Here is a 91,497-nt window from a genome sequence, read left to right as displayed (position 1 = left end):
TTTCAATCCCCCTCCAGTGACGGTTCCCCTCGGCTTGGTACTTTATAACTCTGACTCCGCGCTCGTGGGTGGCGGGGGGCTTCGGGCCGCGGCCCCCCCCCCCCCCCCCCCACGGCTGAGCTCTCCACGGTCTCAGCACAGCAAGGAAGCGCCGGCGACCCCGGCGGGCAAAGGTCCTAAGCGCCAGTCGGCGCCGTCGGGCGAACGAACCAACAGTCCACAGGAGGACACCAGTGGCGAAGGCGAAGTTCGAGCGGACTAAGCCGCACGTCAACATCGGCACCATTGGTCACATCGACCACGGTAAGACGACGCTGACGGCGGCCATCACTAAGGTCCTGCACGACAAGTTCCCGGCACTCAACCCGTACACCCCGTTCGACGAGATCGACAAGGCGCCGGAGGAGAAGGCTCGTGGTATCACGATCTCCATCGCGCACGTCGAGTACCAGACGGAGAACCGGCACTACGCGCACGTTGACTGCCCGGGTCACGCTGACTACATCAAGAACATGATCACCGGTGCCGCCCAGATGGACGGCGCGATCCTGGTGGTCGCCGCGACCGACGGCCCGATGCCGCAGACCCGCGAGCACGTGCTGCTGGCCCGCCAGGTCGGCGTGCCCTACATCGTCGTTGCGCTCAACAAGAGCGACATGGTCGACGATGAGGAGCTGCTCGAGCTGGTCGAGCTGGAGATCCGCGAGCTGCTGTCGGCGCAGGAGTACCCGGGTGACGACCTGCCGGTCGTCCGGGTTTCCGCGCTGAAGGCGCTCGAGGGCGACCCGAAGTGGTCCGACGCGCTCATGGGCCTGATGGACGCGGTCGACTCCGCGATCCCGCAGCCCGAGCGTGAGGTCGACAAGCCGTTCCTCATGCCGATCGAGGACGTTTTCACGATCACCGGTCGTGGCACCGTCGTCACCGGTCGCGCCGAGCGCGGCATCCTCAAGCCGAACGAGGAGGTCGAGATCGTCGGTATTCGCGAGAAGTCGATGAAGACCACCTGCACCGGCATCGAGATGTTCCGCAAGCTGCTCGACGAGGCCCGCGCGGGCGAGAACGTCGGTCTGCTGCTGCGTGGCATCAAGCGCGAGGACGTCGAGCGCGGCATGGTCGTGGTCAAGCCCGGCACGACCACCCCGCACACGGAGTTCGAGGCGTCGGTCTACATCCTCTCCAAGGAGGAGGGTGGCCGTCACACCCCGTTCTTCCAGAACTACCGGCCGCAGTTCTACTTCCGCACCACCGACGTCACCGGTGTCGTCACGCTGCCCGAGGGCACCGAGATGGTCATGCCCGGCGACAACGTCGAGATGTCCGTGAAGCTCATCCAGCCGATCGCCATGGAGGAGACCCTCCGCTTCGCGATCCGCGAGGGTGGCCGCACGGTCGGTGCCGGCCGAGTCACCAAGATCACCAAGTGATCTGCGCGGGCGCCCCGCTCTCGGGCGGGGCGCCCGCACCTTTACGTGTACGCAGGTCGGGCCTGTTTGAGTGAGCCCCGGCACCCTGATTTCACAATGCCGTACCCGATACGGCATAATGAACAGGTTGCGTTGCGGCCGGTCGCGCCCAGTGGGTGTGCCGCGTCGCGTGACGTGGGGGTCTTCGGGCCTCTGACGTGAAGCTCCTGTGATCGGGCGTGATGCCCGTTGAGCCAAGGCAAATGACCTTTTAATAGGGAATCAGTCTGGTTCAGCGCGCGACACGCCCGACCGCGGGGGTCGGACAGGGGGCAGGCCCCACCGTCTGCCGCCGCAGGTAGCGGCTTGAGAGAAGGAAACAGAAGCCACCATGGCGGGACAGAAGATCCGCATCCGGCTCAAGGCCTACGACCACGAGGTCGTCGATTCCTCGGCACGGAAGATCGTCGAGACGGTGACCCGTACGGGTGCTCAGGTCGCAGGGCCGGTGCCACTGCCCACGGAGATCAACCGTTTCTGCGTGATCCGTTCGCCGCACAAGTACAAGGACTCGCGCGAGCACTTCGAGATGCGCACGCACAAGCGTCTGATCGACATCATCGACCCGACCCCGAAGACGGTCGACTCGCTCATGCGACTCGATCTGCCGGCTGGCGTCGACATCGAGATCAAGCTGTAGGGACCGGACTGATGGACAGGCAAGTTAAGGGCATCCTGGGCGCCAAGCTCGGCATGACTCAGGTCTGGGACAACAACAAAGTCGTCCCCGTGACCGTGGTGCAGGCCGGCCCGTGCGTCGTCACCCAGGTTCGTACCACTGAGAAGGACGGCTACCAGGCCGTTCAGCTGGCTTTCGGCGCGATCAACCCGCGCAAGGTGAGCCAGCCCAAGGCGGGCCACTTCGCCAAGGCGAACGTCGCCCCTCGCCGGCACATCGTCGAGCTGCGCACCACTGACGCGGACTCGTACGAGCTCGGCCAGGAGGTCACCGTCGACACGTTCGCGGCCGGTCAGGCCATCGACGTGACCGGCAAGACCAAGGGCAAGGGCTTCGCCGGTGTCATGAAGCGCCACGGCTTCCACGGCCTCAAGGCCAGCCACGGTGTCGAGCGCAAGCACCGCTCGCCCGGTTCGATCGGCGCTTGCGCCACGCCGGGTCGCGTGTTCAAGGGCGTCCGCATGGCGGGCCGCATGGGTGGCGTGCGCTACACCGCGCCCGGCCTCACCGTGCACGCCGTGGACACCGAGAACAACCTGCTGCTCGTGAAGGGCGCCATCCCGGGCCCGAAGGGTGCGCTGGTGCTCGTTCGCACCGCCGCCAAGACGAAGAAGAAGGGTGGTGCCTCGAAGTGACCACGGTTGACGTGATCAGCGCCGAGGGCGCCAAGAGCGGCTCGGTCGAGCTGCCCGCCGACATCTTCGACGTGCAGGCGAACATCTCGCTGATGCACCAGGTCGTGGTGGCCCAGCTGGCCGCCGCGCGCCAGGGCACGCACAAGGCGAAGAGCCGCGGCGAGGTCGCCGGTGGCGGCAAGAAGCCGTACAAGCAGAAGGGCACCGGTCGCGCCCGTCAGGGCTCGATCCGCGCGCCGCAGTTCGCCGGCGGTGGCGTGGTCCACGGCCCGGTGCCGCGTGACTACAGCCAGCGGACCCCGAAGAAGATGAAGGCCGCCGCCCTGCGCGGTGCCCTGTCGGACCGGGCCCGCAACGGCGTGCTGTTCGTGGTCGACGCGTTCGTGGCCGGCGAGACGCCGTCGACGAAGGCCGCCCTCGCGACGGTCGAGAAGGTCGCGGGCGACGCCCGCCGCGTGCTGGTCGTGCTGGGCGCCAACGACGAGATCAACTGGGTGAGCCTGCGCAACCTGCCGCAGGTGCACCTGATCGAGGCCGGGCAGCTCAACACGTACGACGTGCTCGTCAGCGACGCGGTGGTCTTCACCACCGAGGCGCTGGAGGAGTTCCTGGGCGTGCCCGCTGAGGAGGGTTCCAAGTGACGACGATTGCCGACCCGCGCGACGTCATCGTCGCTCCGGTGGTCTCGGAGAAGAGCTACGGCGAGCTCAACCGCAACTGGTACACCTTCCTGGTGCACCCGGACGCGAACAAGACCGAAATCAAGATCGCTATTCAGCAGATCTTCAATGTTCGGGTGCTGACCGTGAACACGCTCAACCGTGAGGGCAAGCGCAAGCGCACCCGCACCGGCTGGGGTCAGCGCAAGGCGACGAAGCGCGCGATGGTGAAGCTCGCCGAAGGCGACCGCATCGAAGCCTTCGGCGGACCGGTGAGCTGAGGGGTATAAGACAATGGGTATCCGTAAGTACAAGCCGACGACGCCCGGTCGCCGTGGCTCCAGCGTCGCCGACTTCACCGAGGTCACCCGGTCGACGCCGGAGAAGTCGCTCGTCGTTCCGCTGCCGAAGAAGGGCGGCCGTAACGTTCACGGCCGCATCACCACGCGGCACCAGGGCGGCGGCCACAAGCGTCAGTACCGTCTGATCGACTTCACCCGGGTGGGCAAGGACGGCGTGCCGGCCAAGGTCGCGCACATCGAGTACGACCCCAACCGCACCGCGCGCATCGCGCTGCTGCACTACGTCGACGGCGAGAAGCGCTACATCGTCGCGCCGAAGGACCTGAAGCAGGGCGACCTGGTCGAGTCCGGCCCCGGTGCCGACATCAAGCCGGGCAACAACCTCCCGCTGCGCAACATCCCGGTCGGTACGACCGTGCACTGCGTGGAGCTGCGTCCGGGTGGCGGCGCCAAGCTGGCCCGCTCGGCCGGCGTCGGCATCCAGCTGCTGGGCCGCGAGGAGGACTACGCCACCCTGCGTATGCCGTCGGGCGAGATCCGCAAGGTCGACGTCCGCTGCCGCGCGACGGTCGGCGAGATCGGCAACGCCGAGCAGTCGAACATCAACTGGGGCAAGGCCGGTCGTATGCGGTGGAAGGGCAAGCGCCCGACCGTCCGTGGTGTCGCCATGAACCCGGTCGACCACCCGCACGGTGGTGGTGAGGGTAAGACCTCCGGTGGTCGCCACCCGGTGAACCCGAAGGGCAAGCCCGAGGGTCGCACCCGCCGCAAGGGCCAGGCGAGCGACAAGCTGATCGTCCGCCGCCGCTACGCCACCCGCAAGCGCGGGTAATAGGGAGAGCTGACAGATGCCTCGCAGCCTGAAGAAGGGCCCCTTCATCGACGACCACCTGCTCAAGAAGGTGGAAGTGCAGAACGAGAAGGGCACCAAGAACGTCATCAAGACCTGGTCGCGGCGTTCGACGATCATCCCGGACATGCTGGGTCACACGATCGCCGTGCACGACGGGCGCAAGCACGTCCCGGTGTTCGTGTCGGAGGCGATGGTCGGGCACAAGCTCGGCGAGTTCGCGCTGACCCGGACGTTCAAGGGTCACGAGAAGGACGACCGGAAGAGTCGCCGTCGCTGACGGCGGACCGTAAACAGGATTTAGGGGAAACACGATGCCTACGAATGACGCGCAGGCCGCGCCGGGCGCCCGTGCGGTCGCCCGCCACGTGCGCCTGTCCGCCACCAAGGCGCGCCGTGTGGTCAACCTCGTCCGCGGTCTGCCCGCGAAGGAGGCACTGACGGTGCTGCAGTTCGCGCCGCAGGCGGCGAGCGAGCCGGTCTACAAGGTGCTGGCCAGCGCCATCGCCAACGCTGAGAACAACGAGCGTCTCGACCCGGACGCGCTGCTGGTCAGCGCCGCCTACGTGGACGAGGGCCCGACGCTGAAGCGGTTCCGGCCGCGGGCGCAGGGCCGGGCGTACCGGATCCGCAAGCGCACCTGCCACATCACCGTCGAGGTGGAGGCAGTCGCGCCGAAGGCGCCGGTCCGCAAGGCCACCGCCGCCGCTAAGGCGACGCCGGCCAAGGCCACCAAGGCCGCCGCGAAGCCCGAGGTTGAGGCCGCCGAGCAGGAGGAGACCAAGTAATGGGTCAGAAAGTCCACCCGATTGGGTTCCGGCTCGGCATCTCGACCGACTGGAAGTCCCGCTGGTACGCCGACAAGCTCTACAAGGACTACATCGGCGAGGACGTCGCGATCCGCCGCATGATGGCCAAGGGCCTCGAGCGCGCCGGTATCTCGAAGGTCGAGATCGAGCGCACCCGTGACAAGGTCCGCATCGACATCCACACCGCCCGGCCGGGCATCGTCATCGGCCGTAAGGGTGCGGAGGCCGAGCGCCTGCGCGGCGAGCTCGAGAAGCTCACCAAGAAGCAGGTCCAGCTGAACATCCTCGAGGTCAAGAACCCCGAGTCGGACGCTCAGCTGGTCTCGCAGGGCATCGCCGAGCAGCTCTCGGGCCGCGTGGCGTTCCGCCGGGCGATGCGCAAGGCGATCCAGTCGGCCATGAAGAACCCCATGGTCAAGGGCATCCGGGTGCAGGTCTCGGGCCGCCTCGGCGGCGCTGAGATGAGCCGCACGGAGTTCTACCGTGAGGGTCGGGTGCCGCTGCACACGCTGCGCGCCAACATCGAGTACGGCTTCTTCGAGGCCCGTACCACCTTCGGCCGCATCGGCGTGAAGGTCTGGATTTACAAGGGTGACGCCGTGCCGGGTCGCGAGACCCCGGCCGAGGCCCCGGGCCGCCAGCGCCGTGAAGGCCGTGGCGGCGAGCGGTCCGAGCGACCGCGCCGTGGCCGTTCGGGTGCCACCGGCACGACCGGTGCAGGCACCGAGGCCGGCCGTGCGGCCGCCGCGGAGCTCACCAAGGACAGCGCCGACGTGGCTCCGGCCGCGGCGGTTGAGCAGGAGGGCTGAACAATGCTGATGCCGCGTAAGCCTCCGAATGGCTTCCGCAAGCCGCATCACCCCGACCGTTCCGGTCGGAGCAAGGGCGGCAACCGGGTGGTGTTCGGCGAGTTCGGCATTCAGGCGCTCGAGCCGGCGTACGTGACCAACCGGCAGATCGAGTCGGCGCGTATCGCCATGACCCGTCACATCCGTCGTGGTGGCAAGGTCTGGATCACGGTCTTCCCGGACCAGGCCCTGACCAAGAAGCCCGCCGAGACCCGCATGGGTTCCGGTAAGGGCTCGCCCGAGTGGTGGGTGGCGAACGTCAAGCCGGGTCGCATTCTCTTCGAGATGGCGTTCCCGAACGAGGAGACTGCTCGTGAGGCCATGCGCCGCGCGATCCACAAGCTCCCGATGAAGTGCCGAATCGTGAAGCGCGAAGTGGGTGAGGCGTGATGGCAGCCGGTACCAAGGCGGCCGAGCTGCGCGAGAGTTCCTCCGAGGAACTGGTCGCGAAGCTGCGGGAGGCCAAGGCGGAGCTGTTCAACCTCCGCGTCCAGGGTGCGACCGGCCAGCTCGACAACAACCGTCGGCTGGATGTGGTCCGTCGCGAGATCGCCCGGATCTACACGATCATGCGCGAGCGTGAGCTGGGGCTCTCGGCCGCGCCTACTGAGGTGGCGTAGGGAACATGAGCGAGACCAACGAGAACGCAGTCGAGCGGAACCGGCGTAAGGTACGCGAGGGTCTGGTCGTCAGCGACAAGATGGACAAGACCGTCGTCGTGGCGGTCGAGGACCGGGTCAAGCACTCGCTGTACGGCAAGGTTCTGCGCCGGACCAGCAAGCTGAAGGCGCACGACGAGCAGAACGCGTGCGGCATCGGCGACCGGGTGCTGCTCATGGAGACCCGCCCGCTGTCCGCCACCAAGCGGTGGCGGGTCGTGGAGATCCTCGAGAAGGCCAAGTGACCCTGCCTCCGGCAGGTTCGCCGGCCGCCTAGCGGCCGAGAAGTTCAGATAGCCGTCCGGTTCGCCCAGCAGGGCGTTCCGGGTGGTTCGAGTTCCGCCAGGCTCCGCCCGCCCTGACCGGGCGGGCGGAGAACCGGCAGACATACAGGAGTTGACGTGATCCAGCAGGAGTCGCGACTGCGAGTCGCCGACAACACGGGTGCCCGGGAGATTCTGTGCATCCGCGTTCTCGGTGGTTCGGGTCGGCGCTACGCGAGCATCGGCGACGTCATCGTGGCCACCGTCAAGGACGCCATCCCCGGTGCCGGTGTGAAGAAGGGTGACGTCGTCAAGGCGGTCATCGTTCGCACCGTCAAGGAGCGGCGCCGTCCCGACGGCTCGTACATCCGCTTCGACGAGAACGCCGCCGTCATCATCAAGGACGGCGGGGACCCGCGCGGCACCCGTATCTTCGGCCCGGTTGGCCGTGAGCTGCGGGACAAGCGCTTCATGAAGATCATTAGCCTTGCCCCGGAGGTGTTGTGACCATGAAGGTCAAGAAGGGCGACAAGGTCAAGGTCATCGCCGGCAAGGACAAGGGCAAGGAGGGTACGGTCATCGCGGCCTACCCCCGGACCGAGAAGATCCTGGTCGAGGGCGTTAACCGGATCACCAAGCACGAGAAGATCCGTACCACCCAGCGTGGCGCCAAGACCGGCGGCATCATCACCCAGGAGGCGCCTATCCACGTCTCCAACGTGATGGTCGTCGAGGACGGCAAGCCCGTCCGGGTCGGCTACAAGATCGACGAGAACGGCGTGAAGACTCGCGTCTCCCGTCGCACCGGCAAGGAGCTGTGATGACGACGGCGACCGAGACCAAGACCATGCCTCGTCTCAAGGAGCGTTACCGCGCCGAGGTTGCGGGCCAGCTGCGCGAGCAGTTCGGCTTCGCCAACCCGATGCAGGTGCCGGGCCTGGTGAAGATCGTGGTCAACATGGGCGTCGGCGAGGCGGCCCGTGACTCGAAGAAGATCGACGGTGCGGTCCGCGACCTCACCGCGATCACCGGCCAGAAGCCGCTGATCCGCAAGGCCACCAAGTCCATCGCGCAGTTCAAGCTGCGTGAGGGCATGCCGATCGGCGCGAAGGTGACCCTGCGCGGCGACCGGATGTGGGAGTTCCTGGACCGGCTGCTTTCGATCGCGCTGCCGCGTATCCGCGACTTCCGCGGTCTGGACGGGCGCAAGCTCGACGGTCACGGCAACTACACCTTCGGTCTGACTGAGCAGTCGGTCTTCCACGAGATCGACCAGGACAAGATCGATGCGGTCCGGGGCATGGACATCACGCTCGTGACCACCGCCAAGACCGACGATGAGGGCCGGGCGCTGCTCAAGCTCCTGGGCTTCCCGTTCAAGGAGAACTGAGCACATGGCCAAGAAGGCGCTGATCATCAAGGCTGCGGCCAAGCCGAAGTTCGCGGTGCGCGCGTACACCCGGTGCCAGAAGTGCGGCCGGCCGAAGGCCGTCTACCGCAAGTTCGGGCTCTGCCGGGTTTGTGTTCGGGACATGGCTCACAAGGGTGAGCTCCCCGGCGTGTCCAAGGCTTCCTGGTAAATCCAAGGCTTCCCCTTCGCCGTAGGCCCGGTGTGACACCGGGAACCGCGGCGAGAAAGGCTGATAAACAATGACGATGACCGACCCGATTGCAGACATGCTCACGCGTCTGCGCAACGCCAACCAGGCGTACCACGACCGGGTGGCGATGCCCTACTCGAAGATCAAGGCGAACGTCGCCGAGGTTCTCAAGGCCGAGGGCTACATCGCCGCCTGGGCTGTCGAGGAGCCCGCCGAGGGTGCCGTCGGCAAGAGCCTGATCGTCGAACTGAAGTTCGGCCCGAACCGGGAGCGGAGCCTGGCCGGCATCCGGCGTGTCTCCAAGCCCGGCCTGCGGGTTTACGCCAAGTCCCCGGAGCTGCCGCGTGTTCTCGGCGGTCTGGGTGTGGCGATTATTTCGACGTCTCAGGGGCTGCTCACCGACCGGCAGGCCCGTAAGCGCGGGGTGGGCGGGGAAGTCCTCGCCTACGTCTGGTGAGGAAGGTCTGCAATGTCGCGAATCGGACGTAAGCCGATCCCGGTGCCTTCCGGCGTCGAGATCACCATCGATGGCCAGACCGTCAAGGTCAAGGGCCCCAAGGGCACGCTCGAGCACACGCTCAGCGAGCCGATCATCGCGGAGCGCGGTGAGAGCGGCGAGCTGCTCGTCACCCGCCCGAACGATGAGCGTCGTGCCAAGGAGCTGCACGGTCTCTCCCGTACCCTGGTCGCCAACATGATCGTCGGCGTCACCGAGGGCTACAAGAAGAGCCTGGAGATCAACGGCACCGGTTACCGTGTCACGGCCAAGGGCGCCGACCTGGAGTTCGCTCTCGGGTTCTCGCACCCGGTCGTGGTGCAGCCGCGGGAGGGCATCACCTTCACGGTGGAGCGGCCGACGCTGTTCCACATCACCGGCATCGACAAGCAGCTTGTCGGCGAGGTTGCCGCCAACATCCGGAAGATCCGCCCGCCGGAGCCCTACAAGGGCAAGGGTGTCAAGTACCAGGGCGAGGTCATCCGCCGTAAGGCCGGTAAGGCTGGAAAGGCAGGTAAGAAGTGACCGCCACGCTGCTCAAGCGCCGCAACGGCGTCGCCGCCAAGCGGGCCGTCGGCAAGGCGCGTCGGCACTTCCGCATCCGCCGGAACCTCAGCGGCACTGCCGAGCGCCCCCGCCTGGTCGTCACCCGCACGCTGCGCCACATCTGGGTTCAGATCGTGGACGACACCAAGGGTCACACCGTGGTGTCCGCCTCGAGCATGGACGCCTCGATCAAGGGCGCCGAGGGCGACAAGAGCGCCATCGCCGGCAAGGTGGGCGCTCTGCTCGCCGACCGGGCGAAGGCCGCCGGAATCACCAAGGTCGTCTTCGACCGCGGTGGCAACCGCTACGCGGGCCGCATCGCGGCTCTGGCGGATGCCGCACGCGGTGCTGGACTCGAGTTCTAGGAAAGGTGGCTGGGATAATGCCAGGACCACAACGCCGGGGCACGGGTTCCGGTAACACTGAGGGCGGCGACCGCGGTGGTCGCGAGCGCCGTGGCCGCGGCGACGGTCGCGGCAACGCGCCCGTCGAGAAGACCCCGCACCTCGAGCGCGTCGTCACGATCAACCGTGTCGCCAAGGTCGTCAAGGGCGGTCGGCGCTTCAGCTTCACCGCGCTGGTGATCGTCGGCGACGGCGAGGGCAACGTCGGCGTCGGCTACGGCAAGGCCAAGGAGGTGCCCGCGGCGATCGCCAAGGGTGTCGAGGAGGCCAAGAAGCACTTCTTCCGGGTTCCCCGGATCGGCTCCACCATCCCGCACCCGGTGCAGGGTGAGGCGGCGGCCGGTGTGGTGCTGCTCAAGCCGGCCAGCGCCGGTACGGGTGTCATCGCCGGCGGCCCGGTGCGTGCCGTGCTGGAGTGCGTGGGCATCCACGACGTGCTGTCGAAGAGCCTCGGCTCCTCGAACCCGATCAACATCGTGCACGCCACGGTCGCCGCGCTGAAGATGCTGGAGTCCCCGGAGGCCATCGCGGCTCGCCGCGGGCTGCCGGTCGAGGACGTCGCGCCGGCCGCACTGCTGGCCGCGCGTGCGGGAGCGGGTGCGTAACCATGGCACGTTTGAAGGTCACCCAGTTGCGGTCCGACATCGGGCGCAAGCGCAACCAGCGCGAGTCGCTGCGTTCGCTCGGGCTCAAGCGGATCAACGACGTGGTGGTGAAAGAGGACCGTCCCGAGATTCGGGGCATGATCTTCGCGGTCAGCCACCTCGTGAAGGTCGAGGAGGTTGAGTAATGACGATCAAGATCCACCACCTCCGCCCGGCGCCCGGTGCCAAGACCGCCAAGACCCGTCTGGGTCGTGGTGAGGGCTCCAAGGGCAAGACCGCCGGTCGCGGTACCAAGGGTACGAAGGCCCGCTACCAGGTGAAGCCGTCGTTCGAGGGTGGGCAGATGCCTATCCACATGCGGCTTCCGAAGATGAAGGGCTTCCGGAACAAGTTCAAGGTCGTGTTCCAGGTCGTGAACCTGGACCGGCTCGCCGAGCTGTTCCCCAACGGCGGCCAGGTCGGCCCGCTGGAGCTGGCCGAGGCCGGTGCCGTCCGCAAGGGCCACCCGGTCAAGGTGCTCGGCACCGGCGAGCTGGGCGGCGTGAAGCTCCAGGTGTCGGCGCACGGTTTCAGCGCCTCCGCCAAGGAGAAGATCGCTGCTGCCGGCGGCTCCGTGACGGAGCTGTAAGAACAGTCGCAGACGTGGCGCCCGACCGACCTAGGTCGGGCGCCACGCTCGGCTTCCGGCCTTTCTGGGCAAGACGCAGGTCGTAGCCACTGGGCACGAGCGCTGCCAAGGCCTAGGCTGGCACAGATATGTGCCGTGCAGACCTGACCATTGAGGGTCGGGACTGTTAGAGTCCGATCCCAGCTACGCGTAAACTGCGCGTGGCGCGGTGAAGGCCGACCGTAACGGTCACGGCTCGCACCACATACCCAGTCACGCCCCTTTACACGACAGCCACCGGCCCCCGGTGCCGCGCGCAGGAGGAAGAAGTTGCTCTCCGCTTTTGTCAGTGCGTTCAAGACGCCTGACCTGCGCAAGAAGATTCTGTTCACGCTCGGGATCATCGCGCTCTATCGCCTCGGTGCCACGCTGCCCAGCCCCGGTGTCTCGTACGGGAACGTGCAGAAGTGCATCACCGCCATGGAGTCGGGTGCCGAGAACGGCGTCTTCACGCTCCTTAACCTCTTCTCCGGCGGCGCTCTGCTGTCCCTGTCGGTCTTCGCGCTGGGCATCATGCCGTACATCACGGCGTCGATCATCCTGCAGCTGCTCACCGTGGTCATCCCGCGCCTGGAGCAGCTCCGCAAGGAGGGCCAGTCCGGCCAGGCGAAGATCACCCAGTACACCCGCTACCTGACCCTGGGCCTCGCCGTCCTGCAGTCCTCGGCCTTCGTGGCCCTGGCGCGCTCCGGCCAGCTGTTCCAGGGCGCGTGCGACGCGTTCCCGATCGTGCCGAACACCCAGATGCCGCAGTGGGTCACGCTGACCGCGCTGGTCGTCACCATGACCGCCGGAACCGGCGTCGTGATGTGGCTCGGCGAGCTCATCACCGACCGCGGCGTGGGCAACGGCATGTCCGTCCTGATCTTCACCTCCATCGCGGCCCGCCTCCCCAGCGAGGGCTGGCAGCTGAAGGAGTCCAAGGGCTGGTGGGGCTTCGTCGGCGTGCTGGCGCTCGTCGTCGTGGTCATCGCGCTGGTGGTGTACATCGAGCAGGCGCAGCGCCGCATCCCGGTGCAGTACGCCAAGCGCATGGTCGGCCGGCGTATGTACGGCGGCACCTCGACCTACATCCCGCTGAAGGTCAACCAGGCGGGTGTCATCCCGGTCATCTTCGCGTCGTCGCTGCTCTACCTGCCCACGCTGGCCCTGCAGTTCATGGACCAGAACAACCCGGGCAAGGTCCAGATCTGGCTGCGCGACTACCTGACCGACCCCAGCAAGTGGAGCTACATCCTGCTCTACTTCCTGATGATCATCTTCTTCACGTACTTCTACGTCTCGATCACGTTCAACCCGACCGAGATCGCGGACAACATGAAGAAGTACGGCGGCTTCGTGCCGGGTATCCGGCCGGGCAAGCCCACCGCCGACTACCTCGACTTCATCCTGAGCCGGATCACCCTGCCGGGCGCGCTCTACCTCGGCATCATTGCGATCCTGCCGAACATGTTCTTCATCTGGCTCGACTCCCAGGCCTACCAGAACTTCCCCTTCGGCGGCACCGCGGTGCTGATCATGGTGGGTGTCGGTCTGGAGACCGTCAAGCAGATCGAGAGCCAGCTCATGCAGCGCAGCTACGAGGGGTTCCTTCGGTGAGCAAGCGGGCGCAGCGGATCGGCGGCGCGTTCTCGCGCCGCCGGTTCGCCGGTTTCAGTGAGGTGCCGTGATGAGACTCGTGTTGGTGGGTCCGCCGGGAGCGGGCAAGGGGACGCAGGCGGAATTCATCGCCTCGCACCTGTCCGTGCCCAAGATCTCGACGGGTGACATCTTCCGGGCCAACGTCTCGCAGGGCACCCCGCTCGGCCTGGAGGCCAAGCGCTACATGGATGCGGGCGGCCTGGTGCCGGACGAGGTCACCATCAACATGGTGCGCGGCCGGCTCGCCGAGGCGGACGCCGCCGACGGCTTCCTGCTCGACGGCTTCCCGCGGACGGTGCCCCAGGCCGTGGCGCTGGACAAGATGCTGGCCGACACGGGCGCGAACCTGGACCTGGTGCTGGAGCTCATCGTCGACAACGACGAGGTCATCCGGCGGCTGTCCGGTCGGCGCACCTGCCACGGCTGCGGCAAGATCTGGCACATCGAGTTCGACGCGTCGAGCCGCGAGGGCCTCTGCGACCGCTGTGGCGGCGAGCTCTACCAGCGCGACGACGACAAGGCCGAGACGATCGCGGAGCGGCTGAAGGTATACGCCCGCGACACCGCCCCCCTGGTCGACCACTACGGCGCGCAGGGCCGCCTGGTCGGGATCGACGCCACCGGGCCGGTGGAGGACGTCACCGAGCGGGCCATCAACGAGCTGCGCTCGTTCAGCGCGTAGCATTGCCTGGCGTTCGGCGGTGGGGCCGGCGCCTGCAGGGATCATGACCGCTCCTGCTGTCCACGTGATGACCGGCACCGGTCGGTTTCGTGTCGGCGGGGCGGCGAGCGCTGCCGCCGTCCGCGTGACGGCGAGCGGCTCGTCCCGCGGACATGAGGCGACGAAAGCGCCGGACGGTCCCCGCCGGGCAGGAATCGCCCGGCGCGACCGTTTCGGCGGGGGAAGGCGACGGCCGAGCACATGGACATCGAGATCAAGACGCCGGAGCAGCTGCACCTGATGCGCGCTGCCGGGCTCGTGGTGGCGGCGGCGCTGGCCGCGGCCCGCGATGCGGTCAAGCCGGGGGTCAGCACCGCCGAGCTGGACGCCGTCGCCGAGGACGTGATCCGGTCGCACGGCGCCATCCCGTCGTTCAAGGGCTACCACGGCTTCCCGGGCACCATCTGCTCGTCGGTGAACGAGCAGATCGTGCACACCATCCCGAACCCCAAGCATGTGCTGGCCGAGGGCGACCTGATCTCCATCGACTGCGGGGCCATCCTGAACGGCTGGCACGGCGACGCCGCGATCACCGTCGGCGTCGGGGAGACCCGTCCGGATCTGCTGCGCATGGCCGAGGTCGCCGAGGACTCGATGTGGGCCGGCATCGCCGCCGCGGCGCGCGGGGTGCGTTCGGGCACCGGACGGCTGACCGACATCTCGTGGGCCGTGGAGTCGGCGGTGCGCAAGGCACCCCGCAAGTACGGCATCGTCAAGGGCTACGGCGGCCACGGCATCGGCACGGCCATGCACCAGGAGCCGCATATCCACAACCACGGCCGTCCCGGCCGCGGCCCGATGCTGATCCCGGGCATGGCCCTGGCCATCGAGCCGATGATCACGATGGGCTCGGCCCGCACCGCCGAGCTGAACGACGGCTGGACCGTCGTCACCACCGACGGCTCCCACGCCGCACACGTCGAGCACTCCATCGGCCTGTTCGACGACGGCGTCTGGGTCCTCACCGCCCCCGACGGCGGCCGCGCCCGCCTCGGCGACCTCCTCACCTCCGCCGCCACCGCCTGACCCCACCCGCCAGCCCGGCCCCGGCCCACCCCTGCCGCACTCTTAAAGAGATGCGCCTGTCCCACCCGCCCTAAGCCGCGAATTTCAAGAGTTGCGGCCGAGGTGGGGGCAGGTGGGTGTGGGGTGCGACACTCCCGGCCGCGGGGGTCGGGGGGTGGTTTGGTATCGATGCAGAGGTGGGCGTAGACTGGCCAATCGGCGCACCGCGTCCACTCCGCCATGCTCCCCGCGCTTCGGGGGTCGGGCGGAACCGCGGCTGGCGTGGTCCGGATCCCGGATCGCGATGGACCAGGTGGGCCGACCCAATTCACCCTAGTCAGGTAGCGGAGGATATGCCGAAGAAGGACGGGGCCATCGAGATCGAGGGCCGGGTTATCGAGCCACTCCCGAACGCCATGTTCCGGGTCGAGCTCGCTAACGGCCACAAGGTCTTGGCCCACATCAGCGGCAAGATGCGTCAGCACTACATTCGCATCCTGCCCGAGGACCGGGTCGTCGTCGAGCTCTCGCCGTACGACCTCACCCGCGGGCGGATCGTCTACCGCTACAAGTAATCGAACTGACTCCACCGGGGTGAGTCCGTGTCCGTCTTTCCCTGGCTCGACGCTGTGCGGGCCGGGAATAGCAGCAAAGGCGAGCCGTGAAGGTCAAGCCGAGTGTCAAGAAGATCTGCAACAAGTGCCGCGTCATCCGTCGGCACGGCCGGGTCATGATCATTTGTGACGACCCGCGCCACAAGCAGCGCCAGGGCTGATTCAGCCTCCTGGCACCGCCTGTAGTTGCAGCACCAGCAATAGCTCGTTCCAGCCGCGGGAACGCTCCGACTCGTCGGACAGCTCTGCGGATCAACCCCCGGTCGGAGGCCGGGGCCCCACCCGGGCAGGTGGGGGATGGATCGGGCGCAGACCTCCGCGAACTACGAGGAGCAGCCCGCAATGGCACGTCTCGTCGGCGTCGATCTTCCCCGCGAAAAGCGGCTGGAGATCGCGCTTACCTACATCTACGGCATCGGCCGCACCCGCTCGGTGGAGCTGTGCTCCGCCACGGGCATCGACCCGAACAAGCGGGCGAAGGACCTCTCCGACGAAGAGGTCGTCCAGCTTCGTGACTACATCGAAGCGAACTTCAAGGTTGAAGGCGACCTGCGCCGCGAGGTCGCCGCTGACATCCGCCGCAAGGTGGAGATCGGTTGCTACGAGGGCATCCGGCACCGCAAGGGCCTGCCTGTCCGTGGACAGCGCACTCGCACGAACGCTCGTACCCGCAAGGGCCCGAAGCGCACCGTGGCCGGCAAGAAGAAGGCCGGCAAGAAGTAAGCCTGTCCCGCTAGCAATCGCATCTAGAAGGAGCGCATAAAGATATGCCACCCAAGGCACGCGCTGGGGCCGCTGTAAAGAAGGTCCGGCGTAAAGAACGCAAGAACGTCTCCCACGGGCAGGCGCACATCAAGAGCACGTTCAACAACACCATCGTGTCCATCACGGACCCGACCGGTGCTGTGATCTCGTGGGCCTCCGCCGGCCAGGTCGGCTTCAAGGGCTCGCGCAAGTCGACTCCGTTCGCCGCCCAGCTGGCCGCCGAGGCCGCCGCGCGTCGCGCGATGGAGCACGGCATGCGCAAGGTCGATGTGTTCGTCAAGGGTCCGGGCTCTGGCCGTGAGACCGCCATCCGTTCGCTGACCGCTGCCGGTCTCGAGGTCGGGCAGATCTCCGACGTCACGCCGCAGCCGCACAACGGATGCCGTCCGCCCAAGCGGCGCCGGGTCTAAGGGGAGATAGACAAATGGCTCGTTACACCGGCGCAGACTGCCGCCGTTGCCGTCGTGAGAAGGTCAAGCTGTTCCTCAAGGGCAGCAAGTGCGATGGGCCGAAGTGCCCGTTCGAGTCGCGCCCCTTCCCGCCCGGCCAGCACGGCCGCGGTCGCACCAAGGAGTCCGAGTACCTGCTGCAGCTTCGTGAGAAGCAGAAGGCCCGTCGTATCTACGGCGTGCTGGAGAAGCAGTTCCGCGGCTACTACGAAGAGGCCAACCGCAAGTCGGGCAAGACGGGTGAGGTTCTGCTGCAGATCCTCGAGTCGCGTCTCGACAACGTGGTCTACCGGGCCGGCCTGGCCAAGTCCCGTGACCACGCCCGTCAGGTCGTGAAGCACGGTCACTTCCTGGTCAACGGCAAGAAGGTCGACATCCCGTCGTACCGCGTCGCCGAGCACGACATCGTCGAGGTCCGGACCAAGTCCCGCGAGCTCACGCCGTTCGTGGTGGCGCAGGCCGAGGCCGGCTCGCGTGGCGTCCCGGCGTGGCTGGAGGTCATCCCCAGCCAGTTCAAGGTTCTCGTTCACTCGCTTCCGGCCCGCCAGGTGATCGACACCCAGGTCCAGGAGCAGCTGATCGTCGAGCTCTACTCCAAGTAGTAGTGCTCTGGCCGGTGCGGCGTCACGCCGCACCGGCCGCCGTTACGCGTGGCGTCAAATAGTGGGCGCCCAACGTATAGGAGTTCACCAGTGCTTATCTCTCAGCGGCCGACTCTCACCGAAGAGTCGATCAACGAGACCCGCTCCCGGTTCACCATCGAGCCGCTCGAGCCCGGGTTCGGCTACACCCTCGGCAACTCGCTGCGTCGTACGCTGCTCAGCTCGATCCCGGGCGCGGCCGTCACCAGCATCAAGATCGACGGTGTGCTGCACGAGTTCACCACGATCCCCGGTGTCAAGGAGGACGTGGTCGAGCTGGTCATGAACGTCAAGGACCTGTGCGTCTCGTCGGAGCACGACGAGCCGGTCAGCATGTACCTGCGCAAGCAGGGCCCTGGCGACGTGACCGCCGGCGACATCCAGCCCCCGGCCGGTGTCTCGGTGCACAACCCGGACCTCAAGCTCGCGACCCTGAACGGCAAGGGCCGGCTCGACATGGAGCTGACCGTCGAGCGGGGCCGGGGCTACGTCACGGCGGCGCAGAACAAGAACGCCGGCGCCGAGATCGGCCGCATCCCGGTCGACTCGATCTACTCGCCGGTGCTCAAGGTGACGTACCGCGTCGAGGCGACCCGTGTCGAGCAGCGCACCGACTTCGACCGTCTGATCATCGACGTCGAGTCGAAGGCGTCCATCTCGCCGCGGACCGCGCTGGCGTCGGCCGGTTCCACCCTGGTGGAGCTGTTCGGGCTGTGCCGCGAGCTGGACGAGACCGCCGAGGGCATCGACATCGGCCCGTCGCCGCAGGACGCGCAGCTCGCTGCCGACCTGGCGCTGCCGATCGAGGAGCTGGACCTGACCGTCCGCTCGTACAACTGCCTCAAGCGCGAGGGCATCAACTCCGTCGGTGAGCTCATCGGGCGCACCGAGGCGGACCTGCTCGACATAAGGAATTTCGGGCAGAAGTCCATCGACGAGGTGAAGATGAAGCTCGCCGGGATGGGTCTGGGGCTGAAGGACTCGGCTCCGAACTTCGACCCGGCCCACGTCGTGGACTCCTACGGCGACGCCGATTACGACACTGACGACTACCGCGAGACCGAGCAGCTGTAACCGAACCTGCCTCGGCAGCTCGGATAGACATCAAGGAGCACCAATGCCCACGCCCACCAAGGGTCCCCGCCTCGGGGGCAGCCCCGCGCACGAGCAGCTGATCCTGGCCAACCTGGCCCAGTCGCTGTTCAAGCACGGCCGCATCACCACCACCGAGACGAAGGCCAAGCGGCTGCGCCCGCTGGCCGAGCGCCTCATCACCAAGGCCAAGCGGGACGACCTCGCGGCTCGCCGCGAGGTCCGCAAGTCGATCCCCGAGCGGGACGTCTTCGTGGCCCTGTTCGAGCAGATCGCCCCGCGCTTCGCGAACCGCAACGGTGGCTACACGCGGATCGTGAAGACCGGCCCGCGCAAGGGTGACGCCGCTCCGATGGCGATCATCGAGCTGGTCGAGGAGCTCGAGGTGGCGGCGCCCGCGGCGCCGGCGAAGGCTGCCAAGGCCCAGGCCAAGAAGGCCGCCCAGGAGGACAAGGTCGCCGTTCTGTCCGGCGAGGCCGGCGACGCCGACGAGGCCGCCGACAAGGCCTGAGTTCTACCGTCGGAGCTCCTCTCCCGCTGCGCACGCAGCCGGGAGGGGAGCTTCGCCGTTTCCGCGGGTTGGCGCCCGCGTTCGTGTCGAGGCGCGTAGGAGGAGCAGGAGATGGCGCGGGTACGGCTGGACGTCGGTTACGACGGCACGGACTTCTCCGGCTGGGCGGCGCAGCCGGGTCGGCGTACGGTCGCCGGGGTGCTGCTGGCCGAGCTGGAGAAGGTGTTCGGGCCGGGCAACCCGGCGGGCCTGACCGTGGCCGGCCGCACCGACGCCGGGGTGCACGCGACCGGTCAGGTGTGCCACGTCGACCTGCCCGACGACCGCTGGCAGGCACTCGCGCCCTCGCTGGTGCGGCGGCTGGCCGGGCTGCTGCCCGGTGACGTGCGGGTGTGGTCGGCCCGTGAGGTGCCGCCGACGTTCGACGCGCGGTTCTCGGCCATGTGGCGGCGCTACGAGTACCGGGTCGTCGATTCGGAGTCCGGGCCGAGCCCGCTGCGCCGCCGCGACACCCTGTTCTGGCTGCGCCCGCTGGACCTGGACCGGCTCAACGCGGCCGCGGCGGGGCTGTGCGGGGAGCACGACTTCGCGGCGTTCTGCAAGCGCAAGGAGCACGCGACGACCATCCGGCACATCACCGCGATGTCGTGGCGGCGTGAGCCGGACGGCGTACTGGCCGCGACGGTGCAGGCCGACGCGTTCTGCCAGGCGATGGTGCGCAGCCTGGTCGGCGCGATGCTGACGGCCGGCGACGGCCGCCGGGAGCCGGACTGGCCCGCTTCGCTGCTGACCCGCACCGAACGCGTCAGCGACGTGCTGGTCGCTCCGCCGCACGGACTGAACCTGATCGCGGTGGGCTACCCGGACGAGGCGGAGTTCGCGGCCCGCGCCGAGCAGACCCGCAACCTTCGCGGCGTGCCCGCGGGCCTACGGGCGGCCGCGCAGCCCGCCGACCGGCCGTCCTGACCGGCTCGGCCGTCACCACCGGCAGCATCGCAACTGCGCAGCTCAGGGCTGCGGCGACGTTAAGAAGGGCACCTTCTACAACGCGGAGCGTTGTGAAGGTGCCCTTCCTTTGTCCTCAGCTGGCGGCGGGGGTGGGAGCGCCGCTGGTGGTGATGGGGTCGCTGGCGCGTTCCTCGAGGACCTTGCCGCGCAGGTAGAACTCGATCACGTCGAAGAGGATCTGCTTGGCGAACGGGTCGCCGATCGGGATCTCGCCGCCGTCGGACCGGGCGATCACGCAGTAGACCAGGTAGTGGCCACGGATGTTCCAGCCGGCGTGGGTCGAGGCCAGGGCCAGCGGCTTGGTGATGCTCTTCTTGTCCTGGCGGTCGGGGGCGTAGCCGAGGAAGCGTCCCTTGCCCTCGTCGACGATCGGCTTGATCGCCTCGTACGCCTTCTCCGCGTTGGCGACCGTGTCCAGGTTCACGATGCCGCCGGTGACCAGGTAGGCCCCGTTCGGGGACCGCATCGTGCCGCGGACCACCTGGGAGCAGCCGAGCTTCGTGATCAGCTTGCTGATCTCGCCGCTGGCGGCCGCCCGGCAGTCGGTGAGCACCTGCGGCTTGATGACCGTGTACACCTCGGTCGGCTTGTTCGGGTCGATGACGATCTGCTTGCCCGGGAAGACCTCGCCCGCGGTGAGCGGCTTCGGGTCGATCTCGCGGGAGGTGATGTCGACGGGCGTGGCGGTCGGCGGCGGCGAGGTGTTCGCCTGCGCGCCGGTGCCCTGCTTCTCGTCCAGCACCATCAGGAAGGATCCGACGCCGCACACGGTCAGCACGGCGAGCACACCGAGCACGCTCAGCGCCTTCTTCCAGCGCGCGGACATGTTCGGGTTCACCGCGAGCCGTTGCCAGCCGGCCGCCACGCCGGGCTCGCCCGCGCCGGCCGGACGCGGCCCGGTGCGCCGCGGCGGGGGCGGCGGGGGCGGCGGTGTGACGGTGGGCCGGGTGGGTGGCGGCGGCACGACCCGCACCGGCATCGCCGGGTTCGGCGCGGTGCGCGGCGGCATGCCGCCGGGCGCGCCGACGCCGGGGGAGACCGGGGTGGCGGGCGGTGCGGAACGCTGACGCGGCTCGGCGACGTTGCGGCGAGGCGGGGCCGCCGTGGGGCCGCCTGGCGCGAATCCGCGGCGCATGGTGGGTGGAGGGTCCTCGACGCCCCGTGGACGCGCCAGCGCGCCGTTGCGGGCACCTGGCGGCTCCCCGGGCACGTTGCGCCGGGGCGGTTCACCGGTCCGCGGCTCGCCGCGGCGCGGCGGCTCGTGTCCGTGCGGTGGGGCCGGGGTGCGCGAACCCGGCACGAGGCCGGGACCCTGCCCGCGGGTGGGCTGCGGCGGCGGCACCGGCCGCCCGGCAGCCCGGCCGGGCGGGACGCCGGGATGCTCATGCGGCGGCTTGCGCTCCTGGAAGCCGTTGAACCGGTCGGGGTTCTGTGACGACTCGGCGGCGCGGCGTCGGCCGGCCCCTCCGGCGGCTCCTGTCCGGCTTGGTGACTCAGAGTCATGGGCGCTGTCGCGTGGTGACCCGTGCCGACCGGCGCCCGTGTCCCCGGGTAAGCGGGGACCGGGCGTGTCTCGGTCGCGCGGGTCACGACGGGAAGATGGCGGCCAGTCCCCCGAACCGGTGCCGTAGCCGTGAGCCATGTCGCACAGCGTAATGGACGACACAGTCGCCAATAACCCTGCGGCCGGTGAGTCCGTCCGTTCGGGGGAGAATGTGCGGGTGGGCGAGCATTACTTCACTGCGGAGCCGGGCGCGTCGGCGCGCCCGCACGAGGTCGTTTTCAGTATCGAGGGTCACGAGTACGACCTGGTCGCAGCGGGTGGGGTGTTCTCCGCGACGCGGCTCGACCCGGGCACGACCGTGCTGCTGAAGAAGGGCCCGCTGCCCGCCGCGGAGTTCACCGGAAACTTTCTGGACCTCGGGTGCGGCTACGGCCCGATCACCATGGTCCTGGCCACGCGCGCGCCGTCGGCGCGGGTGTGGGCCGTCGACGTCAACGCGCGGGCCCGTGAGCTGACCGAGGAGAACGCCCGGCGGCTGAAGGTCGCCGACCGGGTGCGCGTCGCCGACCCCGACGGAGTGCCGGCCGACGTGGAGTTCACCCAGATCTGGTCCAACCCGCCGATCCGGATCGGCAAGGAGGAGCTGCACCAGCTGCTGCTGCGCTGGCTGCCGCGGCTCGCCCCCGGCGGCACGGCGTGGCTGGTCGTCGCCAAGCACAAGGGCGCGGACTCGCTGCAGCAGTGGCTGGGCGACCAGGGCTGGCAGGCCGAGCGGCACGCCAGCGGCTCGGGGTTCCGGGTGCTGAAAGTGACTCGCCCTCGACCGGCCTGATCAGGCACTATTCCGGCGTGGGATACGTGGATGTGGCGGGCGTGGCGTACACGCTGCCGGACGGGCGTGAACTCTTCTCCGACGTGTCGTTCCGCGTCGGCGAGGGTGCCAAGGTGGCGCTGGTCGGCCCGAACGGGGCCGGCAAGACGACCCTGCTGCGCATGGTCTCCGGCGACCTGGCGGCGCCCACGGGTGCGATCGCGCGCTCGGGCGGCCTCGGGGTGATGCGCCAGTTCATCGGCATGCTCGGGTCCTCGGCCGCGACCGGGGTGCCCGGCGGTGCCGAGATGACGCTCGCCGAGATGGCCCTCGGCCTGGTCGAGCCGCGCCTGCAGGCCGCGGGCGCGCGCCTGGTCAAGGCCGAGCAGGCGATGCGGGTGGCCGACTCGCGCGGCAAGCTGACCAGCAGCGCCCAGCAGGCGCAACTGCACTACGCCGAGGCGCTGTCGGCGTACGGCGAGGCCGGCGGCTACGAGGCCGAGGTGCTGTTCGACACCGTCGCCACGCTCATCCTGAACCTGTCCTGGGACGAGTGCCGGGACCGGCCGGTGCGCACCCTGTCCGGCGGGCAGCAGAAACGCTTCGCGCTGGAGCTGCTGCTGCGCGGTGCCGACGAGGTGCTGCTGCTCGACGAGCCGGACAACTTCCTCGACGTGCCCGCCAAACGCTGGCTGGAACAGCGGCTGCGCGAGTCGAAGAAGTCCGTGCTGTACGTCTCGCACGACCGGGAGCTGCTCAATCAGACCGCCGACCGGGTCGTCGCGGTCGAGGGCGGCAGCGCCTGGACGCACGTCGGCTCGTTCGCGTCGTGGCACGAGGCGCGGGGCGCCCGGCACGACAGCATGGAGGAGCGCCGCCGCCGCTGGGACGAGGAACACGAGAAGCTGCGCGCGCTGATGCTGATGTACAAGCAGAAGTCGGCCTACAACGACGGCCTGGCCTCGCGGTACCAGGCCGCGCAGACCCGGCTGCGCAAGTTCGAGGAGGCGGGCCCGCCGCCGCTGCCGCCCAAGGACCAGCAGATCCAGATGCGGCTCAAGGGCTCCCGCACCGGCAAGCGCGCCGTCATCTGCGAGCAGCTCGAACTGGAGAACCTCACCTTCCCGTTCGACCTCGAACTCTGGTACGGCGACCGGCTCGCCGTGCTCGGTGCGAACGGCACCGGCAAGTCGCACTTCCTTCGCCTGCTGGCGCAGCAGGCGCATGGCGGGGGTGAGGACGCCGGTCGCTCGGCCGACGGCGCGGTGCACGCGAACGTGAAGCACAGCGGCGTCGCGCGGCTCGGCGCGCGGGTCGTGCCCGGCCACTTCTCGCAGACCCATGACCGGCCCGACCTGGCCGGCAAGGAGCTGATCGACATCCTGTGGCGCGGCGACACGCACCGGCCGTCGCTGGCCCGCGAGGCCGCGTACAAGGTGCTCGACCGCTACGAGCTGGCAAAGCAGGCCGAGCAGCGCTTCGGCACGCTGTCCGGCGGCCAGCAGGCCCGCTTCCTGGTGCTGCTGCTGGAACTCAGCGGCGTGACCCTGCTGCTGCTCGACGAGCCCACCGACAACCTCGACCTGGCCAGCGCCGAAGCGCTGGAGCAGGGCTTGGCCGGCTTCGAGGGCACCGTCGTCGCGGTCACCCACGACCGCTGGTTCACCCGGGGCTTCGACCGCTTCCTGCTGTTCCAGGCCGACGGCGAGGTCGTCGAGACCCCCGAGCCGGTGTGGGACGTGCGCTAGCGCGCAGACAGGTGAAAGGCGCGGCGGTACGTGCGCGGGGGCACGCCGCGCCGACGGGTGAAGTGTTCGCGCAGGATGGCCGCCGAGGTGAAGCCGACCCGGCGGGCCACCTCCTCGACCGGCAGGTCGGTGGTCTCCAGCAGCTCTTCGGCGCTGTTCAGCCGCTGCGCCAGCAGCCAGGCGTGCGGCGTGGAACCGGTGGCGTCGGCGAACCGGCGCAGGAAGGTGCGCCGGCTGGCCAGCGCGCGGGCGGCCAGCTCGTCGACGGTCAGCCGCCGGTGCAGGTTGTCCCGCGCCCAGGCCAGCACCGCGCCGAGCCGTTCGTCGTCCGCGCCGTCGGGGACGGGCGCTGCCACGTACTGCGCCTGCCCGCCCTCGCGGTGCGGCGGGATCACCATCTCCCGGGCGATCTCGTTCGCTGCCGCGGCCCCGTGCTCGCGGCGGACCAGGTGCAGGCACATGTCCGCCCCGGCGGCCGCGCCCGCGCCCGTGACGGCGGAGCCCTCGTCCACGTAGAGCACGTCGGAGGCGAGTCGCACGGCCGGGAACCGTTCGGCGAAGTCGGCGGCGAACCGCCAGTGCGTCGTGGCCCGCCGCCCGTCGAGCAGGCCGGCCCAGGCCAGCGTGTACGCCCCGACGCAGTGCGCGGCGACGATCGCGCCCCGGGTGTGCGCTGCCCGGAGCGCCGCCACGGCCGACGCCGCGGGGGGCTCGCGGAACCGGCCACCCGGCAGTGCCAGCACCAGGTCGGCGGTGGCAAGAAGGTCGAGACCGTCGTCGACGCGGATGTCGAGCCCGAGGTCGGTGCGCAGCGGGCCGGGCCGGTCGGTGCAGACGGCGAAGTCGAACCGGCCGGTGAAGACCTCGCCGACCAGCCCCAGCGAGAACGCCAGCACGCCCTGGGGCGCGTACGCCGCCACCGTCCGGAAAGCCATGTCGGTGATGATGGCACGTTTCCTGCGATCGGTGGCATCCGTGCCACTCGTCATGATCGTCTCGGACCGACAGGATCATCGTCATGAGTGACGCACCCCGCGGCCGCAGCGCCGTTCTCGACATCCTGGCCACCGGATACACCAGCTCGACCGGGCCCGGCGTGGCCGCGACCGTCTCCCTGGTGCGCGACGGCGACCTGCGCATCGTGTTCGACCCGGGCATGGTCGCGCACCCGTCGGTCATCCTCGACGCGTTGGCCGCGCTCGGGCTGTCGGCGGCGGACGTCACCGACGTCGTGCTCAGCCACCATCACCCGGACAACATCATGAACGCGGGTCTGTTCACCACCGCTCGCATGCACGACCACAAGGCGATCTACCGAGGCCACGAGTGGACCGACCGGGACGCCGAGGGTCACGCGTTCTCCGACTCGATTCGGCTGATCAGCACGCCGGGCCACAGCCACGAAGACATCACGCTGCTCGCGGGCACGGCCGACGGCGTGGCGGCGCTCGCCGGCGACCTGTGGTGGCGTGCCGACGGCCCCGCCGACGACCCGGTCTCGCCGGACCGCGCCCAGCTGCGCGCCAGCCGGGAACGGGTGCTCGCCGTCGCCGACCTGGTGGTTCCTGGCCACGGCGCGCCGTTCATCCCGAATGACACCACGCCCCGCTGACGCTGCCCTCCGGCAAGGCGCGTCGGGTTTGACGCCGGTCAGCCCAGGTCGGATATGCCCGCCGACCGCATTTGCTCTGCACCCAAAACCTTGCTCTGCACCCGTCGGCGCAACACGATGCGCGGGTGTTGCGTCGGCGGGTGCAGAGCGGGCAAATGGGTGCAGAGCAAATGCGGTTCGGGGCATCGGCAACTGGCTCGACGCTCGGCGCGGCCGACCGGCCGGTCGCGCCGAGCGTCGACCGTCAGCTCAGGCCGTTGTGGATCGCGGTGGTGAGTTCTCCGGTGGCGGTGTCGCCGTCGAGGGACCAGGCCATGGTGCCGCCGAGGCCGTTCGCTTTGACGTACGCCGTCTTCTGGGCGATCACCTGCGGGGTGTCGTAGGACCACAAGGCGCTGCCGCCGTACTTCCAGGACGCGCCCGCGACCGGGTCGTGATACACCGTGCCCTGCTTGGCGATGACCTTCTTGTAGTCGTCGACGCCGTCCTCGTAGGTGCCCCGGGCCGGGCCGCTTGCGGGTTGGTAGAGCCCGTTGCCGGTGCTGCCGACGCCGGTCCAGCCGCGGCCGTAGTACGGGATGCCAATCACGATCTTGTTGGCGGGTGCGCCCTGGGCGCGGTAGGTGTCCACGGCCAGGTCGACGCTGAACGGCGACGACGGCGTGGAGTACAGGTTCGACTGGTGCCCGGTCACCGGGTCCCACCCGCCGGCCAGGTCGTATCCCTGCACCGTGGCGAAGTCGAGGTGGGAGAACAGCTGTGCGGTCTCGATCCCGGCATTGATCTTCGCAGGGTCCGCGGGCAGGAACGCGGTCAGCTGGTAGCTCCGGCCGACCTGCGCGCCGTACGCGTTGAGCTGGTTGCGGAACTCGGCGGCCAGCAGGGTGTAGTTCTGCTTGTCCTCGGGCCGCACCACGTTGCCGACCTCACCCGCCGAGGCGGGCCACTCCCAGTCCAGGTCGAACCCGTCGAACACGCCGAAGGCGCTGCCCGTGCCGCCGTGCGGCGAGGTGCCGATGAAGGGCAGGTTGCCCTTGATGAACATGTCGATGCAGCTGGCCACCGTCGCCTGCCGGGAGGCCGGGGTGAGCGCGGCGTCGGACAGGTACTTCGACCAGGTCCAGCCGCCCACCGACAGCAGCACCTTCAGGTGCGGGTACATCGCCTTGAGCTTGCGCAGCTGGTGGAAGTTGCCGGCCAGCGGCTGGCTCACCACGTCGCCGACCCCGTCGACGGACTCGCCGGCCTTGAAGCGCTTCTGGTAGTCGGCCCAGGCGTCGCCGACCCCGGCCTCGTTGGCCTCGAAGCAGCGGCCGTCGGCGCCGACGTTGGCGAACGCGTAGTTGATGTGCGTCAGTTTCGCGGCCATCCCCGACGTGTGCAGGTTCTTCACCAGGAAGTTGCGACGGTAGATACCCCACTGGACGAAGTAGCCGACCTTGACGTACCCGGCGGCCGCGGCGGCGGCCCCCTCGGTGGCTGGTGCGGACGCGGCTTGAGCTGGTACGGCGGCTGACGCGACGGTGCTGCCCAGGATGAGGGCGACGAGGGCGAGACGGGTTCTCATACCGATTCAAAGTAATTGTAAAGAGTTTTCACAGAATCAGTGATCTGGATGAGCCGATGTAGACGGCGGCTGTCACGGAGGGGGCTGCCCCATTCACCGATGAGAATCGATAAGGTATGGCCATGGCGCTGGGGAGACTCCATCTGATCACCGACAGCCGGCCCGGCCGGGACCCGGTCGCACTGGTCCGGGCCGCGCTCACCGTGGCCACACCCGACCTGGTCGTCCAGTTCCGGCCCGCGGACGACTGGACCGACCGGCTCGCGTACGAGCTGGCCAACCAGATCGTCGCGCTGTGCCGCCCGGTCGGGGTTCCGGTGCTGGTCAACGACCGGCTGCACGTCGCGCTCGCCACCGGTGCCGCAGGCGGCCACGTCGGCGCGGACGACCTGCCCGTGCCGGCGGCCCGGCGGCTGCTCGGTCCGGCCGCGGTGCTCGGCGCGACGTCCCGGCTGCCCGCCACCGCCCTGCGCGCGGTCGGCGACGGAGCCGACTACCTGGGTGTGGGTCCCTGCTACGCGACGTCCACGAAGGACGGGCTGCCGGTGTCCATCGGCCCCGAGGGCCTGCGCGCGGTGGCGCGGCAGGTCGCGGGCACCCCGATCATCGCGATCGGCGGCATCACCGCGGCCCGGGTGCCGGAGCTGCTGGCCGCCGGAGCGCACGGTGTCGCGGTCATCGGCGCGGTCTCCGACGCCGCCGACCCGGCCCGCGCCGTGGCCGATCTGCTCGCCGCCGTCGCATCCTGAAACGACACGTCGCCGCAGCGTGGAGGAGCCCCGCACGGCTCCGCCCTGGTGTGGCGGAGATCGCGGTGGGCGACGTGTGGGTTGCCTCCGGGTGCGCGCGGGGTTACGCTCCCGACAGTCGTCACGGACGGCAACATATGCGTAACACGTGAACCACATCTGAACCAAGAACCCCACGGGAGCCCGGTGAACCGGGCTGAGAGGGGAGCTGATTCTCGCTCCCGACCGTAGAACCTGATCCGGGTAATGCCGGCGCAGGGAGGAGGCCGCGGTGGCACCCCTTTCCGTATCCGTCGTCGGCGGCGGCATCATCGGGCTCAGCATCGCCTGGCAGTGCGCCCGGCGCGGGCACGCTGTCACCGTGCACGACCCCGATCCCGGCCGCGGCGCGTCCCACGTCGCCGCCGGCATGCTGGCCCCGGTCGGCGAGTCCTACTTCGGCGAACGCGAGCTGACCGCCCTGCTGCTCGAATGCGCCCGGCGCTGGCCCGGGTACGCGGCGGAACTGGCGGCGGCGAGCGGGCACGAGCTGGGGCACCGGACCGAGGGCACGCTGCAGGTCGGGTTGACCACCGACGACCTCGCCGAACTGCGCCGCCTGTGGACGTACCAGCGGGAACTGGGCGCGGAGGTGGTCGCGCTCGACGGCGACCGGCTGCGCGAGCGCGAGCCGCTGCTGAACCCCCGGGCACGGGGCGTGCTCGTCGAGTCCGACCACCAGGTGGACCCGCGCCGGGTCGTGGCGGCGCTGCGCGAACTGGTCCCGGTGCGCCGCGAGGCCGTGCACCGGCTGTCCGATCTGGACGCCGACGTCGTGGTGCTCGCCGCGGGCTGTGCCAGCGCCGCGCTGGGCGGGCTGCCGGTGCGGCCGGTGCAGGGAGCGGTCCTGCGGCTGCGCGGCCAGGCCGCGCCGCGCCACGTCATCCGGGGGTACGCCGACGGCCGCGCCGTCTACCTGGTGCCCCGCCGCGACGGCGAGGTGCTGGTCGGGGCGACCGTCGAGGAACGGGCCGACGGCCACGCCACTGCGGGCGGCGTACGCGACCTGCTGCGCGCCGCCACCGACCTGGTGCCGGAGCTGGCCGAGCACGCACTGGTCGAGGTGTCGGTGGGGCAGCGCCCCGGCACCGCCGACAACGGACCGATCGTGGGCGAGCTGGCCCCGGGCGTGCTGGTCGCCACGGGGCACTACCGGCACGGTGTGCTGGCCGCCCCGTACACCGCGCTGGCCGTCGCCGACCTGGTCGACGGCGGCTCGCTGCCCCCGCTCTGGGAACCCTTCACCCCTCAACGCCTGACCGCCGGAGGACTCGGATGATCACCGTGGTCGTGAACGACACGCCCCGCCCCACCCGGCGCGGCGAGACCATCGCCGACCTGCTGGCCGTGCTCGACGTGCCGTCGCGCGGCGTCGCGGTCGCGGTCAACGGCGAGGTGGTGCGCCGCGCCGACTGGCCCGCGCACCGGCTGCTCGACGGGGACCGGGTCGAGGTCCTCACCGCGACGCAGGGCGGCTGACCGGCATGGACGACAGATTCCTGCTCGGGGGCGTCGAGTTCGGCTCCCGGCTCATCCTCGGCACCGGCGGAGCGAGCAGCCTCCAGTCGCTGGAGCAGGCGCTGCTGGCGGGCGGCACCGAGCTGGTCACCGTCGCGCTGCGGCGCATCGACCCGAACACCCCGGCCGGGCTGCTCGACGTGCTGGAGCGCTGCGGCGTACGGCTGCTGCCCAACACGGCGGGCTGCTACACGGCCGCCGACGCGGTGCGCACCGCGCACCTGGCGCGCGACGCGTTCGACACCGACTGGATCAAGCTGGAGGTGATCGGGGACGAGCGCACGCTGCTGCCCGACGCTGTCGAGCTGCTGCGGGCGGCCGAGCGGCTGGTCGACGACGGGTTCACCGTGCTGCCGTACACCACCGACGATCCGGTGCTGGCCCGGCGGCTGGCCGACCTGGGCTGCGCCGCGGTGATGCCCGCGGGCGCACCGATCGGGTCCGGGCTGGGCATCTCGAACCCGCACCACATCGAGCTGATCCGGGAGGCTGTGCGCTGCCCGGTCATCCTCGACGCCGGGATCGGCACCGCCAGCGACGCCGCCCGTGCCATGGAGCTGGGCTGCGACGCGGTCCTGCTGGCCAGTGCGGTGACCCGGGCCGCCGACCCGGTGGCGATGGCCGGCGCGATGCGCCACGCCGTCGTCGCGGGCCGGCTCGCGTCGCAGGCCGGCCGCATCCCGGTACGCCGCCACGCGCTGGCCTCCACCGCTGCCGAAGGGCTCCCGGCATGGTGACCGGCGTGGTGGTGGTGACCGATCGCCGCCAGGCGGCCCGGCCGCTGGTGGACGTGGTCGCGGGGGCCGTGACCGGGGGAGCGCGGATCGTGCTGCTGCGGGAGAAGGACCTGCCGCGCGGGCAGCGGCTGCGGCTCGCGGCGGCGCTGCGGGAGCTGCTGCGCCCGGTCGGCGGGCTGCTCATCGTGGCCGGGCAGGACACCCTCGACGGGGAGGCGCTGCACCTGCGCGCGGGCGCGATCGCCCCGCTCGGGCGGCCCCGGCTGCTCGGGCGCTCGTGCCACGACGAGGCGGAACTCGACCGGCTGTCCACCGAGGACTACGTGACGCTGTCACCGGTCTTCCCCAGCCGCAGCAAACCGGGCTACGGGCCGCCGCTCGAACCCGCCGGGCTGCGCCGCCTGGCCGCCCGAGCGGGCCGTGCGGTGCTGGCACTGGGCGGGGTCGAGTCGCCCGAGCAGGCCGCGGCCTGCCGAGACGCCGGAGTAGCGGGAGTGGCGGTGATGGGCGCGGTGATGCGGGCCGCCGATCCGGCACAGGCGTACGCGAACCTGCGCGCCGCGTGGGACGGCCTGTGCGACGGATCACACCGCGACGGCGGGAGAGTGCTGGCATGAGCGAGCAGAGAATCCACCACCGCCCGGCCGCCCGCGCGCACCTCGGGGGGACACCATGAGCACCCCGCGCCTCGCCCTGACCATCGCGGGATCCGACAGCAGCGGCGGCGCGGGCATCCAGGCGGATCTGAAGACCTTCGCGGCGCTGGACTGCTACGGCGCGAGCGTCATCACGGCGGTGACCTCGCAGAACACCAAAGTCATCACGGACGTGCACCCGATGCCCGCCACCGTTGTCGCCGCGCAGCTCGGCGCTGTCCTCGACGACATGCCGGTGGCCGCGGTGAAGATCGGCATGGTGGCCAGCGGGGAGATCGCGGCGACCATCCGGGCCCGGGCGCGCAACGGCGAACTGCCGAAGATGGTGCTGGACCCGGTGCTGACCGCGTCGACGGGGCGGCGGCTCGGCGTGGTCACCGCGATCGAGCGGCTGCTGCCGTACGCCACCGTGGTGACGCCCAACATCGACGAGGCGTCGGCGCTGCTCGGCTGGCAGGTCAGCACCCCCGCGGACATGGCCGGCGCGGCGGCTCAGCTGGCCTCGCACGGCCCGGCGTGTGTCGTGGTGACCGGTGGCGACCTGGGCGGGGCGGAGGTCGTGGACGCGGTGTGGACCGCGAGCGGGGCGCGGTTCCTGCGCTCGCCGCGGGTGGAGACGCCGAACGACCACGGCACGGGCTGCACCTTCTCGGCGGCGATCGCGGCCCGGCTGGCGCACGGCTACCCGGTCGACGACTCGATCGCCTACGCGAACCGCTACGTCCGCTCGGCGCTGCTGGCGGCGCAGGACTGGCGGCTCGGCAGCGGAGCCGGTCCGCTGAACCATTTCCCACGCCTGTAGCACAAGGAGGCAGCATGAGGCGCAAGGTCTACGTGTCGGGGTCCCGCCCCGACATCCAGGTGCCGTTCGCCGAGGTCGACCTGACCGACGGCAGCACCCCGGTCCGGCTCTACGACACGTCCGGCCCGGGGGTCTTCGACGACCTGCCGCGGGCGAACTGGGTGGCCGACCGCAGGCTCCACGGCGCGCCGGTGACCCAGCTCGGCTGCGCCCGGGCCGGGATCATCACGCCGGAGATGGAGTACGTGGCCCTGCGCGAGGGCGTCACCCCGGAGCTGGTGCGCGACGAGATCGCGGCGGGCCGGGCCGTGCTGCCCGCGAACGTCAACCACCCCGAGGTCGAGCCGATGATCATCGGCAAGGCGTTCCTGGTGAAGGTCAACGCCAACATCGGCACCTCCGCGGTCACCTCCGACGTCGCGGAGGAGGTGGAGAAGCTGACCTGGGCCACCCGCTGGGGTGCGGACACCGTGATGGACCTGTCCACCGGCCCGCGCATCCACGAGACCCGCGAAGCGATCATGCGCAATTCGGCCGTGCCGATCGGCACCGTGCCGATCTACCAGGCGCTGGAGAAGGTCAAGGGCGATCCGCTCAAGCTGACCTGGGAGATCTACCGCGAGACCATCATCGAGCAGGCCGAGCAGGGCGTGGACTACATGACCGTGCACGCGGGCGTGCTGCTGCGCTACGTCCCGCTGGCCGCCGACCGGGTCACCGGCATCGTGTCGCGCGGCGGCTCCATCATGGCGGCCTGGTGCCTGGCCAAGCACCAGGAGAACTTCCTCTACACCAACTTCGAGGAGCTCTGCGAGATCTTCGCGAGGTACGACATCACCTTCTCCCTCGGCGACGGGCTGCGCCCCGGTTCTATCGCCGACGCCAACGACGAGGCCCAGTTCGGCGAACTGCGCACCCTCGGCGAGCTGACCGAGATCGCCTGGCGGCACGACGTGCAGGTGATGGTCGAGGGACCGGGGCACGTGCCCATGCACAAGATCAAGGAGAACGTGGACCTGCAGCAGGAGGTGTGCCACGAGGCGCCCTTCTACACGCTCGGCCCGCTGACCACCGACATCGCCCCGGCGTACGACCACATCACCAGCGCCATCGGCGCCGCGATGATCGCCATGTACGGCACCGCGATGCTCTGCTACGTCACGCCCAAGGAGCACCTGGGCCTGCCGGACCGCAACGACGTGAAGGCGGGCGTGATCGCGTACAAGATCGCGGCGCACGCCGCTGACCTGGCCAAGGGGCATCCCGGCGCGCAGGCGTGGGACGACGCGCTGTCCAAGGCGCGCTTCGAGTTCCGCTGGGAGGACCAGTTCAACCTGTCCCTGGACCCGGAGACCGCACGCTCCTATCACGACGAGACGCTGCCCGCCCCCGCCGCGAAGACCGCGCACTTCTGCTCCATGTGCGGCCCGAAGTTCTGCAGCATGCGCATCAGCCAGGAACTGAAGGAGTACGCCGCCAAGGGAATGGCCGACAAGTCCGCCGAATTCGTCGCCTCCGGCGGCCAGGTCTACCTCCCGCTGGCCTGACCTCCGGCTTGATCGTCCGACTTGCCTGGCACCTGTGCGTATCTTGAAGCCGGATACGACCAGGTGCCAGGCAAGTCGAGTGATCTTGAGGTGCCGCGCCGCAGCGGCGCGGTCAGAGGACGCCGGGGCGGCGGGGGGCCAGGGCGATGATGGACGAGGCGATCAGGCCGACCACCACAGCGATCATCGCGCCGAGGTAGGCGTCGGCCTGGTCGGTCAGGGCGCGGGAGATGCCGGGGCCGCCGATGACGTACGCCATCGCGACCGGCAGCGGGCCGATCGCCCCGGACAGTGCGATCAGCAGTCGCGAGCGGCCCACGTGCCGGGCGGTCAGGCCGCAGGCCAGCGCCACCACCAGCGCGATCACGGGCATCGAGAACGAGGCGCGGGGGATCGGCTGCAGGGCGCTGATGTCGAGCACGCCCAACCGCATCGGGTCGTAGTACTCGCCCAGCGCGTCGCGGTTGCGGGAGAACCCGGTGGTGTCCAGGTAGGACAGGATCGCCAGCAGCCACACCGCACCGGTGCAGGCCCACAGGTCGGCCGACAGCGGCATCCGGCCGACCGCCAGCAGCGCCACGAACAGGCCCGCGACGACCCCGGCGGCCACCGCGATGGCGGCGGTCAGTTCCGGGTCGAACGCCGCGCTGAGCCGGGCGTACCGCGCGGGCTGCAACGTCAGCGGGAAGGCGGCCGCCGCCGCGCCCAGCGCCGCGGCCACCGCGGTGACGATACGCACCGCCGCGCCGATGCGGCGGCGGTCACGCTGGGCCAGCCCGGCCGCGAAGGTCGCCCCGCCGGCCACCGCCACGATGGTGAACCACACCACCCAGGTGAGCTGCAGGTTCCAGTCGTTGTCGGTGCCCGCGACGAACTCGCGGTCCAGCCGCAGCACGTCGAGTCCATAAACGACGCCGAACTGGGCTGCCCCGACCAGCGCCGCCATGCCGAACGCCGCTGCCAGCAGCCTGCCCCAGAAACGCATCACGCGGGGACCATACGTCCGTTGGCGGTTTCAGTCCACCGGCAGCCGGTAGCCCCTTTTGACCACCGTCTGGACGAAGGCGGGATCACCCAGACCGGCACGCAGCCTGGCCACGGCCATCTCGACGGCGTGCTCGTCCGCGCCGCGCGGCAGCGCGGGCAGCAGCGAGGCCCGGGAGCGCACCTTGCCCGGCATGGCGGCCAGCGCGCGCAGCACGGCCATCGGGGCCGGGGCGAGCGGGCGCAGTTCGCCGTCGACCATCGCCGCGTGTCCGCGCAGGGTCAGCTGGTGCTCGGCGACCTGCAGGGTGACCGCCCGCCGGGGCAGTTCGTCGGCGATGGCACGGACCAGAGCGCCGAGCCGGGCCCGCGCCGGGGCGATGACCGGGATGCCCTGCCTGATCAGCGGGGCGGCCGTCACCGGTCCGACGCAGGCGGCGACCACGTCGGCCCGCAGCGCCTCCAGCACCGCGTCCCCACCCGGCCCGGCCGCCGCCAGCAGCGCGCCGACGGCCGGGGCCGAGGTGAAGGTGATGGCGTCGACCAGCCGGTTCGACACGAGGTCGACCAGACGGTGCAGCGGCGCCGAGTCCAGCGGCGGCGCCCAGCGGTACACGGGCACCTCGATGACCTCGGCACCGGCCGCGCGCAGCGACGCGCAGAACTCCGGTTGCTGGTCGCCGTGCAGCTGCACCGCCACCGTCTGCCCGCCCACGCCCCGCTTGAGCAGGTGGGCCAGGCACTCGTCGCAGCTCTCGGAGTCCGGCGACCACTGGTCGTGCAGGCCGGCGGCACGCACCGCGCCGCGCGCCTTCGGGCCGCGGGCCACGATGTACGCCTCGGCCAGCACCGTCCGCAGCGGGTCGGCCAGGCCCCAGCCCTCGGCGGCCTCCAGCCAGCCGCGCATGCCGATGCCGGTGTTGGCGACCACGATGTCGGGCGGTGTGTCCAGGCAGCGCCGGGTCGCCTCGCGCAGTTGGGAGTCGTCGTGCAGCGGCACGATACGCAGCGCGGGGGCGATGACGACCCGCGCGCCGCGCCGCTCCAGCAGCGCGGCGAGCTCGTCGCGCCGCCGGTCGGCGGTGACCCCGACCGTGAACCCCGCAAGCTCGGTCATGAGCTGGCCTTCCCCGTCGGGAGAACCTCGGTCATGGTATTTCCACAGCCACTTCGACCGTGTCGCCGTTGCGGCGGATCGGGTACGTCGGCACGGCCACCCCGCTCACGTCCAGGCACTCGCCGGTACGCAGGTCGTACACCTGCTTGTGCAGCGGGGACGCGACGGTCGGGGCGTCGCCGCGGGTGCCGACGATGCCGCGCGACATCACCTGCGCGCCGGCGATCGGGTCGCGGTTGCCGATGGCGAACAGCTCGCCGGAGTAGGTGCGGAAGATCGCTAGCTGGACGCCGTCGACGAGCGCGGCCACGCCGCGTTCCGCCTCCAGTCGGCTGTACGAGCAGATCGCCGTCCAGGTGGCGGTCAGGGTCGCCGTGGTCATCGGGCACCTCCCAGGGTTACCGGCACCGGACCGCGGGCAGGGATCTTCTGCCCCCGCTCGACCTCGAAGCTGATGTCGGGGTCGGGCGTGCCCGGCGCGTTGACGAACGAGACGAAACGTGCGAGACGCTGCGGGTCCTGCAGCGTGGCCTGCCACTCGTCGGCGTACGACCCGACGTGGCGGGCCATCTGCGCGTCGAGTTCCGCGCACAGTCCCAGCGCGTCGTCGACGATGACGGCACGCAGATGGTCGAGACCGCCCTCCATCGCCTCCAGCCAGGCGGCGGTGCGCTGCAGCCGGTCGGCGGTGCGGATGTAGTACATGAGGAACCGGTCGATGGTGCGGATCAGCTCCTCGGTGCTGACGTCGGTGAGGAACAGGTCCGCGTGCCGGGGCCGGAACCCGCCGTTGCCGGCGACGTAGAGGTTCCAGCCCTTCTCCGTGGCGATGATGCCGAAGTCCTTGCTGCGGGCCTCGGCGCACTCGCGGGCGCAGCCGCTCACCGCCGACTTGAGCTTGTGCGGGGCGCGCAGGCCCCGGTAGCGCAGCTCCAGCTCGATGGCCAGCCCGACCGAGTCCTGCACGCCGTACCGGCACCAGGTCTCGCCGACGCAGCTCTTCACCGTGCGCAGCGCCTTGCCGTACGCGTGCCCGGACTCGAACCCCGCGTCCACGAGCCGGTGCCAGATCTGCGGCAGCTGCTCGACCCGCGCGCCGAACAGGTCGATGCGCTGGCCACCCGTGATTTTCGTGTAGAGCCCGAAGTCGCGGGCCACCTCGCCGATCACGATCAGTTTCTCCGGGGTGATCTCACCACCGGGGATGCGCGGCACCACCGAGTACGTGCCGTCGCGCTGGATGTTGGCGAGGAAGTGGTCGTTGGTGTCCTGCAGCGCGGCTTCCTCGCCGTCGAGGATGTAGCCGCTGTTGGTCACGGCCAGGATCGACGCGATCGCGGGCTTGCAGATGTCACAGCCCCGGCCGGTGCCGTGCGCGGCGACCAGCTCGGTGAACGAGCGGATGCCGCGCACCCGGATGATGTCGAACAGTTCCTGGCGCGAGTAGGTGAAGTGCTCGCACAGCGCCTTGGACTGCGCCACCCCGCCCGCGGCCAGCAGCTGCTTGAGCAGCGGGATGCAGGAGCCGCAGCCGGTGCCCGCCTTGGTGCAGGCCTTCAGCCCCGGCACGTCGGTGCAGCCGCCGGCGATGGCGTCGGTGACGTGGTCCTTGGTCACCGCGTGGCAGGAGCACACCTGCGCGGTGCCCGGCAGTTCGGCCTTCGGCGACCCGTCCCCGGCCGGGGCGAGCAGCGCCAGCGGCGGCGCGGGCAGCGGCCCGCCGAGCGAGGCCCGCAGCGTCGGGTACGCGCTGGCGTCGCCGACCAGGATGCCGCCGAGCAGGGTCTTCGCGTCGTCGGTGAGCAGCAGCTTCGCGTACACGCCGGTGACCTGGTCGGTGACGACCACGTCCAGCCCGTCGGCGAACGGGGTGCCGAAGCTGGCCACGTCCACGCCGAGCAGCTTGAGCTTGGTGGAGGTGTCCGGGCGGGCCATCGTCGCCTCGCCGCCGGTCAGCCGGTCGGCGACCACCTCGGCCATCGCGTATCCGGGCGCGACCAGGCCGTAGCAGACCCCGCCGGTCTCGTCGAGGGACAGCGCGGCGCACTCGCCGATCGCCCATACCGCCGGGTCGGCGGTCGCGCACGCGGCGTCGACCGTGAAGCCGCCGCGCGGGCCGCGGGCCAGGCCGGACGGCTCGGCCAGCTCATCGCGCGGCCGGATGCCTGCGGCCACGACGACCACGTCCACGTCGAGCGAGCCGCCGTCGTTGAACAGCATCCGGCGTACGCCGTCCGCGTCGCCCTCCAGGCCCGCGCAGCCGCGCCCGGTGTGCACGGTGACGTCGAGCGCCTCGATGTGGCGCTTCAGCACCGCGCCGCCGCCCTCGTCCACCTGCAGCGGCATCAGCCGTGGCGCGAACTCGACGACGTGCGTGGTGATGCCCAGCAGCTTCAGCGCGTTCGCGGCCTCCAGGCCGAGCAGGCCGCCGCCGAGCACCGCGCCGACCCGGCGGCCGTTCGCGGTCGCCCAGTCCTTCAGCGCGGCCAGGTCGTCGAGGGTGCGGTACACGAAGACACCGGGCAGGTCGCTGCCCGCGATCGGCGGGACGAACGCCCGCGAGCCGGTGGCCAGCACCAGCGCGTCGTACGGCGTCTCGCCGGAGGCGCTGTGCACGACCCGGCGCTCCCGGTCGATCCCGGTCACGGCCTCGTTCAGTCGCACCGCGACCCCGTCGGGCGCGCCGCCCAGGTGCAGCGCCCCGGCGTCGTAGTCGTCGAACCAGGCCGACAGCCGGACCCGGTCGTACGCCGGGCGGTCCTCCTCGGCCAGCACGGTCACCGACCAGCCGTCGGCGGCCCGCTCCGCGAACGCCTCCAGGAAGCGCTGCGCCACCATGCCGTACCCGGCGACCACCAGCTTCTTCGTCATGTTCAGGACACCCCCACACTGTCTGAGGTGGACAGCCACCCGACGATGCCGTCAACCGCGTCCTTGCAGCTGCCGCAGCCGGTGGTGGCGCGAGTCTTGGCGACGACGTCGTCGAGCGAGCGGGCGCCGGAGCGCCAGCAGCGCACCAGCGCGCCCTTGGTGACCGTGTTGCACTGGCACACGGTGGCGTTGTCGGGCATGAGCGCGGGCGTGGTCGTGGCGACCGGCGCCTCCGCGCCGCCCAGGGACCGCCCGAGCAGCAGCGCGCGCCGGTCGCGCGGCACCACGCCCTTACGGTCGAAGAGCTGGATGACCTGGCCGACGCTGGGGTTGTCGCCCAGCATCACCGCGCCGGTCAGCCGGTCGTCGCGGATGACCAGGCGGGCGTACGTGCCCCGGGCCGGGTCGGCGAAGCTGACGTCCTCGCAGGCGGCGTCCGGTTGCAGGCTGCCCATCGCGGCCAGGTCGATGCCGGAGGCCTTGAGCCGGGTGACCGGCGAACTCGGCACGTACACCGCGTCGGGGTCGGCTCCGGTGAGCCGGGCGGCCAGCACCTTGGCCTGCTCCCAGGCGGGCGCGACCAGCCCGCCGACGACCTCGCCGAACTGCGCGCAGTCGCCGATGGCCGAGATGCGCCGGTCGGAGGTGGCCAGGTGCCGGTCGATGACGATGCCGCGCTCCACGCGCAGCCCCGCCGCGCGGGCCAGGCCCGTCTCGGCGCGCACCCCGCACGCCAGCACCAGCAGGTCGGCACGCAGGTTGCGATCGTTCAGCCGCAGTGTCACGCCGTTGTCGTCGGCGCTGACCCCGGTCGCCGACGACGCCAGGTGCACGGCCACGCCGTGCCCGGCGAGCGTGCGCACCAGCACCGCGCTGGCCCCCGGGTCGAGCTGCCGCTCCATCAGGTGGCCCACGCCGTGCACGACCTCGACCGCCAGCCCGCGGCCGGCCAGCCCGCGCGCGGCCTCCAGGCCGAGCAGCCCGCCACCGAGCACGAGCGCGGTGCGCGCGCCCTGCGCGGCGTCGAGGATGCGGCGGCAGTCCGCCAACGTCCGGAACGTGGCGACGCGCGGGTGCGGCTGTTCCAGTCCCGGGATCGGCGGCACGATCGCCTGTGATCCGGTGGCCAGCACCAGGTGGTCGTAATTGAGCTGCTCGCCGCCGTCGAGGGTGACGGTGCGGGCGGCGCGGTCGACGCCGGTGACGGTCACCCCGGTGCGGGTCTTCACCCCGTGCCCGGCGGCCTCGGTCAGCGTGATGTCGGTTTCGCCGTGCTTGCCGGCCAGCACGCTGGACAGCAGGATGCGGTTGTAGGCCCGGTGCGGTTCGGCGCCGAGCACGGTGACCTCGATGCCGGACGCGGCCGACAGCTCCGTCGCCAGCCGGGCGCCGGCCATGCCGTATCCGATGACGATCACGTGGTGGGGGGAGGTGCGGGGTCGCTCGGCAGGCGGCAGGGCAGAGCCATGCCGCGCGGTGTTGCCATGGTTCATGGTGTCACCGGCTCGATTCGTACGGCACAGACCTTGAACTCCGGCATCCGCGAGATCGGGTCCAACGCGTCGCCGGTGAGCGAGTTGGCCCGGCCCATGCCGGAGTAGTGGAAGGGCGCGAAGAGGGTGTCGGGTCGGATCGTGGTGACGAGCCGGGCGGGCGCGATCATCTCGCCGCGGCGGCTGACCACCCGCACCGTGTCGCCGTCGTCGATGTCGAGCCGCTCGGCCAGATCCGGGTGCAGCTCGACGAACGGCCCGCCGGGCAGCGCCGCGATGCGGCGGGTCTGCGCTCCGGACTGGTACTGCGCCAGCACCCGCCCCGTGGTGAGGTAGAGCGGGTACTCGGCGTCGATCTCCTCAGCCACCGGCCGGTGCTCCACCGCGGTCAAGCGGGCGCGACCGTCCGGGGTCGGGAAGCCTTCTTCGAAGAGCCGCGGCGTGCCTGCCCGGTCCGCCGCGGGGCACGGCCAGAAAACGCCGTTCTCGGCGTCCACCCGCTCCCACGTGACGCCTGCGTAATCGGCGACCCCTCCGGCGGTGGCCCGCCGCAGCTCTTCGAAGACGGCGCGCGGCTCGGCGGAGAACCCGCCGGACTGCTCGCCACCGGCGACGGAGCGACCGTCCCCGGTTCGGCCGAGCCGGGAGGCCAGCTCGGCCATCACCGCCAGATCCGTCCCTGTCCCTGGCGGTGGCTTGCGGAGGGCGCGGCGCCGCAGCACCCGGCCCTCCAAATTGGTCATGGTGCCGTCTTCCTCCGCCCACTGTGCCACGGGAAGCACCACATCGGCGATGGCCGCGGTCTCGCTCAGCACGAAGTCACAGACAATTAACAGATCCAGCGACCGGAGCCGCTCGGTGATCCGGGCCGCGCGGGGCGCGGACACCACCGGGTTGGAGCCGAACACCAGCATGGCCTTCGGGCCGCCGGGCTGCCCCAACGCGTCGAGCAACTCGTACGCGGACAGGCCGGGACCGGGCAGGCTGTCGGGGTCGACGCCCCACACGCCGGCGACGTGCGCCCGCGCGGCCGGGTCGTCGATCTTCCGGTAGCCGGGCAGCTGGTCGGCCTTCTGCCCGTGCTCGCGCCCGCCCTGGCCGTTGCCCTGCCCGGTGAGGCAGCCGTAACCGGAGCCCGGCCGGCCGGGCAGCCCGAGGGCCAGGGCCAGGTTGATGAACGCGGTGACCGTGTCCACGCCCTTGGCGTGCTGCTCGGCGCCGCGCGCGGTCAGGATGATCGCGCGGTCGGCGCTCGCCAGGGCCCGCGCGGTGGCCTCCAGGTCGGCCACGGGCACACCGGTGAGCAGCTCCACCCGGGCGGGCCAGTACGCCGCGACGGTCTTGCGGACCGCGTCCCAGCCGGTGGTGCGCTCGGCCAGGTAGGCCTGGTCGGTCAGGCCCTCGGCGACCACGATGTGCAGCAGGCCCAGTGCGAGCGCCAGGTCGGTGCCGGGGGTGGGCTGCAGGTGCAGGGTGGCGGCGCGCGCCGTCGGGGTGGCCCGCGGGTCCACGACGATCTGGGTGCCGCCGCGCTGGCGCTGCCCGGTGAGGTATCGGGCGAAGGGCGGCATGGTCTCGGCGACGTTCGCGCCGATCAGCAGCAGGGTGTCGGCCTCGGCGATGTCCGCCATCGGGAACGGCAGCCCGCGGTCGATGCCGAACGCGCGGTTGCCGGCGGCCGCCGCCGAGCTCATGCAGAAGCGGCCGTTGTAGTCGATGTTGGCGGTGCGCAGCGCCACCCGGGCGAACTTGCCCAGCGCGTACGCCTTCTCGTTGGTGAGCCCGCCGCCGCCGAACACCGCGACCGCGTCGCGCCCGTGTGTCTCCTGCACCCGGCGGATGCCGTCGACGATGTAGTCGTAGGCCTCGTCCCAGGTCGCGGGCTGCCCCTTGATCAGCGGGGTGGTCAGCCGCTCGGGGTGGTCCAGCAGCTCGGCCGACGTCCAGCCCTTCTGGCAGAGCCCGCCGCGGTTGGTGGGGAAGTCGCGTGCGGCGACCTCGACCCGCCCCTCCGGGGTCTCGCGCAGGGTCATCCCGCACTGCAGGGCGCAGTACGGGCAGTGGGTGGCGACCTCACGCGGCGACCCGAGCAACGGCAGTGCCGTGGCTCGAGTGTCGGGTGGGGCCGAGGGCGTCATGTGCGAAATCCTGCGGTCCGGGAGTTTCGCCGGGACGTCCCCCGTGTTTCCAACCTGCTAAGAGCCGCGCACGTCGCGCGCGAAACCGCTGTTGGTGACGTTGCGCCCGACGCGGGGCCGGTCGGGGAGGGTGTTTTACGGGGTCAGCCGTCCAGTGACCGTGATGATCGTCCGAATGGTTGATTATCCCATCCGGGCGCTTACGGTTACGATGACGTCACAGTGCGTAAAAGTGCTCAGAATGGGCGATTTTCACTCACGGATCTGGCATGAAGAACAGGATGACTCGTGGTCACACCGGGCGTAATCTAATCGGCATGACTGCCAAAGTAACGCTGTCCTTCACGGACGAGACGATTGAGGAAGCGCGCCGGTACGCCGAGCGCGACGGCCTGTCGCTGTCGGCTTGGATGGACCAAGCCGCGCGGGAGAAGGCCCTGCGGGAACTGTTCACCGCGCACGCGGACGTGGTGCGCCGGGCGGGCGTCGACCGGCTGGAGAAGAACGCGCTGGACGATGAGCGCGAAGTCGAATTGGTACGCCTGGAACTGTCAGGACGGGGGCGGCGTGCTGCGTAGAGGCGAGATCTGGCGGATCGACGGGGCCCGCGAAAGGCTCGGCCTGGTCATCAGCTCGGATGTGTACAACAGCACCGATGTGCCGATCGTCATCGTCGCGGAGGTCGTCGAGGAGGACGAGCTCCGCGACTCGCCGCTGGCGGTGCCGATGGGCGAGCTGATCATCATGCCCGACCGGGTGTCGTCACCCATGAAGAAGTGGTTCACCGACATGGTGGACGTCGTCGACACCGACACGATGCGCAAGGTCGGCCGGGCCTTGCGCATCATCCAGGACCTTTAACATTCCCCTTCGTCCTTGGGGCACTGCTCCCGCATCGAGGTGTGCAGCGGGGCGAACAGCTCCGTCAGCTGCACCAGCTGCCGCGGGGTCAGCCGGTCGATGAAGATCGAGCGCACCAGCGCGACATGAAACGGCGCGACCCGCCGGATCGTCTCCCACCCCTCGTCGGTGAGCACGGCGAACTGCCCCCGCCGATCGGACGGGCAGCTCTGCCGGCGCACCAGCCCGGCGCGCTCCATCCGGGTGATCTGGTGTGACAACCGGCTCTTCTCCAGCAGCATCGTCTGAGCCAGCTCCGACATGCGCAGGCGCCGGTCGGGCGCCTCGGAGAGGCTCACCAGCACCCCGTAGTCGGTCCCGGAGAGGTCGTGCTGGGCCATCCCCCGCTCCAGCTCGGCCAGCACGAGCTTCGCGGTGAAGATGAAACTGCGCCACGCCTCCTGCTCCTGGTCGTTGAGCCAGGAGACCTCTTCCGTCTGCGTCGCGATGGTCACCATGCATCACACCCTAGAGGGGTGGGGACACCGGCCCCCACCCCTCATCGTCTCTATCAGGCCGTCTTTACGACATCGTCGTACGCCAGCCGCGGGTTGCGGTCGTACCAGGCACCCTCGCCCGGCTTGCCGATGTTCACGACGGCCAGCACCCGGTGCTGCCCGTCGCTGAAGAACTCCTTCTCGATGCCGGTCGCGTCGAAGCCGGTCATCGGGCCCGCGGCCAGACCGGCCGCGCGCACGCCCAGGATGAAGTAGCCCACCTGCAGGGCGGCGTTGAACTGCGCGGTGTGGGCGCGGGCGGCGTCGTCGCCGGTGAACCAGTCGCGGATGCCGGGGGCGTGCGGGAACAGGTCGGGCAGGCGGTCGTGGAAGTTCGTGTCCGCGGCGAGGATCGCCACCAGCGGCGCCTTGCCGGTCTTGTCCTTGTTGCCGTCGGCCATCTGCTCGACCAGGCGCTCGCGGGCCTGCTCGGAGCGCACCAGCACCACCCGCAGCGGCTGCATGTTCAGCGAGGTGGGCGCGTACTTGACCAGGTCGTAGATCGCCCGCACCTGCTCGTCGGTCACCGGCTCATCGGTGAACGTGTTGGCGGTGCGCGCGCTACGGAACAGCAGGTCCTGCGCGTGGTTGTCGAGAACGAGCGACATTGTCTTTCCTCCGAAGTCGGTCTGGCTCTGTCAGCCACCTGTCACCAACTTTGGTGAAACTTCAACTATTTCGCAAGCAGCAACGCTGTGGCGTACCCGACAGCGCGAAGCCGCCTTGATCAGCGGATTTGCCAGGCAGACGGGTGTATGCGCGCGCAAGATACGGCCAGGTGCCCGGCAAGTCGGGTGGATCGAGGCCGTCACGGCCGGACGAAGATGTCGAATGCCCCGACCCCGGAGGCGGCCGGGATCGGGGCGGGGAGAGATGGGATGGTCAGACGCCCGCGTGGGCGAGGCTGGGGGCCTGGGTCACCAGGACGCGCCGGCGCAGGTAGCACCACCAGGTGACGGCCAGGCACGTGCCGTACATCACGGCGAACCAGCCGAAGGCGGTGCCGATGCCGCCGGTCGCGTTGATCGAGTCACTGATGGCCCGGGGCAGGTAGAAGCCGCCCAGCGCGCCTACCGCGCCGGCGATGCCCAGCGTGGCCGCCGACTCCCGCTTCGCGGTGACCAGGTCCTTCGACGTGGCGGCGAAGATCGCCGGGATCATCCGGTAGGTCGAGCCGTTGCCCGCACCGGCGGCCGTGAACAGCAGCAGGAACGCGGCGAGGAAACCGCCCATGCTCTTGGCCTGGACCGCCGCGATGACGCCGTACGAGCCCAGGCCCATGATCATGAAGCAGGCCGCGGTGACCCTGGCTCCGCCGACCTTGTCCGACAGCCAGCCGCCGAACGGGCGGGCCAGCGAGCCGACGAGCGGGCCGGTGAAGGCCAGGGTGATCGTCGCCGCGCCCAGGTGGGCGGTCGGGGCCTGCGGGAACTGCAGCTTGAGCACGAGCGGGAAGGCGGCGGAGTAGCCCAGGAACGAGCCGAAGGTGCCGATGTAGAGGAAGGACATGATCCACGTGTGCGCCCGCTTGACCGTGGCGAACTGGGCCTTCAGCGGCGACTTCGCCACTTCGAGGTTGTTCATGAACAGGCGGGCGCAGAGCGCGGCGGCCAGCACCAGCGGCAGCCACATCAGCCCGCCGTACACCAGGCCGAAGGACAGCGCGATCGGCACCACCAGCTGCATCACGCTGATGCCGAGGTTGCCACCGGCCGCGTTCAGGCCGAGCGCGACGCCCTTCTCCTTCTCCGGGTAGAAGAAGGAGATGTTGGTCATGGAGGAGGCGAAGTTGCCGCCGCCGAGGCCGGCCGTCGCCGCGACGAGCAGCACCGCCCAGTACGGCGGCTTGGCCGTGACCGCGAACACCATGCCCGCGATCGGGATCAGCAGCAGCAGTGCGCTGATCATGGTCCAGGTGCGCCCGCCGAACCGGGTAACCGCGAAGGTGTACGGGATACGCATCAGCGCCCCGATCAGGTTCGGCAGCGCGACCAGCCAGAACTTCTGATCGACGGTGAACGGGAAGGCGGCGGCCGGCATCGCCACCACCACGACGCTCCAGAGCGTCCACACGGAGAAGCCCAGGTGCTCGGCGAAGATGGAGAACACCAGGTTCCGCCGGGCGACTCGGCGGCCGGTGGAGGCCCAGAACTGCGGGTCCTCGGGGTCCCAGTTGCTGATCGCGGCGGGCTTCGATGCCGGCGGCGCAGGCGCGATGGCGGTCATGACCAGCAAATTACGAACATGTGATTGCCATGTTGTTCCGATGCGCGTACCCGTGGTGTGAACCCTGCCGCACCGCGCGACCTCGATCGCTGTGAGCCGACGGCGGGAAACCGGACATCGAACGGCATACCACAGGGCAAGCAGGCCGTTTTGACCTCGCCGGGAGGCACCGGGTATCGTTAGCGGCTGTTGTGCGAGAGGTGGCGTCGAGCCGGTAGTCCTGATGCTCAGGTAGGCTTGTCGTTCGCGCGCCGGTCCGTTTGCGACCGGCCGGCATCGCAGAATCCGTTGGTCGTGGGCAGGTTCGCCCGCGGTCACACAGACCTACGACGAGACAAGGTAGACCTGTGCGTACGTACAGCCCGAAGCCGGGTGAGATCGAGCGTCAGTGGCACGTTATCGACGCTTCTGACGTCGTGCTGGGCCGGCTCGCCACCCACACCGCCAATCTCCTGCGCGGTAAGCACAAGCCGACTTTCGCGCCGCACGTCGACACCGGCGACTTTGTGGTCATCATCAACGCCGGCAAGGTTGCCCTCACCGGCAACAAGCGCGCGACCAAGATCGCTTACCGGCACTCCGGCTACCCCGGTGGTCTGAAGCAGGTCGGCTACGAGGAGCTGCTCACCAAGCGCCCCGAGAAGGCGATCGAGCTGGCCGTCAAGGGCATGATCCCCCACAACAAGCTGGGCCGTCAGATTCTGTCGAAGCTGAAGGTCTACGCTGGCGCGGAGCACCCGCACGCGGCTCAGCAGCCGGTGCCGTTCGAGATCAAGCAGATCGCGCAGTGAGCGCGGACGAAGGAATCACCATGACCGACACTTCCGTGCCGACCCAGGCCGTGGTCGAGGCTGAGGCTGAGGCCTCGGTCGCCGTTGCTGCCAAGCCGGCCACCCCGAAGTTCAAGGGCGACCGCCCGATCCAGACCGTTGGCCGCCGCAAGCAGGCCGTCGTCCGGGTGCGCCTGATCCCGGGCACCGGCAAGATCACCTGCAACGGCCGGGAGCTGGAGAAGTACCTTCCCAGCAAGGTCGCGCAGCAGTCGGTGCGGGAGCCGCTCGTGCTCGCGGAGAAGGGCGAGACCCTCGACGTCGTCGCCAACCTGCGTGGCGGCGGCATCAGCGGTCAGGCCGGCGCGCTGCGCCTGGCCATCGCGCGCGCCCTGTGCGAGCTCGACATCGACGACCGCCCGGCGCTGAAGAAGGCCGGCTTCCTCACCCGTGACGCTCGCGTCACCGAGAGCAAGAAGTACGGTCTCAAGAAGGCCCGTAAGGCCCCGCAGTACTCCAAGCGTTGATCGCTGTCTTCTGATCGGCCGGGCACGCTCCTGCTTCACGGCGGGATGGCGTGCCCGGCCTTTCGACTTTGGCCCCTCACCCGCGGGCCGGGTCGTCTCGAACCCCTCCTTTCGCACCCCACAGAAAGGGCCACCCGGATGGCACGCCTTTTCGGCACCGACGGCGTACGCGGTCTGGCCAACGCGGACCTCAGCCCCGAACTCGCTCTCTCGCTGGCCGTCGCCGCGGCGCACACCCTGCCCGACTCTGACCGGGAGCAGCCGCCGCTGGTGGTGGTCGGTCGCGACCCCCGGGCCAGCGGCGAGATGCTGGAGGCGGCCGTGGTCGCGGGCCTGGCCAGCGCCGGGGCCAACGTGGTGCGGGTCGGCGTGCTGCCGACGCCCGGCGTGGCATACCTGACCGCCGAGGTGCGGGCCGACTTCGGCGTGATGATTTCCGCCAGTCACAACCCGATGCCGGACAACGGCATCAAGTTCTTCGCCGCCGGCGGGCACAAGCTGACCGACGAGCAGGAGGACGCCATCGAGGCCGCGCTCGGCGCGACCTGGACGCGTCCCACCGGAGCCCAGGTCGGGCGGGTGCACGACCTGCTGGACGGGGCCGAGCACTACACCACGCACCTGGTCCAGGCGACCGGCCACCCGCTCGCCGGGCTCAAAGTCGTCGTCGACTGCGCGCACGGTGCGGCCAGCGACGTGGCGCCAGAGGCGTTCCGCGAGGCCGGGGCCGAGGTCATCGCCATCAACGCCGAGCCCGACGGTCTCAACATCAACGACGAGTGCGGCGCGACCCACCTGGGGCCGCTGAAGGCGGCCGTGGTCGAGCACGGCGCGCACCTGGGCATCGCGGTCGACGGCGACGCCGACCGGTGCCTGGCGGTCGACGCGTCCGGCGCCGAGGTGGACGGCGACCAGATCATGGCGATCCTCGCGCTGGCCATGCGCGACGCGGGCGCGCTGGCGAACGACACCCTGGTCGCGACCGTGATGAGCAACCTCGGGCTGCGCATCGCCATGCGCGAGGCGGGCATCACCCTGGTCGAGACCAAGGTCGGCGACCGGTACGTGCTCGAGGAGCTGCGCGCCGGCGGCTTCAGCCTGGGCGGGGAGCAGAGCGGCCACGTCGTCTTCACCGAGCACGCGACCACGGGTGACGGTGTGCTGACGGGCCTGCGCCTGCTGGCCCGGGTGGCCCAGACCGGCAAGCCGCTGGCCGAGCTGGCCGCCGTGGTGAACCGCCTGCCCCAGGTGCTGATCAACGTGCGGGTGGCCGACAAGGCCGTGGCCCGGGCACCGGAGATCCTGGCCGCGGTCGCCGCGGCCGAGGCGCAGCTGCACGGCACCGGGCGGGTGCTGCTGCGCCCGTCGGGCACCGAGCAGCTGGTCCGCGTGATGGTCGAGGCCGCGAGCGAGGACATCGCGCAGAAGATCGCCGAGGACATCGCCGCCGACGTACGGGCGGCCAGCCCGGCGGCGTGAGCACCGGCAAGACCTGAAAAGGGCGTCCCCGCCGCTGCGGGGACGCCCTTTCGCGTTCCGTGGTGTCAGCCGGCCACGAACACGCTGATGCAGGTGGCCGCGCCGCCCGAGCCGTCCCGCTTCTGCCGCTCGGTGCCGTCGACGGAGATGGAGCAGCCGGTCACGTTCCCGTCGCCGCCCGGCGAGCGGAACGCGATCACCGACAGGCCGAACGAGTCACTGTTCAGGGTGAAGTTCTTGGTCCACGGCAGGGTGACCGTCTCGGTCTGCGTGTTGCCGGGCCCCTCCGAGTACGTGATCAGCGCCTGCCCGGTGCCCTCGACCGCGTAGCGCACCGAGTGCGAACCGGTGGGGTCCCCGGTCGCCACGCCGACGCTGGGGATCATGTCCGGCAGGTCCTCGATCGCCTCGCCGGCCTTGTAGAACAGGTAGTAGCCGCCGACGCCGCAGACCGCGCACAGCAGCAGCACGACGCCGAGGATGATGCCCACGATCAGGCCGGTCTTGCTCTTCTTCGGCGGCTGCACCGGCGAGCCGTATCCGGCAGCGCTGTACGCCGGAGGCTGGTTGGGGTTGTACGGCGGCGGCGGAGGCTGGTTCGGGTTGTACGCGGGGGGCTGCGCCTGGTTCGGGTCGTACGGAGGGGGGTAGCTCATGCCTTCTTCTCCTGGCTGCGCTCGTAGGCGGGGAGGCGGCGCGTCGGGCCGGGGGACCCGCGCTGCTCGCTCACCCGCGGATGGTAGGCCCCGCACGCTCATCGGGGGCATGTGCTGGCAGCAATCCGTCACTTATCGGGCAGGCCCAGGTCCGTCCAGGTTGCAATCAAACATGGTGCGTGATTGACCGGGTTCCGAACATGCAATGTGAGCGAAACTCCGCTAAGGTAACGGGCATGTGCGGGATCGTGGGATACGTGGGCGGCCAGCAGGCGCTCGGAGTGGTGTTGGACGGGCTGCGGCGGCTGGAATACCGGGGTTACGACTCCGCCGGCGTCGCCGTGCTGGCGGACAGCCGGCTGCTGCTGGCCAAGAAGGCCGGCAAGCTGTCGAATCTGGAGAAGATGCTGGCCGAGGCCGCCGAGGCGGACCTGCGCGCGGGGACCACGGGCATCGGTCACACCCGCTGGGCCACCCACGGCGGTCCCACCGATCGCAACGCCCACCCGCACCTGTCGGCCGACGGCCGCATCGCGGTGATCCACAACGGCATTATCGAGAACTTCGCGAAGCTGCGGGCCGAATTGCAGGCCGAAGGCATCGAGTTCGCCAGCGACACCGACACCGAGTGCGTCGCGCACCTGCTGGCCGCCGAGCTGGCCGGCGTCGCGGGCAGCCCGCAGGCGCTCGCCGACGCGATGCGCCGGGTCTGCGGCCGCCTGGAGGGCGCGTTCACGCTGCTCGCCGTCGACGCGCAGGCGCCCGGCGCGGTGGTCGGCGCGCGCCGCAACTCCCCGCTCGTGGTGGGCCGCGGCAACGGCGAGAACTTCATGGCCAGTGACGTCAGCGCGTTCATCGAGCACACCCGCGAGGCGATCGAGCTGGGCCAGGACCAGGTCGTGCTGATCACCGCCGACGCCATCGAGATCACCGACTTCTTCGGCAACCCGGCCGAGGGCCGCGACTACCACGTGGACTGGGACGCGCGCGCCGCCGAGAAGGACGGCCACGCCTGGTTCATGCTCAAGGAGATCGCCGAGCAGCCGCAGGCCGTGGCCGACACGCTGCGCGGGCGCATCGGTGAGACCGGCGAGATCATGCTCGACGAGGTCCGGCTCACCGACCAGGACCTGCGCGACGTCGACAAGGTCTTCATCGTCTCCTGCGGCACCTCCTACCACGCCGGGCTGGTCGCCAAGTACGCGATCGAGCACTGGACGCGCATTCCGTGCGAGGTCGAGCTGGCCAGTGAGTTCCGCTACCGCGACCCGGTGCTCGACCGGTCCACGCTGGTCGTGGTCATCTCGCAGTCCGGCGAGACCATGGACACCCTGATGGCGCTGCGGCACGCCAAGGAGCAGAAGGCCCGGGTGCTGGCCATCTGCAACACCAACGGCTCCACCATCCCGCGCGAGTCCGACGCCGTGCTCTACACCCACGGCGGCCCCGAGATCGCCGTCGCCTCCACCAAGGCCTTCCTGACCCAGCTCGCCGCCTGCTTCCTGGTTGGCCTGCACCTGGCCCAGGTGCGCGGCGTGAAGTACGCCGACGAGGTGGCCGCGGTCGTCGCGCAGTTGCAGGAGATGCCCGGCAAGATCGAGAAGGTGCTGGCGGGCATGGACCCGGTCCGGGAGCTGGGCCGCGAGCTGGCCGAGGCGAAGGCGACCACGGTGCTGTTCATCGGCCGCCACGTGGGCTACCCGGTGGCGCTGGAGGGCGCGCTGAAGCTCAAGGAACTGGCGTACATGCACGCCGAGGGCTTCGCCGCGGGCGAGCTCAAGCACGGCCCGATCGCGCTGATCGGCGGCCCGTCCGAGGACCCGGTCTCCGGCACTCCGGTCGGCCACGGCACGCCGGTGGTCTGCATCGTGCCCTCGCCGGCCGGTCGCGGCCTGCTGCACGACAAGATCGTCAGCAACATCCAGGAGGTGCGGGCCCGTGGCGCGCACACCATCGTCATCGCGGAGGAGGGTGACGAGGCCGTCGTCCCGTACGCCGACGTGCTGGTCCGGGTGCCGCGCACGCCCACGCTGCTGGCCCCGTTCGTGACCACCGTGCCGCTGCAGGTGCTCGCCGCGGCGATCGCCGACGCCCGCGGCCACGACGTCGACCAGCCCCGCAACCTGGCCAAGTCCGTCACGGTCGAGTAGTCCGCAGCAGACGGCCCCGGCAGCCCGCCGCTACCGCGGGCCGCCGGGGCCGTCTGCTGCCCGGCCTCCGGCAGCGGTCACGGCACGGGGCCGTTCGCCGTTCCATGCTCGCCGGTCACGATCTCGGCCAGGTGCTGCAGGGCCGGGCTGTGCTCGTCGAAGTAGAGGCCGTGCGCGTGGAACGGGTCGGCGCCCCGGCTCGACGGGAACACCCGTGCGCCGAACTGCTCCGACGACGGGTCCACGCCGTGCCACAGGTCGGCGTTGCCGCGCACCACCGCGTCCACGGTCGAGCCGGCGAACATGAAGGCCGGCCCGCCGAGCGCGTTCAGCGCCAGCTCGCCCTTCGAGGGCGCGTTCAGCACGATGTCGTTGGGGGCCGTGGAAGCCCACACGTGCCCTGGACGGGCCAGCTCGGCGGCGCTGCCCACACCCATGCCGGGGCTGCCCAGCGCGACGATCTCGTCGGCGGCGACCGTGCCGTCCCGCTCGGTGACCCCGACCGTGAGACTGCCGTAGGAGTGGCCGATCAGGCTCAGGTGCGCGGGTCCGCCCTGGTGCGCGGCGACCAGCCCGGCCTGGAACGAGCTCAGGTCGCCGCGCGCGGCCAGCGCGGCGCGGTCGCTCGCCGCGTCGAGCCCGTCGGGCGGGTCGTACCCCAGCCACATCACCGTCGCCGTCGTGGCGTCCGGGGCCAGCGCCGCCGCTCGCGCCTGCAACGCCGCGGCCCGGTCCACCTCGACGGCGAACCCGTCCAGCGAGGTGCCCACGCCCGGCACGTAGGTGGCGACGTGATCGCTGCGATCGGGGTCGCCGAAGGCCACCACCAGCCGGCCGTCCCCGCTCGGATCGAGCCGCAGCAGGTACGCCCGTGGGTCGGCCTGATCGAGCCGCGCCGCCAGGCCGGTCAGCGCGGTCAGCCGCTCCTGCGCGCCCGGAACGGGCGGGTGGGCCGCGGCGGCGTCGCGCAGCCGGTCCAGTTCCCGGTCGAGCAGCTCCCGGTTGACGCGGTCGCGCACCGCCGCGGGCACCCCGTCGAGCCTGCCCAGCTCCTCCGGCCGCATCGCCACCAGCCAGGCCCGCTCGGCCTCGGTCAGCCCGGCCCACCAGCGCGCGACGTCCGCCGGGGCGCCGATCGCGGGCAGCGGAACGGGCGTGCCGGACCAAGCCTGGGCGGCCGCCTTGGCCAGCGCGGTGAGGCGGCGGGCGGTGTCCTCGTCGCTCGCCCGTGCCTCCCGCACCACCGCGTCGATCTCGGCGGAGACCCGCACCGCCAGCGCCACGTCGGACGCCCCGGGCACCGGCACACCGAACGGAACCGGCTGCGCCACGCCGCCCGGCGCAGCTCCGGCCCACCCGACGAGCCCCGCCGGAACGCTGCCCTGGCCGCCGGGAGCGCCGGGCGGGCCGCCCCGGGCGATGTCGGGTACGACGACGCTTACGTGGCCGTCCGCGGACACCCGCACGGCGGTGCCCCGCGTCGCGGCCAGTGCCTCGGCGAGCCGCCGCTGTAGCAGCCGGATGCGGTCGGCGTGCCGCCACAGCAGCTGGTCGACCTCCAGCAGGGCGGGTGGGGCGGTCGCGAGCCGCCGGACCAGGGCCGCCCCGGATTCGCGAGCCGCGACGGCCGCGGTGCCGCCGTGCCAGACCTGCTCCTGACGGTGGAGCCGATGGGCCAGCTCGTCGTGGTGCTCGTCGAGCGCCCGGCTCAGCCGCCGCCAGGCGACAGCACTGTCGATCCAGCGCGCGGGATCGGCGGCCAGCAGCATCGCGTACGTGACGGTCATCGGCGCACCGCCATCGCGGCGATCTTGCGGGCCAGGCCCGAGTCGCGGTCGGCGTAGCTCGCCCCGGCCAGGCACAGCCGCTGCCCGAAGACGCCCAGGTCCTCGGCGAAGCCGACCAGGTACGTGCCCACCTCGTGGGCCAGCCGGACCTGCGCCCCGCTCACCGCCCAGCCCGACGGCCCGCTGGTGAGCCCATGGGCGTACGGCACCTCGCGCGCGACCGCGTCGGCCAGCCGCTGCAGCCCGCCACCCAGTCTGATCAGCTCGTCCGGCTCGACGTGCACCGGCTCGGGCACTGTCCCGGAAGGATTCTCGGCGTCCATGCCGACGATGCTTCCCGCCCTGAGCCGCCCCCGGCCAGCCTTGTGGATAACTCGGAGCCCGCTCGCCCACAGGTTGTCCACAGCCCTTGTCCACAGGTGACCGCCCTGGTAGAGGGCCTGTGGACAAAGGCTGAGGAGTCAGCCGCCGTGCACCAGGCGGCCGGCTGCCCAGGTGAGTTCGGCGCGGGCCGCCCCGATCTCCTCCGGCGGCCCCGCGAACGGGTCCCGGTCCAGCACGGTCAGATCGGCGCGCAGGCCGGGCGCGATCCGCCCCGCGTCGTCGAAGTGATTCACGTACGCCGAACCGGCCGTGTACGCCGCCAGCGCCGTGTCCAGGTCGATCGCCTGCTCGGGGCCGAGCGGCGGCTCGTCGAACCGGTAGCCGACCCGGTTCACCGCCACGTGGATCGCCCGCATCGGGTCGGGGTCGGACACCGGCCAGTCGCTGCCCGCGGCCAGCCGCCCGCCGCCGCGGTGCACCGCCCCGAACGGGTACTGCCAGGTCGCGCGCTCCGCGCCGAGGAACGGGATGGTCAGCTCGTCCATGGCGGGCTCGTGCGCGGCCCACAGGGCCTGCATGGTGACGGTCAGCCCGAGCCGGGCGAAGCGGGGCACGTCGGCGGGGTGTACGACCTGGACGTGCGCCACGTGGTGGCGCCGCGGCGAACCGGCGACGCGCTCCACGGCGTCCAGCACCTCCCGGGTGGCCCGGTCGCCGATGGCGTGGAAGTGGACCTGGAAACCCGCCGCGTCCAGGGCCGACACGACCTCGTTCAGGTCGGCCGGCGCGACCCGGGAGATGCCGCGGCGGTCGGTGGCGCAGCCGCAGCCGTCCAGGTAGGGCTCGATCATCGCGGCGGTGAAGTTCTCCGCCACCCCGTCCTGCATGATCTTGACGGTCTCGGTGCGGAAGTTCGCCCCGCCCGCGGTCCGGGCCCGCTCCCGGCGTGCCCGCAGCTCGTCGAGCTGCTCCGGGCCACGCGACGGCTCCCACCACAGCGCGCCGCGTACCCGTGCGGTCAGCAGCCCGGCGGCGTCCGCGGCCAGGTAGGCCTCGAACGCGTCCGGCCAGCCGCCGTAGTCGCCCAGGATCGCGTCCTGCCAGGCCGTCACGCCCAGCGCGTGCAGCCGGGACTGGGCCAGCAGCAGCGCCCGGCGGATCTCGGCCGCGTCCGGCCGCGGCGCCACCCCGCTGACCAGCTCCATCGCGCTCTCGTGCAGCACCCCGGTGGGTTCGCCGTCGGCGTCGCGCTCGATCCGCCCGCCCTCGGGGTCGGGGGTGTGCCGGTCGATCCCGGCCAGTTCCAGCGCGCGGGAGTTGCACCAGGCGCTGTGCGCGTCGCGTACGGCCAGGTAGACCGGGCGGTCCGAGACGACGCGGTCGAGCATGGCCCGGTCCGGCTGACCGCCGCCGAAGGCGTCGTAGGACCAGCCCGCGCCCATCACCCAGGCCCGGTCGGGATGGGCGTGCGCATACCGGGCCACCTCGCCCAGGTAACCCGCCGCGTCGTGCTGCTCGGTCAGCTCGCAGCGCAGCAGGTTCAGCCCGGCGAACACCGGGTGCACGTGCGCGTCCTGGAAGCCCGGCAGCAGCAGCCGCCCGGCCAGGTCCACCACCTCGGTACGCCCGGTGATCAGCTCTTTCATCTCGGCGTCGGAGCCCATCGCGGCGATCACCCCGCGGTCGACGGCCACCGCGGTCGCGCCCGGCGACCCGTACACATTGCCCGAGCGAAGTACCAGATCCACACCTGAGACCTTAAGGTCAACACGTGATTGTCTCGGTGGGCAACGACGTCGTCCTGGTCGACCGTTTCGCGGCGGCGCTGCGGCGCACGCCGATGCTGACCGAACGCCTGTTCACCGAGGCGGAGCGCACCACCCGCAGCGGCAACCCGCGCTCACCCGAGTCGCTGGCGGCCCGGTTCGCGGCCAAGGAGGCCGTGGCCAAGGCGCTGGGCGCGCCGGCCGGCATGCAGTGGCACGACTGCGAGATCGTCGTCGACGCCGACGGCCGGCCCTGGCTGACCGTCTCCGGCACCGTCGCCGCGGTCGCCGCCGAACGCGGCGTCGAGCGCTGGCATCTGTCGCTGTCGCACGACGGCGGCATCGCGTCGGCCGTGGTCATCGCCGAAGCGGGCCGGTGAGCGGGGTTCGGCCACGCACGGCGGGCACGGCAGGCGAGACTCAGGCACAGACGAGCGGAACGGAGTTCTGCGTATGAGGTCGGTCTACCGGGTGGCGCAGGTGCGGGCCGCCGAATCCGCGCTGATGGCGACGCTGCCCGCGGGCACGCTGATGCAGCGCGCCGCCGCGGGGCTCGCCCGCCGCTGCGCGGTCACCCTGCGCGGGCTCGGCGGGGTGTACGGCTCCCGCGTGGTGCTCCTGGTCGGCCCCGGCGACAACGGCGGCGACGCGCTGTTCGCGGGAGCGCTGCTGGCGCGGCAGGGAGTCCAGGTCGGGGCACTGCTGAGCGATCCCGAGCGGGCCCACGCCGAGGGTCTGGCCGCGCTGCGCGGCGCGGGCGGCCGGGTGCTGAGCGACTGGCCGAAACGCCTCGACCTGGTCGTCGACGGGCTGCTCGGCATCGGCGCGACCGGGGCGCTGCGCGGCACCGCGCTGACGCTGGCCGAGCAGCTCGCCGCGCTGTCCCCGCGCCCGCCCGTGATCGCGGTGGACGTGCCGTCCGGGGTCTCGGTGGACACCGGCGACGTGCCCGGCACCGCGATCCGCGCCGACGTCACCGTCGCGTTCGGCTGCCTCAAGCCCGCCCACGTGGTCGGCCCGGCCGCGGTCCTGGCCGGCCAGGTCGAACTCGTCGACATCGGCATCGTCCCGCACCTGGTCGGCGACCCCGCGCTGCGCGTCGCGGACACCGCCGACATCGCCGCCTGGTGGCCGCAGCCCGGACCGATCTCGGACAAGTACACCCGCGGCGTCGTCGGCGTGGCCACCGGCTCGGCCGGCTACCCCGGCGCGGCCCTGCTCTCCCTGTCCGGCGCGCTGGCCGGGCCGGCCGGGCTGGTCCGCTACGCCGGGTCGGCGCACGAGATCGTGGTGCCCGCGCATCCCAGCGTCATCGCCGCGCCACGGCTGGCCGAGGCGGGACGGGTGCAGGCCTGGGTCTGCGGCAGCGGCCTGGGCACCGACGAGCGGGCCGCGGCCGAGGTGCGGGGCGTGCTGGCCGCCCCGGTGCCCGCGTTGCTCGACGCGGACGCGATCACCCTGCTGGTCGACGGCTCGATGGCGAACGAGCTGCGCAGCCGGGACGCGCCGACGGTGCTCACCCCGCACGACCGGGAGTACGCCCGGCTCGCCGGGCAGGACCCCGGCCCGGACCGGGTCGCCGCCGCCCAGAAACTGGCCTCGTGGACCCGGTCGGTGGTGCTGCTCAAGGGCGACCGCACCGTCGTGGCCGGACCGTCGGGCGAGGCCTGGGTCAACCCGACCGGCACCCCCGCGCTGGCCACCGGCGGCACCGGTGACGTGCTGTCCGGCCTGCTCGGCTCCCTGCTCGCGGCGGGCCTCCCGGCGATCCGGGCGGCGGTTGCCGCGGCGTACGTGCACGGCCTCGCGGGCCGCATCGCGGCCGAGTCCGGCCCGGTCACCGCCGTCGACGTGGCCGCATCCCTCCGCCCCGCCGTAGCCTCCCTCACCCGCATGCCCACCGGCACCGCCCCCGTCCGCCCCACCTGACCCGGCGACGGGCCGCCGGCGCGGACCGCGCGCCAAGATCACTCGTCTTGCCTGGCAGGTGGGCGAATGGACGGTCAAGATACGACCAGTTGCCAGGCAACTCGGACGATCTAGCGGTGGTGCCGCGGCGAGCGCGGAGGGGTCAGGCGGGTTCGGACGCAGGTTCGGGGAGGTCCGCGATGCGGGCGGGCCAGTCGCCGTGGTGGGGGATCAGGGCGATGGTGCGGGAGTCGTCGTCGCGGCGGTCGATGCGGACCTCGAGGTACGCGTCGGAGAGCTGCTCGACCATGCCCTCGCCCCACTCGACCAGGGTCACCGAGTCCTCGACGGACGCGTCCAGGTCGAGGTCGTCGACCTGGGCGCGGGGATCGGTGACGTTGCCCAGCCGGTACGCGTCCACGTGCACCATCGGCACCGTGCCGCCCGCGGCGCGGTCGGGGCGGTGCACCCGCGCGATGACGAACGTCGGGGAGGTCACGTCACCGAGCACCCGCAGCCCGCGCCCGATGCCCTGGGCGAGCGCGGTCTTGCCGGCCCCGAGCGGACCGCTCAGCACGAGGAGGTCACCGGCGCGCAGCACCCCGGCCAGGCGGGAGCCGAAGTCGCGGGTGTCGTCGACGGTCTTGAGGATCACAGCAGCTCCAGCTCGTCCAGGAAGGTGATGAGGGCCTGGTTGACCTCGTCGGCGTGCTCCAGCATCACCACGTGCCCGCTGTCCGGGACCAGCACCATCTTGGCGTGTGGCAGCAGCCGGCAGATCTCCTCGGAGTGGGACACGGGGGTGATCAGGTCGGCGTCGCCGACGACGACCATGACGGGCACCTGGCTCAGGGCGCGCAGGGCCGGGTAGCGGGCGTGGCTGTTGATGGTGCGCAGGTAGCGGGCGACGGTCTCGGTGGTGGTGCGCGAGTTCATCTGCTCCACGTACGACACCAGCGCGGGGCTGGGCTGGTCGCCGCCGAAGCCGTACCGCCGGGTCAGCAGCCAGGCGAGGTCGGTGCTGGCCTGCCGGGCCTTGTCGATCATCGGGCCGGTGAACCGGGCCGCACCGGTGAGCAGGGCGAGCAGCGGCCCGCTGGTGCGGTTGAGGATCTCGGGCAGGTTGCCGTAGCTGATGCCGTCGAGCTGGCCGCCCGAGGTGGCGATGAGCACGGCCCCGGCGACCCGGTCGGCGAACAGGTCGGGGTGCTGCTCGGCGCAGGCCATGATGGCCATGCCGCCCATCGAGTGGCCGACCAGCACGATCGGGCCGACCGGGGTGGTGGCCTTGATGACGTCGTAGAGGGCGTCGCCGAGCGCGGGCAGCTCGTACTCGCCCTCGTGCAGGGCGCTGGACAGGCCGTGGCCGGGCTGGTCGTAGAAGACCATGCGGTGCTCGCCGAGCGCGTCGAGGGCCTTGCGCTGGAAGTGGAAGGTGCCCTGGTCGAGGCAGAACCCGTGGACGAAGATGATGGTCGGCTCGGGCGGGCCGGGCTTGCCGAACTCGACCGCGATCCCGTCCACCGGCTCGACGATCTCGACGTGCAGCTGCACGCCGTCGTCGGTGCTGACGGTGAGCGTCTCGTCGTAGGGCAGGCGGCCGAAGGGCTCGTCGGCGTACGGGTCGGTGTCGGTGCGGCGGCTGCGCTTGACGACCAGGCGCTCGACGGCGACCCCGGCGGCGACCCCGGCCGCGGCGACACCGATGACGGCGCCGATCAGCCCGGCCTTGCGCCGGGTGCCCGCCGGTTTGTCCTTGGTCACGGCCTTGTCGCCGGCCGCCGTGTCGCTCACGAGATCACCCCGTCGATGTGCCGCATGCCGTGCTCGGCCGGGACCGGCCGCCCGTGACGCTCGCTCACGCGACATCACCGCGGTAGACCCGCGGCACTCGGGTGCTGCCGAAGCGCGTCACGATCTCGTAGTTGATGGTGCCGACGGCGTCGGCCCAGTCGTCGGCGGTGGGTTCGCCCTGGTCGCCGGGGCCGAACAGGATCACCTCGTCGCCTTCGCCGACCTCGGCGTCGCCGACGTCCAGCACGAACTGGTCCATGCAGACCCGCCCGGCGACGGTGAACCGGCCGCCGTTGAGCAGCACCGGGCCGCTGTTGGAGGCGTGCCGGGGAACGCCGTCGGCGTAGCCGAGCGGCACGAGCGCCACGGTCGACTCCCGCTGCGTGACGTAGGTGTGCCCATAGGAGACGCCCTGGCCGGCGGGCAGGCGCTTGGTCAGCAGCACCCGGGCGCGGGCGGTCATCGCGGGGCGCAGCGTGGCGCGCGCCGCGGGGTCGTCGAGCGGCGACAGGCCGTAGACGGCGATGCCGGGGCGGACCAGGTCGAAGTGGGTGTCGGGCCGGGTGAGCGTGGCCGCGGAGTTGGCCAGGTGCCGCACCTGTGGCTGGATTCCGAGACGCTGAGCGGTGTCGAGGGCGTCGGTGAAGGCGGCGAGCTGGCGGTCGACGGTCTCGTGGCCGGGCGCGTCGGCGCAGGCGAAGTGGCTCCACGCGCCGACGACCTCGGCGTACCCGTCGGCCTGGGCCTTGCCCGCGGCCTCGACGAGCTGCGGCCACTCGGGGGCGGCCGCGCCGCCGCGGGACAGCCCTGTGTCGATCTTGAGGTGGACGCGTGCGGCCCGCCCGGCCTCGCGTGCCCCGGCGGTCACCGCCGTGAGCTGCGACAGGCTGGCCACGCTGAGATCCACGTCACCGGCGATCGCTCGGGCCACCGGCTGGCCGGGCAGCCAGAGCCAGGCCAGCACCGGTGCGCTCAGGCCCGCGTCGCGCAGCCCGAAGGCCTCGTCCAGGGTGCAGACGCCGAGCCAGGTCGCGCCGCCGGACAGTGCCGCGCGGGCGGCGGGGATCATGCCGTGCCCGTACCCGTCGCCCTTGACCACGGCCATGACCTGGGCGCTGGTGCTCGACCGCAGGGTGCGCACGTTGGCGCGGATCGCGTCGAGGTCCACCACGACCTGCGAATGAGCGTCGGCCTGCCACATGAGTCCCAGCCTACCCAGCAGTACGCCGAGGACCCCCGAGGGCCGCGCCCGGTCCCAAACCCCACCCAAATCGATCATGAAGTTGTGCCGGCGACACGCCGCTGAACCGTGCCATAGGTTCATGATCATCAGGGTGGGGCGGGGGGCACAGTAGGGTGGAGGGCGTGTTGGTGCTGGTGTTGGATACGGCCACGCCTGCGGTGACGGCCGCGCTGGCCGAGGTGAAGCCGTCGGGACAGGCCGTGCTGGCGCAGCGGGCGACGGTGGACGGCCGCGCGCACGGCGAGCTGCTCGCCCCGCAGATCGACGCGCTGCTGGCCGAGGCCGGGGTCAAACCCCGCGACCTGGCCGCGGTGGTCGCCGGGGTCGGGCCGGGCCCGTTCACCGGGCTGCGGGTCGGCCTGGTCACCGCGGCGTCGCTGACCATGGCGCTGAACATCCCGGCGTACGGCGTCTGCACGCTGGACGCGCTGGGTCTGCGCGCCGCGGGCCGGGCCCTGGTGGCGACGGACGCGCGGCGGCGCGAGGTCTACTGGGCGGTGTACGCCGACGGCAAGCCGCTGACCGGCCCGGCCGTCGACAAGCCCGCCGACGTCGCGCCGCGCCTCGCGGAGTTCGCGGTGACCGCCGCGGTCGGCGAGGGCGCGGTGAAGTACGCCGACGTGCTCGGCCTGCCCGCCGGCGAGCAGCTCTACCCGGACCCGTCGGCGCTGGTCGAGCTGGCCGCGCAGCGGGTGCGCGACGGCGCCCCGAGCGAGCCGCTGACCCCGCTGTACCTGCGCCGCCCCGACGCGGTGGAGCCGTCCGCCCGCAAACCGGCCCTGTCCGCGAGCGAGCGATGAAGATCGAGCGGCTGCGCTGGTGGCAGATCGAGGATCTGCTGCCGGTCGAGGCCGATCTGTTCGGCGCTGAGGCGTGGACCGCGGCGATGTTCTGGAACGAGCTGGCCAACGGTCACCACTACCTGATCGCGACCGAGGACGACGGCACCGTGCTCGGCTACGCCGGGCTGGCCGTCGGCCAGGGCGAGGGCTGGGTCAACAACATCGCGGTACGCCGGGACGCGCAGCGGCACGGCATCGGCCGGGCACTGCTGGAGGCGCTGCTCGCCGAGGGCCGGCGGCACCAGGTGAAGCAGGTGCTGCTGGAGGTCGCCGCCGACAATGCGCCCGCGCAGCGGCTGTACGCCGCCTACGGCTTCGAGGTCATCGGCATCCGCAAGGGCTACTACCAACCCAGTAACGCCGACGCACTGGTGATGCGCCGGGAGGAGAAGGCGTGAGCGCGAGCGAACCTCTGGTTTTGGGGATCGAGAGCAGCTGTGACGAGACCGGCGTCGGCATCGTGCGGGGGCACACCCTGCTGGCCGACGCGCTGGCGTCCAGCGTGGACGAGCACGCCCGCTTCGGTGGGGTGGTGCCGGAGGTGGCCAGCCGGGCGCACCTGCAGGCGCTGGTGCCGACGCTGCACCGGGCGCTGGACGAGGCCGGGGTGACCCTGGCCGACATCGACGCGATCGCCGTCACCGCCGGACCCGGCCTGGCCGGGGCGCTGCTGGTAGGCGTGGCCGGGGCTAAAGGCCTGGCGCTGGCCACCGAGAAGCCGATCTACGGCGTGAACCACCTGGCGGCGCACGTCGCCGTGGACACCCTGGAGCACGGGCCGCTGCCCGAGCCCGCGATCGCGCTGCTGGTCTCCGGCGGGCACTCGTCGCTGCTGCGGGTCGACGACCTGGCCCGCGGGGTGACCCCGCTCGGCGCGACCATCGACGACGCCGCAGGGGAGGCCTTCGACAAGGTGGCCCGGCTGCTGGGCATGCCGTTCCCGGGCGGCCCGCCGATCGACAAGGCCGCCCGCGACGGTGACCCGCTGTCGATCGCCTTCCCACGCGGCCTGACCGGGCCGAAAGACCTGGTCGAGCACCGGTTCGACTTCTCCTTCTCCGGGCTGAAGACGGCTGTGGCGCGCTGGGTCGAGGCCCGTCAGCGCTCCGGCGAGCCGGTGCCGGTCAACGACGTCGCGGCGAGCTTCCAGGACGCGGTCTGCGACGTGCTGACCCGCAAGGCCATCGACGCCTGCCGCAGCCAGGGCATCGAGACGCTGGTCATCGGCGGCGGCGTCGCGGCGAACTCGCGACTCAAGGCGATGGCGGCCGAGCGGGCGGCGTCGTACGGCATCACCGTGCGGGTGCCGCGGCCCAAGCTGTGCACCGACAACGGGGCCATGGTGGCCGCGCTGGGGTCGCATCTGGTCGCCGCCGGAACCGCACCGTCCAAGCTGGACTTCGCGGCCGACTCCGCGATGCCGCTCACGCTCGTCGGGGTGTAGCTTTGCCCGGTGCTGAGGGCGACGACGTGATCGTGCGTATGTGGGAGGTGCGCGCCTATCCGCGCACCTTCACCGAGCTGCTGGACTGGGTGTGCGAGGAGGCGGTGCCGCGGCTGGAGGTCGAGCCGCTGCACATCGCGAGCGAGGTGTTCTCCTCGACCGACCTGCGCGTCGTGGTGATCTCGCGCTGGCGCGGCGAGCCCCGCCCGCTGGCCGACCCGCCGGAGGGCCTGGCCGCCCGCTCGCCGCACGTCTGGGACTTCGCCCCCGTCGACCGCTGACCCCGCGCCATCGGCGTGGCGTCGCGGTGTGCCCGGCGCCCGCGGCGACGATGAGGGCCACCCCCGGCATTTAGGGGTGCGTATGGTCTCGCGTCGGGGCATGCTGCTCGGCGGCGGTGCCGTGGTCGTGGCCGGGCTGTTCGGGCGGCCGGCGAGCGCGACAGGCCCGGCGAGTGATCCGTTCACGCTGGGTGTGGCCTCGGGGGACCCGACCCGGGACGGCTTCGTGCTCTGGACCAGGCTCGCGGTGACGCCGATGGCCGAGGACGGCCGCGGGGGCATGGCCGACCGGGCGTACGAGGTCTGGTGGCAGGTGTCGCCCGACGAGCGCTTCACCCGACCGGTCGCGTCCGGCATGAGCTGGGCGGAGCCGTCCTGGGCGCACAGCGTGCACGCCGAGCCGACGGGCCTGGAACCCGGCCGGGAATACTTCTACCGCTTCGGCGTCGACCGCTGGGTCTCCCCGGTGGGCCGCACCCGCACCGCCCCGGCAAGGCCCACCCTGCCGGCGGCCCTGAACCTGGCCTTCCTGTCCTGTGCGCAGTACGAGCACGGCTTCTTCACCGGCTACCGCCGGATCGCGGAGTCCGAGCCGGAGCTGATCGTGCATCTGGGCGACTACGTCTACGAGTACGCGGCGCACGTCTACAACGCCCCGAGCGGCAACGTGCGCGACCATGCCGGGCCCGAGACGCAGACGCTGGCCAACTACCGGCAGCGCTTCGCGCAGTACAAGCTGGACCCGGATCTGCAGATGGCGCACGCGGTCGCGCCGTGGCTGGTGGTCTTCGACGACCACGAGGTCGACAACAACTGGGCGGGGCCGGTGCCGGAGCGGCCCAACCCGCGCTTCGAGCGGCGGCGCACCGCGGCCATGCGGGCGTACTGGGAGAACATGCCGCTGCGGTACGCCCGCCAGCCGCGCGGCACGGCGCTGCCGCTGCACCGCCGCGTGCGCTGGGGCAAGCTGGCCACCTTCCACCTGCTCGACACCCGGCAGTACCGCGACGACCAGGGCTGCGGCGACGGCTACCGGGACTGCCCGGCCGCGACGGACCCGGCCCGCTCCATCCTCGGCGCGCCGCAGGAGAAGTGGCTGCTCGACGGCTTCCGGCGCAGTGGCGCGACCTGGGACGTCCTGGCCCAGCAGGTCTTCTTCTCGCAGCGCGACCGCGACCCCGGTCCGGTGCTGAGCACCAGCCAGGACGCCTGGGACGGATACGCGGCCTCCCGGCAGCGGGTGGTGCGGGGCTGGCTCGACGCGAAGGTGCGCAACGCGGTGGTGCTCACCGGGGACGTGCACGCGCACTGGGCGGCCGACGTCAAACTCGACTTCGCCGACCCGGACGCGCCGGCCGTCGGCTCGGAGCTGATCTGCACCTCGCTGACCACGGGCGGCGACGGCTTCGACTCGGATCCGGCGACGCACCCGTTCCTGGCCCACAACAAGCACCTGCACCTGTACAACGGCCAGCGCGGCTACGTGCGGGCCACGGTCACCCCGGCCGAGCTGGCCGCCGACTTCATGACCCTGCCGTACGTGCACCGCGCCGGTGCGCCGGCCCAGCGCAAGGCGGGCTTCGTGATCGCCGACGGGGTGCCCGGCCTGCAACGGCGCTACCTGCGTCCGTTCACCGGCCCGCAGGGGTTCGCACCCCGGGAGCTGGCCGACCACACGGTGTGGACGGAAACGGAACGCCCGTGACGAGATCCCGGCCGTGCGGAGGTGCCGCGAGCGTCCCACCCTCCGGTAACCTCTGCGCGTGCTGGACATCCGGAGGCCGCGACGACGGGGCGCGATCCTGTTCGACCTCTACGAGACCCTGATCCCGGATCGGACAGCGGCCCAGCGCGACGAGGTCAGCCGACGTATGGCCGCAGCGCTGGGCGTGGATCCCGAACGGTTCGCCACGCTGTTCCGGGGAACCATGCTGGCCCGGATGCGCGGCGAGTTCGGCACGCTGAGCGAGACCATCCGCACCCTGGCCTACCGGCTGGGCGGCGAGCCGACGGACACGGCCGTGCGCTTCGCGGAGGTGGCCAGGCTGCGGTTCACCCGGGAGGTGCTGTGGCCCTCGCCCGGCGTGCTGTCGGTGCTGGACGGGCTGCGCGCCGCGGGTCATCCGCTGGGGCTGGTCACCAACTGCTCGACGGAGACCGTGACGCTGTGGCGGGAGCAGCCGCTGGCGCCGCGCTTCGACGTGGCAGGTTTCTCCTGCCTGCTCGGGGTGACCAAGCCCGATCCGGTGCTGTTCCTCAAGGTGTGCGGCGACCTGGGCGTCACGCCGCAGGAGTGCGTCTACGTCGGCGACGGGCACGGGGGAGAGCTGGCCGCGGCGGCGGCGCTGGGCATGCGCGTGGTGCGCACCGTCGAGCACGCCGACAGCGATCCGGGTTGGCACGGGGAGACCGTCCACCGTCTGGGTGACCTACCCGCCCTGCTGGCTGCCTGAATGCCGGGAAAACCGGTGGCGTTCGCCGGGGCGGCCTAGTAAGTTCAGCGCCGCTATGCGTTCCTTACCTCTGGCCGATCCAGGCACCCCCGACACCAGGTCAGCCATCCGGTATCTGTGGTGGCTGGCCTCGCACCAGTCCCGGACCATCGGCTTCGGCATGTTCTTCGGCATCACCTGGATGCTGGTGGGCGCGCTGATCCCCATGGTCATCGGCAAGGCGATCGACGCCGGCATCACGACCAAGGACACGTCCGCCCTGGCCCGCTGGGCCGGGGCGTTCCTGCTGCTGGGGCTGGTGCAGGCGGGCAGCGGCATCATGCGCCACCGCAACGCGGTGTTCAACTGGATGTCGGCGAACTTCCGCACCGTGCAGGCGGTCGTGCGGCACGCCAACCGGCTCGGCGCGACGCTGCCCAAGCGCATGGCCACCGGCGAGGTCGTCGCCATCGGCGCGGCCGACACCAGCCACATCGGCAACGCGCTCGACATCACCGCCCGCGGCTCGGCCGCCATCGTCAGCCTGATCACCGTCACCGTCGTCCTGCTGACCGCGTCGGTCAAGCTCGGCCTGGTCGTGCTGCTCGGCGTGCCGGTGCAGATGGCGGTGGTGAGCCTGCTCATCAAGCCGCTGCACCGCCGCCAGCAGGCCTACCGCGACCAGCAGGGCGCGCTCACCGGCCGGGCCGTGGACATCGTCGCCGGCCTGCGCGTGCTGCGCGGCATCGGCGGCGAGCAGGTCTTCGCCGAGCGCTACCGGAGCCAGTCGCAGCAGCTGCGCGAAGCCGGCGTACGGGCGGCGCGCATCGACTCGCTGCTGGAGTCCATCCAGGTGCTGATGCCGGGACTGTTCCTCGCCCTGGTCACCTGGCTCGGGGCACGGCTCGCGGTGGCCGGTGAGATCCAGCCCGGCGAGTTGGCCAGCTTCTACGGGTACGCCGCGTTCCTGGTCATGCCGATGCGCACGCTCGCGGAGATGCTGGAGAAGATGACCCGCGGCCACGTCTCGGCGGGCCGGGTGCTGCAGGTGCTGCGGCTCGAACCGGAGATCACCTCGCCCGCGTCGCCGTTGCCGCTGCCCGAGCACGGCACGCTGGTGGACGTGAAGTCCGGCCTGGCACTGCGGCCCGGCGTGCTCACCGTGCTGGCCGCGGACCGGCCCGAGGACGCGATCGAGATCGCCGACCGGCTCGGCCGGTACGCCGAGGGCGAGGTGACGCTGGGCGGCGTGCCGCTGTCCGCGGTGACCCGCGACGACGTGCGCGCCCGCATCCTGGTCGCCGACAACAACGCCCGGCTGTTCAGCGGCCCGCTGCGCGAGGAACTCGACCCCACCGGGACGGCGAGCGACGAGCAGATCATGTCCGCACTGCGTACGGCCAGCGCCGAGGAGGTCATCGACGCGCTGCCGGACGGGCTAGGCGCGTTCGTCGCCGAACGCGGCCGGGAGTTCTCCGGCGGGCAGCAGCAGCGGCTGCGGCTGGCCCGCGCGCTGGTGGCCGACCCGCCGATCCTGATCATGGTCGAGCCGACCAGCGCCGTCGACGCGCACACCGAGGCCCGCATCGCGCGCCGCATCGGCCCCGCGCGCCAGGGCCGCACGACCCTGCTCGCCGGCACCAGCCCGCTGCTGCTGGACCAGGCCGACCATGTCGCCTTCGTCGAGGACGGCAAGGTCGTCGCCGAGGGCACCCACCGCGAACTGCTGGCCGCCGAACCCCGCTACCGCGCCGTCGTGACCCGGAGCGTGGACGCGTGAACACGTACGACAAGGGGACAAGGGCATGAGCAGGGTTCAGCTGCCGGTCGCGGATGCGGCCGCGGTGCGCCGGTATGCCCGCCGGCTGCTCGGACGGCACCCGGGCGCGCTCGCGCGGGTGGTGCTGCTGCACGGGCTCGCCGCGCTCGCCGGGCTGGTCACGCCGTACCTGCTGGGCAAGCTGATCGGCGGGATCCAGCACGGCATGACGGTGTCCGGGGTCGACGGCATCGCGCTCGGGCTCGTGACGTTCGTGCTGGCGCAGGCGGTGCTGACGCGGTTCGCCGCGTTCTCGTCGGCGACGCTGGGCGAGCGGGTGCTGGCCGAGCTGCGCGAGGAGTTCGTCGACCGGGTGCTCGCCATCCCGCTGTCGACCGTGGAGCGGGCGGGCACCGGCGACCTGGTCACCCGTACCAGCCGGGATGTCGCGCAGTTGTCGCACAGCATGCGCCGCGGCGTACCCGAGACGCTGATCGCCCTGGTCACGCTCATCCTGACGGCCGCCGCACTGGTCTGGCTCTCCCCGCTGATGGCGCTGCCCTGCCTGGTCGGCGCGCCCATCATCATCGGCAGCGCCCGCTGGTACCTGCGCCGCGCGCCCAAGGCCTACCTGCGCGAGAACGCCGCCTCCTCCGAGGTCATCGACGGGCTCACGGAGACCTTCGACGGCGCGCGCACCACCGAGGCGCTGCGCACCGGCGCGCGCCGCATCGGCCGCACCGACCACGACCTGCGCGAGCAGTACCGGGCCGAGCGGGGCACGCTGCGGCTGCGCACCTTCTTCTGGCCGTTCGTCGACCTGGGCTTCACGCTGCCGGTGGCGGCCACCCTGTTCCTCGGCGGCTGGTTCTACATCCAGGGCTGGGTGCCGCTGGCGGTCGTCGTCACCGCCGTGTTCTACGTACAGCAGCTGATCGAGCCGATCGACCGCCTGCTCGGCTGGGCCGACGAGCTGCAGGTCGGCGCGACGTCGCTGGCCCGGCTGCTGGGCGTGGCCGAGATCGGCGACGACCGCGAGGTCACCGGCGCGCGTCCCGACTCGGAGCGGCTGACCGCGACGGACGTGCGCTACGCGTACATCGAGGGCCGCGACGTGCTGCACGGCGTGGACCTGTCCATCGCCCCCGGCGAGCGGCTGGCCATGGTCGGACCGTCCGGCGCGGGCAAGTCGACCCTGGGCCGGCTGCTCGCGGGCATCGACGGCCCGCGCACCGGCACTGTCGCGGTCGGCGGCGCGCCGCTGGTCGAACTGCCGCTGGAGGAGCTGCGCGGGCACGTCGCGCTGGTCACCCAGGAGCACCACGTCTTCGTGGGCACGCTGCGCGACAACCTGGCGCTGGCCCGGCCGGACGCGTCCGAGGAGCGGCTGCGCGAGGCGCTGGCCGCCGTGGACGCGCTGGACTGGGTGGACGAGCTGCCCGAGGGCCTTTCCACCGAGGTCGGCGGTGGGCGGCACGAGGTGTCGCCCGCGCAGGCGCAGCAGCTCGCGCTGGCCCGGCTGGTGCTGGCCGACCCGCACACGCTGGTGCTGGACGAGGCGACATCGCTGATCGACCCGCGGGCGGCCCGGCATCTGGAGCGGTCGCTGGCGGCGGTGCTGGACGGGCGGACCGTGATCGCGATCGCGCACCGGCTGTTCTCGGCGCACGACGCGGACCGCGTGGCGGTGGTCGAGGACGGGCGGATCGCGGAGCTGGGCTCGCACGACGAACTGGTGGCCGCCGACGGCTCCTACGCCGCTCTCTGGCGATCCTGGCAGTCCTGACCCGCGCCGCCCAGCGCGGCGTGCACGGCTTCGGGGCCGCCGAGGCGGGTGACCAGGGCGGGGGAGAGGTAGAGGGACTCGATCGTGCGAGCCGGGCGGCCGTTGAGCGTGCCCTGCGACGACGTGCCCGCGTCGAGGTGCAGGTGCAGCAGGCCCAGGTCGGCGGGTAGCGGTTCGCCGTAGCTGCGCTCGCCGGAGGCGGGGTCGCGGGACAGGCCGTCGTACGACAGCAAGAACGAGGTGCCCCGCCCGACCGCCGCGCGCAGCCGGGCCACGAACGCCTCGCGCGGCAGCCCGGCCATGTACCGGTGGTCCCGGGCCTGGCTCACGCCCTGGTACGGCGGGTCGAGGTACACCACGTCGGCGGGTTCGGCCCCGTCCAGCACGGCGGCGTAGTCGGCGGCGTACGCCCGGCAGCCGGTCAGCACGCGGGCGGTCGCGGCCAGCCGGGCGCGCATCGCGGCGGGCCGCGCGCCCAGCCGCCGCCGGTCCGGGCCCTGGTTGAAGCCGCCCTCGCGGTTGTAGCGCACCGCCGCCTTGACGCAGCGGGCGAGCAGGTAGAGCAGGCAGTGCGGCTCGTGGGTCTCGTTGAAGCGGGTGCGCACCGCGTCGTAGTACGCCTTCGGGTCGGCGAGCTGCTCGTGCCACAGCCGCTCGTAGTCGTCGGCGAGGGCCACCGGCTCGGCCAGCACCCGCTGCCACAGCCGCATCAGCGGCTCGTTCACGTCGCTGATCTCGGCGGTCTGGCCGATGCGCAGGTGCCGGGCGGCGATGGCGACGGCGGCCGACCCGGCGAACGGCTCCAGCAGGCGCGCGGTGTCCGGCGGCAGCAGGGGCACGATCGCGTGCGCGAGCTGCCGCTTGCTGCCCTGGTACGGGATCGCGTGCGGGGCGTCGGCGAGGCCGGGCAGGCGACGGGGCGGGAAAGGGGCCGGCACGACCATCCATTGTGCTGGATGGTTTCGGCTACCCGCCGGTATGACACCGGCGGGTATGTGTCGGCATTCAGCCCAGCGGGTCGGCGAGCAGCTGCTCGAAGGCGAGTTCCGCAGCGCCCAGCAGGGCCGCGTCGCCGCCGAGCTTGGGCGTGCGCAGCCGGACGTGCTCGCGGGTGGCGGGCAGGCCGATGCTGTTCAGGCGGCTGCGCACCTGCGCCGCCGCGGCCAGGTACACGTCGCGCAGCGTGCCGCCGAAGATGACCAGCTCCGGGTTGAAGATGTTGACCAGGTTCGCCACCCCGAACCCGAGCCAGTCGCCGACCTGGCGCACCGCGACCTGGGCGGTGGCGTCGCCGCGCGCGGCGGCCTCGACCACGGCCAGCACCGCCTCGGCGCCCTGGGCGGTGTTGCGGCCGGCGGCGTGCAGCAGCGCGTGCTCGCCGATCTCGGTCTCCCAGCAGCCGCGGGAGCCGCAGCCGCAGGCGCGGCCGTGCGGGTTGACGACCATGTGGCCGACCTCGCCGCCATAGCCGCCGTGCCCGGTGACCCGGCGCCCGCCGGCGATGATGCCCGCGCCGACGCCGACGTCGCCGTACATGTAGATGATGTTGTCGCAGCCCACGGCGACCCCGCGGGTGTGCTCGGCCAGCGCGCACAGGTCCGCCACGTTGCCGACGGCGACCTGCGGCAGCAGGTCGGGCAGCCGGTCCTGCAGCGCGTGCCCGAGTGGCTCGTCCAGCCAGCCCAGGTGCGGCCCGAGCCGGACCAGGCCGTCCTCGCGGCGGACCAGCCCGCACACGGCGATGCCGGCCCCGATGCACCGGGCCTGCGGCTTTACCTGCTCGGCCATCTGCGCGACGAAGTCGGCCACCGGGCGTACCGCCTCGATGGCCTCGCCGCGCGGGCGCGGCGCCTCCCGCTGGTCCAGGATGACGCCGCCCAGCCCGACCCGCGCCACCCGGATCCGGTCCACCTCCACGCTCGCGGCGTAGGCGTAGACCAGGTCAGAGGACGGGCGGACCACCAGTGACGGCCGGCCGGCCCGGCCGGTCTCGCGCGGCGCCTCCTCGCTGACCAGGCCGACAGCGGCCAGGTCAGCGGTGAGGGCGCCGATGGTGGAGCGGTTGAGACCGAGTTCGGAGGTGAGCTCGGCACGGGAGATAGAGCCGCGCACGTGCACGAACCGCAGCAACGCGCCGAGGTTCTGCCGCCGGATCTCCTCCTGGCTCGGTCCCGCTCGCATGATTCTCCCGTTTACAGGCGTACGTCGGTCAGCTGCTCGCGGCCGCGCGCCGACGTGAGAAGGCGTCCACGCTCGCCGCCAGCAGGAGCACGATGCCGGTGGCGACGTACTTGTACGCCGAACTCCAGCCGACCAGGCCCATGCCGTTGATGATCATCGTGATCACCAGGCCGCCGAGCACCGCGTCCAGGACGCGGCCCTTGCCGCCGAAGAGGCTGGTGCCGCCGATGACCGCCGCCGCGACGCCGTACAGCAGCACGTTCGAGCCGCCGGTGTTCGGGTCCACGGAGCGCGCCATACTGGCTGCCAGGATGCCGCTGACGGCCGCCATCGCGGAGCAGATGACGAACGCGGAGATGCGGATGCGGTCCACGGCGATACCGGCGCGGCGGGCCGCCTCGCGGTTGCCGCCGACGGCGTAGATGTGGCGGCCGAAGGCGGTCCGGCGCAGCACGAACGTCCACAGCAGCAGGAGCACGCCGATCACGGGCACCACGATCGGCACGCCCTTGAGCGAGAACAGCGGGTTGCGGCTGCGCTCCTCGTTCAGCACGGCGACCGCGACGCCCACCAGCACCGCCAGGCCGATCACCCGGAAGGCGACGACCTGCCACAGCATCGCGGGCAGCCCGCGGCGGCGGCGGTTGCGCTGCTGGATCAGCTGCGTGGCGGCGAAACCGAGCACGGTCAGCGCGCCCAGCGCCCAACCGACCATCGGCGGCATGTACTCGTTCTCCAGCGAGATGATGATCTCGTCGCGGACCGAGATGTTGGTGCCCTCCTTGAGCAGCCACAGCACGGTGCCCTGGAAGGCCAGGAAGCCCGCGAGGGTGACCACGAAGGAGGGGATGCCGACCTTCGCCACCAGGAAGCCCAGCAGCAGGCCGATCACGACACCGGTGACGACCGCCGCGGCCACGCCGACGTACCAGGGGTAGCCGTTCGTGGTCAGCATGATCGCGAGCACCGCGGCGCAGACGCCCGACGCGAAACCGGCGCTGAGGTCGATCTCGCCGAGCAGCAGCACGAAGACCAGGCCCATGCCGAGCACGACGATGGGCCCGGCCTGCGTCAGCAGGTTGGCGAAGTTCAGCGGGGTGAGGAAGGACGGCCGGGCGGCCGAGAAGACGACCGTCAGCACGATGATGCCGAGCACCGCCGGCAGCGCGCCCATGTCGCCGCTGCGGACCCGCTGCCCGTAGCTGCGCAGGTAACCCCAGAGGCCGCCGTCGTCCTTGGCCGGGGTGGCGACCTTGGCCGCCTCGTACGAATTCGTGGTGGTCGCGCTCACGCTGCGGCTCCTTCCTCGACGAGGCCCAGCTGGCCGCTGCGGCCGGAGGTGATCAGCTCGACCACCTGCGAGTGGGTGACTTCCGACGTCTTGACCTGGGCCGCCATCCGTCCCAGGTACAGCGCGGCGATCCGGTCGGAGACAGCGAACACGTCGTTCATGTTGTGGGAGATCAGCACAACGGCCAGACCGTTGTCAGCCAGGCGGCGGACCAGTTCCAGCACCTGCTGGGTCTGCGCCACGCCGAGGGCGGCGGTGGGCTCGTCGAGGATGACCAGCTTGCTGTTCCAGAGCACGGCCTTGGCGATCGCCACGGTCTGCCGCTGGCCGCCGGAGAGGCTGGACACCTGCTGGCGGACCGACTTGACGGTACGCACCGACAGGCCGGCCAGGGTCTGCTGGGCGAGCTGCTCCATCGTCGGCTCGTCGAGGATCATGCCGCTCTTCTTCTCGCGGCCCAGGAACATGTTCTGAACGATGTCCAGGTTGTCGCAGAGGGCGAGATCCTGGTACACGATCTCGACGCCGTGGCTCGCGGCGTCGCGCGGGTTGTGGACGTGGACCTGCTTACCCTCCATCAGGTATTCGCCTGAGTCGATGGGGTAGATCCCGCCGATGCACTTGACCAGCGTTGACTTGCCGGCGCCGTTGTCGCCGACGAGTGCGGTTACCTCGCCTGGGTGGACCTGGAAGGCGACGTCCCGCAGCACCTGCACCGGGCCGAAGCTCTTGTTGATTCCACGCAGTTCGAGTAGAGGGGTTCCCATCAGGGCGCTCCGTTCGAGGGGTTACTGCCTGTTCCACAGACGTGGTCCCTGGGTGCCTTGCGACCCCCAGGGACCACATTCCGGTCGATCAATCAGGTCAGCTGATGCCGGCCTCGGTGCACTTGGCCGCGAAGTCGGCGGTGCACAGCTCTGCCTTGGTGACGTAGCCGTCGGTGACGACGTCCTTCACGTTCGCGAAGTAGATCGCCTGCGGCTCCAGCAGGACCGAGGGCACGTCCTTGCCGGTCTCGGAGTCCTTGGTGGTCTGCGAGACAGACTTGGTCTGACCCTGGGCCAGGGCGATCGCCAGCTCGGCGGTCGCGGTGGCCTCCTTCTTGACGGCCTTGTACACGGTCATGCACTGGTCGCCGAGGAGGATGTTCTGCAGGCCCTGCACGGTCGCGTCCTGGCCGGTGACCGGGACCTTGCCGTTGAGCTTGTTCTTCTTCAGGATCGAGATCGCCGCGTTGCCCAGGCCGTCGTTCGCGGCGAGCACGCCGTCGATCTTGCCGTTGGCCTTGGTCAGCATCTGCTCGAAGAGAACGCCGCCCTGCGCGTTGTCCCAGTCCGGCACGGCCTGGTCGTCGACGAGGGTGTACTCCTTGGCGTCGTACTTCGGCTTCAGCACCGACACGCCGCCCTCCTTGAAGAGGGTCGCGTTGTTGTCGGTCGGCGAGCCGTTCAGCTGCGCGATGGCCGGGTTCTTGGTGCCCTTCTCAGTGAGGCACTTGACCAGGCCCTCACCCTGCAGGCGACCGACCGCGACGTTGTCGAAGGACACGTAGTACTTCGCGTTGCCGCCCAGCGTGAGCCGGTCGTAGTCGATGGTCGGGATGCCCTGCGCCGCGGCCTTGTCCAGCACGGCCTTGCCGGTGCCGGAGTCGAGGTTGACGATGACCAGGACGGTGACGCCCTTGGTGATCATCTGGTCCGCGATGCTCTGGAACTGGGTCTTGTCACCCTGGGCGTTCTGGATGTCGTACTTGACGTTGGCGGCCTTGAAGGCCTCCTCCAGGTACTTGCGGTCCGCGGTCTCCCAGCGGGCCGAGGACTTGCTGTCCGGCAGGATGACGCCGACGAAGGGCGTCTTCGAGTCGGCGGGCTGGGCGTCTTCCGCACAGGCGGCCAAGCCGGAGACGGCCATCAGGCCGGTCATGGCTACAGCCAGGATCCCTTTGCGCATCGTTGCTCAAATCCTCTCGGATTCAGGGGTGTGTATTCAGGTGGTGCGGGCGGCCCCGCCGGGTTCCGGGACCAGGCGAGTCCAACAGCGTTCATCAGTGCGTGAGGCCGGTCACACGGGGTTTTGTTGTGTGCGACAACGTATGCGCAACAAATGCAAACGCGCAAGCCCAAGGTTTGTTGTTGGCAATAACAATTCAGCAACGTCCCCGTAACCCGCCCGCTCGCTGCCCTTTCCCACCGCGCCGATCTTGCGCGAACAGTGGGTACGACACACTCAATCCCGGCAATTGGACAACGGTTCGCGCAAGATCAACATGATCTTGGCAGCGGCAGCGGCAGCGGCAGCGGCAGCGGCTGGGTGGCGGGGTGGCGGGTGTGGGTGCTTGCGCGGAGAGTTTTTGAGCGGTGGGTCCGAGCGGTGGGTCCGGCCGCTGGATCGCGCGTCGTCAGGCGGCCGGCATCGTCCCAGGCCGCGCGTTGTCTACGACAAACGGACATATAGGCGGGACTACCGGCGAAGATCCGTTTTTGTGGACGCTGGCTGTCCCTATAGGGGCGTCCAGCGTCCACAAAAACGGATCATGAATGGAAGCGGCAAGCATCGGTCCGGCTGCGAGCCGTCCGTGTGTAGGCCGTCCTGTGCGACATCGAGTTCACCATCGAGGCCGGCAAGCTGGGGCGCTGGTTCGGGGCGGGTCAGGCGCGGGCGATGGGGGCCAGCGTCGCGGAGGTCAGGCGGACCAGGTCGGCTGGGGCGAGCCGGAGTTGCAAACCGCGCTTGCCGGCGGAGACGTAGATCAGGTCGTCGTCCAGCGCTGACTGGTCGATCACCGTGGGCAGGCGCTTGCGCTGGCCGAGGGGGCTGATGCCGCCGCGTACGTATCCGGTGGTCTTCTCGGCGAGGTCTCGGTCGGCCATCGCGGCCTTCTTGCCGCCGGCCGCGGCCGCGAGCGCCTTGAGGTCGATCTCGCCGGTCACCGGCACCACGGCCACGGTGAGCGCGCCGTCAACCTCGGTGACCAGTGTCTTGAACACGCGCGCCGGGTCGGCCCCGATGGCGTCGGCGACCAGCGCGCCGTAGTTCGGTGAGTCGGGCGACACCTCGTACGTGTGCAGCGTGTGCTTCACCTTCTGCTTCGTCAGCAGTGCTGTCGCGGGAGTCCCCTGGCTGGCCACGCCGCGATGCTACCGGCCTGCTGCGGGCGACGGAATCGATCAGGGACTTGTGGACACGAAACGCCGCCGACCCTTGCCATAAGTTCATGATCAACGCTCGACGGGGGTCGCGAGGATGGCGAGGGGGGTGGTGGCGGTGCGGGTGAGGAGGAGGGAGGCGGGGTTGGGGCCGGAGAGGCGGAGGTCGCGGCGGAGTTGTTCGACGTCGAGGGCGCTGCCGCGTTTGAGGATTTCGAGGCGGCCGACGCCGCGGTCGCGGAGGGTGGCGCGCAGGCGTTTGAGGGAGAAGGGGAGGACCTCGTCGACGGTGAAACAGCGGCCGAAGGGTGAGGCGACGGGGGTGTCGGACCAGATGTAGGCGATGTTGGGGTCGGCGAGCCAGCCGTCGTGGGCGGCGGCGAACTCGGCGACGAGGTGGGCGCGGACGACGGCGCCGTCGGGGTCGGTGACGTAGCGGCCGGGCGGGGCGACCGGGGCCGCCTGCTCGCCGGTGCCGGTGAGCTCGTGCGGGACGCCGTCGCGGAAGACGGTCGCGCGGCGCGGCGTGGTCGCGAGCGGGCCGCACCAGGCGGCGGCCTCGACCACGTCGCCGTCGACGGAGACCAGTTCCAGCTCGCAGCCCGCGGGCAGGAGCGCCTGGTCGATGCCGGGGGCGAGTTTGAGCACCGTGTGCGGGATCCGCTGCGGCAGGGAGACCACCCAGTTCCAGGGCGGGGAGTAGTCCTCGGGGCGGAACACGCGGCGGCCGCCGCTGCGGCGGGCCGGGTCGCAGAACACGGCGTCGACCAGGCTCAGGTCGAAGTCCTGGGCGTCGCCGCAGGTCACGGTCGCGTCGGGGGCGTTGAGGGCGGCGCAGGCGGCGGTCAGCGGGTCGGCGTCGACGCCGTACGCCCGGATGCCGGTGGCGGCGACGGCGCGCAGGTCGGCACCGAGGCCGCAGCCCAGGTCGGCGAGCGCCGTGACACCGGCGGCGCGCAGGCGGGCCGCGCGGCGTACCGCGACGAGCTCGCGGGTGGCCTGCTCCAGGCCCGCGCGGGTGAGGAAGACACGCCCGGCGTCCGCGCCGAACTTGGCCGCGGCCCGGCCGCGCAGCGCGACCTGGGTGAGGGCGGCGGCGGCCAGGCCCGGCGGCACGCCGCGGGCCCGCAACGCCGACGCGGCGGCCAGCTCGTCGGTCCCGGCCAGCTCGCCCGCGAGGTCCAGCGCCGCGACACCTTCGGGGGTACGCAGCAGCGCCAACTGATCGAGATCCACGTCGCCATTCTCGCAGCGCGACCGTGGCCGGCTGCGTCACGGCCGACGGCCTTGCCGTGCCCGCTGCCCGTGGCGGCAGGAAACGTCACAGTGGCCCGGCGACACGCCCCGGTGAGCGCTGGACACCTGGTGAATCGGATAATTCACCGAGTGGCGGCTGGCACTCTCCTTGACTGAGTGCTAGACGCGGCATAATGTTCGGAGTTAGCACCCTGCCCTGCAGAGTGCTAACGCATGACCCGCCCGGCGAGGCCGACACCCGCGACGACGGCAGCGCTCGGGCGAAGACTTGACCAGAAGACAACACCCGGGGTCTCGTGCCGCGAGAACCCGGGGCTATACCCCAGGAGGGTATGCTCGTGACTACCGCGACGAAGGTTGCGATCAAGCCGCTCGAGGACCGGATCCTGGTCCAGGCGAACGAGGCTGAGACCACCACCGCGTCGGGCCTCGTGATCCCCGACACCGCCAAGGAGAAGCCGCAGGAGGGCACCGTCCTGGCTGTCGGTCCCGGCCGCGTCGACGACAAGGGCAACCGCATCCCGGTCGACGTCAAGGTGGGTGACAAGGTCATCTACTCGAAGTACGGCGGCACCGAGGTCAAGTACGCCGGCGAGGAGTACCTGCTGCTCTCCGCCCGCGACGTCCTCGCGGTCGTCGAGAAGTGATCCGTGCGATGCCCCGGCCTGCCCGCGAGGGTGAGCCGGGGCATCGTGACGTTTAAGGGAGACGATTGATGCCTAAGATCCTTAGCTTCTCCGACGACGCGCGGCACCTGCTGGAGCACGGTGTCAACGCGCTCGCCGACGCCGTCAAGGTCACGCTCGGCCCGAAGGGCCGCAACGTGGTGCTCGACAAGAAGTTCGGCGCGCCCACGATCACCAACGACGGCGTGACCATCGCCAAGGAGATCGAGCTGTCGAGCCCGTACGAGAACCTGGGCGCGCAGCTGGTCAAGGAGGTGGCGACCAAGACGAACGACGTCGCGGGCGACGGCACCACCACCGCCACCGTGCTGGCCCAGGCGATGGTCCGCGAGGGCCTGCGCAACGTGACCGCGGGCACCAACCCGGCCGGTCTCAAGCGCGGCATCGACGCGGCCGTCACCAAGGTCAGCGACGCGCTGCTGGCCAAGGCCGCCCCGGTGGCCGACAAGTCCGACATCGCGCAGGTCGCGACGATCTCGGCGCAGGACTCGACCATCGGTGAGCTGATCGCCGAGGCGATGGACAAGGTCGGCCGCGACGGTGTCATCACCGTCGAAGAGGGCTCGACGATGACCACCGAACTCGACATCACCGAGGGCATGCAGTTCGACAAGGGCTTCATCTCGCCGCACTTCGTCACCGACCCCGAGTCGGGCGAGGCCGTGCTGGACGACCCGTACATCCTCATCACCACCAGCAAGATCTCCTCGATCGAGGAGCTGCTGCCGCTGCTGGAGAAGGTCCTGCAGACCAGCAAGCCGCTGCTGATCGTGGCCGAGGACGTCGACGGCCAGGCCCTGAGCACCCTCGTGGTGAACTCGATCCGCAAGACCGTCAAGGTCGCCGCGGTGAAGGCCCCCGGCTTCGGCGACCGCCGCAAGGCGATGCTGCAGGACCTCTCCGTGCTCACCGGCGGAGAGCTGATCGCCCCCGAGCTGGGCTACAAGCTCGACGGCGTCACCCTGGAGCAGCTCGGCCAGGCCCGCCGCGCGGTCATCACCAAGGACACCACCACGATCGTGGACGGTGCCGGCGTGCAGGCCGAGGTCGACGCGCGGGTCTCGCAGATCCGCAAGGAGATCGAGGCCTCGGACTCCGACTGGGACAAGGAGAAGCTGGGCGAGCGCCTGGCCAAGCTGTCCGGCGGCATCGCCGTCATCAAGGTCGGCGCCGCGACCGAGGTCGAGATGAAGGAGCGCAAGCACCGCATCGAGGACGCCATCGCGGCCACCCGCGCGGCGGTCGAGGAGGGCATCGTGCCCGGCGGCGGCGCGGCTCTCGCGCAGATCGTGAGCGTGCTCGACGACGACCTCGGCTTCACCGGCGAGGAGAAGGTCGGTGTCTCGATCGTGCGCAAGGCGCTGGTCGAGCCGCTGCGCTGGATCGCCCAGAACGCCGGCCACGACGGCTACGTCATCGTGCAGAAGGTCCAGGGCAGCGACTGGGGCACCGGCCTCGACGCGGCCAAGGGCGAGTTCGTCGACCTGGTCAAGTCCGGCATCGTCGACCCGGTGAAGGTGACCCGCAACGCGGCCATCAACGCCGCGTCGATCGCGGGCCTGCTGCTCACCACCGAGTCCCTGGTGGTCGAGAAGCCGGCCAAGGCCGAGCCCGCCGGCAACGGCGGCCACGGCCACTCGCACGGCCACGGCCACCAGCACGGCCCGGGTTTCTGAGCCTGAGCGGCTGACCTCGACAGCGGGTCCCGGCTTCGGCCGGGACCCGCTGTCGCCTTTCCGTCCTTTGTGGCATGCACCATGGTCGATAGTGTCCTCGCATGACCGGTCGCGGCTTGGTGCGGTACTTCGGCCTGGTGGGCCTGGCCTACCTGGTCGCGACGCTGGGCACCGGCCTGACCGACTACCTGACCGCGGCCGAGGTGAGCAAGGCCAAAGCGCTGGCCGTCTCCGGCGGCGTCGGCCTGGTCGTCGCCCTGCTGCTCGGCCTGATCGACCTGGCCAAGAGCGGTAACTCCCGCAACGCGGCCGCCGAACCGGCCGGCGCGGGGCCGGGCGCGGTTTCGCCGCCGAGCGGCTACGCGGTGCCCCCTGGCCAGTCGGGTGGATACCCGCCGGGCGGCCTCGGCGCGGCCTATCCCGCCGGTCAGGGCGTTCCCGGTGGCAGCACTGCCTACCCGGGCGGCCACGGCAGCGCCCGGCCGACCGGTGCGCCGCCGCGGCGGGGCGGGGTCGGGCTGGTGCTCACCGCGATCCTGCTGCTCGGGCTGTGCGCGGGTGGCGGTTACCTGGCCACCACGGCGGTGCAGGCCGGGGTGCAGAAGCTGAGCGAGTTCGCCACCCCGCCGTGGATCAACAAGCGCAACGAGACGGGCCAGGAACGGCTCGCGTCGGAGGTGTCCGAGACCGGCGGCCCGCTCACCATCACCGTGCTGAGCGTCGAGGTCACCAGCCAGGCCACCAAGGTCAAGATTCGGGGCGAGAACACGGGCGGCGACGCGCTCACGCTGCCGACGTTCGGCCGGGCCCAGCTCACCGCCGCGGGCGAGACGCTGCTGCCGGACCCGGGCGCGAGCACCTGGCCGGAGACCGTGCCCGCGGGCGGCGAGGCTACCGGCGTCATCGTCTTCGACGGCGTGCTCGGCCCGGACGTCGACTCGGTGCGCCTGTCCTTCAGCGTCATCCACGGCAGCTTCGACGCGCCGCCCAACATCGCCGTCGACATCCCCATCCAGCCGCTCCAGTGATCCCGCACCCGCTCTTGCCGCCGCTCTTGCTGCCGCTCGGGCCGCAGCCCGATGCGCTTCCAGGGAAACTGCGGCCTCGGACCGCTGGATTGCCCCAGTTTCCTTGAACTGCAGGCGCGCGAGGCGTCGGTGTGGGGGCAAAGGCGGCGGTAAGGAAACGGTAAGCCGTTGGGCCGTGCGGTTGGGGGTCGTGCGGGGGGAGACTGGCGGGCGTGGTGAGTCGTGGACGGGCGATGGTTGCGGGCGTGGTCTCGGCCGCGGTGGCGGTGGGGCTGGGCGAGCTGGTCGCGGTGTGGACGGGGCCGCGCAGCGCGCCGCTGATCGCGGTCGGCGGCGCGGTGATCGACCTGGTGCCCGAGCCGGTCAAGGCCGCGGCGATCAGCGTTTTCGGGGTGTACGACAAGATCGCCCTGCTCGTCGGCACGTCGCTGCTGCTGCTGGCGTTCGCCGCGCTGGTGGGCCTGGCGGCGCGGCGGGACTTCCGCTGGGGAGTGGCCGGGATCGGGCTGTTCGGCCTGATCGGGGTCGCGGCGGCGCTGACCCGCCCGAACGCGGGGGTCGTCGTGTTCCTGCCCGCCGCCGTCGGCGCGGCCGCCGCGGTGGGTGTGCTGGGCGCGCTGCTGGACGTGGCCGCCCGCACGGAGGACCTGCCGGACAGCCCGGCGACCGCGGCCTCCCGTGCGGCGGGACGGCGGCGCTTCCTGCGGCTGAGCGTTGCCGGGATCGGGGCGGCGGCGGTGGCCGGCTTCGTCGGGCGCTCGCTAGCCGCCCGCAAGGACGTGCAGCAGGCTCGGGCGGCGCTCACCCTGCCGCAGCCGGCCAGCCCCGCGCCCGCCCTGCCCGGCACGGTGGACCCGCCGGTGGAGGGCCTGTCCGAGTACGTGACCCCGAACGGCGACTTCTACCGCATCGACACGGCGCTGGTCGTGCCGCAGGTCGATCCGGCGACCTGGCAGTTGCGCATCCACGGCCGGGTGGCCCGGCCGATCACGCTGAACTTCGAGCAGTTGCTGGCCCGGCCCATGATCGAGCGGTACGTGACGCTGGCCTGCGTCTCCAACGAGGTCGGCGGGGACCTCATCGGCAACGCCCGCTGGCTCGGCGTGCCGCTGAAGGACCTGCTCGACGAGGCGGGTCCGCTGGACGGCGCGGACCAAGTGGTCAGCCGGTCGGTGGACGGCTGGAACTGCGGCACGCCGACCGCGGTGCTGCGCGACGGGCGCGACGCGATGCTCGCCGTCGCGATGAACGGCGAGCCGCTGCCGGTCGAGCACGGCTTCCCGGTGCGCATGGTCGTGCCCGGCCTGTACGGCTACGTCAGCGCCACCAAGTGGGTGACCGAGCTGGAGCTGAGCTCGTTCGCCGACTTCGACGCGTACTGGGTGCGCCGGGGCTGGTCCGCGCAGGGGCCGATCAAGACCGAGTCCCGGATCGACACCCCGCGCGAGGGCGGCACGGTCACCGCGGGCACGGTCGTCGTCGCCGGCGTCGCGTGGGCCCAGCACCGCGGGGTCACCGCGGTGGAGGTACGCGTCGACGACGGCCCGTGGCAGCCCGCCGACCTGGCCGGCACCGTGTCACCGGACACGTGGCGGCAGTGGACGTTCCGCTGGGACGCCACGCCGGGCGAGCACACGCTCGCCGTACGCGCGGCGGACACCAGTGGTCAGGTCCAGACGGAGGCCCGCGCCGATCCCGCCCCGGACGGGGCGACCGGCTGGCACACGATCAGCGTGCAGGTGCGCTGACGTCCTCGGAGAGCCGGGCTTCGAGCCGTTGAACGTCGACGCGCTCGCCGCGCCGGTCGGCGCATTCGCGCCAGCCCAGTTGCAACAACTGGTGCCTTTCGTTCTCGGTGAACCCGCCCCATACGCCGTACGGCTCGCGGGTGGTCAACGCATGCGCGGCGCATTCGGATCGCACCGGGCAGCGTTCGCATACCTGTTTCGCCGCGCTTTCACGGCGCCCCCGAGATGAGCCTCTTTCACCATCGGGGTGGAAGAACTGCAAGCTGTCACGGCCTTTGCACGCGCCGTGATGCTGCCAGTCCCAAACGTCGGCTATCGGACCGGGAAGTCTGCGGAAGTGAGCCATCTGACCTCCTAGGGGATGGGAGGCTTGAGTTCAAGCGAAGAGATTTAGGCAACGTCAGCACGTTACTCCGCGTACGTCCACTTGTCGCCATCCAGTGGATGATCAGGTAGTGCTGGACCGAGATTTCGACGGAATCCCCGGAAAGTGCGTAATGATCTGGGTGTCTCGTGGTCTTCTTCGCAGGAGAGAGGGGGATCACCGTGCAGACCGTTCTCGTATGCGTCCGCACCGCCGCGGCGGCCGCGACCATCGCCTCGTGTGCCGAGCGGCTGGGCGTGGCCGCTGGAGTGCGTACCGTGACCAGTGCCGCCGATGCGATCGCGCAGCTTGCCGCGTTCCCGGCCGGGATCGTGCTGGCCGATACCGCGCTTACTCGGCCCGATACCGTGGGATTCACCCGAAAGGTGATGACCGCGGTGCCACACGCCCAGCTGGTGCTGTTCGGCCCGGAGGAGCCCGCCGCCGCGCAGGCCGCCATCCGGGCCGGGGCCAGAGGGCTCATCGGCGGGACCGACCCTGATCCGGTGAGCACCGCCGCCAAGGCGCTGCTGCTGGTCAGCAGGCCCGCCGCGCGGACCGCCGACGCCGTGCGGCCCGCGGTGAGCGGCGTGATGGCAGGCGCGTCCCGGGCACCCGCCGGGCCCGGCCGGCCCATGCCCCCGGCGGGACCGGGCATGTCGGTGCCGTACGCCAACCGCAGCCCCGGCGCGGGGCCGTCCGCGGTGGTGCCCGCCCAGCGTGGCGACCTGCCGGGGGAGGCGCCGCCCGGCGGCGTGGTGCGCCCGGCGCGTTCGGTCACGCTGACCGAGCGCGAGCTGCAGGTGCTGCGTGGGATGGCCGACGGCCAGAGCAACGCCGAGATCGGCCGCGACCTGTTCGTCTCCGAGGACACCGTCAAGACCCACGCCCGGCGGCTGTTCCGCAAGCTCGGCGCACGCGACCGGGCTCACGCGGTCGCCGCCGGCTTCCGGGCCGGCCTGGTCTTCTGACCTGAGCGACGCCCGGCGCGGACCCCCTCCCCGCGCCGGGCGCACCGCCAAGATCGCCCGACTTGCCTGGCACCTGTGCGTATCTTGAGCGCGATTTCGCCCACCTGCCAGGCAAGTCCGGCGATCTTGGCCCTGGCGGTCCAGACGGCGTCGCCGGACTCGGGCGGGCGAGTGGTCCTCGCGGCAGGCGGTCGGCCGGGGCTGGTTACTCCTCGACCATGTCGTCGACGGCGTCGGCGTAGCCGCGGGCGTATTCCCAGGTCACGTAGTGGTCCGGGTCGGGGTCGTAGGCGGGCTCGTGCACGCGCGGGCGGCCGGAGTCGAGCAGGTGGCGCAGGTTGCCCCGGAGCAGGTCCCAGTCGAAGTAGTGCGGCTCCCGGCAGTCCTCGCAGTCGACCACCAGGCCGCGGATGCCCTTGGGGGAGAGCAGCACCTGGTAGACCTCGAGCTCGGCGAGGTCGGCGAGCAGGTCGGCGCGCTCCGAGGTCGAGAGCTCGCCGTACGCGTCGCCCTCGGGGTCGTCCAGGCCCGCGGTGGGGTCGGTCGGGTCCCCGTGGAAGGGGTCAATGGGCTCGTCGTGCTGCACCCCTTCACGTTAGACCCCTGAGCGCGGCAGCGCAGGCATGAGTCCCCCGCGCGTCAGCGACAGATCTCCATGAGGTGGGCCACCCCACGCCCGGGCGAATTCGGGCCTGGTCGGGCGCTGGGTACGATTCATTGGAGCCTCATCACACCCACATGCCGCGCTCCGGACCCAGGGGGACAAAAAGATGGATGCCGCCCGCGAGATTCCACTCGGCCTCACTTTCGACGACGTCCTGCTGGTGCCCGGCGAGTCGGACCTGATCCCCAGCCAGGTGACCACCCAGACCCGGTTGACCAGGAACGTCACCCTGCAGATCCCGCTGGTCTCCAGCGCCATGGACACCGTCACCGAGGCCCGGATGGCGATCGCGATGGCCCGCCAGGGCGGCATCGGCGTGCTGCACCGCAACCTCTCGGTGGAGGACCAGGCGGCCCAGGTCGACCTGGTGAAGCGGTCCGAGTCCGGCATGATCACCAACCCGGTGACCTGCTCGCCCGACGACACGCTGCGCGACGTGGACGCCACGTGCGCTCGCTACCGCATCTCCGGGCTGCCGGTCACCGACGCCGACGGCACGCTGGTCGGCATCGTCACCAACCGCGACATGCGCTTCGTGACCGACATGTCGGTGAAGGTGCGCGAGGTGATGACCCCGATGCCGCTGGTCACCGCGCCGGTGGGGGCGTCCAAGGAGCAGGCGCTGGCGCTGCTGCGCACCAACAAGGTGGAGAAGCTGCCGCTGGTCGACGAGAGCGGCCGGCTGCGCGGGCTCATCACCGTCAAGGACTTCGTCAAGACCGAGCAGTTCCCGCTGGCCACCAAGGACGCCGCGGGCCGGCTGCGGGTCGCCGCCGCGGTGGGTGTCGGCGACGACGGCTACAAGCGGGCCCGCGCGCTGATCGACGCGGGCGTCGACGTGGTCATGGTGGACACCGCGCACGGCCACAACCGGGCCGTGCTGGAGCTGGTCGCGCGGCTCAAGAAGGAGTCCGACGTCGACATCGTCGGCGGCAACGTGGCCACCTACGCCGGGGCGAAGGCGCTGGTCGAGGCGGGCGCGGACGCGGTCAAGGTGGGGGTCGGGCCGGGCGCCATCTGCACCACCCGGATCGTGGCGGGTGTCGGCGTGCCGCAGATCACGGCGATCATGGAGGCGGCCCGGGCCTGCGCGCCCGCGGGCGTGCCGGTGATCGGCGACGGCGGCATCCAGTACTCCGGCGACATCGCCAAGGCGATCGTGGCCGGGGCGGAGACCGTCATGCTCGGGCAGGCGCTGGCCGGTTGCGAGGAGAGCCCCGGCGACCTGGTCTTCATGAACGGCAAGCAGTTCAAGGCGTACCGCGGCATGGGTTCGCTCGGCGCGATGCTGGCCCGCGGCCCGGCCGCGCAGTCCTACTCCAAGGACCGCTACTTCCAGGCCGACGTCACCCAGGCCGACAAGCTCATCCCCGAGGGCGTCGAGGGCCAGGTGCCCTACCGCGGCACCCTGGCCACGGTGGCCCACCAGCTCGTCGGCGGCCTGCGCCAGGCGCAGTTCTACTGCGGCGCGGCCGACATCGCGGAGCTGCGGGCCAAGGGTCAGCTGGTGCGCATCACCGCGGCGGGGCTCAAGGAGTCCCACCCGCACGACATCCAGATGACCGTGGAAGCGCCGAACTACCACTCGCGGTAGCGTCTGCATGCTTAAGCGAACCGCGGAGAGGACCCACTGTGCGTGACATCGTCGAGATCGGCATGGGGAAGACCGCCCAGCGCGGCTACCACCTGGATGACATCGCGATCGTGCCGAGCCGCCGTACCCGCGATGTGGACGACGTCTCGACGAACTGGCAGCTCGACGCGTACAAGTTCGGCATCCCGTGCGTGGCGCACCCGTCCGACGCCATCATGAGCCCGGCCAGCGCGGTGGCGCTGGGCCGGCTCGGCGGGCTGGGCGTGCTCAACGTCGAAGGCCTGTGGACCCGGTACGAGGACCCGCGCAAGCAGCTCGAAGCGCTGGCCGAGGCCGGCGAGGACGAGAACCTGACCGCCCGGCTGCAGCAGCTCTACGCCGCCGAGCCGATCAAGCCGGAGCTGATCGCGGAGCGGGTGCGCGAGATGCGGGCGCTCGCGGGCGACGGCGGCGGCAACGTCACCGTGGCGGTGCGGGTCTCCCCGCAGCACACCCTCGCGCTGGCCCCGGTCATCCTCGACTCCGGGGTGGACCTGCTGGTCATCCAGGGCACCATCGTGTCGGCGGAGCACGTCTCCACGGTGGACGAGCCGCTGAACCTCAAGGAGTTCATCGCCGACCTGGACCTGCCGGTCATCGTCGGCGGCTGCACCAACTACCAGACGGCGCTGCACCTGATGCGCACCGGCGCGGCGGGTGTCATCGTCGGCATCGGTGCCGACCACCTGACCACCAGCGACGCCGTGCTCGGCATCAAGGTGCCGATGGCCAGCGCGATCGCCGACGCCGCCGCGGCCCGCCGCGACTACCTCGACGAGACCGGGGGCCGGTACGTGCACCTGATCGCCGACGGTGACCTGCACACCTCCGGCGACATCGCCAAGGCGTTGGGCTGCGGCGCGGACGCGGTCATGCTCGGCGCGCCGCTGTCGCTGGCCGAGGGCATGCCCGGCAACGGCCTGTGGTGGCACCCGTCGGCCAGCCACCCGAAGCTGCCGCGCGGCTCGATCGGGCTGACCCCGGAGCCGCTCGGCACGCTGGAGCAGGTGCTCTACGGCCCGGCCACCGATCCGGACGGACTGCTGAACCTGTTCGGCGGCCTCAAGCGGGCCATGGCCAAGTGCGGCTACCGCGACCTGAAGGAGTTCCAGAAGGTCGGCCTGCTGCTCGACAACTGATCGACCGAGTGAGGCCCCGCCGCTGCTGTACGCAGCTCGGCGGGGCTTCGTCGTCGTTGCGGGCCGAGTCGCCGCCCCGCTTCGGCGGCGGCGGTTAGGGTGGAGGCTCTACGGCGGGAGGTCGCATGGTCAGGCGTACGTGGGTCGTGGCGGCAGCGGTGACGGCCGCGCTGCTGGGCGGCTGCTCGGGCCAGACCCGGCCCCTGTTCAGCGGCGCGGGCGCGCAGGAGTTCCCCGCTCCGGTTCCCGTGCCGGTCAACCTGGCCGGGGCCGGCGACCCGTACTTCCCCGGTTACGGCAACGGGGGTTACGACGTCTCGGCGTACGACCTGAAGATCAAGTATGACCCGGCGACGGACAAGCTGGCGGGCGTCGCCACGATGACCGCCACCGCCACCACCGACCTGTCGAAGTTCCACCTCGACCTGCACGGCCTCACCGTCGACAAGATCACCGTCGAGGGTGTGGCGGCCACCTCGACCCGGCAGGGCGACGAGCTGATCATCACGCCGGTCGTCCCGGTCGCGTCCGGCAAGCAGTTCGTCACCGTGGTCACCTACGGCGGCGTGCCCAAGGCGATCACCGCCCCCGACCTGGGCATCACCGGCTTCCTGACCACTCCCGACGGTGCCTTCACCCTCGGCGAGCCCGAGTCGGCGACCACCTGGTTCCCGGTCAACGACCACCCCAAGGACAAGGCGCTGTACGCCATCGAGCTGACCGTGCCCGGTGACCTCGACGCCATCAGCAACGGCCTGCTCGAAGGCAAGTCCACCGCGAACGGCTGGACCAGCTGGCGCTGGAAGGTCACCTCGCCGATGGCCCCCTACCTGGCCACCTTCGTGATCGGCGACTACCGGACCGTCGAGGGCGTGCACAAGGGCAAGCCGGTGCTGACCGCGATCGCCGAGACGCTGCCCAAGGGCGACATCGACGAGGCCATGGCGAAGACCACCGAGATCACCGACTTCCTGGAGCAGTACTTCGGCCCGTACCCGTTCGACGCGTACGGCGGCATCGTCATCGACGACGAGCGGGTGCGCTACGCGCTGGAGACGCAGACCCGGCCGGTCTACTCGAACGCGTTCTGGAGCCGCGGGCAGAACACCGTCGTGGTCGCCCACGAGCTGGCCCACCAGTGGTTCGGCGACAGCGTGTCGGTGGAGCGCTGGGAGCACATCTGGCTCAACGAGGGCTTCGCGACCTACGCCCAGTGGATGTGGGGCGAGAAGATCGGCGTGTCCACCATCCAGGAGGAGTTCGACTCCCGGTACGACGACCCGGGCAACCGGATCTGGGACATCGCCCCCGGCGCGCCCGGCGCGGACAACATCTTCTCCGGCAGCGTGTACGACCGCGGCGGGATGACCCTGCACGCGCTGCGCAAGCTCGTCGGCGACGACAAGTTCTTCGAGATCCTCAAGACCTGGGCCACCGAGCAGCGCGACGGCAACGCCAACACCGCCGAGTTCATCACCCTCGCCGAACGCGTCAGCGGCCAGAACCTGACCGACTTCTTCCAGAAGTGGCTCTTCGAAACCGGCCGCCCCGCCCAGTGACCTCCGCGCCGTCCGGCGCTTCCGCCACGATCGCCGTTTGCGGTCAGAAACTGGAGTTCCACCCGAGCTTATGACCGCTACCGGCGATCTTGTCCTTCTCGGGAGTGTGGACGGGCGCGGGTGGGCTGAGGGTGCGAGCCATGGGTGCCACCCGCGCCCGGGTCTCATCCGGAGGTGCGGCGATGCGGCCGTCTCGGGGCAGGCTCGTGACCGGCCCAATCCTGGTAGTGGACGATGAGCCGCCCGCCGTGGACGCGCCGGTCGCAGGGATGGGGTCGGCCGCACGACGTGCAGCAGCCCGTGCCGTCTCGCCGGTGCACCGCGAGCAGGTGGTGCCCGTAGGCGGCCTGAGCTTCGGCGTACCTGAGGAATTCCGGTTCGGCCAGCGGTGCGTCCATGCGGGCACGGTATGGCGGGGCGGTCGAGCGGCGCGGCGTCCGTCGGGACGTCGATCCGGTGACATCCGGGGCGTCATTTCGGCGTCATCGGCGTATGGTTCTGGTATGACGGCTCCAAACGCGACACTGCGCGCCGTGCGCATGGGCATGCTCATGAGCCAGGACGACTTCGCCCGCGCCATCCGCGACGCCGGGCAGCGGGCCGGTGTGCCCAACGATGCCAACAAACGGCTGGTCCAGCGTTGGGAGTCAGGCGTCATCGTCACTCCGCGGCCGACGTACGCCCGTGCCTTAGAGGTCGTCACCGGTCTGCCGATCAGTGCCCTGGGGTTCTCTCTCGCGGTGCCCAACCCGCCTGCTGGTGGTGACGGCATGGGCAATGTGAACGTGGACCCGACGGTCATCCCGAGCCAGGCGCTGCCGAGCCTGCCGCGCGCCGCTGCGGCGTCCGGGGCCAACCACTCCGGCATCTGGCTCAGCCGGTACGAGTACCACTCCAGCGGTCGTGAGGGGACCTTCGTCGGCGTGCACTACGTGGTCGTGCTCCAGCACGGCGACCGGCTCACGGTGCGCAGCCTGCCCGGCTCCTCGGACTCGCCGCTCACCCTGGATCTGACCGTGGACGGCAACGTCGTCACCGGCACCTGGGTGGAGCAGACGGCCGTGGACGGCTACTACCGCGGTGCCCGCTACCACGGGGCGATCCAGCTGCTGGTCGAGCCGACCGGGCGGCGCATGGCGGGTCAGTGGGTCGGGTTCGGCAAGGAGATGGACGTCAACACCGGCCCCTGGGAACTGGTCTTCCAGGAGGCCTCCACCAACAAGGCCGCCATGGACCGCTACAACCGCCCGCCGACCCCCTGACCGCCCCGGCGGCCCGCCACCAAGCGGGAAGATCGCCGTTTCAGGTCAGGAAGTCGGGTTGGACCCCGGTTCCTGACCTGAAACGGCGATCATGCCCCGGAGGCGGAGCCGGGTAGGGGAGCGCGCGGCTCTTCCGCGAAGTTAACTGGCCGGTAATAATCGCGGCATGCGCTACGACGTGGTGGTGATCGGCTCGGGGTTCGGCGGGAGTGTGGCGGCGCTGCGGCTGGCCGAGAAGGGCTACTCGGTGGCCGTGCTGGAGGCGGGGCGGCGCTTCGCCGACCAGGACTTCCCGAAGACGAGCTGGCGGCTGCGGCGCTTCCTGTGGGCCCCGGCGCTGGGCTGCTACGGCATCCAGCGGATCACCCTGCTGCGCCCGGACAAGGGGCACGACGGCGCGGGCGTGCTGGTGCTGTCCGGCGCGGGCGTCGGCGGCGGCTCCCTGGTGTACGCGAACACGCTGTACCGCCCCCTCGACGCCTTCTACGGCGACCCGCAGTGGCGCGACATCACCGACTGGAAGGCCGAACTGGCCCCGCACTACGACACCGCCGAGCGCATGCTCGGCGTGACCGTCTACAACCGCACCACTCCGGCCGACGAGGCGATGCGCAAGGTCGCCGAGCGTATGGGCGTCGGCGACACGTTCCACCCGACCCCGGTCGGCGTCTTCCTGGGTATGCCGGGCAAGTCCGTGCCCGACCCGTTCTTCGACGGCGCGGGCCCCGAGCGGGCGGGCTGCCTGCACTGCGGCGAATGCATGACCGGCTGCCGCCACAACGCCAAGAACACCCTGGTCAAGAACTACCTGTGGCTGGCCGAGAAGGCCGGTGCGCAGATCTTCCCGATGTCGACGGTCACCGCGGTGAAGCCGGTCGAGGGCGGCGGCTACCGGGTGGAGCTGGTCCGGACCGGGGCGCGGTTCGGGCGGCGGCGGCGCGCGGCCGGCGGCGGGGTGATCGAGGCTGGGCAGGTGGTGTTCGCGGCGGGCGCGCTCGGCACGCAGCGGCTGTTGCACGGCATGAAGGCCGCCGGCGATCTGCCGCACCTGTCCGACCGGCTCGGCGCGCTGACCCGGACCAACTCCGAGTCGCTGGTCGGCGCGACGGTGCTGCCCGGCCAGGCCCGTCAGCGAGGGCTGAAGTACACCGAGGGTGTGGCGATCACGAGTTCGTTCCATCCGGACGAGCGCACCCACATCGAGCCGGTGCGCTACGGCAAGGGCTCGAACTCGATGGGGCTGCTCCAGTCGGCGCTGACCGACGGCGGCCCGGGGCGGGGGCGGCGCTGGGCCGCGGCGATGTTCCGGTGGCCGTTCGCGTACCTGCGCGCCATGTCGGTGCGTGACTGGTCCAACCGGACCATCATCGCGCTGGTCATGCAGTCGGCGGACAACTCGCTGACGGTGCGGCTGCGGCGCGGCGGGCTGCGCTCGACGCAGGGCCACGGCGCGCCGAACCCGACGTGGATCCCGGCCGGCAACGAGGCGGTGCGCCTGCTGGCCGAGGAGATCGGCGGGCTGCCGGGCGGGGCGCTGCCGGAGGTGCTCGACATCCCGCTGACCGCGCACATCCTGGGCGGCGCCGTGATCGGGGCGGACCCCGAACACGGGGTCGTGGACCCGTACCAGCGCGTTTTCGGGCATCCGGGGCTGCACGTCGCCGACGGGGCCGCGGTCGCCGCGAACCTGGGCGTGAACCCGTCGCTGACCATCACCGCGCAGGCCGAGCGGGCGTTCGCGGCGTGGCCGGTGAAGGGCGAGCCGGATCGGCGGCCGCCGTTGGGCGAGCCGTACCGGAAAATCACCTGACCGTGACCTGAACGCGATGCGCACGCCCCAGCCTGACCGGGTGGACGAGAGCCGCCGGAGAGAGCCCGGGCGCGCCGACGTGGTGTACGTGCTGCTGCTGGTGCAGGTCGGCGCGGGCCTGCTGGCGATGCTCGGCGAGCTGCTGTTCATGGGCGGCAACCCGCTCTACGCGCTCGCGCCGATGACGAAGGCGGCGGTGACGCTGGTGTTCGCGGCGCTGGTGGTGCGCGGGCGGCGCGGCGCGTTGATCGGCGTGGTGGCGCTGCAGTTGCTGACGCTGGCTGGGTTCGCGGTGAGCGTCGTGGCCGGGGCGCTGCCGCAACTGGACTTCACACCCACGCTGACAGGGCTGCTCACCGGGGTGGCGCTGCCGGTCGCGGTGACCGTGACCTGCGTACGCCTGCTGATCGAACCGGAGCCGGAACCGGCCGCACCGGGGGTGGCCGGATGAATCCGGTGGAGTCGCTGCTCACAGGTATCGCACCGGAGCACACGGCCGCGCTGGCCGCTGGGATCGTGGCCTGCCTGTTCCTGCCGTTCCTGCGGGGCGGTCCGGCCGGGCCGGTGCCGCGCTGGTCGTTCGTGCTGCTCGGCGCGGCGGGCGCGGTGCACCTGGCGCTGCCGCTGGGCCACCGGGACAGTGCCCTGCTGACCGTGGGCTTCCTCGGCAGCGGCATCGGCT

General features: G+C 71.2%; 100 protein-coding genes and 1 riboswitch (1 of these 101 only partly in view). Of the genes, 71 read left to right on the top strand and 29 right to left on the bottom strand.

Features of this window, described 5'->3' with window-relative positions:
* Positions 1-233: 233 nt before the first annotated feature.
* The 33 genes from tuf (at position 234) to truA (ending at position 19,894) form a co-directional block, all read left to right on the top strand.
* The gene (gene tuf, locus AB0B35_RS24800; protein WP_360536139.1) at positions 234-1,427 is read left to right on the top strand and encodes an elongation factor Tu; all 1,194 of its coding nucleotides are present in this window, start codon (positions 234-236) and stop codon (positions 1,425-1,427) included.
* A 370-nt stretch (positions 1,428-1,797) separates the two neighbouring features.
* Entirely contained in the window at positions 1,798-2,106 is a 309-nt protein-coding gene (gene rpsJ / locus AB0B35_RS24795; RefSeq protein WP_007073037.1) for a 30S ribosomal protein S10, read from the top strand.
* Positions 2,107-2,117: 11 nt separating this feature from the next.
* Positions 2,118-2,780, top strand: a complete 663-nt coding sequence (rplC, locus tag AB0B35_RS24790) for a 50S ribosomal protein L3 (RefSeq protein WP_361049312.1) — start codon at positions 2,118-2,120, stop codon at positions 2,778-2,780.
* Positions 2,777-3,421, top strand: a complete 645-nt coding sequence (rplD, locus tag AB0B35_RS24785; RefSeq protein ID WP_361049310.1) for a 50S ribosomal protein L4 — start codon at positions 2,777-2,779, stop codon at positions 3,419-3,421. Before rplC ends, rplD begins: the two co-directional genes overlap by 4 nt.
* Positions 3,418-3,720, top strand: coding sequence for a 50S ribosomal protein L23 (rplW, locus tag AB0B35_RS24780; protein WP_361049308.1), 303 nt, complete (start codon positions 3,418-3,420; stop codon positions 3,718-3,720). Before rplD ends, rplW begins: the two co-directional genes overlap by 4 nt.
* Before the next feature lie 13 nt (positions 3,721-3,733).
* Positions 3,734-4,573 carry a 50S ribosomal protein L2 gene (gene rplB / locus AB0B35_RS24775; RefSeq protein ID WP_203692228.1) on the top strand — a complete coding sequence of 280 codons (840 nt, stop codon included), beginning with the start codon at positions 3,734-3,736 and terminating at the stop codon, positions 4,571-4,573.
* Positions 4,574-4,589: 16 nt separating this feature from the next.
* Positions 4,590-4,871 (top strand): 30S ribosomal protein S19, encoded by a 282-nt coding sequence (gene rpsS, locus AB0B35_RS24770; protein WP_120317139.1) that lies wholly within the window; start codon positions 4,590-4,592, stop codon positions 4,869-4,871.
* A 34-nt stretch (positions 4,872-4,905) separates the two neighbouring features.
* Positions 4,906-5,379, top strand: coding sequence for a 50S ribosomal protein L22 (gene rplV / locus AB0B35_RS24765; RefSeq protein WP_203692227.1), 474 nt, complete (start codon positions 4,906-4,908; stop codon positions 5,377-5,379).
* Positions 5,379-6,209, top strand: coding sequence for a 30S ribosomal protein S3 (rpsC, locus tag AB0B35_RS24760; RefSeq protein WP_361049306.1), 831 nt, complete (start codon positions 5,379-5,381; stop codon positions 6,207-6,209). The genes rplV and rpsC overlap by 1 nt, the downstream gene beginning before the upstream one ends.
* Positions 6,210-6,212: 3 nt before the next feature.
* Positions 6,213-6,638, top strand: a complete 426-nt coding sequence (gene rplP, locus AB0B35_RS24755; protein ID WP_203741717.1) for a 50S ribosomal protein L16 — start codon at positions 6,213-6,215, stop codon at positions 6,636-6,638.
* Positions 6,638-6,868 (top strand): 50S ribosomal protein L29, encoded by a 231-nt coding sequence (gene rpmC / locus AB0B35_RS24750; protein WP_120321522.1) that lies wholly within the window; start codon positions 6,638-6,640, stop codon positions 6,866-6,868. Before rplP ends, rpmC begins: the two co-directional genes overlap by 1 nt.
* 5 nt (positions 6,869-6,873) lie before the next feature.
* Entirely contained in the window at positions 6,874-7,152 is a 279-nt protein-coding gene (gene rpsQ / locus AB0B35_RS24745) for a 30S ribosomal protein S17 (RefSeq protein ID WP_203692225.1), read from the top strand.
* Positions 7,153-7,308: 156 nt separating this feature from the next.
* Entirely contained in the window at positions 7,309-7,677 is a 369-nt protein-coding gene (rplN, locus tag AB0B35_RS24740; protein WP_117226249.1) for a 50S ribosomal protein L14, read from the top strand.
* Positions 7,674-7,991, top strand: a complete 318-nt coding sequence (gene rplX, locus AB0B35_RS24735) for a 50S ribosomal protein L24 (protein ID WP_120317134.1) — start codon at positions 7,674-7,676, stop codon at positions 7,989-7,991. Before rplN ends, rplX begins: the two co-directional genes overlap by 4 nt.
* Entirely contained in the window at positions 7,991-8,560 is a 570-nt protein-coding gene (rplE, locus tag AB0B35_RS24730; protein ID WP_360536147.1) for a 50S ribosomal protein L5, read from the top strand. The genes rplX and rplE overlap by 1 nt, the downstream gene beginning before the upstream one ends.
* A 4-nt stretch (positions 8,561-8,564) precedes the next feature.
* The gene (locus AB0B35_RS24725) at positions 8,565-8,750 is read left to right on the top strand and encodes a type Z 30S ribosomal protein S14 (protein ID WP_120317132.1); all 186 of its coding nucleotides are present in this window, start codon (positions 8,565-8,567) and stop codon (positions 8,748-8,750) included.
* 70 nt (positions 8,751-8,820) lie between these two features.
* Positions 8,821-9,228 carry a 30S ribosomal protein S8 gene (gene rpsH / locus AB0B35_RS24720; protein ID WP_120317131.1) on the top strand — a complete coding sequence of 136 codons (408 nt, stop codon included), beginning with the start codon at positions 8,821-8,823 and terminating at the stop codon, positions 9,226-9,228.
* Between the two features lie 12 nt (positions 9,229-9,240).
* Positions 9,241-9,792: a 50S ribosomal protein L6 gene (rplF, locus tag AB0B35_RS24715; protein WP_360536150.1), complete on the top strand. Its 552-nt coding sequence runs from the start codon at positions 9,241-9,243 to the stop codon at positions 9,790-9,792.
* 8 nt (positions 9,793-9,800) lie between these two features.
* The gene (gene rplR / locus AB0B35_RS24710) at positions 9,801-10,178 is read left to right on the top strand and encodes a 50S ribosomal protein L18 (protein ID WP_344350371.1); all 378 of its coding nucleotides are present in this window, start codon (positions 9,801-9,803) and stop codon (positions 10,176-10,178) included.
* A gap of 17 nt (positions 10,179-10,195) precedes the next feature.
* On the top strand, positions 10,196-10,822 hold the full coding sequence (gene rpsE, locus AB0B35_RS24705; RefSeq protein ID WP_360536152.1) for a 30S ribosomal protein S5: 627 nt from the start codon (positions 10,196-10,198) through the stop codon (positions 10,820-10,822).
* A 2-nt stretch (positions 10,823-10,824) separates the two neighbouring features.
* On the top strand, positions 10,825-11,007 hold the full coding sequence (gene rpmD / locus AB0B35_RS24700; protein ID WP_120317127.1) for a 50S ribosomal protein L30: 183 nt from the start codon (positions 10,825-10,827) through the stop codon (positions 11,005-11,007).
* Positions 11,007-11,450, top strand: a complete 444-nt coding sequence (rplO, locus tag AB0B35_RS24695; protein WP_203692219.1) for a 50S ribosomal protein L15 — start codon at positions 11,007-11,009, stop codon at positions 11,448-11,450. Before rpmD ends, rplO begins: the two co-directional genes overlap by 1 nt.
* Positions 11,451-11,759: 309 nt before the next feature.
* A complete protein-coding gene (gene secY, locus AB0B35_RS24690; RefSeq protein ID WP_361049303.1) occupies positions 11,760-13,088 on the top strand; it encodes a preprotein translocase subunit SecY in 1,329 nt (442 codons plus the stop codon).
* Between the two features lie 70 nt (positions 13,089-13,158).
* Complete coding sequence (locus AB0B35_RS24685) at positions 13,159-13,812, top strand: adenylate kinase (RefSeq protein WP_361049301.1); 654 nt, start codon at positions 13,159-13,161, stop codon at positions 13,810-13,812.
* 240 nt (positions 13,813-14,052) lie between these two features.
* On the top strand, positions 14,053-14,877 hold the full coding sequence (gene map, locus AB0B35_RS24680; protein WP_361049299.1) for a type I methionyl aminopeptidase: 825 nt from the start codon (positions 14,053-14,055) through the stop codon (positions 14,875-14,877).
* Between the two features lie 332 nt (positions 14,878-15,209).
* Complete coding sequence (gene infA / locus AB0B35_RS24675; protein ID WP_007073013.1) at positions 15,210-15,431, top strand: translation initiation factor IF-1; 222 nt, start codon at positions 15,210-15,212, stop codon at positions 15,429-15,431.
* Positions 15,432-15,517: 86 nt separating this feature from the next.
* The gene (gene rpmJ / locus AB0B35_RS24670) at positions 15,518-15,631 is read left to right on the top strand and encodes a 50S ribosomal protein L36 (protein ID WP_020520458.1); all 114 of its coding nucleotides are present in this window, start codon (positions 15,518-15,520) and stop codon (positions 15,629-15,631) included.
* A gap of 181 nt (positions 15,632-15,812) precedes the next feature.
* Positions 15,813-16,193, top strand: a complete 381-nt coding sequence (gene rpsM, locus AB0B35_RS24665; RefSeq protein ID WP_120317123.1) for a 30S ribosomal protein S13 — start codon at positions 15,813-15,815, stop codon at positions 16,191-16,193.
* A 44-nt stretch (positions 16,194-16,237) separates the two neighbouring features.
* Positions 16,238-16,645, top strand: a complete 408-nt coding sequence (rpsK, locus tag AB0B35_RS24660) for a 30S ribosomal protein S11 (RefSeq protein ID WP_120317122.1) — start codon at positions 16,238-16,240, stop codon at positions 16,643-16,645.
* Between the two features lie 14 nt (positions 16,646-16,659).
* A complete protein-coding gene (gene rpsD, locus AB0B35_RS24655) occupies positions 16,660-17,286 on the top strand; it encodes a 30S ribosomal protein S4 (protein WP_360536162.1) in 627 nt (208 codons plus the stop codon).
* Between the two features lie 90 nt (positions 17,287-17,376).
* On the top strand, positions 17,377-18,399 hold the full coding sequence (locus AB0B35_RS24650) for a DNA-directed RNA polymerase subunit alpha (protein WP_120317120.1): 1,023 nt from the start codon (positions 17,377-17,379) through the stop codon (positions 18,397-18,399).
* Between the two features lie 43 nt (positions 18,400-18,442).
* Positions 18,443-18,928: a 50S ribosomal protein L17 gene (gene rplQ, locus AB0B35_RS24645; RefSeq protein ID WP_360536164.1), complete on the top strand. Its 486-nt coding sequence runs from the start codon at positions 18,443-18,445 to the stop codon at positions 18,926-18,928.
* Positions 18,929-19,039: 111 nt separating this feature from the next.
* Complete coding sequence (gene truA / locus AB0B35_RS24640; protein ID WP_361049297.1) at positions 19,040-19,894, top strand: tRNA pseudouridine(38-40) synthase TruA; 855 nt, start codon at positions 19,040-19,042, stop codon at positions 19,892-19,894.
* A gap of 115 nt (positions 19,895-20,009) precedes the next feature.
* Here the strand turns inward: truA and AB0B35_RS24635 are convergent, their stop codons facing one another.
* Positions 20,010-21,236 (bottom strand): hypothetical protein, encoded by a 1,227-nt coding sequence (locus AB0B35_RS24635; protein ID WP_361049296.1) that lies wholly within the window; start codon positions 21,234-21,236, stop codon positions 20,010-20,012.
* Between the two features lie 421 nt (positions 21,237-21,657).
* On the opposite strand from AB0B35_RS24635, the gene AB0B35_RS24630 reads away from it, so the two are divergent.
* Both AB0B35_RS24630 and AB0B35_RS24625 read left to right on the top strand, forming a co-directional pair.
* Positions 21,658-22,272 (top strand): methyltransferase, encoded by a 615-nt coding sequence (locus tag AB0B35_RS24630; RefSeq protein WP_361049294.1) that lies wholly within the window; start codon positions 21,658-21,660, stop codon positions 22,270-22,272.
* 17 nt (positions 22,273-22,289) lie between these two features.
* Complete coding sequence (locus tag AB0B35_RS24625; protein WP_361049292.1) at positions 22,290-23,999, top strand: ATP-binding cassette domain-containing protein; 1,710 nt, start codon at positions 22,290-22,292, stop codon at positions 23,997-23,999.
* On the opposite strand, the gene AB0B35_RS24620 is transcribed toward AB0B35_RS24625, so the two are convergent.
* Positions 23,996-24,934, bottom strand: a complete 939-nt coding sequence (locus AB0B35_RS24620; RefSeq protein ID WP_361049290.1) for a helix-turn-helix domain-containing protein — start codon at positions 24,932-24,934, stop codon at positions 23,996-23,998. The genes AB0B35_RS24625 and AB0B35_RS24620 overlap by 4 nt on opposite strands.
* An 83-nt stretch (positions 24,935-25,017) precedes the next feature.
* Between AB0B35_RS24620 and AB0B35_RS24615 the strand changes: the two genes are divergently transcribed.
* Positions 25,018-25,611 (top strand): MBL fold metallo-hydrolase, encoded by a 594-nt coding sequence (locus AB0B35_RS24615; RefSeq protein ID WP_361049288.1) that lies wholly within the window; start codon positions 25,018-25,020, stop codon positions 25,609-25,611.
* Between the two features lie 244 nt (positions 25,612-25,855).
* Here AB0B35_RS24615 and AB0B35_RS24610 read toward each other — a convergent pair whose 3' ends face one another.
* Complete coding sequence (locus AB0B35_RS24610; protein ID WP_361049286.1) at positions 25,856-27,178, bottom strand: glycoside hydrolase family 18 protein; 1,323 nt, start codon at positions 27,176-27,178, stop codon at positions 25,856-25,858.
* 122 nt (positions 27,179-27,300) lie between these two features.
* Here AB0B35_RS24610 and thiE point away from each other — a divergent pair, with 122 nt between their 5' ends.
* The 7 genes from thiE (at position 27,301) to thiC (ending at position 33,226) form a co-directional block, all read left to right on the top strand.
* Positions 27,301-27,927, top strand: coding sequence for a thiamine phosphate synthase (gene thiE, locus AB0B35_RS24605; RefSeq protein WP_361049284.1), 627 nt, complete (start codon positions 27,301-27,303; stop codon positions 27,925-27,927).
* Positions 27,928-28,092: 165 nt separating this feature from the next.
* Positions 28,093-28,205, top strand: a riboswitch (TPP riboswitch).
* A complete protein-coding gene (gene thiO, locus AB0B35_RS24600) occupies positions 28,199-29,245 on the top strand; it encodes a glycine oxidase ThiO (protein ID WP_361049282.1) in 1,047 nt (348 codons plus the stop codon). It overlaps the preceding riboswitch by 7 nt.
* Positions 29,242-29,445 carry a sulfur carrier protein ThiS gene (gene thiS, locus AB0B35_RS24595; RefSeq protein ID WP_360536184.1) on the top strand — a complete coding sequence of 68 codons (204 nt, stop codon included), beginning with the start codon at positions 29,242-29,244 and terminating at the stop codon, positions 29,443-29,445. Before thiO ends, thiS begins: the two co-directional genes overlap by 4 nt.
* On the top strand, positions 29,442-30,221 hold the full coding sequence (locus AB0B35_RS24590) for a thiazole synthase (protein ID WP_361049338.1): 780 nt from the start codon (positions 29,442-29,444) through the stop codon (positions 30,219-30,221). The genes thiS and AB0B35_RS24590 overlap by 4 nt, the downstream gene beginning before the upstream one ends.
* Positions 30,215-30,838, top strand: a complete 624-nt coding sequence (locus tag AB0B35_RS24585; protein WP_361049280.1) for a thiamine phosphate synthase — start codon at positions 30,215-30,217, stop codon at positions 30,836-30,838. Before AB0B35_RS24590 ends, AB0B35_RS24585 begins: the two co-directional genes overlap by 7 nt.
* 55 nt (positions 30,839-30,893) lie before the next feature.
* Positions 30,894-31,679, top strand: coding sequence for a bifunctional hydroxymethylpyrimidine kinase/phosphomethylpyrimidine kinase (thiD, locus tag AB0B35_RS24580; protein ID WP_361049278.1), 786 nt, complete (start codon positions 30,894-30,896; stop codon positions 31,677-31,679).
* 14 nt (positions 31,680-31,693) lie between these two features.
* Positions 31,694-33,226, top strand: a complete 1,533-nt coding sequence (gene thiC, locus AB0B35_RS24575; protein WP_361049276.1) for a phosphomethylpyrimidine synthase ThiC — start codon at positions 31,694-31,696, stop codon at positions 33,224-33,226.
* Positions 33,227-33,338: 112 nt separating this feature from the next.
* Here the strand turns inward: thiC and AB0B35_RS24570 are convergent, their stop codons facing one another.
* Genes AB0B35_RS24570 through AB0B35_RS24545 form a run of 6 tightly spaced genes read right to left on the bottom strand, consistent with a single transcriptional unit; the run spans position 33,339 to position 41,829 of the window.
* Positions 33,339-34,214, bottom strand: coding sequence for a hypothetical protein (locus tag AB0B35_RS24570; RefSeq protein ID WP_361049274.1), 876 nt, complete (start codon positions 34,212-34,214; stop codon positions 33,339-33,341).
* Positions 34,215-34,241: 27 nt separating this feature from the next.
* Positions 34,242-35,327 (bottom strand): uroporphyrinogen-III synthase, encoded by a 1,086-nt coding sequence (locus tag AB0B35_RS24565; protein WP_361049272.1) that lies wholly within the window; start codon positions 35,325-35,327, stop codon positions 34,242-34,244.
* Positions 35,328-35,358: 31 nt separating this feature from the next.
* Positions 35,359-35,709: a nitrite reductase small subunit NirD gene (nirD, locus tag AB0B35_RS24560; protein ID WP_361049270.1), complete on the bottom strand. Its 351-nt coding sequence runs from the start codon at positions 35,707-35,709 to the stop codon at positions 35,359-35,361.
* The gene (nirB, locus tag AB0B35_RS24555; RefSeq protein WP_361049268.1) at positions 35,706-38,198 is read right to left on the bottom strand and encodes a nitrite reductase large subunit NirB; all 2,493 of its coding nucleotides are present in this window, start codon (positions 38,196-38,198) and stop codon (positions 35,706-35,708) included. The genes nirD and nirB overlap by 4 nt, the downstream gene beginning before the upstream one ends.
* 2 nt (positions 38,199-38,200) lie before the next feature.
* The gene (locus AB0B35_RS24550; RefSeq protein WP_361049266.1) at positions 38,201-39,691 is read right to left on the bottom strand and encodes an FAD-dependent oxidoreductase; all 1,491 of its coding nucleotides are present in this window, start codon (positions 39,689-39,691) and stop codon (positions 38,201-38,203) included.
* Positions 39,688-41,829, bottom strand: a complete 2,142-nt coding sequence (locus AB0B35_RS24545) for a molybdopterin oxidoreductase family protein (protein WP_361049264.1) — start codon at positions 41,827-41,829, stop codon at positions 39,688-39,690. The genes AB0B35_RS24550 and AB0B35_RS24545 overlap by 4 nt, the downstream gene beginning before the upstream one ends.
* 317 nt (positions 41,830-42,146) lie before the next feature.
* Here AB0B35_RS24545 and AB0B35_RS24540 point away from each other — a divergent pair, with 317 nt between their 5' ends.
* Both AB0B35_RS24540 and AB0B35_RS24535 read left to right on the top strand, forming a co-directional pair.
* Complete coding sequence (locus AB0B35_RS24540) at positions 42,147-42,407, top strand: DUF6364 family protein (RefSeq protein ID WP_155374111.1); 261 nt, start codon at positions 42,147-42,149, stop codon at positions 42,405-42,407.
* Positions 42,397-42,690 (top strand): type II toxin-antitoxin system PemK/MazF family toxin, encoded by a 294-nt coding sequence (locus AB0B35_RS24535; protein ID WP_144121783.1) that lies wholly within the window; start codon positions 42,397-42,399, stop codon positions 42,688-42,690. The genes AB0B35_RS24540 and AB0B35_RS24535 overlap by 11 nt, the downstream gene beginning before the upstream one ends.
* On the opposite strand, the gene AB0B35_RS24530 is transcribed toward AB0B35_RS24535, so the two are convergent.
* The 3 genes from AB0B35_RS24530 to AB0B35_RS24520 all read right to left on the bottom strand — a co-directional run bounded on the left by AB0B35_RS24530 (position 42,687) and on the right by AB0B35_RS24520 (position 45,452).
* On the bottom strand, positions 42,687-43,187 hold the full coding sequence (locus tag AB0B35_RS24530; RefSeq protein ID WP_361049261.1) for a MarR family transcriptional regulator: 501 nt from the start codon (positions 43,185-43,187) through the stop codon (positions 42,687-42,689). The two genes, AB0B35_RS24535 and AB0B35_RS24530, sit on opposite strands and share 4 nt — an antisense overlap.
* Positions 43,188-43,240: 53 nt before the next feature.
* Positions 43,241-43,834 carry a malonic semialdehyde reductase gene (locus tag AB0B35_RS24525; RefSeq protein WP_361049259.1) on the bottom strand — a complete coding sequence of 198 codons (594 nt, stop codon included), beginning with the start codon at positions 43,832-43,834 and terminating at the stop codon, positions 43,241-43,243.
* 274 nt (positions 43,835-44,108) lie between these two features.
* Entirely contained in the window at positions 44,109-45,452 is a 1,344-nt protein-coding gene (locus tag AB0B35_RS24520; RefSeq protein ID WP_360539491.1) for an MFS transporter, read from the bottom strand.
* 347 nt (positions 45,453-45,799) lie between these two features.
* On the opposite strand from AB0B35_RS24520, the gene rplM reads away from it, so the two are divergent.
* The 3 genes from rplM (at position 45,800) to glmM (ending at position 48,228) form a co-directional block, all read left to right on the top strand.
* Positions 45,800-46,243: a 50S ribosomal protein L13 gene (gene rplM / locus AB0B35_RS24515; RefSeq protein ID WP_360539493.1), complete on the top strand. Its 444-nt coding sequence runs from the start codon at positions 45,800-45,802 to the stop codon at positions 46,241-46,243.
* Positions 46,244-46,263: 20 nt separating this feature from the next.
* Positions 46,264-46,749, top strand: coding sequence for a 30S ribosomal protein S9 (rpsI, locus tag AB0B35_RS24510; RefSeq protein ID WP_203692189.1), 486 nt, complete (start codon positions 46,264-46,266; stop codon positions 46,747-46,749).
* Between the two features lie 138 nt (positions 46,750-46,887).
* Positions 46,888-48,228 (top strand): phosphoglucosamine mutase, encoded by a 1,341-nt coding sequence (gene glmM / locus AB0B35_RS24505; protein ID WP_361049257.1) that lies wholly within the window; start codon positions 46,888-46,890, stop codon positions 48,226-48,228.
* 65 nt (positions 48,229-48,293) lie between these two features.
* Here glmM and AB0B35_RS24500 read toward each other — a convergent pair whose 3' ends face one another.
* Positions 48,294-48,884 carry a hypothetical protein gene (locus AB0B35_RS24500; protein WP_360539497.1) on the bottom strand — a complete coding sequence of 197 codons (591 nt, stop codon included), beginning with the start codon at positions 48,882-48,884 and terminating at the stop codon, positions 48,294-48,296.
* A gap of 236 nt (positions 48,885-49,120) precedes the next feature.
* Here AB0B35_RS24500 and glmS point away from each other — a divergent pair, with 236 nt between their 5' ends.
* Entirely contained in the window at positions 49,121-51,034 is a 1,914-nt protein-coding gene (gene glmS, locus AB0B35_RS24495; RefSeq protein WP_361049255.1) for a glutamine--fructose-6-phosphate transaminase (isomerizing), read from the top strand.
* Positions 51,035-51,111: 77 nt separating this feature from the next.
* Here glmS and AB0B35_RS24490 read toward each other — a convergent pair whose 3' ends face one another.
* The 3 genes from AB0B35_RS24490 to AB0B35_RS24480 all read right to left on the bottom strand — a co-directional run bounded on the left by AB0B35_RS24490 (position 51,112) and on the right by AB0B35_RS24480 (position 54,893).
* The gene (locus tag AB0B35_RS24490) at positions 51,112-52,821 is read right to left on the bottom strand and encodes an alpha/beta hydrolase (protein ID WP_361049253.1); all 1,710 of its coding nucleotides are present in this window, start codon (positions 52,819-52,821) and stop codon (positions 51,112-51,114) included.
* Entirely contained in the window at positions 52,818-53,144 is a 327-nt protein-coding gene (locus AB0B35_RS24485) for a hypothetical protein (protein WP_361049251.1), read from the bottom strand. The genes AB0B35_RS24490 and AB0B35_RS24485 overlap by 4 nt, the downstream gene beginning before the upstream one ends.
* Before the next feature lie 138 nt (positions 53,145-53,282).
* A complete protein-coding gene (locus tag AB0B35_RS24480; protein WP_361049249.1) occupies positions 53,283-54,893 on the bottom strand; it encodes an amidohydrolase in 1,611 nt (536 codons plus the stop codon).
* Between the two features lie 23 nt (positions 54,894-54,916).
* Between AB0B35_RS24480 and AB0B35_RS24475 the strand changes: the two genes are divergently transcribed.
* On the top strand, positions 54,917-55,291 hold the full coding sequence (locus tag AB0B35_RS24475; protein ID WP_203692182.1) for a holo-ACP synthase: 375 nt from the start codon (positions 54,917-54,919) through the stop codon (positions 55,289-55,291).
* Positions 55,292-55,364: 73 nt separating this feature from the next.
* On the top strand, positions 55,365-56,840 hold the full coding sequence (locus AB0B35_RS24470; RefSeq protein WP_361049247.1) for an NAD(P)H-hydrate dehydratase: 1,476 nt from the start codon (positions 55,365-55,367) through the stop codon (positions 56,838-56,840).
* A gap of 142 nt (positions 56,841-56,982) precedes the next feature.
* On the opposite strand, the gene tsaE is transcribed toward AB0B35_RS24470, so the two are convergent.
* The 3 genes from tsaE to alr all read right to left on the bottom strand — a co-directional run bounded on the left by tsaE (position 56,983) and on the right by alr (position 59,814).
* The gene (gene tsaE, locus AB0B35_RS24465; RefSeq protein ID WP_361049245.1) at positions 56,983-57,474 is read right to left on the bottom strand and encodes a tRNA (adenosine(37)-N6)-threonylcarbamoyltransferase complex ATPase subunit type 1 TsaE; all 492 of its coding nucleotides are present in this window, start codon (positions 57,472-57,474) and stop codon (positions 56,983-56,985) included.
* The gene (locus tag AB0B35_RS24460) at positions 57,471-58,583 is read right to left on the bottom strand and encodes an alpha/beta hydrolase (RefSeq protein ID WP_361049337.1); all 1,113 of its coding nucleotides are present in this window, start codon (positions 58,581-58,583) and stop codon (positions 57,471-57,473) included. The genes tsaE and AB0B35_RS24460 overlap by 4 nt, the downstream gene beginning before the upstream one ends.
* Positions 58,584-58,677: 94 nt before the next feature.
* Complete coding sequence (gene alr / locus AB0B35_RS24455) at positions 58,678-59,814, bottom strand: alanine racemase (protein ID WP_361049243.1); 1,137 nt, start codon at positions 59,812-59,814, stop codon at positions 58,678-58,680.
* 164 nt (positions 59,815-59,978) lie between these two features.
* Here alr and tsaB point away from each other — a divergent pair, with 164 nt between their 5' ends.
* From tsaB to AB0B35_RS24415, 8 genes are all read left to right on the top strand, one after another.
* A complete protein-coding gene (tsaB, locus tag AB0B35_RS24450; RefSeq protein WP_361049241.1) occupies positions 59,979-60,656 on the top strand; it encodes a tRNA (adenosine(37)-N6)-threonylcarbamoyltransferase complex dimerization subunit type 1 TsaB in 678 nt (225 codons plus the stop codon).
* The gene (rimI, locus tag AB0B35_RS24445; protein WP_361049238.1) at positions 60,653-61,096 is read left to right on the top strand and encodes a ribosomal protein S18-alanine N-acetyltransferase; all 444 of its coding nucleotides are present in this window, start codon (positions 60,653-60,655) and stop codon (positions 61,094-61,096) included. Before tsaB ends, rimI begins: the two co-directional genes overlap by 4 nt.
* Complete coding sequence (gene tsaD / locus AB0B35_RS24440) at positions 61,093-62,142, top strand: tRNA (adenosine(37)-N6)-threonylcarbamoyltransferase complex transferase subunit TsaD (RefSeq protein ID WP_361049236.1); 1,050 nt, start codon at positions 61,093-61,095, stop codon at positions 62,140-62,142. Before rimI ends, tsaD begins: the two co-directional genes overlap by 4 nt.
* 26 nt (positions 62,143-62,168) lie before the next feature.
* Positions 62,169-62,423: a hypothetical protein gene (locus AB0B35_RS24435; protein ID WP_360539522.1), complete on the top strand. Its 255-nt coding sequence runs from the start codon at positions 62,169-62,171 to the stop codon at positions 62,421-62,423.
* Positions 62,424-62,505: 82 nt separating this feature from the next.
* The gene (locus AB0B35_RS24430) at positions 62,506-64,128 is read left to right on the top strand and encodes an alkaline phosphatase D family protein (protein WP_361049234.1); all 1,623 of its coding nucleotides are present in this window, start codon (positions 62,506-62,508) and stop codon (positions 64,126-64,128) included.
* Positions 64,129-64,186: 58 nt separating this feature from the next.
* Complete coding sequence (locus AB0B35_RS24425) at positions 64,187-64,876, top strand: HAD-IA family hydrolase (protein ID WP_361049232.1); 690 nt, start codon at positions 64,187-64,189, stop codon at positions 64,874-64,876.
* 55 nt (positions 64,877-64,931) lie between these two features.
* Positions 64,932-66,635 (top strand): ABC transporter ATP-binding protein, encoded by a 1,704-nt coding sequence (locus tag AB0B35_RS24420; RefSeq protein WP_361049230.1) that lies wholly within the window; start codon positions 64,932-64,934, stop codon positions 66,633-66,635.
* Between the two features lie 25 nt (positions 66,636-66,660).
* Entirely contained in the window at positions 66,661-68,400 is a 1,740-nt protein-coding gene (locus AB0B35_RS24415) for an ABC transporter ATP-binding protein (RefSeq protein ID WP_361049228.1), read from the top strand.
* On the opposite strand, the gene AB0B35_RS24410 is transcribed toward AB0B35_RS24415, so the two are convergent.
* The 7 genes from AB0B35_RS24410 to AB0B35_RS24380 all read right to left on the bottom strand — a co-directional run bounded on the left by AB0B35_RS24410 (position 68,367) and on the right by AB0B35_RS24380 (position 76,254).
* Positions 68,367-69,338, bottom strand: a complete 972-nt coding sequence (locus tag AB0B35_RS24410; RefSeq protein WP_361049226.1) for a DNA adenine methylase — start codon at positions 69,336-69,338, stop codon at positions 68,367-68,369. The genes AB0B35_RS24415 and AB0B35_RS24410 overlap by 34 nt on opposite strands.
* Positions 69,339-69,405: 67 nt before the next feature.
* A complete protein-coding gene (locus AB0B35_RS24405) occupies positions 69,406-70,581 on the bottom strand; it encodes an ROK family transcriptional regulator (RefSeq protein ID WP_361049224.1) in 1,176 nt (391 codons plus the stop codon).
* A gap of 28 nt (positions 70,582-70,609) precedes the next feature.
* Entirely contained in the window at positions 70,610-71,755 is a 1,146-nt protein-coding gene (locus AB0B35_RS24400) for an ABC transporter permease (RefSeq protein ID WP_360539571.1), read from the bottom strand.
* 113 nt (positions 71,756-71,868) lie between these two features.
* Positions 71,869-72,642 carry an ATP-binding cassette domain-containing protein gene (locus AB0B35_RS24395; protein WP_360539573.1) on the bottom strand — a complete coding sequence of 258 codons (774 nt, stop codon included), beginning with the start codon at positions 72,640-72,642 and terminating at the stop codon, positions 71,869-71,871.
* Between the two features lie 94 nt (positions 72,643-72,736).
* The gene (locus AB0B35_RS24390) at positions 72,737-73,822 is read right to left on the bottom strand and encodes a sugar ABC transporter substrate-binding protein (protein WP_361049222.1); all 1,086 of its coding nucleotides are present in this window, start codon (positions 73,820-73,822) and stop codon (positions 72,737-72,739) included.
* 698 nt (positions 73,823-74,520) lie between these two features.
* Entirely contained in the window at positions 74,521-75,000 is a 480-nt protein-coding gene (ybaK, locus tag AB0B35_RS24385; RefSeq protein ID WP_361049220.1) for a Cys-tRNA(Pro) deacylase, read from the bottom strand.
* Positions 75,001-75,090: 90 nt separating this feature from the next.
* Entirely contained in the window at positions 75,091-76,254 is a 1,164-nt protein-coding gene (locus AB0B35_RS24380) for a class I SAM-dependent methyltransferase (RefSeq protein ID WP_361049218.1), read from the bottom strand.
* Positions 76,255-76,607: 353 nt separating this feature from the next.
* Here AB0B35_RS24380 and groES point away from each other — a divergent pair, with 353 nt between their 5' ends.
* From groES to AB0B35_RS24360, 4 genes are all read left to right on the top strand, one after another.
* Complete coding sequence (gene groES / locus AB0B35_RS24375; protein WP_203692166.1) at positions 76,608-76,922, top strand: co-chaperone GroES; 315 nt, start codon at positions 76,608-76,610, stop codon at positions 76,920-76,922.
* Between the two features lie 68 nt (positions 76,923-76,990).
* Positions 76,991-78,637 (top strand): chaperonin GroEL, encoded by a 1,647-nt coding sequence (gene groL / locus AB0B35_RS24370; protein ID WP_360539539.1) that lies wholly within the window; start codon positions 76,991-76,993, stop codon positions 78,635-78,637.
* Between the two features lie 101 nt (positions 78,638-78,738).
* Positions 78,739-79,665, top strand: coding sequence for a hypothetical protein (locus tag AB0B35_RS24365; protein WP_361049215.1), 927 nt, complete (start codon positions 78,739-78,741; stop codon positions 79,663-79,665).
* Between the two features lie 233 nt (positions 79,666-79,898).
* Entirely contained in the window at positions 79,899-81,413 is a 1,515-nt protein-coding gene (locus AB0B35_RS24360) for a molybdopterin-dependent oxidoreductase (protein WP_361049335.1), read from the top strand.
* On the opposite strand, the gene AB0B35_RS24355 is transcribed toward AB0B35_RS24360, so the two are convergent.
* Positions 81,394-81,759, bottom strand: coding sequence for a WhiB family transcriptional regulator (locus AB0B35_RS24355; protein ID WP_360539544.1), 366 nt, complete (start codon positions 81,757-81,759; stop codon positions 81,394-81,396). The two genes, AB0B35_RS24360 and AB0B35_RS24355, sit on opposite strands and share 20 nt — an antisense overlap.
* Positions 81,760-81,959: 200 nt before the next feature.
* On the opposite strand from AB0B35_RS24355, the gene AB0B35_RS24350 reads away from it, so the two are divergent.
* Positions 81,960-82,748: a helix-turn-helix transcriptional regulator gene (locus AB0B35_RS24350; protein ID WP_361049213.1), complete on the top strand. Its 789-nt coding sequence runs from the start codon at positions 81,960-81,962 to the stop codon at positions 82,746-82,748.
* Positions 82,749-82,953: 205 nt separating this feature from the next.
* On the opposite strand, the gene AB0B35_RS24345 is transcribed toward AB0B35_RS24350, so the two are convergent.
* Positions 82,954-83,334, bottom strand: coding sequence for a DUF5319 domain-containing protein (locus tag AB0B35_RS24345; protein WP_166383380.1), 381 nt, complete (start codon positions 83,332-83,334; stop codon positions 82,954-82,956).
* Positions 83,335-83,518: 184 nt separating this feature from the next.
* Between AB0B35_RS24345 and guaB the strand changes: the two genes are divergently transcribed.
* The 3 genes from guaB (at position 83,519) to AB0B35_RS24330 (ending at position 87,743) form a co-directional block, all read left to right on the top strand.
* The gene (guaB, locus tag AB0B35_RS24340; RefSeq protein WP_361049211.1) at positions 83,519-85,006 is read left to right on the top strand and encodes an IMP dehydrogenase; all 1,488 of its coding nucleotides are present in this window, start codon (positions 83,519-83,521) and stop codon (positions 85,004-85,006) included.
* 38 nt (positions 85,007-85,044) lie between these two features.
* Positions 85,045-86,184, top strand: a complete 1,140-nt coding sequence (locus tag AB0B35_RS24335) for a GuaB3 family IMP dehydrogenase-related protein (protein WP_360539549.1) — start codon at positions 85,045-85,047, stop codon at positions 86,182-86,184.
* A 125-nt stretch (positions 86,185-86,309) separates the two neighbouring features.
* On the top strand, positions 86,310-87,743 hold the full coding sequence (locus AB0B35_RS24330) for a M1 family metallopeptidase (protein WP_361049209.1): 1,434 nt from the start codon (positions 86,310-86,312) through the stop codon (positions 87,741-87,743).
* A gap of 164 nt (positions 87,744-87,907) precedes the next feature.
* On the opposite strand, the gene AB0B35_RS24325 is transcribed toward AB0B35_RS24330, so the two are convergent.
* The gene (locus AB0B35_RS24325; RefSeq protein WP_361049207.1) at positions 87,908-88,141 is read right to left on the bottom strand and encodes a hypothetical protein; all 234 of its coding nucleotides are present in this window, start codon (positions 88,139-88,141) and stop codon (positions 87,908-87,910) included.
* Between the two features lie 105 nt (positions 88,142-88,246).
* Between AB0B35_RS24325 and AB0B35_RS24320 the strand changes: the two genes are divergently transcribed.
* From AB0B35_RS24320 to AB0B35_RS24305, 4 genes are all read left to right on the top strand, one after another.
* Entirely contained in the window at positions 88,247-89,005 is a 759-nt protein-coding gene (locus AB0B35_RS24320) for an XRE family transcriptional regulator (RefSeq protein ID WP_361049205.1), read from the top strand.
* A 166-nt stretch (positions 89,006-89,171) separates the two neighbouring features.
* On the top strand, positions 89,172-90,815 hold the full coding sequence (locus AB0B35_RS24315; RefSeq protein ID WP_361049203.1) for a GMC family oxidoreductase: 1,644 nt from the start codon (positions 89,172-89,174) through the stop codon (positions 90,813-90,815).
* A gap of 40 nt (positions 90,816-90,855) precedes the next feature.
* The gene (locus AB0B35_RS24310; RefSeq protein WP_361049201.1) at positions 90,856-91,266 is read left to right on the top strand and encodes a hypothetical protein; all 411 of its coding nucleotides are present in this window, start codon (positions 90,856-90,858) and stop codon (positions 91,264-91,266) included.
* Positions 91,263-91,497, top strand: the start of a protein-coding gene (locus tag AB0B35_RS24305) for a hypothetical protein (RefSeq protein WP_361049199.1). The gene runs 944 nt beyond the window's last position; the window shows 235 of its 1,179 coding nt (coding positions 1-235); its start codon is at positions 91,263-91,265; its stop codon lies beyond the right edge, outside the window. Before AB0B35_RS24310 ends, AB0B35_RS24305 begins: the two co-directional genes overlap by 4 nt.

This window comes from Catellatospora sp. NPDC049133 (assembly GCF_040648455.1).
Classification (GTDB): domain Bacteria; phylum Actinomycetota; class Actinomycetes; order Mycobacteriales; family Micromonosporaceae; genus Catellatospora; species Catellatospora aurea.
This window is presented reverse-complemented; position numbering and strand designations above follow the sequence as displayed.

Excerpts from the sequence above, each read along its gene's own strand:
- AB0B35_RS24530 (WP_361049261.1), bottom strand. The coding sequence starts at position 43,187 with ATGGTGACCATCGCGACGCAGACGGAAGAGGTCTCCTGGCTCAACGAC.
- thiD (WP_361049278.1), top strand. The coding sequence starts at position 30,894 with ATGAGCACCCCGCGCCTCGCCCTGACCATCGCGGGATCCGACAGCAGC.
- AB0B35_RS24360 (WP_361049335.1), top strand. The coding sequence starts at position 79,899 with ATGGTTGCGGGCGTGGTCTCGGCCGCGGTGGCGGTGGGGCTGGGCGAG.
- AB0B35_RS24500 (WP_360539497.1), bottom strand. The coding sequence starts at position 48,884 with ATGAGCTACCCCCCTCCGTACGACCCGAACCAGGCGCAGCCCCCCGCG.
- AB0B35_RS24585 (WP_361049280.1), top strand. The coding sequence starts at position 30,215 with ATGGTGACCGGCGTGGTGGTGGTGACCGATCGCCGCCAGGCGGCCCGG.
- rplO (WP_203692219.1), top strand. The coding sequence starts at position 11,007 with ATGACGATCAAGATCCACCACCTCCGCCCGGCGCCCGGTGCCAAGACC.
- AB0B35_RS24525 (WP_361049259.1), bottom strand. The coding sequence starts at position 43,834 with ATGTCGCTCGTTCTCGACAACCACGCGCAGGACCTGCTGTTCCGTAGC.
- rplB (WP_203692228.1), top strand. The coding sequence starts at position 3,734 with ATGGGTATCCGTAAGTACAAGCCGACGACGCCCGGTCGCCGTGGCTCC.
- thiS (WP_360536184.1), top strand. The coding sequence starts at position 29,242 with ATGATCACCGTGGTCGTGAACGACACGCCCCGCCCCACCCGGCGCGGC.
- rplP (WP_203741717.1), top strand. The coding sequence starts at position 6,213 with ATGCTGATGCCGCGTAAGCCTCCGAATGGCTTCCGCAAGCCGCATCAC.
- AB0B35_RS24330 (WP_361049209.1), top strand. The coding sequence starts at position 86,310 with ATGGTCAGGCGTACGTGGGTCGTGGCGGCAGCGGTGACGGCCGCGCTG.
- AB0B35_RS24390 (WP_361049222.1), bottom strand. The coding sequence starts at position 73,822 with ATGCGCAAAGGGATCCTGGCTGTAGCCATGACCGGCCTGATGGCCGTC.
- guaB (WP_361049211.1), top strand. The coding sequence starts at position 83,519 with ATGGATGCCGCCCGCGAGATTCCACTCGGCCTCACTTTCGACGACGTC.
- groES (WP_203692166.1), top strand. The coding sequence starts at position 76,608 with ATGCTCGTGACTACCGCGACGAAGGTTGCGATCAAGCCGCTCGAGGAC.
- thiE (WP_361049284.1), top strand. The coding sequence starts at position 27,301 with ATGGCGCTGGGGAGACTCCATCTGATCACCGACAGCCGGCCCGGCCGG.
- glmS (WP_361049255.1), top strand. The coding sequence starts at position 49,121 with ATGTGCGGGATCGTGGGATACGTGGGCGGCCAGCAGGCGCTCGGAGTG.
- AB0B35_RS24490 (WP_361049253.1), bottom strand. The coding sequence starts at position 52,821 with ATGACCGTCACGTACGCGATGCTGCTGGCCGCCGATCCCGCGCGCTGG.
- rpmC (WP_120321522.1), top strand. The coding sequence starts at position 6,638 with ATGGCAGCCGGTACCAAGGCGGCCGAGCTGCGCGAGAGTTCCTCCGAG.
- rplQ (WP_360536164.1), top strand. The coding sequence starts at position 18,443 with ATGCCCACGCCCACCAAGGGTCCCCGCCTCGGGGGCAGCCCCGCGCAC.
- rpsE (WP_360536152.1), top strand. The coding sequence starts at position 10,196 with ATGCCAGGACCACAACGCCGGGGCACGGGTTCCGGTAACACTGAGGGC.
- rplF (WP_360536150.1), top strand. The coding sequence starts at position 9,241 with ATGTCGCGAATCGGACGTAAGCCGATCCCGGTGCCTTCCGGCGTCGAG.
- AB0B35_RS24405 (WP_361049224.1), bottom strand. The coding sequence starts at position 70,581 with ATGCGAGCGGGACCGAGCCAGGAGGAGATCCGGCGGCAGAACCTCGGC.
- thiC (WP_361049276.1), top strand. The coding sequence starts at position 31,694 with ATGAGGCGCAAGGTCTACGTGTCGGGGTCCCGCCCCGACATCCAGGTG.
- AB0B35_RS24540 (WP_155374111.1), top strand. The coding sequence starts at position 42,147 with ATGACTGCCAAAGTAACGCTGTCCTTCACGGACGAGACGATTGAGGAA.
- rpsD (WP_360536162.1), top strand. The coding sequence starts at position 16,660 with ATGGCTCGTTACACCGGCGCAGACTGCCGCCGTTGCCGTCGTGAGAAG.
- truA (WP_361049297.1), top strand. The coding sequence starts at position 19,040 with ATGGCGCGGGTACGGCTGGACGTCGGTTACGACGGCACGGACTTCTCC.
- infA (WP_007073013.1), top strand. The coding sequence starts at position 15,210 with ATGCCGAAGAAGGACGGGGCCATCGAGATCGAGGGCCGGGTTATCGAG.
- AB0B35_RS24520 (WP_360539491.1), bottom strand. The coding sequence starts at position 45,452 with ATGACCGCCATCGCGCCTGCGCCGCCGGCATCGAAGCCCGCCGCGATC.
- rpsK (WP_120317122.1), top strand. The coding sequence starts at position 16,238 with ATGCCACCCAAGGCACGCGCTGGGGCCGCTGTAAAGAAGGTCCGGCGT.
- rpsC (WP_361049306.1), top strand. The coding sequence starts at position 5,379 with ATGGGTCAGAAAGTCCACCCGATTGGGTTCCGGCTCGGCATCTCGACC.
- AB0B35_RS24565 (WP_361049272.1), bottom strand. The coding sequence starts at position 35,327 with ATGACCGAGCTTGCGGGGTTCACGGTCGGGGTCACCGCCGACCGGCGG.
- AB0B35_RS24365 (WP_361049215.1), top strand. The coding sequence starts at position 78,739 with ATGACCGGTCGCGGCTTGGTGCGGTACTTCGGCCTGGTGGGCCTGGCC.
- rpsS (WP_120317139.1), top strand. The coding sequence starts at position 4,590 with ATGCCTCGCAGCCTGAAGAAGGGCCCCTTCATCGACGACCACCTGCTC.
- AB0B35_RS24620 (WP_361049290.1), bottom strand. The coding sequence starts at position 24,934 with ATGGCTTTCCGGACGGTGGCGGCGTACGCGCCCCAGGGCGTGCTGGCG.
- AB0B35_RS24615 (WP_361049288.1), top strand. The coding sequence starts at position 25,018 with ATGAGTGACGCACCCCGCGGCCGCAGCGCCGTTCTCGACATCCTGGCC.
- AB0B35_RS24550 (WP_361049266.1), bottom strand. The coding sequence starts at position 39,691 with ATGAACCATGGCAACACCGCGCGGCATGGCTCTGCCCTGCCGCCTGCC.
- groL (WP_360539539.1), top strand. The coding sequence starts at position 76,991 with ATGCCTAAGATCCTTAGCTTCTCCGACGACGCGCGGCACCTGCTGGAG.
- rpsJ (WP_007073037.1), top strand. The coding sequence starts at position 1,798 with ATGGCGGGACAGAAGATCCGCATCCGGCTCAAGGCCTACGACCACGAG.
- AB0B35_RS24470 (WP_361049247.1), top strand. The coding sequence starts at position 55,365 with ATGAGGTCGGTCTACCGGGTGGCGCAGGTGCGGGCCGCCGAATCCGCG.
- nirD (WP_361049270.1), bottom strand. The coding sequence starts at position 35,709 with ATGACCACGGCGACCCTGACCGCCACCTGGACGGCGATCTGCTCGTAC.
- rpsH (WP_120317131.1), top strand. The coding sequence starts at position 8,821 with ATGACGATGACCGACCCGATTGCAGACATGCTCACGCGTCTGCGCAAC.
- AB0B35_RS24725 (WP_120317132.1), top strand. The coding sequence starts at position 8,565 with ATGGCCAAGAAGGCGCTGATCATCAAGGCTGCGGCCAAGCCGAAGTTC.
- rpsQ (WP_203692225.1), top strand. The coding sequence starts at position 6,874 with ATGAGCGAGACCAACGAGAACGCAGTCGAGCGGAACCGGCGTAAGGTA.
- rpsI (WP_203692189.1), top strand. The coding sequence starts at position 46,264 with ATGACCGACACTTCCGTGCCGACCCAGGCCGTGGTCGAGGCTGAGGCT.
- AB0B35_RS24315 (WP_361049203.1), top strand. The coding sequence starts at position 89,172 with ATGCGCTACGACGTGGTGGTGATCGGCTCGGGGTTCGGCGGGAGTGTG.
- nirB (WP_361049268.1), bottom strand. The coding sequence starts at position 38,198 with ATGACGAAGAAGCTGGTGGTCGCCGGGTACGGCATGGTGGCGCAGCGC.
- AB0B35_RS24355 (WP_360539544.1), bottom strand. The coding sequence starts at position 81,759 with ATGGCTCACTTCCGCAGACTTCCCGGTCCGATAGCCGACGTTTGGGAC.
- AB0B35_RS24610 (WP_361049286.1), bottom strand. The coding sequence starts at position 27,178 with ATGAGAACCCGTCTCGCCCTCGTCGCCCTCATCCTGGGCAGCACCGTC.
- glmM (WP_361049257.1), top strand. The coding sequence starts at position 46,888 with ATGGCACGCCTTTTCGGCACCGACGGCGTACGCGGTCTGGCCAACGCG.
- rimI (WP_361049238.1), top strand. The coding sequence starts at position 60,653 with ATGAAGATCGAGCGGCTGCGCTGGTGGCAGATCGAGGATCTGCTGCCG.
- map (WP_361049299.1), top strand. The coding sequence starts at position 14,053 with ATGGACATCGAGATCAAGACGCCGGAGCAGCTGCACCTGATGCGCGCT.
- AB0B35_RS24545 (WP_361049264.1), bottom strand. The coding sequence starts at position 41,829 with ATGACGCCCTCGGCCCCACCCGACACTCGAGCCACGGCACTGCCGTTG.
- AB0B35_RS24325 (WP_361049207.1), bottom strand. The coding sequence starts at position 88,141 with ATGGACGCACCGCTGGCCGAACCGGAATTCCTCAGGTACGCCGAAGCT.
- rpmD (WP_120317127.1), top strand. The coding sequence starts at position 10,825 with ATGGCACGTTTGAAGGTCACCCAGTTGCGGTCCGACATCGGGCGCAAG.
- AB0B35_RS24320 (WP_361049205.1), top strand. The coding sequence starts at position 88,247 with ATGACGGCTCCAAACGCGACACTGCGCGCCGTGCGCATGGGCATGCTC.
- AB0B35_RS24400 (WP_360539571.1), bottom strand. The coding sequence starts at position 71,755 with ATGGGCGCGCTGCCGGCGGTGCTCGGCATCATCGTGCTGACGGTCGTC.
- rplV (WP_203692227.1), top strand. The coding sequence starts at position 4,906 with ATGCCTACGAATGACGCGCAGGCCGCGCCGGGCGCCCGTGCGGTCGCC.
- AB0B35_RS24430 (WP_361049234.1), top strand. The coding sequence starts at position 62,506 with ATGGTCTCGCGTCGGGGCATGCTGCTCGGCGGCGGTGCCGTGGTCGTG.
- alr (WP_361049243.1), bottom strand. The coding sequence starts at position 59,814 with ATGTGGCAGGCCGACGCTCATTCGCAGGTCGTGGTGGACCTCGACGCG.
- AB0B35_RS24485 (WP_361049251.1), bottom strand. The coding sequence starts at position 53,144 with ATGGACGCCGAGAATCCTTCCGGGACAGTGCCCGAGCCGGTGCACGTC.
- rpsM (WP_120317123.1), top strand. The coding sequence starts at position 15,813 with ATGGCACGTCTCGTCGGCGTCGATCTTCCCCGCGAAAAGCGGCTGGAG.
- rplE (WP_360536147.1), top strand. The coding sequence starts at position 7,991 with ATGACGACGGCGACCGAGACCAAGACCATGCCTCGTCTCAAGGAGCGT.
- AB0B35_RS24420 (WP_361049230.1), top strand. The coding sequence starts at position 64,932 with ATGCGTTCCTTACCTCTGGCCGATCCAGGCACCCCCGACACCAGGTCA.
- AB0B35_RS24415 (WP_361049228.1), top strand. The coding sequence starts at position 66,661 with ATGAGCAGGGTTCAGCTGCCGGTCGCGGATGCGGCCGCGGTGCGCCGG.
- AB0B35_RS24685 (WP_361049301.1), top strand. The coding sequence starts at position 13,159 with ATGAGACTCGTGTTGGTGGGTCCGCCGGGAGCGGGCAAGGGGACGCAG.
- rplC (WP_361049312.1), top strand. The coding sequence starts at position 2,118 with ATGGACAGGCAAGTTAAGGGCATCCTGGGCGCCAAGCTCGGCATGACT.